Below are 115,343 nucleotides of genomic sequence, written 5' to 3' on the forward strand. Positions count from 1 at the left end.
CCGATGGTACCTGGCCCCCGGGCCCGGGAGAGTAGGTCGCCGCTGGATTCACGCCCCGCCTGACGCAACACGTCGGGCGGGGCTTTTTCTTTTTTATCCCGCCCGCCGCTTCCACGAATCGCGCAGGAGCTCCCGCGAATCCCGTGGTGCGCTGTCATACCGGACTTGTTACGGGACGGCATCGCCACTCTCGATGTTTTTATTTTATTCTAAATAGACCTGCTGAAAATATCTTGGTTTCAGCAATTTCTAGTGACTAATAACTAATAACTACTAACTAAAATTGCTATTCTTTGTCGCATGAATCCTAGAATATCCTTTGTATTGCAGATGTCGCCATCGACCTCGTATGAAAACCTTGAGGCGGTCGCGCGTAACTTGCTCGAAGGGTTGAATGTTCTTCTGAATTCGGAACAGGTAAAGTGCTCCATCTTCTTGGATGGGCCTGTGATTGAGGCGCTTTACAATGTGGCAAAGCCGTTGATGTTCGGCAAAATTCAGAATGCGATTCGCAATGGGGTTCTCGAATTTTTAGGCGGTGGCTATTACGATCCTATGCTTCCGCTTTTTCCGGAAGATTTGCAGACGATGCAGCTGGAGTTGCATCGCGACTACTTGAAGAAGGTGCTTGGCGCAGAACCGCAGGGATATTTCAATTCCTCGCTGGTGTGGGAGCCGGGCATGGCCGATGTTCTGGAGCGTTCCCGTTTTGATTATGCGCTTGTGACAGAATCGGCTGTGCAAGATGCACTTGGGCGCTCGACGCCTGTATCAGGCTGGTTTACGCTTGAAGACCGTGGTGCACTTATTCGCATTGTCCCTGTGTCCGAGGTTCTTTCGAAGGCTATTGCCGAAGACAATCTTTCTTGGCGTTCTGTTGCGGAACAATATTGCCGTGATGGAAAGTCTGCTATTGCGCTTTTGGATATTCCGTCGGAGCCTGAAGAAATAGTCAATTTCTTTGGGCGCTTTGTAGACTTTGTCGAGATGAATGAGGTTCAGACTAGAACCGTTGGTTTTGCTGTAGATCAGCTGGAAACTTGCGGTACGATTAGTTTCCTTGTTTCGGCGGGCCGCAGGCTAGGGCTGCCTTCGACGGCGCGAACTTGTCGTGAACTTTTGATTCGCCGTCCAGAGATCAATATGCACCACAAGTCTTTCCTGAATTTGTACAGGAGAGCTCGCAGTGTGCTTTCGGGCAAGAAGTGGCTTGAATTTTGCCATGCGCTTTTGCCGGCGATGGCTCCGCTTTATTTTAGGGATATGCACAACCGCTCGGGCATGCGTTCCATGATGGTACGCAAGCGCTCGAACCGCATGTTGCTTTCGGCTTCGCAAGTTCTCGATGACCTTACTGGATTCTCTGGGCTTCGCGTGGATGTGTGCGATTTTTTGCTCCGTGGCAAAAAAGTTCTCTTTTGCGAAAATCCGGAATCGTCTTACTTGCTCGATTACCGCATTGGCGGTGCGCTCCGTGTATGGAATTACAAGGGTGCAAAGACGAATCTCGTGAACTCTTGGCGCGATGACGGCGAACCTTCGTTTGCCTTCTTGGATTGCCTTGTGCCGAATGTGGACTTTACGCCGGTCAAGCTGGAGCAGATGCTCTACGACCGTAAGCACTTGCTTGCAGACCCGTATGACTATCGTATTTTGCGTTCCGATGTCGGCACCGAGATTATGTTAGACGAGGAACAGGGCTTTGACAATGAAGAGCGCAAAGCTTTGTTCAAAATAAAGAAAGTCTTTACGTTCCAGGGCGACGCTGCCAAGTTTACCGTTTCGTATGCGATAGACAATCTTGCGTATGTGAACACGAAGGGCTATTTCGGGACGATTCTCGAGCTTGGGCTTTTGTCTCATGGCGATGTCAACAAAGTCTGGATTGACGGCAAAAATGTCAAGTGGAATATGGTGGAGCCGCTTTTGTATCCGGATGGCCAGTCGCTTGAAATTCGCGATGAAAAGGCTGGTTGCGTGTTCCGCATGGCGTTTGATCGTCCGACGTCTATCTTTATCGGCTCCATCTTTGGAGCAACTTCAACTGCAGCTCCGCAGGCGTTCCAAGGCATTCGCGTGTTCCCGTTCTGGAATGCTCCGTTCAACGTGCTTGACCGCAAGGCGTTCAAGATTTCTGTGTCGGTGACGAAGAGGTAACTTGTGCGTGCGGACTTGATCGACATCCAGGTAGAAGATCGCGGCGAAGAAGTCGAAATTTCGTTGTACGGGATTCTTGGCGAATACCAACTTTCGGCTGTCCGTGAAAAGCTTGAAATGCTTGTGCGTGGCCCAGGTGTGTTCTTCTTTGTGAATCTCCAGAATGCAAGGTTCACGACGGAAGCATATCGTGGCTTGTTCCTTGAAATTTTGAATTTGGTCAAGCAGCAGAAGGCTAGCCTTATTTTGTTGTTCGATAGCGAAGAGCTGCAAGCTTATTTTGAACGTTATCGCAACATCTTTGAAATTTATAGAAGCCGCGAGGAATACCGCAAGTCTGGGCTTTCGAAGCAAGTTCATTTGGTTGGTTTGCATTACGAGAAAAAGTCGATTAGCCTTTCTCCTGGCTTTGCCATTTCTGTTGCTTTGTTCTTGATTGGTTGGGCAGTTACCTTGTTTGTTATTGTGGTGGGGCAAGGCCGTGAAATATCGGATAAACAGGCTCAGATAACGGCTCTCGAAAGCCAGAAGGCACGCTACATCCGCGAAATTGACCGCTTGGAATCGGCAATTGGGCCGATGCGTAAATTAGGCGTTGTGCAGGATACGACTTTGCTGAGTTCTTTTGGCGCTATCCAGGATTGGGTCTCGTATCTAGAATACTTGGAGAAAAATCGACGTGAAAAGTAGCGTTCGTCTTTCTTCGATGAGCGTAAGCGTTCTGTTTATCATAGGCTTCGCCGTATTGTTCTTTTTTGCGAGCGAATGGTATTCCAATAGCCGTAAACTTGAAAAGCTTGCTTATCAGGAACGTATTCTCCATAATGATATGGAACATTTGGAGGTGGTGGGCAAGTGGACGCTCGATTACGTGAAAATCGAAAAGGCGCTCACATACATGCTTGGTGATAGAATCTCCGAGGTGAGTTTCCGTATTCTGGCAGAACATTTGTGGCAGATTTCACAATCGTATTCTTTGGACCCATTGATTATTCTTGCTGTTGTTGCGCAGGAAAGCCGAGGAAACCCGCTTGCCCGTGGACGTTTCCAGACGGGAAAATTTTCGGGTGCGCTCGGCTTGATGCAGATAAAACTGGAAACCGCGAAAAAGATTGGCCGCAGGTTTGGGCTTGTTATAGAAGGTGAAGACGACTTGATGCGCCCGGAAGTGAACGTGGTTGTTGGCTCTGCTTACCTGATTCGCCTGATTGGAAAGTATGGCAATTTGAGGGAGGCGCTAGTGGCTTATAACCTTGGCCATACCGCTGTCGACAAGCTCCTTGAAAAGAATGCTCCGCTCCCGACTTCTTACTATGAAGGGGTGGTGAGGAAATATCGGGATTTAATGAATCACTGCTCCATTTAAAGAGTGCGTTTTTTGAAATAAAAATAAATCTTGAGTTGTAGGCCGTATATTCTTTTTTCTAAATTCTAGCCGTGATTAGGAATCTGATTTTTATTCTTGGAATGACGGGGATCGCCTTGGCGGGCGAGGTCCGTTATGATTGCTTGCGTTTTGTAGAGCAGGGACTTACGAGTGACCCGCAGATGGAAGAACTGCGTTATGGTACCGAAGCCAAGAAAAATAAGATTGGCGCACTCAAGTCAGAAGTTATTTTACCGACCTTTTATGTGTCGATGATGGTTGGGCCTGCTCCGGGTCTCAAAGAGTATAACGATTACTATTTCAATCAATCTGGGGATACCTTAGGTGTTGAAAAGGGCGAAAAGTACGATTTTTCCAGGATGGGGCCTTTCTGGGGTGTCGAAGCCAAGTTTATCCAACCGTTGAACTTGGGCCAGTATCGAACAGGCAAGTTGGCTCTTGAAGCGGATCTGCAGCAAAAGACGTTTGAAATTGAAAACTCTACGCTCAAAAAAGAAGTCGAGCTCCAGACCTATTATTACAACTACCTGCTTGCTCTTGAAATGAAGCGTCTTGCCGCCGATGCCAAAAAGCGGGTCGACAAGGCTTATGATCAGCTCGAAGAAGCTTTGGATGAAGACGAACCGACCGTTTCGCAGACGGATCTTCTGAATTTGAAAGCCAAAATGCATTCGGTCAAGGAAGGCGTGATCGAGGCTGACCTCGGCATGAAGCGTGTGCAGCTTGCTATCCGTTTTGCGCTTTCTTTACCGGAGGGCGATTCTTTTGTTGCTGAGGATACCGTGCTTGCCATGAGAACGGAAACGATGCCGACAGAAGAGCAGGTTCGTGAATTGACGGTTAAGCATAATCCGGAGTTGAAACAGCTTGAGGCCGGTTTACGTGCTCGTCGATTCCAAATGGACTTGGCTGAAGCAAAACTTGCTCCTGAGTTCTTTGTCATGGGTGAGTTTGAATACGTGAAGAGCTGGGCGGGTAACCGTAACGTGTTGCAGAAAAACGCATTTGCTCAGGATGCTGTGAACCGTATTTCTGGACTTATTGGCGTTGGCTTAAAATACCGCTTGAACTTCTGGAAAAACTGGGAAGATTTTCGACAGGCGAGAACGGAGTATCGTGGACTTAAGTTGAAAGAAAGCTATGCCTCGGATGGGCTTGTCGCAAAAGCTGTTGAACAGTATTATCAGGTTGTGGCGGCTAAAGAAAAGCTTGATGCTTTGCGCGAAAGTCTGCGTGCGACAGAATCGCTATTGAAAGATGCAGCCATGAAATACGACCTCGATAAATCCCAAACGAGTGCGCTTGTTTCGGCCTATACGCAGAATATTTCCATGCAAAAAGATTATTATTTCGCCGTTTGCCGATATAACGTCGAATTTGCCGGATTAGTGGCAAAGATGGGTTTGTCTATCCAGAAGTATAATTCGTATTTTAAATAAAAAAGAGGAGAACCAAAGATGTTTAAGAAAATTTTGATCGCTATTGCCTGTGCTTCGCTCTTGTCTTTTGCTGCCGAAGATCCGGTATCTGTCGTGAAAAGCAAGGACGTTGAATTGCAGAACATCATCAAGAAGTCCAAGCGTACCGCTAAGGAAACTGAACGCGTCAAGAGCCTTTTGAATGATTCTTTTGATTTTGCTTTGCTCGCTAAGAAGTCTTTGGCCGCAAGTGACTGGAAGGCTCAGGACGAAGCTTCCCAGCAGAAGTTCGTGACGGAATTCCAGCGCATGGTCCGCAACTCCAGTGCAAATCGCCTTGAACTTTATCGCGCCGATTCCACGATTTATGAACCGGCCAAGATGAAGGGTACGGACGATGCTCGCGTTGTCGCTCACTTGTGGAACAAGGGCAAGGAATCGGTGCTCGAATACAAGATGACGCTTGTGAATGGCAAGTGGAAGGCTTGGGACTTGGTCATCGATGACCTTTCTACGGCCCGTAACTACAAGGAACAGTTCAGCAAAATCCTGAAAGACAAGAGCTTTGCCGAATTGATCGATATTATCAGCAAGAAGGCTGACGAAGCCGAAAAGTAATGGGTTTTCTTTCCTGGCTTTTTTGTGCAATTCTCGTTGTAGCGCTTGTGCTACTGCTTTTCCCGTTTGCTTTTCGAATTGATTTCGAGGCCGGGGAGCGCGGTGTGCGGGCGCTTTTCTTTTTTTTCAAGAAGAAAATTTACGAGTACGAAAAAAAGTGGAAGGAAGAAGCTGGCAGTAAGGAGCTTGCGGTAGAAAGAGACGACAAATGCGTAGATCGAGAGTCGCGACCAAGCGAGCTTGGGCATGACCGAGATCAGCATTTGGGACAAGAGCGAAGCGATTGTCCAAAGACAAGAGACGAAAGACGAAATGCACCGCCGGTTGAAGTCGTTGCGAAAAAGCCTGCAGAAACTCCCAAGACGGAACCGATGGATGTTCCGGCAGGGACTGAATTAGGAATTAAAAATCCTCAGGATTCGTCATTGCGAGCCGAAGACACCCCCGAAAAGCGAGAATCTTCTGATGTCATCCTGAGCGAAGCGAAGGATCCAGTAAAGTCTAGTGTCAGCAACGAAAGTGTGACGCAAGATGCGCCGTCGACTGAAGTAAAATCTTCGTCGGTTGTTGAAGTTTCGTCTGAAGCAAAAGCCGCGGAATCCGAGAATCGCGATTCCGAAAAAAACGAGATGCTCGCCGAAGATAAAAAGCCGAAGAAGGAAAAACGCAAACTCTCGGACCGTGAATTTTGGACCATTATTTTGACTCCGGATTTTGATGCTAGGGCGTTCAAGTACATTCTGAAAATTTTGAAGGCGGTGCTTACACTCTTCCATGTGCGCTTTAGCGATTGCTTTGTCGAAGGCATCCGCTCGGATTACCAGACCATGGGCTATATCGCGGCGGCGAACGGATTCTTGAAAGCGTACCCGTACGTTGGCGATTGGGACTTGAGAATGGACTGGTGTAACGAAAAGGAACTCCGCGCGGCAGGCTCGGTTCGCTTGAGCATTACGTTGCTCCGCATTTTCTGCTTTACTTTGGAAACTCTTGTGCTGGCAGGAATTTTGGCGCTTAGCTTTTGGCGTCGTCGTGCGCATGTGATTAAAACAAATGAACTTCCGCAACTCGGCTTTATCCGCAGACGGATTCTTGAATTTATTTTGGAGGACTGATGGCTGTTTTGACTTTGGAACGTTTGCTTGCTTCGATGGGCTTTGGCAGTCGCAAGGATGCGCGTGGGTTAGTGCGCATGGGCCTTGTGGAACTGGACGGCAAGGTTCTCGATGACCCGTTCATGGAATTCAAGACGCGTCCGGAATACATCACGGTGAATGGAGAAGAAGCGCCGACGGTCGAGAAGTTGTACGTGATGCTTTTCAAGCCAACGGATGTGGAATGCAGCCACAACGCTCGTGACCACAAGCCTGTGTACGATTTGCTGCCGGAACGCTTTACGGCAATGGGCATCCAGTCCGTCGGACGCTTGGATGCGGATTCTTCGGGACTCTTGTTGCTCTCGAATCAAGGTGACTTTATCCACAAGGTCGAAAGCCCGAAGAAGGGACTCTGGAAAAAGTATCGCGTGACGCTTGCACGCCCGTTTACAGATGCGCAGAAGGCGGAACTCTTGGCGGGCGTGATGCTCAAGGATGAAAGACGTCCGGTGCTGGCTCGCGAGATTGAAGTGAACGGAGATGCGGTGGACATCTCGATTGGCGAGGGACTGTACCATCAGGTTCGTCGTATGTTCGCTGCAGTCGGCAATCACGTCGAAACGCTTGAACGCATTGCGATTGGACCGGTTGTTCTGGATCGTACGCTGGGTGAGGGCGGTTGGCGATTCCTCACCGAAGAAGAAGTCGCTGCACTGTCGTAATAAAGGAGATGCCCGCTCAGTGGCGGGCATGACAATTTTGCGGCGGGCATGACAAAGAAAAGCCGGCGTTCAAGCCGGCTCTTTCGTATCAGGCGTTTGCGTAGCCTGAGTTAATAGGTTCAACGTTTGTTTAGATGGAATCGTAGTCGCTATTGACGTGTACGATTTCGTTTTCGGTTTCAAGTTCCGGCTGTACGGATGCTTCGCCGAGGATACCTTCGAGCGAATTGATCTTGTCCTTAATGTCGTTGCTGAACTTGAATGTCGGGACCAAGCGTTCGTCGATGAGAACGGTTTCGCCAGTGCGGGGGTTGCGTGCCGGGCGAGCCTTGCGGGGCTTGCAGGCGAACGTGCCGAAACCGCGAATTTCAATAGTATTGCCTTCGATAAGCTTCTCGCCGAGGAGGTCGAGGAACTGTTCGACAACAATTTTAATATCATTGCGCACAAATCCGGTGGATTTGGCGATTTCCTGAATAAGAGATTGTTTAGTTATATTAGCCACGCACTAAATATAAGTTTAACATAGACTTAGAGTGATGGTTAAAGCGAAATTAAATATCTTTTTCGGGTTCACATTGCGGAATATTTGTGAATAGTTGTGACTTAAATGTTGAAGATTGATAATTTGCCTAAAAAGGTCCGTTTTAATCTCCGAAACAAGGAGATTTTCCCCAATACTATCTTGAGTCCGATGGATGGAGTGACTGATGCTCCGTTCAGGAGGCTTTGCCGGGTGCTTTCTGGCGACCGCATGGGTCTTTTGGTTTCGGAGTTTGTTCCGACGGATGGCGATGCCGTTTTCAACCCGGATGGTCACAAGCAACTGAAGTTTTTTCCGGAAGAGCGCCCGTTTGGCATCCAGATTTTTGGGCGTTTCCCGGACCGAATGGCTGCGGCAGCAGGCAAGATTGCCGAACGCTACCACCCGGAATTCATCGAAGTGAATGCGGGGTGTCCGGCGCCGAAGGTGGCGGGCAAGGGGAGCGGTTCTGGACTATTGCGGGACTTGCCCCGCTTGCAAGAGATTCTGCACGACGTGAAGGCGGTTTTGGACGCAAAGACGCCGGAGATTCCGCTCACGCTTAAGTGCCGTATAGGCTGGGACGACGATAGCATCAACGTGATGGAAACGCTCAAAATTGCCGAGGGCGAGGGCGTTGAAATGCTCACGGTTCATGGTCGCACGCGTTTGCAGGGCTATAACGGCCTCGCGAACTGGGACTGGATTGGCAAAGTTGCCGCTGCGGCAAAGATTCCCTTGATTGGCAATGGCGATGTGAATAGCGTCGAATGCGCACGCGAACGCATTAATACTTACGGCGTTTCGGGCGTGAGCATTGGGCGCGGGGCGATGCATAACCCGTGGATTTTCGGACAAATTGCGGATGCGTGGGAAGGTCGCGAAAAGCATGTGATTACCGCGCAAGAAGCACTTGATGTGTTCCCGCTCTATTACAAGTTTAAGATTGAGGATGGGGCAACGGAAATGAATGCAATGGGCCGTATGAAACAGCTCGCCGCAAGACTGTGTAAAGGCTTTTGTTTAGATGGAAATAGGCGATCCCGGAACGGAGTCCGGGATGACAATGCTGGCGGAGCGATCCCTGGTGAAAATGATGTCGCGATGTCGGTGCGGCAGGCGCTTTTGACATGCCAATCGGCAGCGGAAATGCTTGACCAGGTTGAAAAGCTCAAGGACGGGATTGCCCGTGAAATGGTCTTTGAGCCGGAACGCCTCGTGAACCTCAACGGCGCCAAAGAAACCGAACTCAAGTTCGGTGACCAGTTTAAAGGCCGTTAATATTATTAATAAATGCGTGAAAAAATAACTGTATAAGAAATTATTGTTAATCGTCGAGAGAATAAAGCGTCGGCCAAGGATGGGGAGGGTGCAGGGAGGGGCCCGTGCGGCCTTCGCAACTCCGAGCTGGGGCCCCGCCCGCATGACGTACTTTTATTATTAAAAAAATGATGAGGTGCTGATTCTTTCAGCATAAAAATGGTACTCAAAAAAAATCTCAAAAATTTGCGTTAGCCTATTGACTTTGAGTCAAAAATTGAGTACATTTGGAGTATGGACAAGTTTATCGACATATTCCAGTTTACTCATTTCCGCAAGTACTTGGATGAATACCAAGCGGCTCGTGTGCAGACCGACCCTGAATTTACTAGGGCTGGTGCATGCGCTTTGCTTGGCCTCCCCAAGACTCGCAGTTACTATAACGATATCGTCAAAGGAAAAAAGCTGACCGGTCGCATGATTCCCAAGTTCGTGGAAGTACTTGGACTCAATAAGAAAGAGGCCAAGTACTTCGAAACGATGGTGAACTTTGACCAGGCGAAAACGACGACGGAACGCAATGCGTTTTTTGATGAACTCATCAAGCAGCATCCGGATCCGCACCACATCTTGAATGAAGATGCCTACGAGTATTACAACCACTGGTATAATAGCGTGTTGTTTACGGCGTTGGATGTGATGGATGTTTCGGATGATCTTGAACCGATCCAGAAGCGCATTTTCCCGAAGGTCTCCGTGGGGACGTTGAAGCGTTCGCTCGAACTACTGGAGCGCATTGGCTTTGTGCGCAAGAATGAGGATGGCTTTTGGAAAAGCTCTCGCGATTCGGTGAGCAGCGGAGCCTTCAATAATAGTGACTTGGTGCGTCAATACCAGTTGCAGTGCTTTGAACTTTCGAAGCAGGCGCTGCTTGCCGATGACGAAAATGCGTCGGACATGGGAACGTTCACGTTCAGTGTTTCGGATGATGCGTATAAAGAAATTGCCTTGGAAATTCAGAATTTGAAAGCCAAGGTGCGCAAGATTATTACGCAAGACAAGAAAGAGGCGACTGGGGTACACCAGTTGAATATTCACTTGTTTACAAATTTGAAGAAGTAAATCGAGGAGGATTTGTTATGACTTCTAATAAATTTGCAAAGTTGGTTGTTGCTATGGCTGTGTTTGGTCTTGGCTTGTTTACGTCCTGTAGTGAGAGTGATGGCGGTGTGGCATCATCGTACAGTGAAACGCAGACGGGCAAGCCTGTGATTCGACCGGGAATGCCTATTGCCGAATTGGATACGAGCTATATCCACAAGGTTGTTCATAAAGATGAAAATCCCTGCTATGTGGTTCTTCCTAAGAGTGCTGTTGATGAAGAATCAGATGGTGTAAGTGAAGATGATAGTCTTGAGGTTGTTGAAATTGTTGAGGTGATGGATTCTATTCCATATTATCGTGTTGCCTGTGGTGCTCATGATGATATTTATATGTATATAAAGATAAAAGCTCAGATTGTTGATTCTGAAGGCTTGCCTGTAGAGGGGGCGATTGTTTATGAAAATTATTGTTCTTTTGATGATGAACGTTGTCAGCATGTTACCGATAAAGATGGTTATTTCTACATAGATAACGTACATTACCTTACGTATTTGCAAATGGATGGTCCTGAAAATAGATATCTTCCTGATTATGAACTGGTCCAGTTGCGCGCACTTTCTGCAGATTTTAGTCTAGGTGCAAATGTCTTTAAGGAATTTTCGAAAGCTACGGTTGATGTTGTTGATGATGAACCTGTGGCTGATTTAGGAACAATAGTTGTGGAACCCGTGTATACGGCAAAATTTTATTTGGATTCTCTTTTGGCGAATGAAGTGGATAGTACTTCGGAATATGATGAAATCGATAATGAAAAATGGAATGAGAATATGACGAAAAATCTCGGGGAAGATGGTAATGGTATTTGCGTTGCCTTGAATGAAGTTGTTCTTCCCCCAGGTGTTCGGTTTGTTCCGTCTTTATTCTATCCTTGCTATAAGGTGACGGATGAAGACCGTAAGAATGGGTATATCGTCTTTTTTGGTCTGCCTGAAGGCGATTATAGAATTGATATCGATGGATTTGGAAATAAGCATGTCCCTGATTTTATTGTTTCTAGGGAGGAAAACGTTAAATAAATCACTCTTTTTTTTGCAAATGTCAAAAAAATATTCTATATACAGAATGTGAAAACTTTTGTTTCTGCTCATAAGCTCGTTCAGATTACAATCTTGATTGTTATCGGTATAGTTATCAACCGATTGCTTGCCGATTTGGCCATCTATTTCCAATTGCCGCTGTACTTGGATAGCGTGGGCACGATTGTCGTGGCTGTAATTGGCGGGTTTAGCCCAGGGGCGATTGTCGGGTTCTTGACGAACTTCATTGGCGGTTTTGTCGATTCTTCGACTTTCTACTATGGCACGATTAACGTGATGATTGCCGTGTGTGCTGGGATTGCTGCTAGGCGAGGGGCGTTCCATCATGTTTCTCGTTTGCCGATGCTGCTTGGAATGTTGATGATTTTGAGCATTCCATGTTCGGTGCTTTCGTATTTCCTTTTTGATTTTAAGATTGCTGAGAATGTGGTGACGCCGATTGCAACGGCGCTTCATGAAAGCGGGCTTCCGGTTCTCTTGTCGCAGATTTTGGCGGACTTCTGCACAGAAATTCCAGATAAGTCCATTTCGATTATTGTGGCTTATGTGCTGATTCGCTTGACGCCTCGCTGGTTTGCCAATGCGTTTGATTCCGTTTCTGGTCGTTCGCATGAGGATCGCTACCGTTCTAAGAACGAAATCCATACGCTCAAGGCTCAGGTGACGGCTCTCTTGTTTGTGTCGAGCTTTGCGCTTGCGGTGGTGGCTACAGCGGTCGCTTACAAGACGTATTCCGAAGCGGAAATCCATGAAACAACGCTTTTGGCGGAATCGGTGAACAGGCTTGTGTCGGATGCTATCCAGAATGCGGACTCGACGACGCTTCACGAGTACATTCATGATCTCAAGGGCAAGCATCCGCGCATTTTGACGATTACGCCGGGCATGCACGAGACGGGCAAGTGGGATGTCTCGATTGTCTGTACCGAGGCTCCGAATCCGGTCTGTACCAAGTTCAGCCTTGCCGCGATTCGTATTAGCGTGGTGCTGTTCTGCACGAAGATTTTCTCAACGCTGTTTGGACTTTTGCTAGCGATTGTGTTTACGGCTATCTTGATTGCTAACCGCAAGGTGGTTTACCCGATTCACGAAATGACGCTTGAAATGGACAACTTTGCCTACGACAGTAGCAGGGGACGCCGTGAGTCCATCAACCAGATCAAGGGTCTTGAAGTGGTGACGGGCAACGAAATTGAGAATCTGCATTCGGCGATTATCAAGGCGGTTGAAGAAATTGATTTGTACATCAACAAGTCCGAGTATCAGGCGGCCTCGATTGCGGCTCTCCAGACGAACATCATTACGGTGCTTGGCGATATGGTGGAAAACCGTGACGAGACGACGGGTGGACATGTGCGCCGTACGGCCGCTTATGCAGAACTCATTGCCCAGCAGTTGCAGCGCGATGGCAAGGAACCCGAAATTGACAATGCGTTTGTTTCGACGATTGCGGTGGCGGCTCCGCTCCATGATATCGGCAAGATTAACATTTCTGACGTGATTTTGAATAAGCCGGGCAAGCTGACGGACGATGAATTTGCAGAAATGAAGAAGCATACGGTTTATGGCCGCGATATGCTCGTGCGTGCATCTAAGAACCTGGGCGAAACGGCTTACCTCAAGATGGCGAAGGAAATTGCCTACAGCCACCACGAATGGTGGGATGGCTCGCGTGGCTATCCGGAGCGCTTGAAGGGCAAGGATATTCCGCTTTCGGCCCGCATTATGGCGGTCGCGGATGTGTATGACGCGCTTGTTTCGGAACGCCCGTACAAGAAGGCTTTCTCGGTGGATGAGGCATTCCGCATTATTACTGAGGATAGCGGTACTCACTTTGACCCGGAAGTGGTCGATGCGTTCGTGAAAAACCGCGAAACCGTCGAACAAATCATGAAAACGAAGTTCGAAGATTAAAATCCTAGATCCCTAGACTTCGCTCGGGATGATAATTTTGGTCGTTGTTACAGTAATTGTAAAGGGAATGGTTGACTGGATCCTTCACTGTCGTTCAGGATGACGAAGAATCTTTCATTAACCGCTTTTTTGATGTCCTTTTAATCTTGCGGGGGGCTTGCAATTTTTCTAAATTGCCCCGCGGAAATTTCAAAACAGGACATTGAGAATGAACTACAATCCTCTCGCTCAAGCTTTGAATGCAGAACTCTCCGCTAATGGTTGCTGCGTTCTTGATATGCTCTCTGAACAGGGCAAGGCCATTTTCTTCCCGCGCAAGGGTATTCTTGGCCAGGGTGCCGAAGCCAAGGGCTCCGACATCAATGCGACTATCGGTACAGCTCTCGAAGATGACGGCTCTCCGCTCGTTTTGGATTGCGTTCTCAAGTCTCTGAACCTCCCGAAACAGTCCTTCCTCTATGCACCGAGCTTCGGTAATCCGGACCTCCGCAAGGAATGGAAGGCCCAGGTCATCAAGAAGAATCCGACGCTTGCTTCCAAGAACTTCAGCAACCCGGTTGTGACGGCCGCTTTGACGCACGCCATTAGCTGCGCTGGTTACATGTTCCTCGACAAGGACGACGAAGTCATTATCCCGGACCTCTACTGGGACAACTACGAACTCGTGTTCGAAAACGCCCGTGGCGCAAAGATCAAGACTTTCAACACCTTCAAGAACGGTGGCTTTGACACGGAAGCTTTGAAGGCTGCCCTTGCTGCAAGCAAGTCCGACAAGAAGGTCGTTCTCCTCAACTTCCCGAACAACCCGACGGGTTACACCGCAACCGAAAAGGAAGCGGTCGAAATCGCAAAGATCCTCACGGAATGCGCTGCTGCCGGTAACAAGGTTGTCGCACTCCTCGATGACGCTTACTTTGGACTCGTCTATGAAGAAGGCGTGACGAAGGAATCCCTCTTCGTGAAGCTCGTGGACGCTCACGAAAACCTCCTCGCTGTGAAGCTCGACGGCCCGACCAAGGAAGACTACGTTTGGGGCTTCCGCGTTGGCTTTATGTCCTTCGGTTTCAAGGGTGCTACCGAAGCTCAGCTCAAGGCTCTCGAAGACAAGGCTGCCGGTACGGTCCGTGGCAACATTTCTAATGCTCCGTCCATCAGCCAGAAGATTTTGCTCGCTGCTTACCAGAGCGCCGAATACGCTCAGCAGAAGGCTGAAAAGTATGCAACGCTCAAGAAGCGTTACGACATCATCAAGGAAGTTCTCGCTTCTCATCCGGAATACAAGGACGCCTTTGAACCGATGCCGTGCAACAGCGGTTACTTTATGTGCATCAAGCCGAAGGGCGTTGACGCCGAAGAACTCCGCCAGAAGCTCATCAAGGATTACAGCACTGGCACGATTATGCTCTCGGGCCTTATCCGCGTTGCATTCAGCGCCGTTCCGACTGAAAAGCTCGGCAAGCTCTTTGAAAATATCTATAATTGCGTTGTAGCGATGAAAGCCTAACTGCGGCGATGCCGCGCAAAACGGAGGATTTATGTCCGATACAGCAATACTGAATTACGACGGAAAGAAGTACGAACTTCCCGTTGTAACTGGTACTGAAAACGAACATGGTCTTGATGTAAGCAAACTCCGCAAGGATACTGGATTGGTCACGCTGGACTACGGTTACCTCAATACCGGTAGTACCAAGAGTGCCATCACATACGTCAATGGCGAAAAGGGAATTTTGCGCTATCGCGGTTATTCCATCGAGGATCTCGCTGAAAAGGCGACGTTCCCGGAAACCGCATGGCTCCTGATTTACGGTGAACTCCCGAATCAGGAACAGTTGAGCCATTTCCGCACGCTCTTGACCGAAAATGCCTTGTTGCACGAGAATTTGCTGCACTTCTTCCGCGAAATGCCGCCGGGAGCCCACCCGATGGGTATTCTCTCGTCCGTGGTGAACGCTGTTGGTCTTTTCACGCCGCGTTTTTACGACGACGAAAACATCGCAAGTGCATTTGAACTCACGACCGCAGGTCTCATTTCCAAGATTCGCACGATTGCCGCATTTGCTTACAAGGCAAGTATCGGTGAACCGTTCGTGTACCCGGAAGCGGAACGTAGCTACTGCAGCAACTTCCTCAACATGATGTTTAGCAGTAAGGCTCGCCCGTACCACCCGGATCCGATCATGGAAAAGGCGCTCAACACGCTCCTTATTGTCCATGCGGACCACGAACAGAACTGCTCCACTTCGACCGTTCGCATGGTGGGCAGCTCTCAGGCTAACCTTTACGCAAGCATCTGCGCCGGCATTTGTGCCTTGTGGGGGCCGCTCCACGGTGGTGCAAACCAGGCTGTGCTCGAAACGCTCCTCCGCATTCAGCAGAGCGGCATGACGATTGAACAGGTGATGGCAAAGGCTAAGGACAAGAACGATCCGTTCCGTCTTTCTGGTTTTGGTCACCGCGTTTACAAGAGCTATGACCCGCGTGCCAAGGTGCTTAAGAAGCTCATGTACCAGGTCTTTGAACGCGAACATGTGCACGATCCGCTTTTGGATGTGGCTATCAAGCTCGAAGAAGCCGCCCTCAAGGACGATTACTTTGTCGAACGTAAGCTGTACCCGAATGTGGACTTCTACTCCGGCATTCTCTACCGCGCTATGGGCATCCCGACGAACATGCTTACGGTGATGTTCGCGATTGGCCGCTTGCCGGGCTGGATTGCCCACTGGAAGGAAATGCACGACGATCCGCAGAGCAAGATTAACCGTCCGCGTCAGATTTACACTGGCAAGACGGAACGCGCTTGGATTGATCGCGACAAACGATAAGCGATAATTTGATAAATTAAAAATCTCTCGGAAATGCTCCGGGAGATTTTTTTGCTAATAAGCTAGGTTTTTGTTGTATTCGTTGATGGCGTCTTCTAGGTATATACTTCGCCATATTAATCCATAAACAAAACTGTTAAGAGGAAATGTTATCATTCCTCCCCATAACGGATATTTTCCACCTTTAACATCGTTCATTAAAAGAATTGCTCCGATAAAAAATGATGATATTGACGATATAAGAATAGAACCTTCAATGTAATTATGGGTTCTTGCTGTTTTATAGAACCTGTTAGGCTTATTTCGTTCTTTGATATCTTTTTCTAAAATGTTGAGGATTTCTCCGCTTCCCATGGGGTATTGATTTTTATCATAATCTTCATGACCCATACAATATTCGTACACAAATGGAGGAACTTTTATTCGGCTGTATATAATTTTTGAAGAATCGACATACGTTTTTTTATTGTATTTCGTTTTTGATATGCTGTCGCTTGGGGGATTGCTTGCTTCAATTTTATCTAATTCTTTATCTGTTGATGCTTCGTTGAATTTATTATTGATTGCGGAAGAGACGGAAGTAAAATTGTGTTCGTTGCTGAAATATTTGGGCATCAGTTGTGCGAAAAGCAAGCAAGGGCAAAGAATGAGTAGTGTGAGAAACTTCATAAGTCGAATATAGAAAATAATACAAACGGCTCTCGGGATTGACCGGGAGCCGTTTTGGTATAGAGTTTGTTTGTCTTTAAACGACTTTGGGGCGGCCGGTACGCATTGACAATAGGGAATCGACCATTTCATTCCAGTGTTCCAGAACGACTTTGCCAATGGCGGGGTCGTACATCACGCCTAGATTCTTCTCGATTTCATTGCGGCAGTAATCTAGCGACATGGCGTCACGATAAACGCGCTTGCTTGTCATGGCGTCTATTGAGTCTGCGATGGCAATGACGCGGGCGCCTATGGGGATGTCTTCGCCTTTAAGACCTTCCGGGTAGCCGCGGCCGTCATAACGCTCGTGGTGGTGCAGCACAATTTGCACAAGTTCATGTGTATAGTTGGACTGCATCAGGATCTTTGCGCCAATGACCGGGTGCTGCTTGATGATTTCGAATTCTTCGTCGGTAAGTTTTCCCGGCTTGGTGAGCACATTGTCGCGAATGCCAATTTTGCCAATATCATGCAAGTGTGCTGCATGTGTAATCAACGATATTGAACTTTCCGAAAGCCCTAAGAAACGGGCAATCAATTCCGAATATGCTTTTACGCGTTCAGAATGGTGAGCCGTATAGGAATCTTTAGCTTCTTCGACTGAAATCAGGCAAGAAATCAAATCCTTGAGGTTCTGGTTTTCGTCGTTTTCGACCGGCTTGTGGTAACGCACCTTGTCGCGATACATGTTCAAGTCGGCTTCCATTTTCCAGTCGCTGATGGACTTGCGAATTCCGGAATCGCTGCGCAGGCGGCTTGCGCCTACAGCTATCGACAGATGGTAAAGCGCCTTTTTATTGTATTCGTTGATGTTCTTTTGCAGTATGGAATACATCGGATAGTGCGAATCCAGCGGAGCTCGTGTGATGACGGCAAATTCGTCGCCACCGATTCTAAAGCAGTTGCCGTTGGTGCCGTAGGTGTTTTTGATGGCTTTGGCGGCGGCCTTGATCAATTCGTCACCGGCCTGGTGGCCGAAGGTGTCGTTTGCGTATTTGAGGCCGTTCACGTCCATCAAGAACATGGTCCAAGAATTTTCTTGGGAGTCTTCCTGGTTGATTGTTTCTAGAAGTGCATCGAATGCGAGCCTGTTTTCAAGACCTGTCAAGCTGTCTGTCGTGGCGACATCTTGCAGGTGCTCGTTCATGACACGTAACCTGCTGTTGATCTGTTCCAGTTCAAACGACGTTTCGCGAATGAATGTGGCCATGCGGGCGGCGAGTGGCAAACGGGTGGATTTTTCATCCGGAATTATGACGCCTTTGGCGTGTCCCTGTTTTGTAATGGCGCCTTCGCGCATTGATGCAATGACGAGCGTGATGTTATGTTGGTTTAAAAATCCCTTTTCGCGCAAGAATTCACCGTGCGAGAAAAATCCCGTGCTGGAGGCGAGCCCCTTGAACGCTGTAATTTCGTATGTCGGTTTGTGCTTGGACCAAAATGCCTTTCGAGCCGCACAGGAGAATATGTGCATGACTTCGGGGGCGAACAGTTCGGCGTTTTCGCTTTCGGTTTTGATTTTTTCGAGAATCAGTTGCGGCTCGCCATACGAGAGGCGGACGATTGAACCCTCGTCGATATCCGAAGACATGGTGAGAGAGCCGTCGGGATTGCTTGCTCCTGCTGCACGCACGATGGAAATTCCGTTGTGCTCGTAGAGCATTGGGAATTCAAGGGCGTTGTAGAAAAAGTTGTTGTCGTTTTTGATGTTCAGGTACTTGTTGTAAACTTCGTAGGCGGGGAGGCTGCTCAATTCGTAAAGGACGTTGCCTTTGGAACGAGTGACGTGGAAGTTACGGCCGATGGGCTTCCATCCGCTAATCTTGCGGGATTCCACATGAAATTCCGGACCGCCGTAGAATACAACTAAAATGCCTGATGTGGTGTGACCGCCCACGGATGAAAATACGCAGGAATTCGGGCTCGTGATGTCGGGGGAGCAGACGATGCCGCCAAAAATCTGGATGCTTGGATCCAGGGCGTCGAGCCCTTCGCAAAGATTCGTCGTCGAAAACGGCGAAATGCAGTGGTAGATTTCGACTGCTTTTACCCAGGGGTTCTGCTTGGCTTCTTCCACGATTTCGCGGGCGATGTCGCGGATGGACTTGTTGAAAAAGTCGTACTGGTGAATTTGAATTTTTGTTGTCGGCTTTTCGAATATGATGGCGGATATGGAAATTTCGCTTGCTTTTTCGCAATCCACAATGTTACCGCTAGTGGAGTTGCCAAACCACGGCACCTTGGGGAAAACGCGTTCCAATGTTTCCCAAACGGGTCTCAGTTTTCCGGGGTCCAACTCTTCGGAATGGATTTGGAAACATACGGTGGGCGAACCGTTTTCTTTGCACCAATTGCTAAAATCGACAAGTTCTTTTTCAAATGTTGCCGTATCGTTAAATGCAAAAATCCTGTTTTTCATTTCGGGTTCCCCTTCCTGTTACATCAAAGCGTAATTTGACTTAGATAATATATCATTTCTAGGTCGGATATGGCAGAGAAAATGTCGAAATGAGGAATTTTTGGGGCGAAAATGTGATTTTGCGCGATATGATTTGCAAAGCGAGGACTCTTGTTTATTATGTGGCAGGAGACTATTTTTATAATTGATATTATTTGTTGAGGTTGTATGCAAAATGCTTTGTTGCTTTTAACGCTTTTGGCTCAGAGTGAAGCGGATATTGCAAAGGGAAAAGTGATTCGTCAGCAAGATTTGTTTGATGCTTTGGAGCGGGAGCTTGAAGCCGGGCGTTGCGGGCTGGCGCATGAAGCCCGCTCGAAGGGGTAGCGTAAGACTTGGCGGAGCCAAGGCTGAAGTGAGGGGGAGGCTTCCCCCCTTTGTAATAGCGGTCATTTTTTCACTTTTTTTTGAACAAGGGATGCCAAAAGGGCGTTTATAATTGTATTTTTCAAGCGGTACCGAATGATACCTTTAAATATGCACATTTGCAAAAAAGGTTAATACTATGCAAGTTGATTTGAATACTGTCGATTGGAAGACGCTCCCCTTCGGTTATTACGATACCGATTACAATGTCCGCTGCTACTACCGCAATGGTGAATGGGGCAAAATTGAAGTATCTTCTTCCAAGGACATCAGCATCCATATGGCCGCTACTTGCTTGCATTACGGCCAGGAAGGTTTTGAAGGCCTCAAGGCTTACACGGGCAAGGACGGCAAGGTCCGTATTTTCCGCGTCGATGAAAACGCTAAGCGTATGCAGAATACGGCCAACCGTATTTTGATGGCTGTTCCGCCGGTTGAACTTTTCCGCGAAATGGTCCACACTGTGGTGAAATTGAACAAGCGCTTTGTTCCGCCTTATGGTTATGGCGCAACGCTCTACATCCGTCCGCTCCTGATTGGTATGAGCCCGGAAGTGGGTGTGAAGCCTGCTGATGAATATTTGCTCATGATGTTTGTGACTCCGGTGGGTCCGTACTTCAAGGATGGGTTCAAGCCGGTGGACATGATGATCAGCCGCAACTACGACCGCGCTGCTCCGCAGGGTACGGGTACGGTGAAGGTCGGCGGTAACTACGCTGCAAGCCTTCAGTCCCTTGCTGAAGCCAAGAAGCTCGGTTACTCCAGCACGATTTATCTCGATGCTAAGGAAAAGAAGTATATCGACGAATGCGGTCCGGCAAACTTCTTCGGCATCAAGGGCAAGACCTACGTGACCCCGAAGTCCGAATCCATTTTGCCGTCTATTACGAACAAGAGCTTGCAACAGTTGGCTGAATACCTCGGCTACACTGTGGAACGTCGCCAGGTTCCGTTCGAAGAACTTGCTGAATTCAGCGAAACGGCTGAATGCGGTACGGCTGCCGTGATTACCCCAATCAAGAAGATTGTGGATCCGGTCGCTGGCAAGGAATTCACTTACGGTGACGGCAAGAATCCGGGCCCGGTTTGCACGGAACTTTTCAACAAGTACACTGCAATCCAGTTCGGTGAAGCTGAAGATCCGTTCGGCTGGACTGAAGTTGTCGATCTTTAATTGATCGAGTCTTTTCGAGAATCCCGTGGCGTGTGCTGCGGGATTTTTTTTAGGGGCGCTTTTGCAAAAATGTGCTACTAAAACTCGAAAATCCTTAATTTAGTAGCATAATTTTTAGATAAATTAAGTGTTTGGGGTGAAAATTCGGGGTTGTTTGGGTTTGGCGTGCTACAAAAAGTTGAAAAAACGAATTTAGTAGCATGAAACTGCAGAACGCAGATTAAAATTTTACAGATAAAGTAGAAAATATGCTGCTAAAATTTTGAAAACTGCAATTTAGTAGCATAAAATCGCAAAAAAGCCGGGTTAAACCGGCTTTTGGCTAGAAAAGGAGATGCCCTCCCCATACGCGGATCATGACTACTAAGCAGCATAGCTGCAAGTAGTCAAAGACGTCAGTGCGGGGCATGACAAGTGCGCTGATGCGTTACAAGTGCGCGGTCGCGCGGAATGTATGAGTGCGCGTAGCAAGTGCGCGAATTGCGCGGAATGTGCGGAAACGCGCGGACTACTTGAACGTGAGGAACTTGTAGAGCATTTTCGCGGAGGAAACTGGCGTTTGCAAGAAGGCGCGCTTTTTGCAGCCGTGCTTTGCGAAGTTCTGGAGAACCTTGTAGAGTTCTGTCTGTTCGTCCTTGTTCACGTTCAAGAGGAAACGGCGGAACTTGTATTCAAAGTCGTGCATGCGACCAAAGTAATCGTAGCAACGCTTTTCGTATGTCTTGAGGAATTCCTTGCTTAAGTTACCGCATTCGAAGCCCTCGTGGACGGTCTGGGCACAGAACCGTCCGGCGCGCATGGCGGCCGCGATGCCGCCACCTGTAAGCGGGTTCGTATGATGGGCGGCGTCGCCAACGAGGGCAAAGCGGTCCAGCGTGTAATCTTTCAGAACGCTTGAAACAGGAATGACACCTCCGACAACATGATTGATTTGCGCTCCCGGGAAGAGCTTGTAGAGCCATTCCATCGTGATGTCCAAGACGTTTGAACCGTGATTGTTCGAAATCAGGAATCCTGCGCCGAAGTTTGTGACGTTGGATTTGACTTTCGGGAAACTCCAGATGTAGCCGTCGTTGATAAAGTCATGACCTTGCCAGAACGTGAGGTAGTCTGGCTTGGTGAGAATGCCTTGCACCTGAATGTCGACACCAGTGCAGGTGAATGCGGGTTTCTGGAGGCAGTCGAGTCCGACTTGGCGCCCGATGCGGCTTTCGACACCGTCTGCGGCAATGACCATCTTGGCGCGGACTTCTTCGGTTGTTTCGCCGGCGCCTTCGCCGAGCTTCACGCGCACGAGGCGGGTTCCGCTTTCGACATCTCCGACAAATTCTGCACGGGCGCGTGTGACGACTTCTACGCCGTCGTTTGCGGCGAGGTGGGCGAGCCACGGGTCGAACTTTTCGCGGTTGAGCATGATGCCCGTGCCTTTCTGCGCGAGGTCGATGTTCACGCCGTTCGGACCGTAAATATAAAGTCCGTTGATAATCGTTTCGATGCAGTCTTCGTCAATCGGGCCGTAAGTCTGCAAGTCCGAAAGCTTGGTGCTTGCTTCACCGCAGCGCACAGGGTAACCTATCTTCTCTCGCTTTTCGAGAAGGAGAACCTTGTGGCCTGCACGGGAAAGATTTCTGGCGGCAACGCTTCCGCCGGGACCTGCGCCAATGACAACGACATCATATTCGTTATTACAGAACATCGTTCAACTCCTGGATTTTGAGGGCGCCTGCGGGGCATGCTCTTGTGCAGAGACCGCACTTGATGCACTTTTCCTGATCAATTTGCAAATCTAGACCATACATGTCTAGCGCCATCTTGGGACACACGCCGACGCAGCCGGCGCATTCCAGGCAAACACCTCTGTTGTGAACGAGAACTTTCATAAGTGGGAATATAGAAAAATGTGTTTCTTTAGAAAAGGAGATGCCCCGTCGGAGCGGGGCATGGCATTGTGGATTGTGACTGGATCCTTCACTTCGTTCAGGATGACGGATCAATGTTTAGGATGACGCGCCTGTTGTTCAGGATGACGAAGTGTTGATTACTTCTGCAACAAGTAGTATGCGGAGAGCCAGGCTTGCAGGCGTTCCCAGCCTTCGTCGTCAGCTTGGACAATCGCGGATTGCTTGAGCGAGAACACGGTCAAGTTTGTGAGCTTGTGGTTACCGATGGCGAAGCCCGGGAATATGATGAAGGCGTTTTTCATCTTGGTGTCTTCGACGGTCTTTCCATCGATGGCGATAACGATATGGTTTGCCTTGATATACATGGCGTAGTGATGGCGTTCCCCGTCCAAGACATTGTGGCAGTAAGAGTTACCGAGTTCAGGGAACGAATCCGTATACGTCGAGTCCTTTGAAACTCTCCTGTAGAAGTTGGCACAGAGCTGTTCTGGCTTTTCACCTACCCTCAGACGGTATGTGACATCGTTTTCTTTTGAATCAATAATCAAAGAGTCGCCTTCTGCAATTTTGCTGCCGTCTTCTTCAATCCAGAAGCTGATGCCGAGGCTATTGCTTGTCGTATCCGTGATGAATGTATTCATGAAATCACCTTCGGTGACGGACAAACCTGATTTGGATTCGGCAAACACTCTGGAAATTTCCGAAGTCTTGTAAACGGATTCGCTTGATGTGACTGTGAATTTGTATGTACCTGCGTCAATGCTTGGAATTGCCGTGAAGTAAAGCGACGAGTCCGCATCGTTTTCAGCTTTAAAGACTGCGAGCGAGTCTCCGTTGTTGTCAATGAGAACTGGGTTCTTGACCTTCGTGGGGATTGTTACCGGAACAATCATGGATTCAAGAGTCTTCTTGCCGTTCAGCTTCTTTGCTGCGCTCAAGGCTTCTTCCGGAACGGTGATCGTTACGAATTCTGAAGAGACTTCGAGCTTTTCGCCAGGGGTGAAGTCCCACTTGACGTTGCGCGTCGAGGTGTCGCGACCGGCGCCTCGGATGAGGATGATGTTCGTGAATTCTGCAGGCGGAATTTCATCGAGCTTGACGGTTCCCGACTTGAGGTCGCTTTCGCTGACTGCGGTGCAGTTGAGCGTACCTGTGATGCAGAGCGTGTCGCCCTTGTCAAGATCGTACGTGCCGAGGTCTAGTTCGAGGCTTGCATTCTCTTCGAGCTTTGCTTCGGGGACGTTGAGCGTCTGCAGGTCGGTCTTGGAGTCTTCGACGGTGATCGTCTGGTAGGCGGACTGCGTGTGTTCCGTATTGCTGATCTGCAAGGCATAGTCACCGGCAGCGACGCTGTCGATGGTGTACTTGCCGTCTTCGTCCGTGGTGGCGGTCTTGATGGGGGCCATGCGGGCGGCGACGTGGTTTGCCGAGAGGAGGCTTACTTTTGCGCTTACGACCGGGGATCCGTTTCCGTCCATGACGACGCTTGCGATGGTCGTGCCGGATTCAGTTTCCGTGAGTACGCCGGCGTGGTTCTCGTCGGAGCAGGCGGAGAAAATTGATGCGAGGGCAAAAATCCCTGCTGTATTTAAAATCTTGAAATTCATCATGCGTTAACCTCCGGATCGAGGTTAGAGAACAGGTGCAGGTTCATTTGGTAAACGCCGTTTGCCTTTTCATTGTCCTCGCTGATGATGCGTCTTGCCTTTGCCTTGAATTCTTGGAGTTCGGATTCAAGTTTTTTGTAGGCGTTGTTCGATATGCTGAACGTGAGCGTGCTCATGACGGTCGGCATCTTGGGGCGCGTGATGAGCGCCTGCTTCGAAAGTTCAAAACATTGCAGTTGGTACTGCTTGATGAGTTCCGCATTGTTGTACGGACCGCTGGAGATGGATTCCTTGGTCGGCTTCCAGAAACCAGATTCGTTCTTGCGGGCGAGGCCCAACTTTTCCAAAAGGGATAACGAGTCCTTAATCTTTCCGAGTGGAATTTTCGGGAAGATTCTCTTTTGTACCGGTGTCAAGTCATCTGTAACGTCCATAGCATCAAGAATAGCAAACATAGCGCTATGGTACCAGTGATTATAGTATTCGTAAGTGTTCGAATCGAGGATATGCTGCGGATTGGGGTGCAGGTGCAACAGTTCTTCCATGGCGGCGCTGCGGGCCGTTTCGGTTTTTGCCTGGTCGAGCTTCACCATGGTTTCGAAGTACTTGGCGGCCTTCTTGTTGAGGCCGAGGACTTCGATAAACTTGGCTGTCATGCGGGGGCTGACCTTTTTCCCTCTGAGAACATCGGCAAAGTAGCTGCGTGTCTTGGGGAGGCCGAGCATATTGCAGATCCCGGTACGGGTGAATTCCGGGTCGGATTGGACTCTGGCCGCCTGGTATTCTTCCAAGTACTTGCGGAAGTGCGTAAATTGGTAAATGTCGATATAGTTTTCCACGTGCTTAATATAATATTTGTGAGAACTAAGATGAGAACATTTTTTGAGAAAATACTAGAAATGTGATATTTGACGGAAAAGCCTGATGATTACATTTTTCTTACACTGGTTTGAGCGTGGTTCAATGATTTTACTGGATCCTTCGCGTTGCTCAGGATGACGGTGTCCTTCTTACTTCCTACCGTCTATATTCCTCGTTCAATCGCTTACTTCTTACTTCCCGAAGCTTACTTCCTACTATTAAATTTCTATCTTTAGGCGCGAATTTTATGAGGTAACTCCTATGGGTAATGAGGCAGAAAAGCCGAATATCATTACGTCCTCGCTTGACTTTTTGGTCAACTGGGGGCGCTCCAATTCCTTGTGGCCGTTCCCTTACGGTACGGCTTGTTGTGCAATCGAATTCATGAGTACGGAAGTGGGTCGTTACGACCTTTCACGTATCGGTTCTGAATACGTGCGTTTTACGCCGCGTCAGTCCGATGTGCTGCTTGTTGCAGGTACGATTACTTATAAGCAGGCTCCGATCTTAAAGCGCATCTACGAACAGATGGCTGAACCTCGCTGGGTCATTGCCATGGGTGCATGCGCAAGCTCTGGCGGTTTCTATGACTGCTACTGCACGGTGCCCGGTATCGACCACATTATCCCGGTGGATGTGTATATCGGTGGTTGCCCTCCGCGTCCGGAAGCCTTCTTCGATGCCATGTTTGACTTGCAGAAGAAGATCAAAGACGAATCCTTCATGAAGCAGCGTGCCGAAAGCATCAAGGAACAGCTCGAAATGATCAAGGCAAAGACTGCCGAAGCAAAGCGTGAAGCAGCCGCCTGCGCCCGCGAAAAGGTCGTGGACATCAAGGACTTCATGAAAGAAAAACAAGAAAATCTTGTAAAGAAAGCCCAGTTCTGGAAGGAGTAGAAGAATGACTGTTGAAGAAATCTTCGCCGCCCTTGAAGGAAAGTTTGACGTCAAGCGCGAACCGCTCGATAAGTGGGGCATCACGGCTGTCGTTGCTGCTCCCTATCTGCATAACGCAGTCCAGTTCCTCAAGGAAGAATCCGGCATCAAGTTCGATATGCTCGTGGACATTGCCGGTATCGACTACTTGACTTACCCGAATCACGAAGGCCCCCGCTTTGCGGTCTCTTATGCTTTCAAGAGCATGAAAAATCCGGGTGCCCGCATCCGTCTTAAGGTGCTGGTGTCCGAAGAAAGCCTCAAGGTCCCGACGATTAGCGACCTCTACGCCAATGCGAACTGGTACGAACGCGAAGTCTATGACCAGTTCGGTGTGATTTTTGAAGGTCATCCGGACCTCCGCCGCTTGTTGAACCACGTTGAATTTGTTGGCCATCCGCTCCGCAAGGATTACCCTGCCCAGAAGCGCCAGTGGCTCTCGACAAACGACTACCTGCTTCCGGAACTCGAAAAGCGCCTCGAAGAACTTGGCTACAAGGTCATCCAGCGCTCTAAGGAAGTGGAAACGAACGACAATGAATTTTTGGAAGGGAGTATCAAGGCATGATCGTATTAGATCCGAATGGCGAAAAGCTGAATTTGATGCCCTTGAACGTTGGGCCTAGCCACCCGGCAACTCACGGTTGCTTGCGATTCTTGACCGCTATGGATGGTGAAACCATCGTGGCATCTGTCGAAGAAATCGGCTACCTGCACCGCGGGTTCGAAAAGATGGTCGAACGCGGCACTTGGCAGCAAGTTGTCCCGTACACGGACCGCTTGAACTACTGCTCTGCTATCATGAACAACATTGCGTTCTGCCGTGCAGTCGAAAACATGTTCGGTGTTGAAATCCCGGAACGTTCCAAGGTCCTCCGCGTGATTGTGAACGAACTTAGCCGTATCAACGACCACTTTGTGTGCGTTGCTGCTGCGTTCCAGGACTTGGGCGGTACGACTCCGTTCATGTACGCCTTCAACCCGCGTGAAGAAATCATGTGCATCTGGGAAAAGCTCACGGGTGCACGCCTTACGAACAGCTTTGCACGCATTGGCGGCCTCTACCGCGATAGCTACGAAGGCTTTGAACAGGACGTTCTCGCAGCCCTCAACTCTACCGAAAAGGCTTTGAAGGACTTGCACGCCTGCTTAGACCGTAACCGCATCTTCCTTGACCGTACGGTGGGTATCGGTAAGATTTCTGCCGAAAAGGCAATCAGCTACGGCTGGACCGGCCCGTGCCTCCGTGCATCTGGCGTTGCCGCTGACCTCCGCAAGGACGAACCGTACTACGATTATGAAACCTACGACTGGGAAGTCGTGGTCGGCACTCAGGGCGACTGCAATGACCGTTTGCAGGTTCGTTTGGCCGAAATCGAAGAATCCGTGAAGATTGTGCGCCAGGCTTTGAAGCGCCTTGCTCCGGGCCCGGTCGATATCGTCGATCCGCGCATCCGCGTGCCGTCTCACAAGCTCGCTTACCAGGATATGGAAGGCCTTATCGGTCGCTTCAAGAGCGTTTACGAAGGCATCCGCGTTCCGGAAGGCGAATACTACTGCGGTTCCGAATGCGCTAACGGTGAACTTGGCTTCACGATTATTTCTGACGGCTCTGGCCATCCGTACCGTATCAAGGTGCGTCCGCCTTGCCTCACGCAGTTTGCTGCATTCCATGAACTCGTCGAAGGCGGTCTCTTGGCTGACTCCATGGCCGTGCTTTCGGGTCTCAACATTATTGCTGGAGAACTTGACCGATGAGAGAACATATTACTGGCGCTGTCCAATTTGTTTCGAACAATCATTTGAAGTTCGACCGTCCGGCACAGCCGATTGATGCATTGCCGGATCCGGGCCAGAAGTTTGGCTATGTGAACAAGCCTGTGCCGCAGCCGCCTACGGCTGAAGTGCTCGCTAAGCTCAATACGCCTGAAATCAAGGAACGCTGCGCTGATTTGCTCAGCCGCTATCCGGTCGGTCAGGCCGCACTTCTCGAAGTGCTTTGGCTTGTGCAGGGCGTGTTTGGCTGGGTGCCGCGCGAAGGTATCCGCTGGGCTGCAAACGTCTGCGGTTGCGCTCCGGCTCATGCTCTTGGCGTTGCTACGTTCTACACGATGTACAACCACGCTCCGAAGGGCAAGTTCCTCTTGCAGTTCTGCCGTAACATCAGCTGCACCATCAAGGGCGCTCCGAGTTTAATCGCTTATGTGGAACATGCTTTGAACATCAAGACGGGCGAAACGACTCCGGATGGTCTCTTTACGATCCTCCAGGTGGAATGCCTCGGTTCTTGCGGTAACGGCCCGATGATGCTCGTGAATGACGACTTCGCTACAGACGCTGATGGCGACGTGCTCACGATGAAGCCGGGTACAAAGCTTACGACCGACAGCATCGACCGCATCCTCAAGTGGTGCTATGCTCATGAAGACAACATTCCGAAGCACGATGTGCTCGGCGGTACGGTGAAGGGCCACTGCGGTCATCCGGGCGCTCCGGGTGCTGTTGCAAAGCCGCAGGTTGCTGACTACGCTCCTCCTTCTCCGGTTTTGAATGTCAAGTCCGAAGCTGACGAAACGGGCGCTACCCTCACTTGGAAGGGCGCTCCGGAATTCACGAAGATTGTCGTCGAAAAGAAGAACGGCAATGACTGGGTCGCTGTGGGCGAGCCGGGCGTGAAGGACAAGGCTTTTGTGGACCCGAACGGAAAGGTCGGTGACGAATACCGTATGATTGCGACCTCCGGTGAACGTGTTGCTAAACCCTCGGCTGTTGCTGTGACTAAGCAGAAGCCCGCACCGGAACAAAAGGCGGTTTAATTATGGCTGAATGTGTAAAAGTTTGTACGCAGAACTTTGGCAAGGGCGCCCAGGACATCGAAGTCTATAAGAAGCTGGGTGGCTACTCCAACATTTCTGAACGCTTGTTCAACATGAGCCAGTTTGAGCTCATCGATTACGTGCAACGTTCTAACCTCCGCGGACGCGGTGGTGCAGGCTTCCCGACGGGCATGAAGTGGAGCTTTGTGCCGCGTGGTACGGGCAAGCCGGTTTACATTGTCGTAAACGCTGATGAAGGCGAAGGCGGTACCTTTAAGGACCACTTCCTCATGCTCGAAGATCCGCACCGCTTGATCGAAGGCCTTATCATTGCCGCTTGGGCTCTTGGCTCTCGCGCAGCCTACATCTACTGCCGTGGCGAATTCCTCCCGTGCATCGAAGCCTTGAACAAGGCTTTGAACCAGGCTTACGCTGCTGGCTACCTCGGCGAAAACATTTGCGGCACGAAGTTCAGCTTTGATATCTTTGTGCATCGCGGTGCTGGCGCCTACATTTGCGGTGAAGAAACTGCTCTTATTAACTCTCTTGAAGGCCAGAAGGGCCAGCCGCGCTTGAAACCGCCGTTCCCGGCTGTTTGCGGTGCCTGGAAGTCCCCGACTTGCGTGAACAACGTCGAAACCATCATGTCGCTTCCGTGGATTTTGAGCCACGACCCGAGCGACTACGCCAAGATGGGTACGCCGCGCGCCGGTGGTACGAAGGTGTTCTGCATTTCCGGTGACGTGAAGAATCCGGGCGTGTACGAAGCTCCTCTCGGCACTCCGATGATGACTATGATTAACGATTACGCCGGTGGCGTTGTGGGTGGCAAGCTCAAGGCTGTGCTCCCGGGCGGTTCTTCTTGCGCTCCGCTTACGGCAGAAGAAGCTGCTGTCGCCACGATGGACTACGAATGCCTCGCCTCGATGAAGACGATGTTTGGTTCTGGCGCTATGATCGTGATTAACGATACGCACAACATGGCAGACCTTTTGAATTGCCTCGGCAACTTCTATAGCCATGAATCTTGCGGCCAGTGCACGCCGTGCCGTGAAGGTACAGGCCTCTTGCACCGCATCTTGAACCAGATGGTGGCCGGCAACGGTCACGATGGCGATGTGGAACTCATGCAGAGCCTTTCTAGCGGATTTGGTGGCGTGACGATTTGCCCGCTCTCCATTTCTTTGGGTGGCCCGGTTTCGAGCTACACAGCAAAGTTCCGTGCGGACTTTGACGAATATATCGCTAAGAACCCCGAACACGCAAAACCGCGTATTCAAGAAACAAGTCGTCCTGGAATTTTCTGGTAATAATATGAGTAACTACTACAATATGCCGAAACTCCCGACCGAAGCAAGCCCGAAGGTAGAAATCTTCGTGGATGACAAGGCCGTGATGGTTCCTGGCGATACCAACCTCCTCGAAGCCCTGAAGGCTGTCGGGATTGAAACTCCTCACGTATGTTATCATCCGTATTTGCCGGTATCGGGTAACTGCCGTCAGTGCCTGGTAGAGCAGGAAGGCCCGCGCGGTCGCATGCTCGTGATTTCGTGCTATACTCCTGTGACTCCGGGGATGAAGATTTATACCCCGGCCTCCAGCGCCCGCGTGAAAAACGCCCGCAAGGCTACACAGGAATTCATGCTGGTGAACCACCCGCTAGATTGCCCGATTTGCGACAAGGCTGGTGAATGCACCTTGCAGGAAAACTACATGGAAGCTGGCCAGAACGAAGGCCGCCTCCGTCCGGAATACGGCAAGAATTACCACGGCAATCCGGAACATCAGTTCATTGATGCGAAGGGTCAGCTCCGTGGCGGTAAGCATGTGGACATCGGTCCGCGCATTTTGCTCGACGAAGAACGTTGCGTGCAGTGCGACCGTTGCGTACGCTTTATGCGTAGCATCGCTAAGGACGAACAGCTCCAGCTTGCTGGCCGTGCCGACCATACTTACATTACTACCTTCCCGGGCGAAAAGCTCGACCATGAATACGATCTCTGTGTCACGGACGTATGCCCGACGGGCGCCATGACGGCAAAGTACTTCCGCTTCCAGAAGCGCGTTTGGCTCCTTGCCCACACGCCGACGATTTCGATGGACGACTCCCTCGGTGCAAACATTTGGCTTGACCACGCCGATGGCCGCATCTATCGCGTGATGCCGCGTTGCAACCCGGAAGTGAACCGCAGCTGGCTCTCCAATACGAGCCGTCTCGCTTTCCAGCAGTTTGACAAGAACCGCTTGCCGGCAATTGACGCTTCCGCTATCCAGATTAGCGGTGGCAAGGTCGCTCTCGTTGCTGGTGGCGCTTGCACGAACGAAGACCTCGCTGCTCTCAAGATGCTCAAGGAAGCTCTCGGTGACCGCGCTGAACTCTTCGGTGGTTCCCTTCTCAAGGTGAACGCTCCGGACGGTATCGCCAAGAGCGGTGACCCGGTGGCAAACCGCGCAGGCATGCAGCTCATGGGTTTTGCAGATGTTGCAGAACTCCTCAAGCGCGCAGGCGAATTCAGCAACCTCATCACGGTGAACGCTGACCTCTACGGTGAAGACGCTGCTGCAGCAAAGGCTCTCGACAAGATTTCGAACCGCATCGCCCTTTCTGCTTTCGATGACGCTACCGCCAAGAAGGCTAAGGTCGCATTCGGTATCCGTCACTGGAGCGAAGTCCAGGGTACGATGGTCAACAGCCTCAACATCTTGCAGAAGCTCTCTGCTGCTCCGACTTGCCCGGATGAAAAGCTTGCCCCGGCTTACGAAGTGATTTCCGCTTTGGCTGGCAACAAGTTCAATTCGGCTTGCGAAGCTTTCAAGAAGGCTCGTGAATACGTGCCGGCTTTCGCCGACATTACCTATGATGCCATCAAGAGCACAGGAAAGCTCCTGGGAGGTAACGCATAATGGATATTATTGAATCCAAAACCTGGATTGAATGGGCAATTACGATTGCGAAGTTCGCTTTCTGCTTCGTACCTGTCCTTTACATCCTCCTTTTAATCCCGATGGAACGTCGTGGCGCGGGCTTCATGCAAGACCGTCAGGGCCCGAACCGCTCCTACATCAAGATCCCGTACTTCGGCAAGATCCGCTTACTCGGTTACGTGCAGAACATGTGCGACGGTACGAAGCTCTTCTTCAAGGAAATGTTTGCACCTGCTGGCGTGAACAAGCTCCTTTACTATGTAGCTCCGGCAATCCCGTTCGCTATCGTGTTCCTTTCTCCGTGCGTAATCCCGTGGTTTGGACCGATGATCTTTGACTGGGGTGGCGAAACGGTTCGCATTGCAGGTTCCATCATCGATTCCGATGTGGGCGTGCTCTTGCTCTTCGGTTTCTCCTCGATCTCGGCTTACGGTGCCATGCTCGCTGGTTGGGCTTCCAAGTCCAAGTACAGCTTCTTGGGCGCTCTCCGTACGAGCTCGATGACCATCAGCTACGAAGTCTGCCTCGGACTTTCGCTCATGGGCATTTTGCTCCTCGCCGGTTCTTTCAACCTCACGGACATTGTGCAGTGGCAGGAAAATCACGTGTGGGGCATCGTTGCCCAGCCGGTCGCATTCTTCTGCTTCCTCATTGCAAGCATTGCTGAAACGGGCCGTGCTCCGTTCGACGTCGCTGAAGGTGAACCTGAACTCGTCGCCGGTTACCATACGGAATATGGCGCTATGCAGTTCGGTCTCTTCTACATGGGCGAATACTCGCACATCTGCATCAACAGCTTCCTCATTGCAACACTGTTCCTTGGCGGTTATGCAGTTCCGTTTGTGACGACCGAAACGATGCAGGAACACATGGGCGGCTCCCTTGCCATTCTCTGTGGTGTGCTCGCTTTCATCGCTCTCGCTTTCCTCCACATGATTTACCGCTATTCCAGAAAGCTCAAGGCAACGAATCTTACAAACCGCTTTGAAATTCTCAAGGAATACAAGCTTTACAAGATTGTGGCCTGGGTCGCTGCCGCTGCATTTATTGCTCTCGGTGTTTGCGCCTGGTTCTTCTACAATCCTGAAAACTTCGTGGTGAACGGTCTCGCTGTCGGTAGCTTTGCAACCGCAGTCGGTACGGCCCTCATCCACTTGCTCGTACTCGTGGCAAAGAGCCTCATCTTCTGCTGGGTCTGGATTTGGGTCCGCTGGACGCTCCCGCGCTTCCGCTATGACCACGTGATGCACCTCGGCTGGAAGATTATCTTGAATATCGCCCTCATCAACCTCGTGGTGACTGCGGTCATTGCAAAACTTTTAGGGGGTAACTAATGCGCGTTATTAAGCAAAAACCGATGACCGTCATCGAACGCCTTTACATTTTCGAGGCGATTCGCGGTCTGTGGACAACCCTTAAGCATGCGGCTCGTGGCTTGTTCCGCTATGAAGAACTTCCGACGATTTCTTATCCGGAAGGTCAGCCCGAAATCCGCAATACCTACCGTGCCAAGCACCGCTTGATGCTTCGCCCGGATGGTACGCCTCGCTGCGTGGCCTGCGGCATGTGCGCTGCGGCTTGCCCTGCTCACTGCATCTTCATTGAAGCAACGCAGAGCGATGACCCGCGTATCGAAAAGCGCGTAATGCGCTTTGACATCGATCACCTGACTTGCGTGTTCTGCGGTCTTTGCGCAGAAGCTTGCCCGGTCGATGCCCTTCGCATGGATACGAAGCAAATCATTTTCGAACACCGTTCCCGCGAAGACTTTGTGGCACACCTTTACGATCTCACCAACTGGGATCCGAAGGATTACCCGAATGACGAACAGAGCCAGATGGCTCCGGGCGGTACAAAGAATGCCGAGGCCCGCAAGGTCTGGGGCATGGAGGTCAAATAATGCTTGCATTGATTTATTTCATTGTCCTCGCAGTGATCGCAGTCGGCAGTGCCGTTTGCGTGCTCCTCTCTAGACACCCGCTTTATGGCGCCCTTTCGCTGGTCGCTTCGATGGTGTCCCTTGCCGGTATCTACGGCCTTCTCGGAAGTCCGTTCCTCGGTGTCGTGCAGATCATGGTCTACGCAGGAGCCATCATGATGCTCCTCACGTTCGTGATTATGGTCTTGAATGGCGCCCGTGACTCCCACACGCCGATGTTTGACAAGGTTTCGCTCTTTGTGATTCCTGCCGTCATCGTGCTTGCCGGTCTCGTGGGCTTTGCCCTCGTCCGCGCCCCGATCGCCTTTGATGCTGCAACGGTTCGCGGTTCTGTGGCAATCACTTCCAAGACTCTCTTTGATGTAGCTCAGAACGGCCCGGGTTACTTCGTGCTTTTCGAAGTCCTCGGTGTGCTTCTGCTTTCTGCCATGGGTGCCGCAGTGCTTCTCGCCAAGAAGCGCCTTGGTTCTGTGGAATCCGAAAAAACGGAGGATAAACACTAATGGAACTCCAAGCTATATATGTTCAGATCTTGGCCCTGGTCATTTTCGCCATCGGCCTCATGGTCGCGGTCTCTCGCCGCAATGTGTTCTTTGTGCTGATGGGCGTTGAACTTGCCCTGAACGCCGTGAACCTCTCCTTCGTGGGCTTTGCAAAGACTCTGCCTGCGGAGGCAAGCATTGTGGGCCAGGTGGTTCCGCTGTTCTCCATCGCAGTCGCTGCAGCTGAAGCTTGCGTCGGCCTTGCCATGGTCATCCTCATTTTCCGCAACCGTGAAAGCGTTGACGCCGACACGTATTCTAACATGAAGGGGTAATAAGCAATGATTTCTCTTGGTTTGATACCTCTCTTCCCGCTGTTGGGATGCATTATCCTCGGTGCTATCGCCGTCATTTCTTCGGGTAGCAAGAAGGGCCCTGCTGAAGGTTTCGTTGGAACGCTCGCAGTCCTCTTCCCGGCACTCTCCTTTGCTGGTGTTGCTCTCCTTTCGCTCAACATGCCGGAAGGCGGCGTCCGTGAAACGCTCTGCAACTGGATTGACATTCCGATGTTCCGCGTGGATATCGGATTCCTGTTCGATGGTCTTTCCCGCATCATGCTCCTGTTCGTGACTGGCATTGGCTCTCTCATCGCTCTCTACTCGATCGGTTACATGCACGGCGACCGCGGCTTTGCCCGTTACTTCGCCTACATCAACCTCTTCTTGTTCAGCATGATCGTGCTCGTGCTCTCGGACAACTTGCTCCTCACGTTCCTCGGTTGGGAAGGCGTGGGTCTCTGCTCCTACCTCCTCATCGGTTTCTGGAACAAGGATATCAAGAATTGCCATGCCGCTAACAAGGCTTTCATCGTGAACCGCGTGGGCGATATCGGCTTCTTGCTCGGTATGCTCTGCCTCGTGACGATCGGTGGCTCTGCTATCCTCAACTACGATGTGCTTACGAACTTCATCAGCATGGTCATCAATGGTAACCACGTTGACTTGATCGTTCCGGTTCTTTCTATCGCTGGTATCCTCTTCTTCATCGGTTGCACGGGTAAGTCCGCTCAGATTCCGCTCCTTACCTGGCTTCCGGATGCTATGGCGGGTCCGACTCCGGTTTCTGCCTTGATCCATGCCGCAACGATGGTGACTTCTGGCGTCTATTTGCTCGCCCGTCTTGGCAGCATGTTTGCTCTCCTCCCGGTGGTGCTCGACATTATCGTGGTGGTCGGTATGCTCACTGCTTTCTGGGCTGCTGTTGCAGGTCTCTTCCAGAACGACATAAAGAAGGTTCTTGCTTATTCTACCATTAGCCAGCTCGGTTACATGTTCATGGCTTCTGGTGTTTGCGCCTTTGACGCTTCTATCTTCCACGTGTTTACGCACGCCTTCTTCAAGGCGGCGCTCTTCCTTGGCGCTGGTGCCGTGATTCACGCTCTCTCGGGCGAACAGGACATGCGCAAGATGGGTGGCCTTTTGAAGAAGACTCCGGTGACTGCCTGCGTGATGATCTTTGCGTTCCTCGCGATTGTCGGCTTCCCGGGCTTCTCCGGTTTCTGGTCCAAGGACTTGATTCTCGAAAAGATTTTCATGAGTGGCACGATGGGCCAGGCTGTTTACGTCGTGGGCCTCATTACGGCTGTGATTACCGCTGTCTACATGGGTCGCCTCATTATCCTTACGTTCTTCGGTAGCTACCGCGGTTCCAAGGAAAGTGAAGAACACATCCACGAAGCTCCGGCTGTCATGCTCATCCCGATGGTGATTCTCGCCTTCGGTGCTGTGTTTGCCGGTTACCTTTGGGCTGATTCCATCGGCATCAAGTTCTTTGCTGAAACGCTCGCTCCGGTCGTTGGCGCCGCCCAGGCTTACAACACTCCGGCTGTGGTTGCTCACGTGAACCCGGTGGTCTTTGCTGCTCTCGGTACGGTGGCAGCCCTCCTCGGTATGTTCATCGCTTACAAGATTTACGCTAACGCCCGTATCCCGGCTGCTAAGGGTAGCTCCGCTCCTGAAGGTGGCAAGGCTACGTGGACGTTCCTGTTCGATTCCATCCACAAGTACGTGGGTATCATCCCGGTTAACGTGCTTGCATGGATCTGCGATGTCGTTGTCGACAAGATTCTCGCGGCTGCCCAGTGGACGATTGGTGCAATCGCAACGATTCTCGGTGACGGCGCCGCCTCGTTCCAGGTGCGCAAGGTTCGCCTCCAGATTGCCCTTAGCATTCTTGGGCTGGTGGCGTTGTTGGCTATTGTTATTTTGACTGGAGGTACTCTCTAATGCTGTTACATCTCCTTGTCCTCGCCCCGTTCGTCGCCGCCATCCTCATGGTGATGACGTCCAAGGAAGACTCCAAGTCTTCTTCCCGCCTTGCCATTCTGATGGGCATTGGCTTTACCGCCATGTCTGTCGCCTTGATTGCTGGCGGTAGCGTTTCGACGGAAGCTATTGAATGGTTCCAGATTCCTGGTTGCAAGGGACCTGTTTACTACTACCTCACGAGTCACGGACTTGCCTCCTGGATGGTGTTCCTCTCCAGCGGCCTTTCTCTCGTGGCTTTGATTTCTGCACGTGCAATTACTTGCAGAAGCTATCGCAACTTCGCTATCGGCATCTTCTCCTTGATGGGCGCCATGAACGGCACCTTCCTTGCAGCTGATGCTGTGCTCTTCTTCTTCTTCTTCGAAGCCATGGTGATTCCGGCTGCGGTTCTCATCGCTGGTTTTGGCGGCAAGGACAGAATGAAGGCCGCGATGACGTTTGCGATTTACACGTTGGTCGGCTCTGCTCCGATGATGGTCGCTCTCTGGTATTTGCTCTCTATTGCAGATAACTCGACGCTCCTCTCGCTTGCTGTTGCTCTCCAGGGTCTCCCGGAAGGCACTCAGAACGTCCTTCTCGTGTGCTTCCTCTTGGCATTCCTCGTGAAGACTCCGATTTTCCCGTTCCACGGCTGGCAGGCAATCACTTACGCTGAAGCTCCGGCTCCGCTCTCTGCAATCCTCACGGGTGCAATGAGTAAGGCGGGTGTGTTTGGCTTTATCGTCTGGATCCTCCCGATTTTCCCGCTTTCGATGAACGCCGTTTCTTGCATGATGTGGCTTGGCCTCTTCACTGCTGTCTATGGCGCTCTCATGGCTCTCCGCGCAACGGATGGTAAGAAACTCCTTGCCTTCAGTTCCATGGGTCACTTGGGCCTCGCTGTGGCTGGCGTCTTTAGCGTCTCTGAAGCGATGCTCCCGGCTGTGCTCATGTTGCTCGTTGCTCATGGCATTTCGGCTGGCGCCCAGTTCTACCTCATGGGTATTGCAGAACGCATGGCGGGTACGCGTGAACTTGATAAGCTTGGCGGTCTTTCTTCCAAGAATCCGGTCTTCTCGACGCTCTTTGGCTTTGCCGGCGTGATGGCACTTGCAGTTCCTGGTACGGCAGGCTTCGTCGGTGAATTCTCCGTGCTCCTCTCCTTGTGGGATATGGGCCCGCTCCCGGCTCTCGTGGCTGGATTTACCTTGATCCTCTCCGCTGCATACATGCTCCGCTTCATCCAGAAGGTCATCTTCGGGAAGGCTGCTCGTGAATACGAAGAAGGTCGTCGCACAATGCCGCTTGAAGGCGTCAGCATCGGTGTGATGCTTTTGCTCCTCCTCGTGTTCGGTTTCCACCCGGCATATGTGACGAATTCCCTCAATGAAGCTGAATCTACTGAAGACCCGGCTGCAGTTCAGGTGCTGAACAGTGCCGCTCTCAACAATGGCGAAGCTCCGATGACAGCTGAAGAAATCCACCAGTTGGATTCGACTCTCGCTGCCGCCGGTTTCAAGGAGGATGAACGTGCATCTATCATCGCCCAGATGAAGAGCGTTGAAAATCCTGAAGCTGCTGCAAAATCTGAAAATTCTGTGAAGGAGGCTTCCGATGCTAAGTAATCTTGTTTTTCTCTTGCCGGTGATCTTCGTGGTCTTGGGCGGCATGGTGGCTCTCGCTGCTGAACCGTTCTTGCGCGACGAAAACAAGCACAAGGTTCTTCCTTGGGTGGCTGCTTTCTTCATTGCTCTTAGCGTAGCCGCTTTGTACTACGCTAAGACCGAAGCTCTCTTGAACCTTTACGCGATGGACCCGGTTCGCCGCGTGCTTTGCGCTGCAATCCTCCTTTGCGGTTTCCTCGGCATTTCGGGCCTTCAGTGGACTCTTGGCCGTGAACAGTTCAAGGGCGGTGAAGCTTATGGCCTCATGATGCTTGCCACTAGCGGTGCAATGCTCATGACCCAGGCTATCGACTTTGTTGCCTTGTTCATTGCGATGGAACTCACGAGCTTCCCGATTTACGCTCTCGTGGGCATTCGCCGTAAGGACGTGAACGCTAACGAAGGCGTGTTCAAATATTTCGTCTCTGGAGCTGTTTTCAGTGCCATCTTCCTCTACGGTGTTGCATTGATTTACGGTGCAACGGGCTCGACGCATTTCTGCGGTCATGTGCTCGAAGGCCGTATGGCAATCTACAGCATCGGTATGCTCTTTGTGATTGCAGGCCTCCTCTTCAAGGCCGGTGCTGCTCCGCTCCACTTCTGGGTGGCTGACGTCTATACGGGCGCCTCTGTCGCTGTGACGGGCTTTATGGCCGCTGTCGTGAAGGTCGGTGCTCTTGCTGCTCTTGGTACGGTCTGGGTAAGCGTTCTCGTGACGCGCTCCGGTGCCGAAGCTGTGTGGAACCTCGCTGAAAAGGTGACGGTTGCTAATCCGTCCAAGCCGCTCTTCTACGTGGTCTTGGTCGTTGCACTCCTTTCCATGGTGATTGGTGCATTTAGCGGCCTTGCTCAGAAGTCTGTGCGTCGCATCTTGGCATTCTCTGCCGTGATGAACGCTGGCTTTATCGTGATTGGCCTCTTGGTCCCGAATTACCTCGGCAAGGGCGAAATCCAGATGGGCCCGATGTTCTATTTCCTCATCACTTATGCGATTGCCTCTGCGGGCGCCTTGACGGGTATTGCCTACATGTCGGGCAAGGATGATTGCAAGGAAAATCTCGAAGACCTCCAGGGTGCTGGTCGCCGCCGTCCGTTTGTGGCTCTTGGCGTTGCCGTGTGCCTTGCTTCTCTCGCTGGCCTTCCGCCGGTTGCTGGTTTCCTCGCCAAGTTCACGCTGTTCACCGAAGCCTTCAATGCTGATCTCGGCTGGCTTGCCGCTATCGGCTTTGGCCTCTCCTTGGTGGCTGCGGTTTACTACCTCCGCATTGCTTATGTGCTCTTTGCCCCGGCAAAGGACGACAAGTGCTGCGGTGGCGACCATATCTGCTGCAAGGCTAACTACGTATACGTTTACTTGCTCCGCTTTGCTGTTGCCGTGTCTGCTATCGCACTCCTCGTGATTAGCGCTCGCCCGGCACTTGCACTGATCGGATAGTGAAATTTGTCGTTCCCGCCACCGAGCGGAAATCACCTTTTGAAAAACGTCCCGGCTGAAAAAGTCGGGATGTTTTTTTATTGTTTCCTCGGACTTTATCTATATTTTTTGCTGTTGAAAGGAGAGTTAGTATGAATTTGATGAAAAAAATGGCTTTAGTGGCTGCTTGTATGCTTGTGTCTGCCACTTTCGTTGCTTGCAATGATGATACTGCGGTGGCTGCTGATGTTGTTGAACAGTCTTCGTCGAGCGAAGAGTCTGTCGATGATGAACCGTCTTCTTCTAGCGAAATTTCTTCTAGTGAAACGGTGGATGATGGTGATTCCTCCTCTTCAAGCGAAACTGTGGAAAAAGCAGAATCGTCCAGTTCGTCGAAAAAATTGGATTGCGGTCCAATTCCCGATGACGAGGAATTTGTAATGACATATAAGGTGACTTACGATTCCATTGTCGATGCCCGCGACGGTCGTGTTTATAAGACGGTGACTTTTTGGTCTTTATCTCCAGAAATTGGACCATTTAAGTGCGAAGAATTTTCGCAGACATGGATGGCCGAAAATCTGAATTACGCAGATAGCTCTGCCACTCCGAGTTTGTTGGGGAATAACTGGTGCTACGATAATGACGAAGCGAACTGTGATGCTGAAGGTCGCCTTTATACTTGGGCTGCTGCTGTTGATTCTGTGGCTTTAGCGGCAAATGAGGAGAAACCCTTGGATTGTGGCTTTGGCTCAACATGTAATGTCGGAAGTGGTGAAAAAATAGTGCGTGGAATTTGCCCCGAAGGCTGGCATATACCGAATCAGAGTGAATGGGGTTATATTCGTACTAATACTGATGATGTTGTTGGCCCTTTCGGCAAGTCGCTTAAGTCAAAAACGGGATGGGATTGTGATGCCTGTAATGGTACAGATGATTTTGAATTTACGGTACTCCCTATTGGAATGTGGGACTGGAATACATCGAAGTTCAAGGACAGGGGAAAAACGGCGTATTTTTGGTCGGCTCAGGAATATTTCAATTATAGTGCCTATGCAGAGATTTTTAAGTACAATGCGATAGTACCTCATTGGGAATTCATTCAAAAAAGTGCGGGCCTTTCTATCCGTTGTGTGAAAGACGGTGAGGTTTATCGATATGTGGAGAAACCCTCGGATGCGTTCTCTGATTAGTTTTTGCTAATTTTGCGAACGTAGAAAAGAGGAATATTTATGGACAAGATTTATCGTTCTGGTATTGGTTTTGACGTTCACAAGTTGGTGGAAGGCCGCAAGTGCATTATCGGCGGCGTGGACATCCCGTACGAAAAGGGCTTGCTCGGCCACAGCGATGCTGACGTGCTTTTGCATGCGATTAGCGATGCGTTGCTGGGTGCCGCTGGTCTCGGCGACATTGGCACGTACTTCCCGGATACGGACCCTGCTTTCAAGGGCGCCGATAGCTTGGAACTCTTGCGCAAGGTCGGCGAAGAAGTCAAGAAGGCTGGCTACGAAATCATCAATATCGATAGCATTGTGATGTGCGAACGCCCGAAGGTGAACCCGCACAAGGAACAAATGAAGGCAAACATTGCCCGCGTGCTCGGCCTCGACGTAAAGCAGATTGGCATCAAGGGCACGACGACCGAAAAGCTCGGTTTCACGGGTCGCGGCGAAGGTATCGCAAGCCAGGCCGTTGCGATGGTGCGCTCTGTTTAATTGCTTCAAACGTCATTCTGAACGAGCGGAGCGAAGTGAAGAATCCTGTTAAATAAGACTGGATGGGGCGAAGCCCCTACTCTTTGGCTCGGTTATCTATGTTGTTCCCGGTTCAACGCGACCGGGGCTCTCTTGTTTTTAGGGGCTGATTTTACCTAGCTTTTTTCTATATTTTACACCGACTTTAAATACTTTACATTGGTTTTACGGAAAACAATTCACCGCCATGAGCCCGAACTAGCTGAAAGGCAGCGACGATGATCCGGTAGTGGCGCAACATAGGAAAAATACTATATGGCCTGGATGGCTCTTAAAATGTTGGGTTGCTTGGCGCTCCTCATGTTCGGCATGAAGTCGATGAGTGAAGCCTTGCAGAAAATGGCTGGTCCGCAGCTGAGACATGTTCTCGGCACGATGACCACGAACCGTTTTACGGGTATGCTCACCGGTATGTTTGTTACAGCCTCTGTACAGAGTTCGACCGCCACCACGTTGATGACTGTCTCTTTTGTTAATGCGGGGCTTTTGACTCTCATGCAGGCAATTTCGATTATCCTCGGCGCTCACATTGGTACGACGGTTACCGCATGGATCATGAGCCTTGGGTTCTCGTTCAACATCGCAAACTTTGTGTATCCGGCGTTCTTCATCGGCATTATCCTTGTGTACATGAACAAGAAACGCGTTGTGGGCGATTTCCTGTTCGGTGTTGGATTCCTCTTTTTGGGCCTTACGACACTTAAGGAAACTGGCTTTGCTGTGGTGCAGGACCCGGCGGCAAGCGCTTCGATCAGTGCTTTCTTTGCCCGCTTTAGCGATCCGAACTTCTTCAATTCGCTGTTCTTCCTTGTGATGGGTACGGTGCTTACGCTTTGCGTGCAGTCTTCCGCTGCTATCATGGCCATTACGATGATTCTTTGCTCAACCGGCGTTTTGCATATTGACCAGGGCATTATGCTTGTGCTTGGCGAAAACATCGGTACGACGATTACGGCAAACATTGTGGCACTCTCGGCCAATACGCAGGCCCGCCGTGCCGCTCTCGCTCACTTCACGATTAACGTTATCGGTGTGATTTGGGTGGTGATTGTGCTCAAGTGGTTCCTCGGCGCCGTTTGCCATGTGGTCGGCTTTGATCTTGGCATCCGTCCGGGCGACGAAGGCTATGCCGCTAACCTCGCGAAGATTTCCGTGGTGCTCGCCACGTTCCACTCCGCATTCAACGTCTCTAACACGTTCCTCCAGATTTGGTTCATCAAGTACATCGAAAAGTTCGTGTGCCGCGTGATCAAGCCGAAGAATTCCGATGAAGAAGAAGACTCCCGCTTGCACTTCATTAGCTCTGGCTTGATGGGTACGCCTGAACTTTCGCTCCTCGAAGCCCGCAAGGAAATCAGCTTGTTTGCCGTGCGTACGCAGAAGATGTTCCACTTTGTGCCGGACCTTTTGGCCATGAAGAACGAGAACGATTTTGTGAAGCTCTTCGCCCGCATCGAAAAGTACGAAGGCATCAGCGACAACATGGAAATCGAAATTGGCGATTACCTGAACAAGGTGGGCGAGGGCCGCTTGAGCCCGGAAAGTAAGACCGCTTTGCAGTGCATGCTTAAGGAAATTTCTGAAATCGAGAGCATGGGCGACGCTTGCTACAACATGGCTCGTGCTATCAATCGCAAGTTCAGGTGCAAGGGCGAATTTACGCAAGACCAGCTCGAACACATCAAGCATTTGATGCAACTCTGCGACAACGCTATGACGCACATGATCGGCGTTTTGAACGATGTCCCGCAAATCGATGTGAACCGCACGCTGAATTTCGAGAACGAAATCAACGATTACCGCAAGCTCCTCAAGGAAAAGAACGTGGCGGATATTGAATCGCAGAAGTACAGCTACCAGATTGGAGTTCATTACATGGATATCGTGAACGACTGCGAAAAGCTGGGCGACTACATTGTGAACGTGGTCGAAGCCCACGCCAACAGAAGACTCTCTGTGTAATTGCGCTAGGTCCTCACCTTTGTGAGGATGACGAAGATGATTATCATGCCGGCCTTAGTGCCGGCTTTTTCGTTGTCATGTCCGGCCTCGACTGGGCGTCTTCCGTTTGTAAAATCTGTGTAAAGTGCAAATAAAACCTTTGCGAAGTCTTTGCTTTTGCCATTGCATTCCTTCGATGGACTTTTTATCTTGATATTTGCTAAAATCGTATATTTTAGGTATGATATACATTGTAGAAGACGATCTTGAAATCCGCGAAATGGAAGCCTATGCACTTAGGAGCAGTGGCTTTGAAGTTAGTGCATTCGATTGTGCTAAAAAGCTGGATGAAGAGGTCAAAGTCTGCGTTCCGGATTTGTTCATTTTGGACATTATGCTCCCCGGCGAAGACGGTCTTAGCATTTTAAAGCGTCTCCGTGCTCAGGAAAGCACTAGGAACGTCCCGGTCATCATGCTGACGGCCAAGGGCTCCGAGTTGGACAAGGTCAAGGGCCTTGATTTGGGGGCCGATGACTATATTGCAAAACCCTTTGGCATTTTGGAGTTTGTTTCGCGTGTCAAGGCGTTGCTCCGTCGATCGAGTATAAATCTTGAAGCCGAAGAATCGAAAGTTATTTCGCTGGATGGCGTTACGCTCGATGAGGCAAAACACACCGTGGTGGCTGGCGGCGACAATGTGGAATTGACGTACAAGGAATACGAACTTCTGAAATTGCTCTTGTCGCACCCGGGGGTTGTCTATTCAAGGCAACAGATTTTGGAAAAAATCTGGGGTATCGATTTCAAGATGGACACGCGGACCGTCGATATGCACATTAAGACGCTCCGACAAAAACTGGGCGAGCAAGGGTCAATCATTCAAACTATACGTAACGTCGGGTATAAAGCGCAATGAAAGACCGTATACGATACAGCTTGATTTATATGGGTGTCATTGCCGCCCTCTTGGCTGTATTTTTTACGGTGCGAGTCTTCGAAGACGAAATGGCGGACCAGCTCAAGGTCCACTTGCGTGAAAACCTGCGGTTGATCGAAACTGCCTACATTGACGAATCGCTCGAAAGCAAACCGCAAAATTTGGCACGGTTTGCTAGTGCCGACTTGCGAATCACGCTGATTGATTCGACCGGTAAAATCATTTACGATAGCGATGCGAAGGCTGCCGAAATGGAAAACCATTACAATCGCGAAGAAGTTTCCGATGCGATGGAGAAAGGTTTTGGCGAAGATTTGCGGTATTCCTCTACATTGCAGGCCAAGGCGTTTTATTTTGCCAAGCGTTTGAATGATGGCAATGTATTGCGACTCGGGATGCGCCAAGCGAATTTGCAACAGGCGTATTCAAAGACGATGCCGTATCTGATTGCGTTGTTTGCGGCCATTGTCGCCGCTGCAATCTTGATTGCGATTGGGCTTAGCCGTGCGTTTATCAGCCCGCTGAAAAAGCTTGTGGACCAGCTCGGCACGCCTGAATGGATGAATATCGAGAACGTCTATAAGGAAATTGAACCGCTTGTCAATACGATTCGCAAGCAGGATCTTGAACTGCGCTTGACGATTGAACAGCTCTCGAATGAAAAACAAAAAATCTCGCATCTGAAAGATGAATTTACCGCGAACGCATCGCATGAACTGAAAACTCCGCTGACATCGATTTCGGGTTATGCGGAACTGATTGAAAGCGGCATGGCGAAACCCGAAGACGTCAAGATTTTTGCAGGCAAGATTCACAAGGAAGCGAAACGCCTCCAGTCGATTGCCAACGATATCATTACACTTTCCAAGCTCAATGACCGTGAAAGCGAACCTTTGGACCTCAACGAAGAAATCAACCTTTGGAATCTGGCTCAGAGCTGTATCGAAGGCTTGATGCTGAATGCGAACAAGAAAAATATCCAGCTTTCGCTTGACGGCAACCGCAATTCCGAAATTACAGGAAATTCGAAATTGCTTTTCGAAATGATTTTCAACTTGGTGGACAACTCCATCCGCTACACGGAACAAGGCGGAAAGGTCGTTGTCGTCGTTGAAGAAAACGCCATTGTCGTGAAAGATACGGGCATTGGAATTCCTGAAGAATGCCAGTCCCGCATATTCGAACGGTTCTACCGCGTGGACAAGAGCCGTTCCAAGGAAACTGGCGGCACGGGCCTTGGACTCTCCATTGTCAAGCACATTGCCGAAGTCCATCATGCTGCAATACATCTGAAATCGACTGTCGGATTCGGCACCGAAGTCAGAATTGATTTTAAATCTTCTAAAACAACTAAGGTCGTATGATACTCGCTATTTTAAAAATGATAGGTTGCCTTGCTCTCCTCATGTTCGGCATGAAGACGATGAGTGAAGGCTTGCAGAAACTTACCGGTGGACACCTCCGTACTGTTCTTGGGACTATGACAAAGCATCGCGTGGGCGGACTTTTGACCGGTACGTTCGTGACCGCCGCCGTGCAGTCTTCGACGGCAACGACTGTGATGACCGTGAGCTTTGTGAACGCGGGACTCTTGACGCTGAAACAGGCTATCCCCGTGATTATGGGCGCAAACATCGGTACGACAGCGACCGCGTGGATCATGTCGATTTTCGGATTCCAGTTCAACATGAGCAGCGTTGTTTGGCCGTTCTTTGGGCTTGGAATCGTGCTCACGTATGTCCGCAAAAATAGCGTGAAGAGCTTTGGTGAATTTGTTTTCGGTTTTGCCTTTATGTTCCTCGGCCTTACGACGCTCCGCGAAAACGCCGTGGCGATGGATTTGTCGCATAACCAGACGATTATCGACTTCTTTGCCTCGACGGGTGGCTGGGGCATTTTCAGTACGCTTTTGTTCCTCTTGCTCGGCGGCATCCTCACGATGTGCGTGCAGTCTTCGGCAGCCATCATGGCCATTACGCTTATCCTTTGCAGTAGCGGCGTGCTCCCGATTTACCAGGGCATTGCACTTGTGATGGGTGAAAACATCGGTACGACGGTGACTTCGAACTTGGCGGCTCTTTCGGCAAGTACGCAGGCTAGGCGCGCGGCTTTGGCTCACATGCTCTTTAACGTGTTCGGCGTGGTGTGGATTCTCATTGTATTTAACCCGTTTGTGAATATGGTTTGCCATGTGGTTGGCTTCGATCCGACATTTGTGCCGCAAACTCAAGAAGAAATCGCCCAGGCGAGCGTTCGTGTGACGTATGCGCTTTCCGGATTCCATACGGCATTCAACCTTTGCAACGTGCTCCTTTTGATTTGGTTCATCAAGCCGATGGAAAAGCTCATCTGCAAGATTATCAAGGACAAGGACGATGGCGAAGATTTCCGCATCAAGTTTATCAGTGGCGGCCTTATGAGTACGGCCGAACTTTCGCTCTTTGAAGCCCGCAAGGAAATTAACGTTTTTGCAGAACGCACCCTTGAAATGTTCCGCTTCTTGCCGGACCTCCTCAAGATGAAAAATGAAGAGGACTTTGTAAAGCTGTTCGCCCGCATCGAAAAGTACGAAGGCATCAGCGACAGGTTCGAAATTGAAATTGGTGAATACTTGAACAAGGTCAGCGGCGGTCGCTTGAGTATCGAAAGTAAGACGATGTTGCAGTGCATGCAAAAGGAAATTTCTGAAATCGAAAGTATCGGCGATGCTTGCTACAACATGGCTCGCGCCATCAACCGCAAGTTCCATCTTGAGGAAGATTTTACCGAGGAACAGTACAGCCGCATAGAAAACATGATGAAACTTTGCGACCAGGCGCTAGTGCAGATGGTGGATGTTATCGAGGACAAGCCGCATACGAAGGCTTCGAATACGATGACGCTTGAATTTGAAATCAACGATTACCGCAAGATACTCAAGGACTTGAATATCGAAGATATCAATGCGCAGCGCTACAGCTACCAGATAGGTGTGCATTACATGGATGTGGTGAACGACTGCGAAAAGCTGGGGGACTATGTGGTGAACGTCGTCGAAGCGCACGTGAACCACAGACTGCTCGGAAAGTAATCGGAATGGAGCCGCAGGGAATGCGGCTCTTTCAATATTTTTATATTTGCAATTTAGTAGGTGACCTTGGCCCTTTTTAGGGGCGAAAAATGGAGGGCTGTATGAAAAAATTCATGGCGTTGGCTTTTGCCTTGTTCTTTGCGGTAGCAAATGCCGCTGAAACGTATGAGGCTTCGGAAAAAATCACGCAACAGGTTCTGTCAGGGGAACTTTCCCAGACCGTGTATGCTGGCGATGAAATTAAGCCGGTTAAAATTCTATATGAAAATACTGGCCTTGGCGAAGATGCTGTACCAGAATATTCATCGACGAACTTTTTGGAAAATTTGGGCTTGTCGAAAAGGTGGACTAAGGGGCCCGCTTGTGAAATTGCGGGAGAGATGAGAGATGATATTCCCGCTGGTACGTACACTGCATTTATCGTCGTCAAAGACGCTGATGGCAAGTTCGCCAAGACAGAGTTCGAGTTCACTGTGCTGGAAAAAGAAGAAACGTTGTCTTTAAAATGGAATGAAAGTAGCGGTGACGTGAATCAGGAAGTCACTGCGGGTAAGTCTATTACATCTATCGTTTTCGATTACGAGGGAATAACAAGTTATAGCGTAAGTGGACTCCCGTCTGGACTTGTAAAGAATATTGATGAAAAAAAACATAAAATCATGATTGTCGGCTCTGTAAATAGCGATGTAATGTCTGGTGATTATGAATACAAAGTCACTGTTAAGAACGACCAAGGCGATGAAAAGAGCCTGTCGGGAACGATTGTTGTGGAAAGTGGCAAGGCTCGCACATCAATAAAGCTTGTTAGTGAAAAAGCAAGACAGGAAGTCCTGGCGGGCAATGAGATTGAGCCCGTCGTGTTCGAGTTTGCGAATGTTCGTGTCGATGAAAGTTTATCTTCATTTAAGTTCGAAGGATCGTTAAAAGGATCGTTTGCGTATAGTGTAGAAGAAAATAAGCTCACGTGCAGTGGAACTGTCGATGAGAATTTGAAGGGTGGATTATACTCGATAAGAATTATTGCAATTGGTGAAAATAACAATGATACCGCTTTTGCAAACGTTGATGTGATTCGTAAGTCTGTAGAGACGAAGGTATATGTCATTGAAAATGAAACGCAGTCGCTGACTGCCGGCGATTCTATCGAGCCGATTGTTTTCAAGGTAGAACATGGCTCTAATCTTGAGCTTACGAATTTCCCGGGTGGTTACGTGCTTAAAAAAGATGGTAATACGGTGACTATTACTGGGCTGGTTGAAGAAAGTGCTAAGGGTCCGCATGAAGTTGTGCTTACAGTCGACAACAATGCGAGTGCCAAGGCGACGATTAATGTAGCAGCTGGGGTTATGTCGTTCGATGTTATTGAAGGTAGCGATAATCAAACGGTTGTTGCTGGCCAAGAGATTGTTCCGATAGTTTATCAGTACAACCATGTGAAACTTATTAATGGTAAAAAAATCCTTGCTGATTTGGAAGTGAAACAAGATAAAGAAAAAAAACAAGTTAAGATTTATGGAACTGTGGATCCTGAAATGGCGGCCCATGAATACGTTTATTCGTTCGAACTGACGGATTATTATGGAGAAACAAAGACTGTAACGGGCAAGATTAATGTCGTTGCATCTTCGAGCTCGGAGGCGACATCTTCAAGTTCCGCGAAGTCTTCGTCTAGCTCTGCCGTGCAGTCCAGCAGCTCGAACGTCATCCTGAGCTCTAGCGAAGGATCCAGTAGCAGTTCTGTAGTGCAGTCCAGTAGTAGCTCCGCAAAGCAGTCCAGCAGCTCGAATGTCATCCTGAGCTCTAGCGAAGGATCCAGTAGCAGTTCTGTAAAGCAGTCCAGCTCTAGCGAAAAGACCATTAAGATCGTGACGGTGGCAATGAACGGCGTGAAGTTTGGCTATGCAAACAATGCGCTGACGGTTGCTGTGCCCACATCTTCGATGGTGCGTGTGCAAGTGTTCGACTTGACCGGTCATCTGGTCGAAACGTTTGCCGAATCTGTCAATGGTTCCAAGAGCATTAACCTCGCTCATTTGAACCGTGGCAATTATCTGGTGCGTGTCGAAAGCAATAGCATGGTTCGTACTGCAAGAATTGCCGTGAAGTAAGGAAACGCCCTGTCACGTCGTGCTGACGTTCAAAGGGAGAAAATTCCAGTGACTTTAAAAATAGCCCGTGAGCAGGAGCGGCAGAATAACCCTAAAAATAGCCCATTTGGGCTATTTATTTTTTTTACCTCTTTTTTAAATTTGACGCGAGTTAACATAAAATGGGATGCTTTACCCTATGAAAAACATCAAAATATTCGCATTTTTAGCAATTTTCCTCCTTTCTGCGGCTGTTTCGACCGCATGGGCAGTGGATGTCACCTTGACTTACAAAATCGAAGTCCAAGGCACTTTACCTGTGGCGCATATCTATAATGCCGCAACAGGCGAAGAAGTCGCTTCCTGGGATCATGGCATTAAAACTCTTTGGCCTGCGAACGAAGGGCACACCATGAACGATGATTACAAAATCACTTTCAAGCCCAATCAAGGTTTGGACAAGACCGACAAAAACGAAAACAACAAATCGACATCCACGACGGCCTTCAGGACCGAAAAAGAAACGGATTTCCAGGTGAAGGTGGGCAAAGAGGGCTTTTACTTAAAAAGCGTGACGTTCAAGGAAAATAATACTGTGAAAGCGTCTTCCTCCAACATCGCCCCAAACTCAACCTCCATCGGAGTGAGTGTTCCGAAAAACAAGTTCTTCAACTACATCACCGTGGTGCTGACGGTCGATGCCTATACCGTGAGTGTACCTGAAAATCTTACCATCAGCGACGCTTTTGCGACTATCAGCGGTGTCAATTACTACAAGGCTGGCGAAACGGTCACCTTCGGTTTCTCTGGTTCCGGCAGTGTAGTGTATTTTGTCAATGGTGAACGTATTGAGGGCAACAGCGTTACCGTGGGGAAAAAAGATTTGAAGGTGGAAATTGGCATCCCCTACATCGACGAAAACGGTAAGACGCAAATCCGTGAGCCAGGCGAATACACCGTGCTCACAGAGGATAATAAACCCAATGAAGATGGAGTCATCAACCTTAATGGCGGCTGGTACGTGGTGCAGGGCAAGGTGAAATACGCGAGCCAAGTCAAGTTTAGCGGTGAAGCTCATCTCATCCTCGCGGACGGTGCGGAGATGGTGATTGAAAGTGAAAGTATGTATGGAATCTACGCTTTGAATAACTTGACCATCTATGGGCAGAGCGGACAAGGTGGAATTTTGAACGCCACCGCAAATGGCAAAATCGGTTCCGGCATCTACGGCAAGGGAACAGTCACGATAATCGGCGGCACGGTCGAGGCCTCTGGCACAAACGGCTACGGCATCTACGGTGATAAAGGAGTCACGATAAGCGGCGGCACGGTTACGGCCACAAGTACAAACGGTTCCGGCATCTACGGTTATAACGGAGTCACGATAAGCGGCGGCAGCGTCGAGGCCGTCGGAAAAGACGGCATCGACGGTTCTAAAGGAGTCACGATAAGCGGCGGCAAGGTCACGGCCACTGGCATTGGCTTCTACGGCATCCATAGCAGCATTGGGAACATCACCCTTGGCTGGACGAACAGCACCGACTTCATCAAGGCGAGCAGCTACTACTACAGCAATAAGGGCTCCGTCCAAATCGCCGAGGGCAAGTCGTTCAAGGACGAGAAAGGCATCGTATATAGCGGCACGCTCACTGGCGAGCAACTTTCCGCTATTAAGGGCAATAGACTTGAGCCTTGCTACGCAGTGACGTTCGATGCTCAGAACGGCGACGACCCCATAATGCTTTTGACTACTTTCGACGAAAACGGTGTTGCTCACGTCAAAAAGCCCAACGACCCGATTCGCAGCGGTTTCACGTTTGAGGGTTGGTTTACCGCCACAGACGGCAACACAGAATTCGACTTCTCCGCTGCAATCACCGGCAATACGACAGCCTACGCCAAGTGGAAGGAGAATGCACTTGTCGAATACATCGACGAAAATGGCGCGCCGAAGAGTGTTACGGATTACACCGTGCTCACAGAGGATAATAAACCCAATAAAGATGGAGTCATCGAACTCCCCGGCGGCTGGTACGTGGTGCAGGGCAAGGTGAAATACTCGAACCAAGTCAAGTTTAGCGGTGAAGCTCATCTCATCCTCGCGGACGGTGCGGAGATGGTGATTGAAAGTAAAAGTAGGTTTGTAATCTACGCTTTGAATAACTTGACCATCTACGGGCAGAGCGGACAAGGTGGAATTTTGAACGTCACCGCAAAAGCTTCGTTCTGTTTCGGCATCTACAGCAGTAATGGAAGAATCACGATAAGCGGCGGCAGCGTCACGGCCACTGGCACAAACTATCCCGGCATCTACGGTGATAAAGGAGTCTCGATAAGCGGCGGCAAGGTCACTGCCACTGGCTCTAACTCTAACGACGGCATCTCCAGCTATTCTGGCGATATCACGATAATCGGCGGCAAGGTCACTGCCACTGGCTCTAACTACGGCATCTCCAGCTATTCTGGCAATATCACCCTTGGCTGGACGAACAGCACCGACTACATCTATGCAAACGGCTACTTTCTTAGAGACTATAAAAAAAATGTCTCCATCGCCGAGGGCAAGTCGTTCAAGGACGAAAAAGGCTACGTGTATAGAGGCACGCTCACCAAAGGTCAAGTTTCCGACTTCAAAGGTCAAAAACTCGAACCATTTGAAGGTGTAAGCGTATCTTTTGTCGATAACTTCAGCGGAGCTTCGGATGTTTTTGCTGAAATCGCCGTTGACGGAGAAGGCCATGTCTCAGCCCCGTCAAAGCACCCGTTCCATAGTGGCTACGCATTCGTCGGCTGGTTCACCTCACCCGAAGGCGGCTCGGAATTCGACTTCACGGTCAAAGTCACTGAGAACACGACTGCCTACGCACATTGGAATGAGAATACGCCTGTCGAATACATCGACGAAAACGGCGGAACAAATGAAACCAAGAATTACATTTTGCTCACTAATGACATATATGTAGAAGATGACCTCCTCGGCGGCTGGTACGTGGTGCAGGGCAAGGTGAAATACTCGAGCCAAGTCAAGTTTAGCGGTGAAGCTCATCTCATCCTCGCGGACGGTGCGAAGATGGAGATTGAAACTGAAGGTGAATATGGAATCTATGCATCGAAAAATCTGACCATCTACGGGCAGAACGGGCAAAGCGGAATTTTGAACGCCATCGCAAATGGCTCAAGCGGTAACGGCATCTACAGCCGTTTTGGCGATATCACGATAATCGGCGGCAAGGTCACGGCCACTGGCTCTAGCTTCGGCATCTACGGTTCTAACGGAGTCACGATAAGCGGCGGCAGCGTCACGGCCACTGGCTCAAACTACGGCATCTACGGTTATGACGGAGTCTCGATAAGTGGCGGCAGCGTCACGGCCACTGGCGAAAACGGTGTCGGCATCTACAGCGTTTTTGGCAATATCATGATAAGCGGCGGCAGCGTCATGGCCACAGGCAAAAACGGTTACGGCATCTCCAGCTGGGATGGAAATATTACCCTTGGCTGGACGAACAGCACCGACTTCATCTATGCAAGCAGCTACTACTGCGAAAAAGGCTCAGTCTCCATCGCCGAGGGCAAGTCGTTCAAGGACGAGAAAGACATCGTATATAGCGGCACGCTCACTGATGAAAATCTCGAATATATCAAAAACAAAACGCTTACGCCGCCCAAGCCTTTCCCCGACAATATTGTTATCGCCAATATTTCCGGCGCAACCTACACCGGGGATTCGATTCGCCCGGAACCTGTTGTAACCATCGGCGAAAATGTGCTTGAACTGGGCAAGGACTACACGCTTGCTTATAAAGACAACTTGAACGCTTCCGATACGGCTAAAGTAATCGTCAAGGGGGCTGGAAAATATTACGGCGAAGTCCAAAAGTTATTTACAATCGCCAAGGTTCCGCTCACCGTCACCGCGAAGGACAAGTCCATCGTTTACGGCAATGAACCCGCAAATGACGGTGTTGAATACAGTGGCTTTATCGGCGAAGAAAATGAGTCGGTTTTGGGTGGCGAGCTCTCGTATAGTTACAGCTACAAAAAGCTCGACAAGGTCGGTAAGTATACGATTACACCTAGCGGCCTGACAGCCGGCAACTACGAGATTACCTTTGCCGCAGGCACGCTGACAGTCGAGATCGCTGCTGTTTCTGTGGAAGCTCCGGTCGCCGAGGAAAAGCTCGTTTACAGCGGCAAAGCCCAGGAACTTGTAACGGCAGGCAAGACCAACTTCGGAATGTTGCTTTACAGCCTCGATGGTGAAAATTACGGTGCTGAAATCCCTGCTGCCACGGATGCAAAGACCTATACCGTCTATTACAAGGTCGAAGGAAGTGACAACTGGAACGCGCTTGAAACGAAAACAATCGAAGTGTCTATCGCGAAGGCTGATATCTCTGTGGAAGCACTGGCAGCCAAGGAAAAGCTCGTTTACAGCGGCAAAGCACAGGAACTTGTAACAGCAGGCAACGCCAACTTCGGAGCGTTGCTTTACAGCCTCGATGGTGAAAAATACAGCGCCGAAATCCCAGCTGCCACGGACGCAAAGACTTATACCGTCTATTACAAGGTCGCAGAAAGTGACAACTGGAACGCATTCGAAGCGAAAACAATCGAAGTGGTAATCGCGAAGGCTCCGCTTACAATCACCGCCAAGGACAAGACAATCGCCTACGGCGATGAACCTGCAAATGACGGCGTGGAATACAGTGGCTTTATCGGCGAAGAAAATGAGTCGGTTTTGGGTGGTAAGCTCACGTATAGCTACGATTACAAGAAGCTCGACAAGGTCGGCAAATATACGATTACGCCTAGCGGCCTGACCGCCAGCAACTACGAGATTTCGTTTGTCGCGGGAGCCTTGAACGTGGAACCGAAGGCAACGCATTACGCTGCCGTGCAGGTCCTCGAAGACGAAAACGGCAAGCGTGCCGAAATCGACGGCGAATACGGCGAAGGTGATGGAATCGTTATTACGGAACCGCTGGAAGTTGCAAGTGTTGAATTTAGCCGCGACTTCTCGACGCAGGGCTATTCGACAATCGTTCTCCCGTTCGACGTGAATACGAGCAAGTTAAGCGGCGTGGATTCCGTGCTTTCGTTTGCCCGCATTGTCAAGGAACAGGGCGAAATGGCTGTAGGCATGAAGGTCGTGTGGGAAGCTTCTGCCTCCCATGTGGATCTGAAGGCCAACACGCCGTACATGGTGAAGATGACCGGTGCAAAGCTCGGCATTGACGGCGGCGTGACATTGCTGCCGACCGAAGCTGCCGTGACCAAGTCTGACGCCCAGAACGATGGCTGGGAATTCCGCGGAACGTATGCTTACAAGTCCTGGCAGGAAGGTGACGAAGACTTGTGCAGGGTCTACGGCTTTGCCGGTGGCTCCAACGACGAAGTTTCTGAAGGTGATTTCGTGAAGTTCACGGCCGGTGCAAGCCTCCGTCCGTTGCGCGCCTACCTCATCAACACGAACAGAACCTGCGGCGCTCCTAAGATGGCACGTGCCTACGGCGATTACGTTCTTGGTGCAAAGTCTTCCATTGACGATCTCCCGGAAAGCATGAAGGTGGTCATTGTCGGAGAAGACGGATACACGACGGTCATTGGCCACTTCAATACACGCACAGGCGAGTTCACGACAGGCACAAGCGTGCGCAAGTTTGACCTGAAGGGCCGCGCAGTCCGTGGCACGCCGAGCGCCCGTGGCGCCTACTACGGCAAGAGAGTTAAAAAGTAAAAAGGAATGAGTTTTATGCAAAACGCAAAAGAACAGAAAAAAGAATACCAGAAACCTGAAATGAAGGAAATCCTCCTCAAGACCGAGGGAAGCCTCCTTCAGAGCAGCGACCCGTTTGGCAGCGATCCGTCCGGATGGAACGGCCCGGGCGCATAGCTTTGGGAATGCTCGTTAAGTGAAAAGACTCCGCCACGGCGGAGCCTTTTTTGTTTTGAAAGCGTGCGGGGATGTTTCAGCACTCTCGTCATGCTGAGGCAACGCCGAAGCATCCAGTCAAATTGTGCCATTCGTCATTCTGAGCGTAGCGAAGAATCCAGTTAATTCGTGGCATCCAGTCAAATCTTGATGCGTACATTAGTATGTAAAAATTTACGTCGAAAACGTAGGACAAATCCGGCAAAAAAGCGTGTTAATGTAATGGGGGCCATATTACAAACATCCCCCTAAAGGAAAACAAATGACCGAAAACACGACTTCAGAAAAGAACGCCTACTATATCGTCACAAATGCGCAGGGCGAACAGTTCCTGCTTCCGTATTACAGCGAAACGTTCCGTGTGCTGATGGATGACAAGGATACCATCCGCGACATGCTGAATTGTTTGCTTGGGTTCGACAGCGACCATGAAATCGTCGATCTTGATTATGAGTTCGAAAAGCCCATTGACGTTTTCATGCCGGAAGACGACTCCGCGCGCCTTGATGTGTGGGTAACCACCAAGGACAATCGCTATTTCAACATAGAGATGCAGAATAGAAATCATCCGTTCTTTCTTGACCGCCTGCAACTCTACAATTCCTACCAGACATTGCGAGGCAAGTACGAATACAACCGCTCGGCGTATTTTAAGGCGATGGACGAAAAACAGCGCAAGGTTCATTTCTATGAACTACCTGAAATGATTTCCATTTGGCTTTGTAATTTCTCGATTCTCAAGTCAGATGATATTTTCAAGGACACCTGGGCGGTCTATAGCGAGGATGAAGTTCGCCATAGCGATGCGACGCATAAGGCTCTTCCCGTTTTCAGTAAAAATAGGTATATTGTAGTTGACTTGCCGAGCTTTAAGAGGATACGCAAGAACATCAGTTCACGCGAGGACTACTGGCTGAAACTCTTGTCGCAAGGTCCGCTTGAAGTTCCCGAATCGAAGGACCCGATCTTTAGGGACGCCCTCAACCGTTTGCGCGTAAGTCGCATAAAACCTGAACTGCTAAAAGCCCTGGAGGAACACATGTTCGATAAACACGCTGATGAAGCTATCGAAGCCGAGATTTGGCTCAAAGCAGAAGCCAAGGGCGAGGCTAGAGGTCGCGAACGGGAACGGTTAGAAAATAAAAACGACACTGTGACTGTTTTGCGTGATATGGGTCTTTCCGAAGAAAAAATTGCCGAGGCGAAGGCTCGGTTGGAGGCTCTTCAGCAGAGCCGCCTTTCCAGGTAATCTTTAATCCTATACTTTTCCCATAATCCAGTCCAAAGGGCTGGATTTTTTTTTGGCGTGTTTATTCGTAAAAAAAATAGCCCTGCTTTGGCAGGGCTGTTTTCCGTAATGTAATCCTTATTAGCTGCGTGCGGCGAGTTCTTCAGGAGTTCTCATAAGAATGTCCCAGTCACCGCGCTTGATGATCTTGTAGGCGTAGCCCTGTTCCGTGAGGAACAGCTGGCGGTTCATGGCGAATTCCTGTTCCTTGGAATCCTGCGTCACGATGCTGTAGAAGTGGGCGGCGCCGCCGTCGCTCTTCGGGCGCAATACGCGGCCGAGGCGCTGTGCTTCTTCCTGGCGGCTTCCGAAGGTACCGGAAATCTGGATAAGCACGTTGGCGTCCGGCAAGTCGATAGCGAAGTTACCGACCTTCGAAACCATGAGGTTCTTCTGCGCGCCCGAACGGAATGCTCCGTAGAGCTTTTCGCGTTCCTTGTTCGGAGTCTTGCCTGTAATCAGCGGGATCTGCAAGTCTTCGGAGAGCGCTTCGAGCTGGTCGATGTACTGGCCGATGATAAGCACACGGTCATCCGGCTTGCTGAAGTACTTGAGCAAGCGTTCGACGATGTCCGTCTTTTCGGGGTTCGTGCTCGCGAGCGTAATCTTGTCGCGCACGGGGGCAAGCGCATACTTCATCTTGAGTTCCGGATCCATCGGGATGCGGATTTCGTTACAGTCAGCGGTGGCAATCCAGCCCTGTGCTTCCAAGATGCGCCACGGAATGTCGAACTTTTTCGGGCCAATCAAGCTGAACACTTCGGTTTCCTTGTGGTCTTCACGGACGAGCGTTGCCGTAAGGCCCAGGCGGCGAGTGGCCTGCATTTCGGTACTCAAGCGGAACACCGGAGCCGGGAGCAAGTGCACTTCGTCGTAAATCATGAGGCCCCACTTTTCCTGGCTGAAAAGCGGGAAGTTGGCGAGTTCCTTCTTGACCTCTTCTTCGGTCATTTCTGGTTCCTTGCCTTCCTTGTTTTCGTCACCCTTCTTGGCGCGCTTGCGTTGCGTCAAGATCTGGTAGGTGGCAACCGTCACCGGGCCGATTTCTTTCACTTCGCCGGAGTATTCCTTGACCTGGTCAAGCGTAAGGTTCGTCTTGTCGCAGATTTCGCGGATCCACTGGCGCGAAGACGAAATGTTCGGAGTCAAAATCAAAGTTTTAGTTTGTACCAAAGCCATTGTGGCAAGGCCAATCACAGTCTTACCGGAACCGCAGGGGAGAACGATCACACCGGAACCGCCCTTTTCGCTACCACTGGCGTAGAACACCTGTGCGGCATCCTTCTGGTAATCGCGGAGCTTGAACGGCTTGCCTGAAACGGTTGTTTCGCGGAGCTGGATGGGGAGCGGGTCGCCAACGGTGTAACCGGCCAAGTCTTCGACCGGGAAACCTGCGTTGGTAAGGACCATCTTCAAGTGACCACGGCGTTCCGGGTCAACAACGACGTGCGTGTCGTCAATGTGCTCGATAATAAAAGGTTCAACGTCCTTGAGCTTGCAAATTTCAAGGAACATTAATTTATCATCAGATTCCATCGTCAAGCGTCCGTCTTCTTTTTTGAGACGAAGCAAGCCGTAACGAGCCATGTAGTCTTCGATTTCCGTGACGACCGTCGGCGGAATGGGGTAGCGGCTCTGGCTTTCGAGTCTTTCGAGAACTTCAGGAGCGCGGAGGCCTGTTGCGGCAGCGTTCCACAAGCTCAAATGAGAAATCTTGTAAGTGTGCAGGTGCTCTGGGCTTTTGACAAGCTCTGTAAAAGGAGCGATTGCATCACGTGCGGTAGTGTAATTAGGATTATCGACCTCGACCATAATTTCGAGGTTACTTTGTACAATGATTGCGCCATTCGGATTCATAGAGTGCCAAATTTAGTTATTTAGGGCGCGTTTCGCAAGTCGTACGTTTTTGCTGAAAATCTTACAAAAAGGCTTTGGTATATAAAAGGAGATTCCCGCTCGGAGGCGGGAATGACATGAAAAAAAAACTCCCCGGACTTGTGTCCGAGGAGTCTTTCGAGCCGCCCAGCAGATTTGAACTGCCGACCTGCTGATTACGAATCAGCTGCTCTACCAGCTGAGCTAGAGCGGCGAACGGGGACAAATATAGTAAAACAATGATTTCTTGTCAAGATTTACTGACAACCTTTATTTTTTTTTCTATGATTGGTCTACGAGAAAATTTTAAACATGGAAGCTTAACATATGGCTAACGAATCTAATAACAATAATTCCGAACTTAAAGCCTTCTTTGTCCAGCACGGTACGAAGATCGCTGTGGCATTCGTCGTTATCTTTGCTCTCATTGCTGGCATTGTCCAGTATAAGGAAGCTCGCAAGGTTGCCGCTGCCGAACAGAGCGAACTCATCGGTGTGGGCCTTACTTATCTCTATGCAAATGAAAAGGATAGCGCTCTTGTTGAATTCGAAAACAAGATTGCTTCTGGCAAGCTCGAAGGCCTTGCTCTTGCCAAGGCTTCTCTCCTCGCTGCTAATATCAAGTACGAAAAAAAGGACTTCGATGGTGCTGCCCTCCTTTTCCAGAACGCTCTTGATAACGCTGGTTCTGTAGCTCTCGTCCGTTCGGCTGCCATGCATGGTCTTGCCGCTGTGAAGATGGAAAAGGGCGACTTCTCCGCTGCTGCAAACTTCCTCGAAAAGTACATTGCAGAATTCGGCAAGCGCACTGGCGACAAGGAAGACCGCTACCAGAAGGACGAACCGGCTGACGAGGTCCCGATGGTTGCAGACGCCATGTGGAAGCTCACTCTTGTATATCAGCAGCTCGGTGCAAGCGACAAGGCTAAGGCTACTGCCGAACGTCTCCTTGTGGTCTACGGCGACAATCGCGCATTCGCTGATAAGGCTCGCAAGTTCCTCGCAGCTCTCTAATCGCTGATTTTTGAAAAATTTAAGTCCGTCTCCTTATCGGGGACGGGCTTTTTTATTTATGTGCTTACCATAAAAATCTATTTACAATCAACGACTTATAAAAAAAGTATATTGATTTTATACACAACCTAAAAGGGAGGGTGGGCCATGAAAATATTTTTATGGGCTTTAATTGTGGCCGTCGTGTCATTATCTTTCACTGCGTGTGGAGATTCCCCAGAAAAGTTTGTGAACGATGTGGTCGATAGCGGAATCAAGTGCGAGACGCATGAGTACGATAAGGCGAAGTGCGATCAACTTGCAGTTGAGTTTAGATCGCGTAACCACAATTTTAGTGAAGACGAGCAAAAACGTATTCAGAAACAGGTCGTTGAAAAGTTCTTTATTGAATTGAAAAAGCTAAACGATAAAAATTCAAAAGCAGGATCGACGCTGTAGGCCTGTTGTTAAATGGCGAGTGTCCAGCCTATGGCGAACAGTGCGTAGTAGGCGAGGACTCCAAAGATGTCGGTTGCGACAGTTGGCGCTCCCCAGCGGAGCGTCTTTTTTGTCGGGATAAATCCGCAAAGCAGGCCTGCGATAAATCCGTACAGGTGGCCGAGGATGTCGGCGTTTTCGCCGAGACCGAGGAATACGGCGAGCGAGGCGGCGCCGCAGAGCGGCGCAAATCGGCGGAGCAGGCCGTGCGTTTCGCGCGGCATGAGACGGAATTCGATGACGGCGAGGCAACCGATGGTTGCAAAAACGAAGCCGGAAAAGCCGAGCGAACGGAAGCTTGTCTGCACTGTGAGTGCGACGAAGAAGTTGGCAACGGCGCTTGCGACTGCCAGGAACGGCACGAGCTTAGCAAGTGGAATTCTGTAGTGCAAAAGGCTTAGCGCCAAGAATCCCGAGACGAGATTACTGGCGAGGTGGCGGCTGTCAGCATGGAGTGTCATGGCGGTAATCGTGCGCCACCATTCTCCGCGCAAGATTTTTGATGCATCGGCAATGCCTGCATTGTGCATCTGGACGGCAATATCGGAAAAGTCCAACAGCGTGCAGGCAATGGGAACGGCAAGCACCCACAGCGGGTGTAGCGTGAACTTGAGCGGAAGTGGCGGGTTCTCGTCGCGCGGTGGATTTTCACGGTGGTAGAGGCGGATCTGAAATTGCGCTGCACGGCGTTTTTCGGGCTCCACGAAGATCTGGAACGGGCCTTCTTCGGAGCGCTCGATGCGGTGCGTAATGCCTTGAGACAAAAGCACGAGACTCTCGTCGCGGATTTGCCTGAAACCGCCTTCGCTGATGCGGACGTCGGGCGGAATTTGGGGCTGTTCTTCGAGTTGCTCGGAGCCCTGTTCTGTTGAAGGCTGCGCGGTCTGCGAAAAATCGATGCTTTGTTCTGTCGAGGATGGCGCGGATTCTTGAAATGCTGACGGAACTGCGAGCGACTCGCTTGTATCGACTGTGCGTGACTCTGTTTCGAATTTGTCTGTATCCGGTCTGCGGCGAATCATGGGCGACATAAAGCGGGGCATGGCTACCTTCCTGATTTTTTTTGAAACGCTGTTAGAGCAACTGTGCCGCAGACGTGAGCGCAAACTTGCCGGTTGCCGTTTCGCATTCGGCACGGACGTAGGCGAAACCGAGCGTTGCAACGGGGATGTCGGCGTGGTCGGGTGTAGCGACTTGGCTTCCAATCATGACTTCTTCTTCGGGGGCGAGCTTGCCGTTTGGCTGTATGCGGCGCCCGTAAATGCGGACGTAGCGGAAACCTCCGCCGGTTTCTTTGTTGCTGCGGGCATGGAACGTGATTCCGTTATCGTCGCGTTCCCACCAGAGGGCTGGACCGTCTGTGATGTAGCAGTTGTCGGCGGCGAAGGCTGCGTTAATGGCGGCGAGAGTCAGCGAGACTTTACTGGATCCTTCGACTTCGACCTGACGGTCTTCGCTCAGGATGACACATTGGGGATGACACATGGTTGTCGAACCGCTCTCGTCTCTCGTCTCTCGTCTTTGGACTTTCGCTTCGCTCAAGTCCCAACTGTTCGGCTCGGTCATGCCCAACTGCGTTGGTCGCGGCTCTCGCCTTATACAGTTGTCGTCTAACTTTATAACAGTGCGGACATTCCCGAAGGTATGTGCGCGGGTGTGCTTTAGCGATATGAGCGGCAAGTCTACAGCCGTCATGCTGTTCAAGTCACCATGGGCATCGTTCCCGCCGATGGGGAGCAAATAATTGCCTTTGCCTAACTCATTTATCCAAAATTCTCGGCCGAGCTTGAAGCCTTCATCGCGGATGCCGTTCCAGAATTGCAGCCCGCGAATCGAATGCTTGTTTTTCAGTTGCAAATCTTCGGGCTTCCAGTAACCGCGACGGAATACGAACTTTTCCAAGAGTCCCATTTGCTGGAACGGGTGCGCTGCGAAGCAGTGCGCTTCGGTCATGTTCAGGATTTGCTTGATGCTGCGCGTCGGTCTGTTTTCAAGCCAATAGCGGCCGCAGTCGCCGAGCCCCGGGAGGTAACCTTCGGGGGCGAGGACAGTCATGTGAACATTCTCGCCTTTGCTGTTCCCTGCAGATACTTCTTCGCCGGCGAGCATGAGCGGCATGTCGTTGCCGTTTTCATCTTTCTTTGGGAGCGCTGCAATCTCTTCGCACAATTTTTGGAATCTCGGAACGGGTGAGTCTGCTTCCTTGGTGTAGTCCTCTTGTGTGAATGCAAAGTCGTAGGCGTGGTCCGTGCAGTTCACAAAGTCGAGCCCGACCGCTTTGGCAGCGAGCTGCAAAACTTCTGGCGTGGCGCCGTATTCCACATGGTCTGCGGAGTAGTGCGTGTGGCAGTGCATTTCGCCCGCGGCGTAGCCGGGGGCGATGGGGGGCGTCTCGTTCAAGACTTTAAAGCGGAGCGGGACGGGCTTAAGTCTCGGCAAGTTCCAACGTTCAAACGTTTGCGATTTGCCTTCGCGTTCTACTGTTAGTTTGCAATGCGCTTCGTATGTGCCTGTCGGAATTTTCCCAAGCGTAAGCGGAATGAATCTCATCTGCTCGCGGACTTCGATATTCAAATCTTTGCAAATGATGATGTCCGGCTGTGGCACGTCTTGTGTTTGCTGCGCATCTTGTAATAGCAACGCATCTTGCTGCGCATTTTGCGTCCGCGCTTTTAGAACGATTTCCGCGCTTTTAATTGTTGTCGGGAAATGGTCTGCGTCCCGCATGACAATCCAGAGGTAAGGCTCGATGCCTGGCACAAACTGGAATGGCGCATCGAAAATAATTTCGGGCCACGGCTTGTAAAGGAGCGACCAGGGCAGCTTGAACTTAAAATGCGTTTCTGCATAACGCAATTTTTCCCCCGGCCAAAAACTCATCAGTCACCTTTTGATTTTACGTTTGCAGGATCCACGTTCTTTTTAGGCGTGTCTTGAGGTACGGGCGTATTTTTCGGCGCATTTCCCGGCGCAGTTCCAATAGAATCCTGCACAACGCTTGTGTCGATTTTCGCGGAATCTAGTGCAGCAGATGAAGAATCTTGTGCGGCAGATGAATCTTGCACAGCGGATGAATCTTGAACTGCGGACGTGTCACGGACTACGCTCGTATCAATCTTTGCGCTATCCTGAACGGCGGTTTTTGCTGAATTTTTTGTATCGTCGATAATTGTGACTTTGGGTTTCTTGTCTCCGTCGTCATCATCATCGTCGTCGTCATCCTTGGGTTCAGGCTTGTTCCAAAATCCAAAAGAGCCTCTGATTTGCAACTGTATTCCACCCAGGTTCCACTTTGCTTTTTCCTTGGGACCGTTCGGGACAATGTCCGAGAAGTTTTTTTCGGATTCCACTGAAATGGAATTGAACCCAATATCGCCATAAAGCTTAAAGTTCTTCCAGGTAGCAAAAAGGTAACCAACGCTCAGGCCAAACCCAGAACCGTATATTGGGGTCTTTGCGCCCAGATAGCCCCAGGTTGTGTAGATCTCTGTTCCTGGCAAGGCCCAGTACCAACGGACGGCAATGCTGAATAGTCCGCCTGTGCTAAGCGTTATGAAGTTCTTGGGCAATGCAAAACGGTATTCGAGGAAAAGCGGAACGCCTTGCAGTGTGTATTCGTAACTATGCGTGCCACTCCTGCGGTCGGTCAAAACGACAGATTCGTTGTCGTAGATGAAACCGATACCGGTACTCAAAAAGTGGTCTTCCAAAAATTGCCACTGGATTCCCGCCGTAACAGGGAAGCAGAAGTTCACCTTCTGAAAGTCCTGCTTGGCGACATTCAAGGATTCGGCTCTGTTGACGGCGTTCGCCTTAAAACCATAATAGATGGTGTCGATGGCATCTTGGAAGTACTTACGCTCTTCAAAGCTTAAAAAAGAAATGGAGGGCTGTACGAATACAGATAGGATGGAATTGTCGTGGTCCAGTTTTTCTTCACTTGCGGCAAAGGTCGTTGCTGAAACTAGCAATGACGTAAGGAGGGTGAAAACTATTTTGGACTTGAATTTCATCCGTTTGCCTATTCAGCCAATTTCTTTTCTTCTTTCTGGAGGCGCTTCTTTTCGGATTCCTTCTTGAGGCGCTTTTCGTAGGATTCTTCGGCGCTTGCAATTTTGTCATTGGCCTTGTTGATGCGCTTCAGAATTTTCTCGTCCTTGTCTGCTTCGTTCTGGGCGATGGCGAGGTATTGCCTTGCCGGGTCAAACTGGTCGAGGTCCGTATAGGCGTCCGAAATGAGGAACAAAGCTTCCTGGCGGTGCTTTGCCTTGGGGTAGGTCTCCAAGTATTCCTTGAAGTAAATGACGGCTGCTTGCGGCTTTTCCATGCGCAAGTAAAGACGGCCTGTCTGGAATTCCTTCTCGGCTACGCGGTCTACGAGGAGGTTGTAATAGTAGTTGACGGAATCGCGGAGCGGCGTATTCGGGTGGTTTGCGAGGTAGCGCTCAAAGTCCTTCATGGCGGTCGTCGTGTTGGATTCGTCGCGATCGATTCTGTATTCCATGTTGAACGAAGAGACTGCCTTGCGGAATTCTGCGGTTTCTGCAAATGGGGAACCCGGGAAGTTCACGATGAAGCTTCCGTATTCGCCACGGGCTTCAATCCAGTGCTCCAGGTTGAATTGGCTTTCGGCGAGCAAGAACTGGGCCTGTTCCATGTAGCCTGACCCTGCACAGGTAGAGAGGATTTCTTCTAGTTTTTCGACTGTTCTGCCGTACTTCTTAGCCTTGTAGAGTTCTTCTGCTGCTTCGTAGCGAGTCTTGCACCATTCTGTGTGTGTCATTTTTGTAGAAGAGGCTGTAGAACAACCCATCATAGTTGCCATATAAAGGAAAAGAGGAACGAACAGGGTACTCTTGAAAACTTTTTTCATTTTTTTTCTTTGGTTAATTCTAACTTTCATGCTGTAAAGTAGAAAAAAACGACTCTAGAGAAAAATGATTTTAGTCCGCTATGTCTTGAAAGAGCTTATTGGTCCTTTTTTGGCTTCGCTCTTTGGCATTACTTTTTTGTTCGTAGTTGACTTTTTAGTCAAAATCTTGGACAATGTGCTGTCCAAGGGCTTGCCTGCATCTACGGTGCTTGAAATATTTGCTTTAAACCTTGCGTGGATGCTATCTCTGTCCATCCCGATGGCGGTGCTGGTCGCAAGCCTCATGACGTTTGGTCGTATGTCCGGAGACCAGGAAATTACGGCCGTGAAGGCGGCGGGTATTTCGCCGTTGTCGCTGATGCGTCCTGTGTTACTAGTGGCGCTCTTGCTTTCTGTGTTGATGGTCGTGTTCAATAACTGGGTGCTCCCGGAAGCTAACCACAGGTCCGTGGAACTCATGAACGCCGTTTCTCGCAAGAAACCGCATGTGTTTATCGATGCCGGGCGCCTTATTACGCAGTTCCCGGGCGTTCAGCTGTGGGTGAACCGTATTGACCCTGTGTCGGGGACGCTGTACGGGATCCAGATTTTCGAAATGGAAAAGAAGGGCGCTCCGCGAATTGTCTATGCCGATAGCGCTACGATGGATTATGTCGATAACGGGGCGACACTCATGCTCCGCCTGCGCAGTGGTGAAACGCATCTCGTCGATCCGGATGACGTAGACAATTATTTCCGTATCCGTTTCTTCTCGCAGGATTTGGCCATGCAAAACGTGGATGACCGCTTGGAACGCCGTAGCAGAAGCTACCGTAGCGACCGCGAAATGCCGGTGGAGATGATGTGGGAAGTGGTGACGGATGCCCGTAATAATTACGATACGGCTGCCGTGCAGGCAAAAACTCGCCGCTTGCCGACGCTTTTGCGCATTCGCGATTTTGTCAATGGCGATAGCATTCTTCCGGCAGATGCCAAGGGAATTCCGATGGGCGATTCATTGCAGTTTGCGCAGAGCTTGCGTAAAGTGCGTGTCCAGGAAACAGCCGCACTTCGTTCGACGGAACGTGCTTGGGGCCGCATGGAAGGTGAACTCAAGCGTGCTGCCCAGTACATGGTTGAAATCCATAAGAAGTTCAGCACCGCATTTGCATGCTTTGTATTCGTGCTGATTGGCGCTCCGCTCGGAATCATGGCGCGCAAGGGTGGCATCGGTACTGGCATTCTCTATAGCCTTGCGTTCTTCGTCATCTACTGGATTTGCCTTATCGGTGGCGAAAACCTTGCAGACCGCCTGGTTGTTTCTCCGGAACTTGCCATGTGGATTTCGAATGTCATTATCGGCGTGTTTGGCATATTCCTTACGCGAGTGATGGTGAAAGACCGTTTCTCAGGAGATTCCAAGTTCTTCCGATTCTTTAGGAAGATTGGGCGCATCTTTGGAAAAATCACGAAGAGGTTCGGATGAAATTCTCAAGATACCTTATCTGGAACTTCCTGAAGATGTTCCTCATCGTGGTTTGCGGTGCGGTCCTCATATTTGTGGTGATTGACTTTGTCGGTAACATCAAAACGTGGTCTGCTCGCGAAATGAAGTCTGTGGGCGACTACTACTTGAGCTACCTCCCGTATATTTTGTACTTGATTACCCCGGTAGCATTGTTTATCGCGGTGCTCGCCTCCGTGGGTAATATGGCGCGCCACCTTGAAATGAGCGCTATGCAGAGTTCCGGGCAGAGTCCGTTCAAGACGCTTCTCCCGATATTCTTCCTCGGTGTCCTCATGTCGATTGGCTCGTATGAAATGAGTGAACACTGGCTTCCGGATGCAAACCACAAGCGATTTGAAATCATGGAGACGAATGCGCAGAAACGCAAGAATCCGCGCATCAAGGAAAAACAGGACTTCACGTTTATCGATAGCGAAAAAAACAGCTGGTTTTTCAAGTATTACTCGGGTAAGAGTAAAACTGGGCGAGACGTGGTCTTGCTTGTACGCGATCGAGGACGCTTGGTCGAACGTTACGATGTACGTACAATCCGCTGGGTTCAAACGGATTCAGTGACGGGGGCTGGCTTTTGGCGGTTCGAAAATGGTTTCCATCGTATCTTTAAAAAGGATGGTTCCGTCGATGTGATGCCGGTGCGTCAGAAAAGCATGAAGGGCAGAATCGATACGCACCCGAATGACTTGATTAACGAACGACAGCTTGCCGACGAAATGGATTCCAAGATGGTCAAGGCACGTATTGATGTGCTGCGGCGTTCGGGCGAAGAAACCCGCGCCATGGAGACCGCTCTCCAGTTTAAGTATTCGGCGCACTGGATGAACTTGATTGTCCTTTTGATCGGGGCTGCCCTTTGCCACCGGTATAGCCGTTCAGGGGGCCTGTCCCAGAAATTCGGTGTTGGCTTGTTGCTTGTTTTTAGCTATTATATTCTAGAGAGGATTGGTCTTAAAATGGGTGAAAACGGAGCGCTCTCGCCATTCTGGGCCGCGTGGAACAGCCACTTCATTTATGCCAGTCTCGCGTTTGTCATGTTATACCGATCATTTCGCTTGTAGAGGGTTTAAATGTCCGTATCTGAGATTTTATTTGTGGTCGCCGGTGCATTGCTGGGATTGGCATTTCAGGGGGGAATGTTCCTTTTCCTGATTCCTTTTGCGGTTGTTGCGTTTTCTCTTGCTGTCATGAACCGCCCGAGTCTCCCGCCGAATACGTCTGTGCTCCCGGTCATCAAGAGCAGCAAGCGTTCTACGGCTCTTACGCCGGTAGTCTCTCCGGACATTCGCAATGAATTTACGAATGATGTAAAATTGGAGACCAACGAACCTAATTCGTCTCTCCGTGTAAACCAGATTTGGTCCCGTGCAAATTCGGATGTCGACAAGGCTTTTGGCGATATGCTGCGTTGCCTTAAGGTGCTCATGCCGCAGGCAAATACGCTTACGATTTTTACGAATGGCGGCAGTGCAAATGAATATCGCCTGAGAACGTTCCAAAGCGATATCCCGAACTGTATCGATACGGGTGCAAAAATTACCGAGAATATGGGCATCTTGAGCCAGCTCTTGCGCCCTGAAGTATCCCGCATTTTGGAAGGCGACTTGCTCGTTGGAAAGCGCCTTACGTATTACATCGAAAATCGAATGATTCGCTCGTTGGTCGGTGTGCCTCTCTTGGATCGTGAAGAACGTCGCCTGGGTGTCATTCTTGTGGACTCCTTGCATCCGAATGCGTTTACGGCTGCCGAAGCCCAGGCTCTTACGTTTATTTCGCATGCAATGTACATGGTGAGCTTCAAGAGCTTTGTCTCGGCTCAGAATTACATTGAACAGCAGCAGTTCAGCGTGCTTTACCGCTACCAGCGCAAGTTCTTCCAGACCATGACGGTCAAGGACATCTACAAGCAAATGTTCGAATACGTCAAGGAAAACATGCCGTTTGACCGTTTGACGATTCTTGCGCTCGACAATCAGAAAGAAGGTTCTGGCCGCGTTGTTTACTGCGTCGGTATGGATTCGGAACAGTTTGTCGATAAGAAGTTTACGTTGTCTGACAAGGGCATCTTTGTGCTTGCTCTTATGAGGAACCGCCCGGTATTCCGTTCGTTTACCTCGGGCTATGCCGATTATGTGCCGCGCTTGAACGATTCCGAAAAGCGCAATATGGAACTTCGTCAGTTGTTTGTAATGCCGGTCGCTTCTGAACCGGATGCAAGGACTGCAGAACTTGCCATTTGCCTTGAAAGCCGTTACACCAACCGCTATCAGGATCACGAAAAGAAACTCCTCAAGGCGTTTGCCGGGGTCGCTGGATTTGCTTATGCCCGTGCACTCCAGGTTGAAAAGGACAAGGATCTTGCTACGCGCGACGGCCTTACAGGACTCATGAACCACCGCTCTCTGCAAGAAGCTCTCCGCACCGAAAAGGTTCGTGCCGATCGCAAGAAGTACAATATCGGTGTCTTGATGATGGATATTGACCACTTCAAGAGAGTGAATGATACTTATGGACATCCGGTGGGTGATGAAGTCATCAGAGGTATTGCAACGGCGATTAGCGGTGAAATCCGCAAGGAAATTGACGTTGTTGCTCGCTATGGCGGCGAAGAATTTGTGGTGGCTCTTATCGATACGACTCCGGAAGGCATGATTGAAACGGCTGAACGCATCCGCAAGGCGGTGGGCAAGCTCGAATTCAACGTGCACTTGACGGACCCGCTTCGCGTGACGGTAAGCATTGGCGCCTTCCTTGTGGAACCGGAATTCTCGGATATGAAGAAGGCCGTGAACAATGCGGATCAGGCTCTCTACAAGGCAAAGGACGGCGGCCGCAACCAGGTCGTGCGTTTTGAAACCGTTGAAACCGAAGCGGTGGGAGATTAGAACTTAGATGAAATGTCATCTTAAGCTGTCATCCTGAGCGAAGTCGAAGGATCCAGTAAAATTGTTCGCTAGAAATAACTGGATTCTTCGTCCCAAAGGACTCAGAATGACGTTATTGTTAAAACCTACAACTTAATATCTAAAAATGTTCACAGCACTTGATTGGCTTGTCTTATTCGCTTACTTGCTCTTGTCCTTAGCGATTGGGCTCTGGGTTTCTCGCGGCAACAAGAACCTCAAGGAATACATGTTCGGTGGCGGCTCGATGCCGTGGGTGGCCGTGGGCATTAGCCTCATTGCGACTTCCGTGAGTGCGACGACTTTCCTTGGCGCGCCTGCTGATGTTTTCGGCGACGACATGACTTTTTTGATGTTCCAGATCGGTGCGCTCCTTAGCATTGTGGTCGTGGGCTTTGTGTTTATCCCGCGGTTCCGCACGTCTGGCATTTCGAGCGCTTATGAACTTTTCGAAGTGCGTTTTGGGAGCCGCTCGGTGCGCCGTTTGGCTGCGGTTTTTTACTGCTTGCATTTGCTCCTCCGCACGGGCATCTTGCTTTACGCGCCTTCGCTTGTGCTTGCACAGATTTTGCACATTGACTTGAAACTTGCAATTATCGTCTCGGCGGCGATTGCCATTTTCTACACGTGGTTTGGCGGCATCAAGGCGGTCATTTGGACGGACGTGATGCAGTTCTGCGTGTTCTTTGGCGGTGGCGTGCTTGTGCTTTTGATTATCGCAAATCAAGTGGGTGGCTTTGGTGAAATGGCGACGCTCGCCAGCGAAGCGGGCAAGACGCGTTGGTGGAATCCTTCGATGGATATTTCTGATGCTCGAACGCTTATTTCGGCGGGTTTTGCATACGTGATTCTTGAAATTGCCATTCGCGGTTGCGACCAGCAGTTTGTGCAGCGCTACCTCAGCTGCAAGGATGTGAAGGCGGCGAACCGTTCAAGTGTGCTTTCAATGGTGCTTGGTTGCGCTGTTTCGATTCTTTTCTATTGGGTGGGGGCTGCACTTTTTGTTTATTACAAAGTCTCGCAGGTGGCACCTCTTCCTGGGAGTGTCGGGCAGAATGACGTGTTCCCGTACTTTATTGTAAATGCGCTTCCGTCTGGTGTGACGGGCTTGATTGTCGCTGCCATTTGTGCAGCGGCGATGAGCAGTCTTTCGGGCGCCATCAATTCTCTCAGCAATACGTCCGAGCGCGACTTCCTCGGCTGGGATGAATCGATGGGAATGGGCGGGCTCAAGCGTGCTAAAATCTGGACGGTCGTCTGGGGCGTGCTCGGCGTGTTCTTTGCGCTTTTTGCCGCAACGCAGCAGGGGAGCCTCCTCAAAAATGCGATCTTCTTTACAGGTCTTTTCACGGGTCCGCTTCTCGGCATGTTCCTCCTCGCGTTCTTTGCAGACAAGATTTTTGGAACCGCAGAAAAAGCGTTACGCGCCTGGGTCGTGATTGTCGCCGTTATTTGCGGCATGATAAGCCTCGTACTTATCCAGGGAATCCCCGCCTTTGGCGTGCCCGCCGTTTTTGAAAAAATATTCAGCTGGCCGTGGATGCCCTTCATTAGCATGACAACCACCATTGTAGTGGCGCTTGTCGTGAATTTCGTGGCAAATCTTGTTTTGGTGAAACGAACGTAAAATTGTTTTTTATTGGGGATGATTTTTGTGCATCCTGTCATCCTGAGCCCCGGAACAAGTCCGGGGTAAACTCCGACGAAGGATCCAGTAATTTTGTTGGTTTTCCGTCTGGAAAATGACTATTTTAAATTCAAAACATTAAAAAGAGGGCTTAACGATGATCTCAAAATTGCTTAACATCATCTATCTCGTACTGCTGATCGTCTGCGTGTGCGTTCTCATCCGCGTCGTGAAGGCGGAACCGGCTGCTGTTCCTGTGGCTACGTCCAATGGCTCGGTTGCGCTCGAGGTCCCGCGCATCGAAGTCTCGGCAACGGAAACCAAGAAATTTGCCGCCGACAAGTTCGAAATGGGCTTTAGCCTTGAAATTCGCGGCAAGGACAAGGAATCGGTTTCCAAGCGCTTGGCTGAACGCCGTTCCGTGATTTTCGAGAATGTGAAATCGCTTGAAATTCCGCAATCCAACGTGGAACAGAACAGCGTTGAAATTCACAAGGAGTGGTCTTATCGCAATAGCAAGCGTGAACTCGTCGGTTACGTGGCTACGCAGAGCTTTGTGATTACGGTGAACCGTAAGATTGATGCAGCCGCTCTCGTGCAGGCGCTTTCTTCGGAACCGGATGTCGAAATCCAGCGCACGTCCGCCCAGCTCAAGGATGTCGATGCGGTGCAGTCTACAGTTATCAAGGCGGCGGGTAAAAAGGCGACAGCCAAGGCTAACGATTACGCCGAAGGCGTTGGCGCCAAGCTCGGTCGCGTTCTCCAGATTAATAGCGAAGGTGGTGGAATCATCTACAACCAGTACAACCGCGTCTACCGCGCCAAGGGCGTCATGCTTGCGGCAAATGCCATGATGGACGGCGCCGCCGCTCCCGACGAAACGGCGATTGCCGACTCCGTCGAGGTGAGTGCATCTGTCCGCGTCGTTTATGAATTAAAGTAGTTCTAACAAACTTTCTTCATATTCCTTGGCCGCCTTATCAAGGGCGGCTTTTGTCATATCCGGGCTGCAACCGTAAAAGCCGAGCGGCTTAAACCACTTCATGCCGGCGGCATTTGCGGTCATTTCGAACGGGATGAGCATTTCTTCGGCGGTGTAGCGGTTCAGCCCTTCGTGGGTGTAGTGTTCTGCGGCGGCGCCTGCAGTAAATACAACGCGCACGGGCATTCCCTTCAAGAAGTTGTCGGCGCTGTACACAATCGGGCTCATAATTTGGTCTTGCCAGTCGCGCAAGCTCGAGGGGGAGTTGTACCAATATATAGGGAACTGCCAAACGATCGCCTTGGACTCCCTCAACAATTTTTTTTCGGCCTCCAGGTCGAAGTAGCCATTAACCCGGTTTTTGTCAAGGTGGTGAAACACAAAATTGGGATTTTTTCTGTTGATATCCACTAAGTGTTTGTTGAACATGGAGTTAGAAATGTTCGGATGCGATAGAAGAATTGTGATTTGATTGTTCATTATTTTTTCTTGTTGATAAGTTGAGGATATATTACAAAAAAATTACATCTTACGTGCAAAAAGTCTTCCAAATTGGACTAAGATTTATTATACTTGTAGTGATGTCGACCTACATCTTGTGGGTGTGGTTCGACCTCGGACACAAGATATAGTAAAATCGGAGAAATTTGACTATATTTGAGGAAACGGGAATTGAAGGTTTTTTTTAGATGATTTTTACTGTCAAAAAGCGCGACGGCCGCGAGATGCCGTTCAACATTGAGAAGATTGCAGACGCCGTAATTAAGGCTTTTAGAGCCTCTGGCGAATTGGATGAACAGATCAAGGCTGCCCAAGCTCAGATGAATTTGCTTGGAAACGATGACCTTTTGACAAACGTCGCTCTCAAGGTTGCTGCCGAAGCTGTTGGCCATCTTGAAGCCGAAAATAAGACCAAGCCGGACATCGAAGAAATTCAGGATGCTGTTGAAAAGGCTTTGACCGAAGGTGGTTACGCCGATACCGCCAAGAGCTATATCTTGTACCGCGCCGAACGTACCCGCGTACGTGAAGTCAACACTCGTCTCATGCAGACGCTTCATGACATTACGTTCAGCTCTGCCAAGGAATCCGACCTCAAACGCGAAAACGCCAATATCGACGGCGATACCGCTATGGGCACCATGCTCAAGTACGGGAGCGAATCCGCTAAGCACTTCTACACGATGATGATGCTCAAGCCGGAACACAGCCGTGCCCACATGGATGGTGACATCCACATCCATGACCTCGATTTCTATTCTTTGACGATGACCTGCTGCCAGATTGACCTCATTAAGTTGTTCAAGAACGGCTTCAACACGGGTCACGGTCATTTGCGCGAACCGAAGGATATCCGCAGCTACGCCGCCTTGGCCGCTATTGCTATTCAGAGTAACCAGAACGACCAGCACGGTGGACAGTCCGTGCCGAACTTCGATTACGCCATGGCAAACGGTGTGCGCATCACGTACCGCAAGGCTTACCTTTCGAACATGGTCAAGGCTCTCATGCTTTTGACGGGCAAAACCGAAGAAGAAGTCCTGCCGGTGGTGAAAAAGCTCCACGGCGAAATGGCTGAAATGGGCATGGTCGCAACGCTCGTGCCGAATGAAAAGTTCCAGACAACTGAAGTCCACGAACTTTCCAAAACTTATGACGCCGAAACGGTGAAGAATGCCCAGAAGTTTGCCGAAAAGATGGCTTACGAAGAAACCGACAAGGCGACGTTCCAGGCCATGGAAGCTTTTGTCCACAACTTGAACTCCATGCACAGCCGCGCTGGTGCCCAGACTCCGTTCTCTAGCATCAACTATGGTATGTGCACGGAACCGGAAGCCCGCATGGTCATGAAGAACTTGCTCCTCACGACCGAAGAAGGCCTCGGCGGTGGCGAAACGGCTATCTTCCCGATCCAGATTTTCCGCGTCAAGGACGGCATCAACCTCAATCCGGGTGAACCGAACTACGACTTGTTCAAGCTCGCCTGCCGCGTGAGTGCAAAGCGCCTGTTCCCGAACTTCAGCTTCCAGGACGCTCCGTACAACCTGCAGTACTACAAGCCGGGCCATCCGGAAACCGAAATTTCGTATATGGGCTGCCGTACCCGCGTGATTGGCAACCATTACGACCCGAGCCGCGAAATCTCTTACGGTCGTGGCAACTTGAGCTTTACCTCGATCAACCTCCCGCGTATCGCTATCAAGATGAAGTCCGTGGACTTGTTCTTCAAGGAACTCGACCGCATGATGCAACTCGTGAGCGATCAGCTCATGGAACGTTTTGCCGTGCAGAGCCGCCGCAAGGTCAAGAACTTCCCGTTCCTCATGGGACAGGGTGTGTGGATTGATTCCGACAAGCTCGGCTGGGAAGATACCGTGGGCGAAGTCATCAAGCACGGTACGCTTTCGATTGGCTTTATCGGCCTTGCCGAAACGTTGGTGATGCTTACGGGCAAGCACCACGGTGAATCCGAAGCTTCTCAGGAACTCGGCCTCAAGATTATCGGCCACATGCGCGAATTCTGCGACAAGGAATCCGAACGCCTTGGCCTCAACTTCAGCTTGCTTGCAACGCCGGCTGAAGGCCTCTCGGGCCGTTTTGTGCGCATGGACAAGAAGAAGTTTGGCATTATCCCGGGCGTTACCGACCGCGATTACTACACCAACTCTTTCCACGTGCCGGTCTACTACAAGATTTCTGCTTTCAAGAAGCTCTCGCTCGAAGCTCCATACCATGCGCTCACCAACGCTGGCCACATCAGCTACATCGAACTCGATGGCGACCCGACGCAGAACCTGGACGCTTTCGAAAAGATCGTGAAGTACATGGCAAAGGTCGGTATCGGTTACGGCAGCATCAACCATCCGGTGGACCGCGACCCGGTTTGCGGATTTGTGGGTGTGATTGGCGATGTTTGCCCGCGCTGCGGACGTAGCGAAGGCCATGCCATCTCTTGCGAAAAGATCGAAGAACTTAGAAAGAAATTCCCTGGAATGCCCGCATTCAGAGGGATCAGATGATTTTACAAGGAGTGCAAAAAATGTCTGAAAAAGAAATGTCTCAATATGGCGAAGGGATCGGATTCGAACGTATCCGCCGCATCACGGGTTACCTCGTTGGTACAATTGACCGCTTCAACAACGCCAAGCGCGCTGAAGTCAACGATCGCGTGAAGCACGGCGTATAAGATGGATGAATATCCTCCACTGCGGATTGCTGGGATTGAGCCCGAATCATTCGTGGACGGTCCCGGAATCCGCTTGACTGTGTTTACCCAGGGCTGTCACCACAACTGCCCGGGTTGCCAGAATCCGCAGACTCATGATTTTGAGGGCGGACACTTTATCGAGCGCGAAGCGATTATCACGATGATCAAGGATAATCCGCTGCTCGATGGCGTGACGTTTAGCGGAGGCGATCCGATGGACCAGGCGGCGGCACTTATTCCGCTTGCCCGCGAAATCAAGGAACGCGGTCTCAATCTCGTGATTTTCACGGGATACACGTACGAACAGCTGATGAAGCTCACGCCCGAAAAGCCGGAGCTCTTTGAACTGCTCACGTTTGCGGACATCCTCATCGACGGTCCGTTTGTCATGGCGAAGAAGTCCCTGGACATTAAGTTCAGAGGTTCCTGGAACCAGCGCATTATCGATGTGCAAAAGAGCCTTGTCGAAGGTCACGTGGTCATCCACCAAATTCAACTGGACGAGATGGCGGAACACCCCGACAGGGAATACAATACATAAGTGCGAGGTGCGTAAAAGGCGCTTTGCTTTGAGAATGTCATGCCCGCCACTGAGCGGGCTTTGCTTTTTTTAGGCTTAATTCTTCAACGCTGTAATCGGCACTACGAATACTCCGTCAGGACGCTTGTAGGCGGCGTTGCTCATTCCGCAAATGACGCAGAGATTGGATGGGGGAATTCCTGCTGGATCATTGGAAATATCGTTCTGTATATCCAATAAGTTGCGTGCTGCTTCATCAATCTGATTTGCTCCGAGCTTTATTTCAAAAGCGTTCCAGCTACCATCGGGCATCTCAATAACGGAGTCTATTTCCTTGTTTGCGTAGTCTTGGTAATGGTATAGTTTTCCTCCGAAGGATTTTGCGTAGATATCCAAGTCGCGTTCGCAAAGTGATTCGAAAAGAAAGCCTAGAGTGTTCAGATCATTTAAAAGTTTGCTAGGTGTCGCTCCCAATAGTGCTACTGCAAGTGAAGGGTCGGCGAGGTGTCGTTTTTCGGCTTGCTTGACTCTAAGCTTGGAGCGTATTTTTGTGCAGAATGGAGGCTGGTTCTCGACAAGAAAGAGTCTTTTTAAAACATCAAGGTAGCTTGCTATTGTATCCGAGTCGATGTCGTCATCATCGATTTCTTTGATGTCGTTCTTCAAAATTTTGTTTGTTGCTGTGGTTGATTCGTTTCTGGCAAGAGATCTGAGTAACAACGTCATCTTGCTTTTGTTTCGTTTGATTCCGTCAAGACGATCCATATCGTCGTCGATAATGGCTTCAAGATAGGCTTTAGGAATGGCCATGGATTGTTCCGTAGAAAGTCCAAGATTGCCTGGCCATCCACCGCGAACCACGAGTTCTATCAAGTCGTTTAATTGGACGTCTCCCGTCATGACTGGTTCGATTTTGCCGTTGCAAATGTCCAGTAACGAAACCTTTCCGCTAGAGGCTCCTGATTCGTATAGCGACATTGGCCGCATGCGAATTTTGGCGATTCGTCCGGCTCCGCTGTGCAGAACTCCTTTACGCGACGGTGTAGATGAACCTGTCAGGATAAATTGACCCTTGAGCGCACGATGATCAACTTCGTAACGAACGGCGTCCCATACTGACGGAACTTCCTGCCATTCATCGATGAGTCGAGGTGTATCTCCGCTTAAAATCAGTTTTGGGTCGAGCTCCGCAAGTTGTCGGTTCTGGAAATTGCCACTTGGGTCGCCTAGTTCGATTTTGCTGTTGGCGTGATAATCGGAAGTCCAGGTTTTGCCGCACCATTTGGGACCTTCGATGCATACGGCTCCGAAGGTTGAAAGGGCGTTTTCTATTTGGTTATCGACGATTCTAGGCTTGTAATTTGACGATTTCATACCCCTTAAAATATATAATCGGTATGATTTTGTCAATATATTCGGTGTGATTTGCTGTTTTCATTCGGTTTGATTTGATATTTTCAATCGGTATGATTTTAGATTTTTATTCGGTCTGATTTTGTAGAAATACGAAATTTGATCGGAATAGGGGTTAATTGTTAAGGAAAAAACTCCAACGGAGCATTGGAGTTTTTCGGTATGGTGCGAATGTAAAATTGCTCGGCAAAAATGTACAACCCTCTTGACGATAGTTTTCCGATAGTCTATATTTAGTGTACGGATGAGCAGATATATTGCTCTATAAACAACAAAAGCCCCGCTGTTTTCAGCATGTCTGCGGGGAGGAGTTAAAAATGAAGAATGATGTGAAGAATGGTGGCGTCGGCATTTGGCTTGATGAAATTGTTCCTTGTCTCAAGGATACCGAAACTGGCGAAATCAAGGAAACGGTTGTATTTAAAATCGAAAGTCGTTCATTCCTGAAAAAATTCAACGAAAAGAACGGTTGGGGAATCAATTGGATTGAAATTCCCGATAATGTTGAGGTCTTTGCTTTAGCGCTAAAGGAAAATAACGAAATTCAGGGTCTTATCGGAGTAAAAAATGACAAGAATTCCGTGGCTGCATTTATCCATTGGGCTTGTACTGCTCCTCGTAATAATAAGCGATTGTGTGGATCGCAAAAATACATTGGGGTAGGAGGACATCTATTTGCTATTGCTGCTGATAAATCAATTCAGTGGGGATATCAAGGCGCAATTCACGGCTTTGCCCTTAACAGAGAGCTACTTAATCACTATATTGAAGTATTAGGAGCCATATTTTTAGGGGCTTTGCACGAATACCAATTTTTCGTGAACGAAAACGCGGCTAAACATCTTTTGGAGACTTACACCTATGAATGGAACTAAAGGGCCTGTCATTCTGGCGGAATCCATGGAGGCGTATAGGGCCACTCCTGATCCGTACAAAGATGCTCCTTCAATGCATGTGAACTTGTTGGAGTTGTCTCGTTATGCAGAAAGAGTTGGAAAGCCGATGTGCGAATTGACAAAGGAAGAAATAGACCAATTCCGGCTGTGATTTGTCTCGTCATCCCTCTTTCTTGATTATATTTATCACATGGTTATGAATATGTTTGGGAAGATAGTTTTGGCTGCGGCCATGGTGTCGTCAGCTATGGTGGCATCGGCGTTTGCGGCGGGCAAGGTCGCTTGCGTTGGCAATAGCATCACGTATGGTTACGGGATTGAGTCCTGGCCGGACCAAACGAGCTACCCGCATCATTTGCAGGGGATGCTACGTGGCGATGCACCTGGCGATACTGTCGAAAATTTTGGTGTGAGCGGGCTTACGGTTCGCAAGGATGATCAGGCTTCGTACTGGAAAGGTTACCGCTTTGCGCCGGCGATAGAATTCGCTGCAGATACGGTTATCATCGAGCTGGGAACGAACGATTCGAAATCGTATACGACTTGGAATACTCCGGAGCAGGATGCGGCTGTGGACTCTGCAATCACGGCTGATTTTGAAGCACTGATTGACACGTTCCAGGTGAAGTCGAAGCCGCATGTCTTTATTTGCTTGGCGCCTTATGTGAACAACGTTGAATGGAATATTCTCGATACGGCTGTCGTAAAGCGCGTGAATCCGGCGATTTTGCAGGCGGGGATCGAAAAGGGCGTGAATGTGATTGATTTGCATTCTCGTTTTAGCGCGCTTGAAAATCCGAGCTGGTATTTGGAAGATATGGTGCATCCGTCTGTCGAGGGCGCAAAGCACTTGGCCGAAATTGTGTATGCCCATTTGCAAATGGATACGTTGCATGTAACGCAGGATGGCTCGATGCTCAAGGCTCCGAAGGGTTTTGGTTACCAGTGGTACAAAGACGGAAAACTCCTCGAAGGCGAAACTCGTGAAACGCTTGAGGCTTCGGAAGTGGGCGAGTACAAGGTTTCTGTGAAGGTGGATGAGAACACGCTTTCGCGAATTGTGACGGCTCCGTTGAAAGTCGAAAAGACGACAGCCTTGAAACCGGGGGCTCGTGTCGCTCACGATAATTCAGCGGGAACCGCGAACTTGGCTAAATCGGTGCAACGCTTTGACGCTCAAGGCCGAACATTGAATGCTCGCGGACCATCGCAACAGAAGGTCTATCGGAAACGGTAGTTTCTGATAAGGAAAGGTGATCCCGCCCCGGAATAAAAGCAACCAAGGCGAACGCTGCGAAAATGCTTGCATTTTCATAGCTGAGCCGAAGGGCTTTGTACTTGTACAAATCCGGGATGACAAAAAGGCCGGCATGACATGCTGAAAAGGGAACGACCGGAGTCGTTCCCTGCGTGTTTGAGAGATGGACCTGTTCTCGTAGCATCGCTAGAGCTTGTTTTGGTGTGGGGCTTTTATAGCTCAATCCGATGCCAGAGCAAAATTCCTTTTTTTTATAAAGATAGATGTGTGTGCCCTAAATGTCGAGGGAAAACAGGTGTCGCGGGAACAAAGCGTCCTCGGTAGACAACGATTTTGTGGCTGTTTTTGGGGCGTTTTTACCGAATAACGGCTTTACAATATATTTTTAGAGTATGAAATCCAGTGCAGAAAAATCGCAGCCTGAAGAACGCCTCGGTTCTATCCCTCCGAAGCGCATGTCGGTTTTTGAATTTGATGATTACCGCGCTTATTTGCGGCACTATTTTGAGTGTGCGCAAGCCTTGAACCGCCGTTATTCGCTGCGGAGTTTCTCGGACAAGCTGGGATTTTCGTCCAAGGATTTTATTTCGCGCGTGATGAAGGGCGAAAAGAGTCTCACTCCGGCAAGCATTGCAAAAATTGTCGGTGGCTTACAATTCGATGAAAGCGAGGCTGCGTATTTCGAGGCGATGGTGCTGTTCTGCCAGGCGTCCAACGAGGATGAGCGTGAAAACTACAAGAAGCGCATGGAAGAAATCACGGCGACTTCCCGTTTCACGCAGCAGATGCTTTTGACCCGCGCGTACCAGTATGAAGTTTATTCGCATTGGTACTATTCCGCGATCCGCTCGATTATCGGGATGATTGGTTTTGATGGAGATTACGATGCTCTCGGGGCGCGCTTGATGCCGCCGATTTCTGGAGAGCAGGCGCGGCAGGCGGTGGATTTGCTGGAACGCGTTGGGCTGATCAAGAAGGACGCCAAGGGCAACTGGATTTTGAACAATCCGGCGATTAGCACAGGCGACAAGGTCATCCAGCAGGCGTTTATCAATTACCACAAGGAATTTATTGATTTGGCGAAGGAGTCCATTACCAATGTTCCTTCGACCGAAAGGAACGTGAGTAGTGTGACTCTTGGCATTTCGGAGGGTTCTTACAAGAAAATTGTCAAGTGCATCAATGAATTCCGCAAAAAAATTTCTATGATTGCTAATGAGGACGAGGACGGTGGCCGCGTTTTCCAGATGAATATCCAGATTTTCCCGTTGTCCAAGTGAGGATGCAATGAAACGAAATACTCGATTGGCTAAATCGGCGGTTTCTGCATTGTTCGCGTTGCAGGCGTTACTTGCAATGGTATTCCTCGTATCTTGCTCTGACAACAAGGTGGCTGGCGGGAACAGCTCCGAAGTCGGTTCCCCGGAATTGATGGGAACGCTTGCGTTTGTGGACGGAGCGCAGAGACCGGACTTTTTTAGGCGCGCCTCTTATGCTCGTGTTTACTGCGTGCCGGCGGATTATGACCCTGCAAAAGAAGATAGCACATCGTACTACACGACGACTGCGGATTCGATGGGATATTACGCTTTTGAAAACTTGCCGAGTGGCGTTTACAATTTGGAAGCGTTTTATGAAGATTCGGATGGCGAAACATTTGCAGTTCGCGAATCTGGCCTGAAAATTGCGAAGGATTCTGCGCAATCTGTCAATTTGGGATTGAATCAAAGTAACGACATCAAGATTTATTTGCAAGATACCAAGGACTCGGTTGCTAGCCTTTCTATCGTGGGTTCAACGTACAAGTCAACCGCCAAGATTATAACAGATGGAATTGTTCGTTATGCGATTTTTACCGGTGTACTGGCATCGTACTATGATTCGGTGCAAGTGAGTACTTCGGAGGGCACTAATAGCATCAAGGCCGTTCTTGTTGAAAATACGGATGCAAAGCAGGCCTTTTACTATGATAGTTCTGCCCGCACTTTGGAAATCCCGCTCAATACATCGGCGACTGGCATAGACCTGCGCGATACTATTGAAGGGTTCCCGCTGTACGTCCGCTTGAGTGACTTGAATGCAGATGACCGTGAATCGCTTGTCAAGAATATATCTGCACTTAAAGTTTATTTGGAGCCAGCTTCGTTCTGGACGACTTTCAAGGTCGTTTGTGGCAAGGACTCTATTCCGACGGGGCTGTGGGTTCGCTTGTCTACGCTTTACCCGCAACGGGAAACGCAAAAGCTCGTTTTCGCCTGGAATGAAACGGATTTTATTGAGGAACCTAGTGTGACGGAGGCTTGTGTTGTGAGAGACGATGCTTTCGGAAATGCGCAGGCCTTGATGCGTGCTGCAGATCCGTTCTCTTTCACAGATGGCTTTGTGGCGGCGTGGAACTTTGATGAATCTGAATTCCCGGATTCTATAGTCAAGACTTCTGGCGATAATCCGTTCAAGGGACGCGTCACTGATGTCACGGCTGGCGATGGAATTATTGGCGGTGCGTTTGTATTTAACGGAAAATCTTCCATTATTGAAATTCAGGAATCCGCAGATTATAGGGGCTTTGCGTTGAAGGATACGTCTAGCTTTACTGCGTCTTTCTGGGTGAATGTTGAAGATACTTCGACGTCGCGATTCATTTGGGGCAAGTCCGAAGCGGAATACCACTTCAAGTATCAGGCAGGTGATAGCGACCGTTCTAGCTGGATGTACAAGGAACTCGACGAATCGGATTTGGATCATTGGTACCAGGCGAGCATCGCGATTGCGCCGGAAACCGATTACAAGCAGTGGGTGCATTTTACGGTCGTCAAGTCGGGCGATTCGACGGCGATTTTCAGGAATGGCAAGCTTGAAGAAACCTTGATTAGCCGCAACCATACGGATGATAAGCGAACATCGGATGGTCCGTTTGTCATTGGCGCTCGCAAGCAATCCAGTGGAAAGGTAGACCGTGTTTTCAAGGGTTCGCTTGATGAACTTTACTTTATGGATGAAGCGAAAAGTTCTGAATGGGCTAGGCTCATGTACCTGAACCAAAAGCCGACCGGCTACTGGCCGAAATAAGCTTAATGGACGCGCGGGAATGCCCACGCATTTTGCGGCTCGTCATCCTTTGTGCTAACCCAGTTTTTCAGTAAGTCTTGTATATCGTCTTGTGCTGCGGTTGTTGCGCACGGCTTGATAGAACGCTCCCGGTGCAGACAAAATCCACACGTGACCTTTGGCACGCGTGATGGCGGTGTAGATGAGGTTCCGCTGCAGCATGATGCTGTGGCTAGAATCTAGCACGACGATGACGGCGGGGTATTCGCTGCCCTGGCTTTTGTGGATGGTGCAGGCGTACGCAAGGATAAGTTCATCGGCTTCATCGGGCTCGTAATCCACGGTCTTGTCATCGTAAAAGACCGTGATTTTTTTCGTGTCTTTCCCGATTTTGTAGATGATGCCGACGTCTCCGTTGAACACGTTCTTGTCGTAGTTGTTGCGGATTTGCATCACTCGGTCGCCGGTACTCCAGTTGCCGCTCGCGATTTTGATGCGTTCCTTGCCGGGGTTCAGGAGGTCTTGCAAGAAGTTGTTTAGTTCGTAAATGCCAAGCGGTCCTTTGCGCATCGGCGTGAGGAGTTGCATCTCTTGCGTGTCAATGTCGATTTTTTCCTTGATGCCGCGCGTGACGAGGCGGGCGATGATGTCTTTAGCTTCATCGGCCGACTCGTAAGGTAAAAAGTGGAAGTTCGTGCCTTCGATGGGCGAGGGGCTAATGCCCTGATTGATTTTAGATGCTTTGTCGGCGATGTCGTTTCCGCCGGCCTGGCGGAAAATGTGCTGAAGGCGGGTACTCGGAATCTTGGGGCAACGCAACAAGTCGTTCAGCACATTGCCAGCTCCCACGCTGGGGAGCTGGTCGGCATCGCCTACGAGAACGATTCTCGCGTTGAGTGGCGTCGCTTCGAGGAGCGAGGCGGCAAGCCACGTATCGACCATACTGAATTCATCGACAATGAGCAAATTGCATTGGAGCTTGTTGTCGCCATCGCGATGGAACTTGCCCGAAATCGGGTCCACCTCGAGCAGACGGTGGATTGTGCGGGCTTTCTCGCCACAGCATTCGCCCATGCGCTTGGCGGCGCGCCCTGTCGGGGCCGTGAGGCTTACGCATTCTTCCATTTGGCGGGCGAGGTACAAAATCCCCTTGAGGATTGTTGTCTTACCGGTGCCGGGGCCACCTGTGATGATGGAAATCTTTCGCGAGAGCGCCATTTGGATAGCGCGTTTTTGGATCGGGTCAAAGCTGAACTTATGTTCGCGTTCCCACTGCGCCAGGGCGTCTTCGAAGCCTTCCGTTGAAAGCTCGTTGTATCGCAAACGGAGCTTGATGTTGTCTGCGATGCGCTGCTCGGCTTTGTAGAGCGGCGGAAAATAGCAATCGTCGCCTTCGCGCGTGATGCGCCCAGATTCGCTTGCTTTTTCGAATTCATCGAGGAGCGTGTTGATGGCGCCTTCGTCGTCCTGCATTAAACGCAAGTTGCGGAATGTGCGTTCCAGGAGCACGTTCTTCGGCAAAAACACATGTCCATCGCTAACCGACGCTTCTTGCAATGTGTAAAGTAACGCTGCCTGAAAACGCTCGGGACTGTCTTTCGGGAATCCGACTTTCTGCGCGATTTCGTCAGCTTTTAAAAATCCGATGCCCCAGACTTCTTCGCAGAGCATGTATGGGTTTTGCGTGATACGTTCAATCGTCGCTTGCCCGAACTTGTTCCAAAGGCGCTTTGCCACACTGCCGACAATTTCGTGCTTGTACAAGAATAGCATTGTTTCGCGGCTGTGACGTGCTTCTTGCCAACGTGCCAAAAAAGCTTCCACCTTGCGGGTGGGGAAGCCTTTGATTTTTACTTCGCGGAACTTGTTTGGATTGTTGTCGAGAATGTCGGCGGTTGCATCGCCAAAAGCTTCCACAATGCGTTCGGCAATCTTTTGTCCCACGCCCGGGAATTGTCCGCTCGCCAAGTATTCAAGGATATCGTTATCGTCTGTGGCGATGTATTCAAAAGAAGTTGCCTGGAATTGCTTTCCGTATTTCGGATGCGAACCCCAGTCGCCTTCTACAGAGATTGTTTCGCCAGGTTGCAAAGCGGGAAAAGTTCCCGTGACGACAACGACTTTCTTACTTTCGATATCGTTCAGGCGCATCACGGTAAAGCCATTTTGCTGGCTATGGAACGTGATGGATTTTATGCTGCCTTTTATGACCACAACAACTGTCATGCCCGATTTAATCGGGCATCTCCTTTATGTGTTGTGGATGGTTCTAGCATTGATTGAATTTGCTGGCAGCGCTTGCTTACTGAGCTTTCGGAATCTTGTTTTCGTCAAGATCGGAGTTCCAGCGGTCGGCATTATAGCCTTCCATCTGGGAGAGCGACTTGCCACGAACACAGAGGAAGAATCCGAGAATAGCGGCGTCGTGGAGTGCAATCACGAGAGCTGTCTTGTAGTCGAGACCAAAGCCAAGCGGAGCGCCCTTGAGGTTTTCCGGGCTCACCCAGAGAATGTAATCAGCTGTAATGAACGTCATGAACATGCACGGGATAAGCGCAATCCAGAAGTTCTTCTTTTTGCTGCGGAGATAAACGGTTGCCACGCAGAGGCTGCAAACGGCCATGAGCTGGTTGCTCCAGCTGAAGTAGTTCCACAAAATGTTGAAACCTTCAGGGTTCATATTGCTCCAGAAAATAATCACGGCGCAAAGGGCAAACATTGGAACTGTAAGGAGGAGGCGGTTCTTGACAGAAGTCTGTTCAAGTCCGGTCAGTTCTGCAACGGTAAGGCGGAGGCTGCGGAGGCTGGTATCGCCGCTCGTGATAGCAAGGATAATCACGCCCACGACCACGAGGATCGAAATCGGAGCCCAAGGAATCACGGTCGAAACGAGAACGCTCAAGACCTTCACGCCCGAAGCGCCTGTCAAAAGTTCCGGCATCTGGTGGTAAATGAACATGCCACCTGCAGCCCAGATCATACCAATCAAACCTTCAATAATCATCATGCCGTAGAACGTCTGGCGACCGGTCTTTTCGGTCACTTCCGTACGGGCAACGAGCGGGCTTTGCGTGCTGTGGAAACCGCTGATGATGCCGCAAGCAATCGTCACGAAGAGCATCGGGATGATCGGCTGGCCTGCCGGATGCTTGTGGAAGTTGCTCATGATATCGTTGAAGCAGAATTCATCGAGGACGTTCAAGTTCGGGATGATGCCCACGAAAATAGCGAGGGAGGCGAGAATCAGGAGGGCGCCGAAAATCGGGTAGATGCGGCCGATAATCTTGTCAATCGGGAAGAAGGTGCTAATGAAGTAGTAGGCAAAAATGCAGACAACGGCAATCCAGAAAAGTGTCGGCGAGACGTGGCTGCCGACGAGAATCGGGGTGTTCACGAGAGCGGCCGGAGTTGTGGTAAACACGGCGCCAACGAGAATGAGCGCCACGGAAATGAGCGTCATTACAAGTTTTGCCGGTCCCTTGCCCAAGAACTTGCGGGAGAGCGCCGGGACGTTGTAACCGTTGTTGCGCATGCTGATCATGCCGCTGAAGTAGTCGTGCACTGCACCGCCGAGAACGTTTCCGAGCGGGAGCAAAATGAACACGATGGCGCCAAACTTGATGCCGAGAATCACGCCAATCACAGGACCAATGCCTGCAATGTTCAAAAGCTGAATGAGAACGTTTTTCCAGTGCGGCATCGGGACGCGGTCAACGCCATCCGGGTTTGCGAGTGCCGGAGTCTTGCGGTCATCCGGTCCGAACACGCGTTCAACGAACTTGCCGTAGGTGAAATATCCAAGGATGAGGATTGCAACACCAATTAGGAATGTTATCATTTTTTGTGCCTTCTTTAGTTTTTAATTAAAACTGAACCATGGCTCCGATGGAAACTGCTATGTAGGTCTGCCAATAGTAACTGTCGCCTACTTCGTGGAAATCAATTGTTCCGCTGTTTTTCGTATAGACTGATTTATACCAGTTCTCGTAAACGCGTAGAGAAGAGATGAGCCCAAAATTATCTGTGATTAAATAACGTATGTGAGAAACAAGGGCTATTGCAGATCCGTTCAGTTCGGAATTGAAATACCCCTTGTAGTTGGAAACATTATTTTCTGTTGTTAGTTTGGAGAATGAATAACCGAGGCCGACACCCACCTGGAAAAATTCAGGATAGAAAAAGTTGTATGTCGCTTCAATTCCGAATCGCCAATATTTCATGTTCTGCTCGTTTATGGGCTCGGGCAGAGACGGAATGGATCCTAGCATAGACCAGTACTGGAATGATGCTGAGAAAGTAAATTCGCGAATGTTTACGCCAATGCTGTAGTCAGGAGAAACGAGAACCTTGGTGTTTGGCAAATGAACGGTTTCTTCGATCCAATCGTATTTCAAAACCATAGAGCGGTCAAAAAGATCGCCTCGGTTTGCGATAACGCTGAAGCTTATGCTTGCAAAATAGGAACGTGGCCAGTAAGAAAAATCGCTGTCTTCAGGTTGCGCAAATACGGCGGAACACAACAAGGTCAAAGCCAATAAAATTTTCTTCATCTTTTATCCTCCAAGAGATTTTGACATCCCACAATCCGAGTGACGCAAAGATATAAATTTTAAGGTCGCTTGTTGTGAACCGTAGCGCGCTCTGCGAACTATTCGGCGTATTTGAACATGGCGTCGATGCACTTCTTGGCCTTGACGCGTACACCTTCGTCGAGTGAGATGTGTTCTGCCTTTTCGGGGTGGCGGAGTGCTTCCAGGATGTTTTCGAGCGAGTTCGACTTCATGTATTTGCACATGCAGCAGCTACCGATAAAGTTCATATCGGGGTGTTCGTAGTGCATACGGGCATTGAGGCCGCATTCCGTGAGGAGCAAAATGCAGCTGTCTTTGGGCTGCTGGTTGATGTAGCTCACCATCTGGCCTGTGCTTCCGACGTAGTCACTGAGCATGGCGACAGACGGGTTGCATTCCGGATGGCTAATCACCTTGAGATTCGGGTTTTGGCTACGGAAGAACTGGATCAAATCCGGGTCGTAGTTTTCATGAACGTAGCAGCAGCCGTTATAGAGCTTGATATCCTTCTTGACACCGCGACGCTTCATCTCATCGATGATGTTTTGGCCCATGAGGGCGTCCGGAACAAAGAAAATCTTGTCGGACGGAATCGTTTCGACGATGTGCATCACGTTACCGCTAGTCACGCAGACGTCGCAGGCGGCCTTTACATCGGCAGTCGTGTTGATGTAGCAGACAAACGTGTAGTCCGGATTCTGCTTGCGGAGTTCTTCGACGTCCTTGCCGGTAATGGAATCGGCGAGGCTGCAACCCGTGAGCGGGCCCGGGATAATCACATCCTTCTGCGGGTTCAAAATCTTGGCGGTTTCGCCCATGAAACGCACGGCAGAGAAGAGAATGGTCTTTTGCTGGACGGTAGTAGCGTCCTTGCTGAGCTTAAAGCTATCGCCCGTGAAGTCGGCAACGCCCAAAAGAATTTCAGGAGCGCAATAGCTGTGGGCGAGGATAACGGTGTCCTGTTCTTTCTTGAGCTCGTTGATTTCGTTGATGAGCGGGAGCATCTTTTCCACCTTTTCCATGGTGTAGGTGCAAAGGGCTGCGCCCGGCTTGACGGACTTGAGACGATTGTAAAGTTCTTCTGCTGTCATTGTGTTACCTAGATTATTGCCTAGTTAAAAGATAGTAAATTAATACCCGGCCCATTCAGCGCTGATGGAGGGGCTTGCCTTGCGGATGTTCGATTCTTCGGGAGTCTCTTCCTTGCAGGCGATGTCGCCACTTGCAATCCGTTCCTTAATTTCGTCGAACGTCTTGGGTGGCACGGAATCGGGGGAGTTGTCGCCGAGCACTTTGCAGGGGGCAGCTTCGGATTCTTTTGCCTTGTCCTTGACGGGCGTGTATTCGCGGAGGGCGGGAACGCTATAGAACTTGTCTTCTTCGGGGCACCAAGCGGTGAGTGCCTTGCCGTAGACGCATCCGGAATCGAGACCGATAAATCCGGGAATGTTCACGAAGCCCATCTTGGCCCAATGTCCAAAGATGACGAGCTTGTTCCACTTGATCTGTTCAAACCAGGGCTTGTCATTCCAGTAGCGGATGGAAAGGAGCACTTCGGGGCTCATGTCTTCGAGACGCGTCTTGCCTGGTTCAAGGCCTGCGTGCACGAGGAGGGCGTGCGGTGTGTCGCGCCAGAGCGGCCAGTTCTTCACGGTATCGCGGATGTAAACCCATTCGTCGAGCGAGAGCGCCTTGAAGCGCTTCTTCTGCTTTTCGGTCCAGTTGCTCTTGGGCGTTTCCATCATGCGGATGAGATGTTCTTCGTGATTCCCGCGGACGGTCAGAATGCCAAGTTCCTCGACAATGCGCATGGCGCGCATCATGTCGGGACCTTTGTTGATGATATCGCCGGTCTGGTAAATGGTATCGCTACCACGTACAAAGCCGAATTGGTCGATAACCGCAGAGAGTTCGTCTGCGCAACCATGAACATCACCGATATATAAAGTTCGTTTCATCAATCGCCTACAAGTGTACAGCTTGTCTTAACTTGTTGAGCTCGTTGGGCGTGAGTTCGCGGAATTCGCCTGCGGGCAAGTCGCCGAGCTGAATTTGGCAGTAGCTTACGCGCTTGAGGTCGCGGATTTCGTAACCGATGGCTCGCATCATGCGGCGGATTTCACGGTTCTTGCCTTCGATAAGCACAAGTTCTGCAAATCCGTTTTCGAGGTAGACGTCTGTGGCGAAAGCGATTTCTTCCCGTGCGTCCGGATCTTCCGGGTCGCGGATGTCTACGCCATCGACCAAGCGCTGGGCGGCAGATTCGCTGAGCGGGCGAGTGGTCCACACGTAGTAGCTGCGCGGCACTTCAAAACTCGGGTGCGTGAGGCGGTAAAGCAATTCGCCGTCGTCGGTGAAAAGCAAAAGACCACGGCTCTGCAAGTCGAGTCGTCCGACGTACTTGAAATTATGGTATCCCGGCGGCAAGTAATCGTAAACCGTGCGGCGGCCCTGCGGGTCGTCCTTGGTGCAAACGCAACCAGCCGGCTTGTGGAGCATGATGACTTTTGTTTTCTTGTTTGTCGGGAGCTTCAGCAACTTTCCGTCAACCGTCACCTGGTCCTTGGTTTCGTCCACTTGATGGCCGAGGTCAGAGATCGTTTCTCCGTTCACCTGTACGCGACCGTCAGCGACGAGTTCGTCTGCGGCACGGCGGCTAGCAAAACCACTGAGAGAAATGTACTTGTTTATACGCATAATCTTTTTGCTCTGTCATCCTGGAGCCTCGTAGAGGCGATAGGATCCATCAAGCATCTCCTTTATTTGTCATCCCCGACCTGTTCGGGAATCTCCTTCTCTGTGGAATTTTCATTTTTCTTTAGGAATGCCGGGCGCTTCTTCGGCTTTTGTTCTGGTTCTTTTTCAGGCGGGTAGAGGAGTCCGAAGCGGAGCCCTGCCGTACTGATTTTGAACGTTTCTACACGGAGCTTTTCGAGGAGCGAACGCAACCAGAACAAACCGCAAATGATAACTTCATGGCGTCCGTTTCCAAGTCCCGGGAGCATTGCGCGGAGTTCTTTCGAAAGGTTCGTGATGCGCGTGGTGACCGCTTCAAGGTCGGCGAGGGTCATTTCGAGACCTTCAATCGCCTTGTAGTCAAACGTTTGGCTGTTCAAGAAGACCATCGCAAGTGCGGTGCCTGTACCACCGATAAGGTAGACTGGCTTTTTCGTCATGCCCTTGAAGGACAAATCCTTGAATGTTTCCTTGATAAACTTCTTGTATTCCGGACCAGGAATCGGGCCCATTGCCTTGAACATCTTGAGCGCACCAACGGGAATCGAGAAAGTCGTTTCGCCGTTGCTGAGTTCTGTGGATCCGCCACCGATGTCAATCGTGACGTTTCCTTCGCCGTGCCATTCCTTGACGGAGCGGTAGGTGAGCTTGCCTTCTTCTTCGCCGGTAATGACGCGCGGCTTGACCCATACTGCTTTTTCGACAGCTTCGATCACTTCGTCTGGGTTTGTGGCCTTGCGCATGGCTTCGGTCATGGCGACTGCCTTGAGGTCTGCGCCGAGGGCGTGCAAGTCCATGCGGAACTTGGTCATGATGTTGACGAGTTCCTGGATGCGTTCGGGCGTGATTTTCCCGTGTTCGTAAATGTCTTCGCCGAGGCGGCAGACTTCGACCTTCTGGAGTTTCGGCACGAGAATCTTGCGCGGTGCTACTGGCGCTTCACTTGATTCGGCTGGCGTCTCGGAATTTGCGGGCGCCTCTGCGGGCGTCTCGACTTTTTCGAGATTCGCAGATTCAGCGGGAGCTGCGGCAGGTGCGTCTTCGAACGCTGCGATTAGCAAAATGCAGCTGTGACTCCCGATGTCGATGGTTGCCTGGAGTTTATTTTCCACTTTCGGCCTCGTCCGTTTTTTCTTCTTGCTTATTCATCTTTTTCAGCATGATGTTCTTCATCTTTTCGGCGAGGGCGCCTGGATTTGTGAGGAACTGCTTGGCGTGAGCGATTACTTCTTCGACGACGGATTCCGGGTACTTGGAACTCCATGCGGCGACGATGTCGCCAGTCGTGCTGCCGAGCGGTTTCTTTTCGCGGATTTCCTGGCCCATCTTGAGAGCGAGCAAAAGTCCGAGTTCGAATGCTTTCGGTTCTGCTTCGGCTTCAATCATCTTTTCGATGCGGGCGATGCGTTCTTCAAAGGGAATGTTCTGCGAATTGGTCAAATCATTTTCTGAAATCATGCTAACAAAAATAGTAAACGTGGGGCGTGGCGCCAATATAAAAAAAGACCCGCAGAGGTCTGCGGGTCAAAATCGTTGGGTCAAAAAGAAGATTACTTCTTGGCGGCCGGCTTCTTAGCGGCAGTCGGCTTCTTAGCAGCGGCGGGCTTCTTGGCAGCGGCCGGCTTCTTAGCAGCAGCGGGCTTCTTAGCGGCAGCGGGCTTCTTAGCGGCAGCGGGCTTCTTAGCAGCGGCCGGCTTCTTAGCAGCGGCCGGCTTCTTGGCGGCAGCGGGCTTCTTAGCAGCGGCCGGCTTCTTAGCGGCAGCGGGCTTCTTAGCGGCAGCCGGCTTCTTAGCAGCAGCAGGCTTCTTAGCGGCGGCCGGCTTCTTAGCGGCAGCGGGCTTCTTAGCGGCGGCCGGCTTCTTAGCAGCAGCGGGCTTCTTTGCAGCGGCGGGTTTCTTTGCAACAGTTTTTGTAGCCATTTTTTTTCTTCCTTTTTTGTTATTTATTTGTTGATACCTGAAAAATAACTTCTTTTTCACAAATAATCAACAGATATTTAAAATTTTTTTGAAATTTTTTTGAAAAATTTTGTTATAGCGTTCGCTTGATAGAAAAATGTTATCGTCAACAATTTTGAGTAAAATAAAATCGACCTCTTGCGAGATCGATTTGCTAAATGAAAACTATGTTAGCTTATCTTAAATTTAGAACTAAATATTTTTAGTTAAGCTCTTGCCTTGACGCTTTCAATGTATTTCTTAACTCCTTGAACACCAACGGAATACATGTCTACGAACTTTGTGGCGAACGGCGGAATCTTGTTCGGATGCATGCCGAGAGCATCGTGCATCACGAGAACATGACCGTCTGTGAACTTGCCTCCGCCAATGCCGATTGTCGGTGCGGAGACTTCTTTTGTGATTTTTGCACCAAGTTCTTCGGGAATATGCTCGAGAACCATTTCGAAGCATCCGAGACCGTCGACGAACTTTGCCGCCTCTTCAATGGCGCGTGCTTCTTCTTCGGTTTTGCCTTTCTGCTTGAAGTTTTCGGCGGTCTGCGGTAAAAGTCCGAGGTGGGCGCAAACGGGAATGTCCTTGCTGCGCAAAAATTCAATGACGCCTTCGGGAGTGCCTTCGAGCTTGATGCTAGAGCAACCTACATCCAAAAAGCGACGGGCGTTATCGTAAGCGGTTTGCGGATCCTTGTCGCTCATGTAGGGCATGTCGCCAATGACATGCGTGTTCGGGGCGCCACGGCAAACGGCTGCAGCAAAGATGAGCATTTCGGTCATGCCGACTTCACGTGTGCTCTTGTAACCGAGCATGGTGTTTGCGAGGCTGTCGCCCACGAGAATCTGGTCAATTCCGGCGGCTTCTGCCATTTTTGCGAAGGCGAAGTCGTAAGCGGTGATCATGGAAATCATTTCGTTCTTGGATTTTTTCGCCTTGATATCTTCTGGAGTTAACATGATGACCTCTTCACTTAAACTTTTCAACTAGGGGCAAATATACAAATAGTGTAAAGTTATGGCTATTTAGTAGCTAGTTGTTGGTTGTTAGTCATTGGTTTTGGTTAATCGCTAATGACTATTGGCTACTGATCAAAAAGCTTTCTGGTTTCGTTCAGGAATTTGATAGAATGGATCTCTTTCAAGAATCCGATGTGGTGGCGCAGGTAGGTGAGGAGTGCGTTCTCGGTGAATTCGGGATGCTCGATTTTGTCGCCAGTTTGTAACGCCCAAAGCCCATTGAGTGTTTCTGGTCGTGCGCGCGGGTGCTCGATGCCGAGGCATGCTTGGCATACGAATCCGCCTGTTTCGGGGAAAAAGTCTGCGGCAGGTTTGTCGAGCGTTTTACCGCAGCGACTGCAAGTGGTGAGGTCTAGATTGTAGCCCCACATATCGCAAGTGTCCAGGAGCCACTGTGCAAAAATACGCGACTTGTCAGGAACACTCGATGTTGACGAGTGCGCGGCGTTTTCTGAATTCGGCGAATCTTGCGGTGAATCGGAATCGAATTCGCGGATGGCTTGCTCTAGGCGTTCAAATTCTTCTTGCAGGGGGACGCCTTGCGGGGCGTAGCGCAAAATCATTTCGGTCATGACCTGCGCTTTCGCTGTGCTGAGTAAATCGTTGCGCAAGTTCTTACGCCAGTCCAAAAGCGTTGCTTCCTTGATGAACTGCAAATCGGTATTCGGATTTTGGCGAAAAACGACTTCGCTTAACGCGAGCGGATCAAGGGCCCCACGGAACGGAGATTCCTTTTTCTTTCCGCCCTTCACGATAAACGAGACAATCCCGCTTTCTTCCGTAAGCGCCTTGACGATAAAGCTAGAATCGCTGTACGGAAAGCGGTGCAGAACTATAGCGCGAGTTTTAATCACTACTTCGCCGGGAACGGAGGCCAGCCCATTTCCTGTCCGCCAACGACGTGCAGGTGGATGTGAAACACCGTCTGACCGGCATCAGCCTTGCAGTTGAACACAAAGCGTGCGCCGCCTTCTTCGAGGCCGAGGTCTTTCGCGATGAGCTGTGCGCGGTAAAGCATTTTGCCCACGAGTTCGCAATCTTCCGGCTTCATGTCCATGATGGTTGCGATGTGGCGCTTCGGCACGACCAAAAAGTGTACCGGTGCCTGCGGGGCGATGTCGTAGAAGGCGAACACATCGTCGTCTTCGTAGATTTTCTTGGAAGGGATTTCACCCTTGATGATTTTACAGAAAAGGCAATTTTCACTCATAGTATGTATAATAGTAGTAAAAGAAGATTAGGAATTTTCGCGTTGTTTTAAGATTTCTTCCACTTTGCGGTCTAGTAAGTCGTCGAATCGCTTTTGTTGTAACGAACGCCCGTTTGCTATGATGACCTGCATAACTTTTATGTATGAGGCGAAAATCACGGTGATCAATACAACTAGGGCGAGTCTTCCGGGGAAGAATAAGGACGAGAGGCACGCTGGGATTGAGAGAAACGTAGTGACTATGATGAATGCGAAAATCCATTCTGGAAGAACGGCCGGTTTAATCCCGTATTTCTCGAGCGTCGCGTTTTGCTTATGGAACAAGTCCTTGAAAATATATGCGTCAATGAAAGGACCTAATACGATACCGAGTAAGACCGCTTTTAGTGGGGTGAGCTCAGTGGTGGTGTATTGGTTCTGTTCCTTTACGGCGTAGTAAATCCATATACTGAATTTGTAGGCGTATAAAAGAAAGACTATGAGAAAGAATGCTATAGCGAGACTGGAAAAACAAAAAGCAAAGGATTCTATAGTAGTAAAGGATCCTTTTGTGTAATTTTTGAGCAATTGGATTAAGACTTCGATGGAATCCCAAGCAATTATTGTAAAAACAAGGAATATGAAAGACCATATAATGGCGCTTCTGCCGCGTCGGACGTTCTCTGGCTCGTCTAGAAAGAATGCGCTTTGCGTATTATTGCAAATCATAATAACCTCTAGTAGGTAATTTAGAAATAAAGCCTATTCAAAGTACAAATTGTTTCGTTATTGTTTGTTCGATTTTCGTATCTTTAATCCGTAATGGCTTTCTTTGGTAAAATAGCGGCGGCGGTTTTTGCGTGGGGTGCTTATGCGGTGCTTCGGCTTGCTGGCTGGAAGCGTAAAACTGTTTTGGCGAATGCAAAACACGTGGCGGGCGCAGTTCCGTCGCGCGGAATTTCGTCGGAAGCCTTAAATTACGCAGCCCTCTTGAAGAATTTGACGCGTCATGCGAGTGAACTTTTGTTCTGCTTTGGCACTTTCAAAAAGTTGCCGCGTGATTTTTCTGCTTACCCGTGTTGCGTTGATGGCTGGACTTTTGACATTGCAGAAGGTTCTATGCCAATGCTCGAAAAAATGCGGAGCGGTGGAATCTTTTTGACGGCGCATTACGGCAATTATGAAGCGATGGGGCCGTGGCTTTGCCGGCTTGGAATTCCGCTTGTCGCAAGTTATATACCCGTGAAGCCCAAGTGGCTTAATAACATTCTTGAACGCAAAATCCGTGCGGTCGATGGCCGGAGTTATTCAGTAGATGCCCGGACGCCTCGCGACTTTATACGCATCTTGAACGAAGGCAATCTTTTCTGTTTGCTCTCCGACCAGGATTCCCGTATCCCGAGCGCACTTTCGGGAACGCTCCTGGGGCAACCGGTGAACATGAATCCGCTGCCGGACTTTTTGCTCAAGCATCGTCCGCAAACACCCGTGTTTATCTGCTGGATGGAAGAGCTCGGCGCATCTCCGAAAGGAACTTCTACGAAAGGCGCTTCTTCGAAAAAAGTTCGCGTGCTCCACGCCATCGAGGTGGAAGGCCCGCAGGTCGCATCCCCCGCGCCGTCTCCTTCGCAATCGAGCGTCGTCAACACGCAATTCAACAAGTGGCTCGAAGAGCGCATCCGCGAAAATCCGAATCTCTGGTATAGCTTCACGCACCGTCGATTCTACAGCCAGTCGCCAGAAATTTACGGCGAATAGCGACCTGCGGCGCATCTTGTTATAATCGCGGCACATCTTGCGACAAATCTTACTAACGTTACATTTATGACCTTTGTTCCGCATAAAAAGAAACCGTTACTTGCCCGAATTCTGGATTGGTTGAACGAGCCAGATGAATGGCCTGCTTGGGTGCAGTTCTTTTTGCTGCCCAAACCGCTTGGACGCAATAATTTTTTCGCGGCCCGCGTCGTTCTGTTGTTTGCGATGGCGTTCTTTACTTTGCAGGCGTTTGCTGGTGGCTATGAATCTTGGATTGCCCAATTCTTGCACAACTTGAACTTGCCCGTCCACGAAACTGGTCACATTGTTTTTCGAATTTTTGGGAGCGAAGTGATTACATCGCTTGGTGGTTCGCTGTTTCAGACAATTATGCCGCTCGTGTTCTGCTTTGCGCTGTGGGTTAAGCCCCGCGATTTGTTCGGAGCCTCCATTGCGCTTTGGTGGGCTTTCGAAAATTTGATTGATGTCGCACCTTACATCGAAGATGCTCTCCCGATGAAGCTTATGCTTATCAGTGGCGGTACCGGTGCCGAAGCCCCTTACGGGTTCCACGACTGGAATTTTATCCTCTCCGAAACGGGCTTGCTTTTGAAATGCGATGAAATTGCCTCCGCTGTTTATGCGGTGGGTTATATTGGTATGGCGCTTTGCGTCGTGTGGGGCGCCTGGAGTTTGCTCTATTATTTCGTCTATCAGCGGCAAAATGGCGGACTTTTGGACTAGCTTAAAAAATCGTAAAAATGGCGTTTTGGGGCCAAAAAGTGTGTTCTAAATCAGCATTTATAATAAAAATTGGGACCCAAATTACAATTTTTCCCTAAATAAGATATATTATAAAACTACAAGATTAGCATGTTGAGGGGCGCAGTATTATGAACACATCCCGCCATACAAAAATCCGGAGCGTAACGGTCCTCGTCGTTGCTGCATTGTTGCTCGAATTGACGACCGCTGTGCAGTACATTTCTACACGCCGAGCCATTACCGCCCAAATTAAGGAAATGGCTAAGCAAGACCTTACTTCTGCGAACCGGACCTTTGAAGTCAAGGAAATTGCCGAGGCTGCTATTGCGGCTGTTCTGCCCGAAGTTGAACGTTTTATCGATACACAACAGCAAGATTCATTGCATATGGCGTTGCAACGAGTGGTTGCGAACCATCCTGAAATTGTCGGCGTCGATTTTGCCTATCGTGTGGGGAGTGATGGCCTTCGCGATGGGTATTTTACGTTTAGGGACGATGCAACCAACGAAATTAAGGACACCGTTATTGGGTTTGACTATACGGAACGCACTTGGTACCGCGAGGGCTTGCATGGCAACGGTTCCTGGAGCGAACCGTACATGAGCCGCTATTACGTGGCGCTGATGTCTACATTCTCGCGGCCTGTTCACGATGCTCAAGGACGTGTCGTTGCCGTTATTGGCGCCGATGTTCCGATGCGTGAACTCTCTTCGATGGCTGTGCAGCTGTACGATAACCAGCAGCGCTCGCTCATCCCTGTCATCATTCTTCAGCTTGTCGGCCTCTTTGTGCTTGGCTTTATCATGTACCGCAGCATCATCAGCGTCCGTAAGTTAAGCAAAGTCAGTGCCGAAAAAGACCTGATTAACAGGGAACTTGGCATTGCAAATGCGATCCAGACGGCGATGCTTCCGCCACCGCTGCCCGAAAGCGAATTCCTGAATATCGTTGGTAGTCAGGTCCCGGCAAAACAGGTGGGCGGCGATTTTTATGATTATTTTGTGCGTGATGGAAAGCTATTCTTCAATATCGGTGATGTTTGCGGAAAGGGAATCCCCGCGGCACTTGTCATGTCGATGACACAGGCCGTGTTCCGCACGATTGCAACTAAAGTCGATAATCCATCTCACATTGTGATGGGAATGAACACGATGGCCAGTCGTGGAAATACGACGGGAATGTTTGCAACGCTTTTTGTTGGTGTGCTAGACCTTGCAACGGGGCGCCTGAGCTACTGCAATGCCGGCCATGAAAAGCCCATTATCATTACTGGACGTAATATGCGATATCTCGATGTTACCGCAAATATCCCTATCGGGGTCATGGAAGAAAAAAAATACAATATCCAGGAATCGGTCATCGCTGCGGGCGATATGATTTTGCTTTATACGGATGGTCTTACCGAAGCGATGAATGCAAATGGAAAGCTGTTTGGATTGAAGCGCGTTGAAGAAACGATTTGTGGCGGTGGAAAAACTGGAGGCAATAGTGAACTCTCCGCATTTGCGGGACCGCAGCAATTGCTGGATACCATGTCGCAAGCCTTTTCCAAATTTGTGAATGGCGCAGAGCAGAGCGACGACCTTACCATGCTTGTGATAAAGTACAAAGGGTAGGGATGGGGAAAATATTTGAAAATTGCCTAAAATAGGTTACCTATTTTAGGCAATTTTTTTGAGAATGATTTTTTGCGTTAATCCACGTATTTCTTGATGAGTCTGATCATCAGTTCGGCGAGGCTTTCCACTTGGTAATTGCCAACGGTTGCCTTGATGTGTGAATTGCCGATGCCGCTATCGTCGGTGAGGAATACGTATGTGCCGCCTGTCGCCAAGTCGAAGAATCTCAACATAAATTCAGTTTCTTTGTCTACACCGCTTGCCGCTACAGGGATAAGCTTGATGCCTTTTTTGGCGAAGAGGCGGATAGAGTTCTGGAGGCTTTTGATGATGTCTTCTTCGTAGTGGGCGGGGGCGTCAAGGATGAGAAATGCGATGCGCGCGCGGGCTGCTTCGTCCCAAGAGAGTTTTTCCAGCGAGGCTTCAAGCGCTGTGTGAACGGCTTCGGGGTAGTCGCCGCCGCCGTTTGCGCTTTGGCGTGAGACGAATTCCTGGGTCCTTGCAACGTTATCAGTGAAGTCGTCGTGGCGCGTGAGGTAGGAATCGCCTATGTCGCGATAGAACAGGGCTGCTGTGCGTAAACCAATATTGCTTTCAAATTTTGCGCGGTCGATAATGTAATTGAGATCGGATTTGAGGAATCTGATTTCGTCGCTCATAGAACCTGTGGCGTCAACGATGAATGCGATGTCTGCCGTCGTTTTGGGGTGTTTGGCATCTTTGTCTACAACGGTATTGATATTGAGCTTGCGGTTTTCCCTAGACGAAACCTTGAGCTGCCCGTTGATTACAACGCCGTCAACAATTAACCAAAGGTCATTTTGATTTTGGTTTTTGTCATGGAATAAATTAATCCAGCAGTAAGCGTATCCATCATTGTCTGTTTTGGTTGTAAATTCAACTTGCCTACCGTTGAGGAGTGTCACGGGAACATTTGCGATGCCGAATTCGTTTTTATCCACCACTTTTACGGCAACGAGTTGCTGGGGGTAGAATTTCCAGTAGCTCATCTTTCCACTGTAATCATTGTCGTTGATGATGTTGGTCCAGAATTTCCAATGTTCCAAATCGTTCCATTCACCAGCCGTGAGCAATCCTGAAGATTCTTCGTCCGAACGCCTTGCTTTTCTTTTTCTCCTTGAGGCTGGTTCATCATCGTCCCAAGAACTGCTTTCGTCGCTATCGGAAGCGAGGTATACCGTTTTTGATGATGAACGCTCTGAATGTGTCCTTGATGGCGCTTTAGCTAGAGCTGATGATCTCTTGGCGTACGTTTTTGAAGCGCCCGTGGCGAGCATGGATGCGGAACCTCCGAGCAGTCCTGCCAAACCATCGCTAACTCCTGCTGAACCTGCGGCACTTTCGGAAAAGCCCGCAGATTTCCCGCGTCTTCCCCCAAGAACCGTTTTACCGGTTGTGTGTAAGCCATCTACGGTTTTTAAGACTTTGCTAATATCCTTTGTGAATTTGACATCCGCCGTTGAAAAAGAAGGTGACGGCTTTGACGATGCTGCCAAATATTTTACCGCTCCTCTATTGTCTGGTGCTTTGGGCGATCCTTTGCTTTTGTATTTGTGTTCGGGTGTTGTTGATGGAAAAACGGTCATAACCGTTTCGACTCTAGTTTCATCATCTTCTGAGATTTCTGTGGTTTCTTTGTTTGTATTATCGCTGCAGTTGATGAACATAAAAGCGGATGCGATTACCGCTGTTAAAAAGATTTTGTTTTTCATGATATACTCCTTTTTTTTATTAAACTAGCACAATCCATGTGGCCAAAACCAACGTTCAAAAGCCTAATATGGATAAATGTTTTTTACGAATAAAAGGAAACGATGTTATATTTTAAGTATGTCTAGATTGTGTCATATTTTGCACTATGCTTCTGTCACATTTTTGTGCTGTATTTCTTTGTTTACAAATAACGGTGCTTATGCGACGGGGCTTAATGGTGTATTTGATGCGGGTTGGACGACGGCGTACCAGTCACAGGATTCCTTGACTCTCATGCACCAGCGTTTGCAATCACTCGGAATGGAATATGTCGTATTGCAATATGCTGCAGTTGAAGCGACTCATTTGTATTACCCATCACAACTCGATTTTTTGCAGAATACGCAGTACAAAAATAATCAGCTTTTCCCGAAGAGTATAGAGGCTGCAAAAATTGCAGGAACCAAAATTTGGCTTGGACTTTATTACAATGGTGAAGATTGGTTTTTACCTCCGACGGTTACACAACTTGATACTTTGTGTGCGAGAAACGTTCGCGTTTTAAATGAACTTTATGAATTGTATGGACGTGAGAATGTAATTGATGGAGTGTATATCCCGCAAGAAATTGCGCTCTATTATTGGGATGGACTCCGCGAAGATGCGACTGCAGAATCGCTAGTGACTCATTTTTTGAAACCAATTGTGGATGCTGCGAAGGCGATTGGTTGGAAGGTTATGACGGCTCCATTCTACAATCAGAATTTGGAATCTCCCGAAAAATTGCAATTGTTTTTCGAGAAACTTTTTGCTGCGGGTTTCAAGCCTGATGTGATTGCTGTTCAAGATGGTATTGGGGCAAGTGATGCAGGGAAGGCTCATGCAGATATTGCGACAGTCGGAAAATACGAACGTGTGGTGGCCCAAGCTTGTGCAAAATATGGAATTGAATTTTGGGTCGATGCGGAATTGTTCCGCACTGATGATTCTAAAGCACTTGCGGATAGTGCGCGAATTTCGGCGCAACTGGATACAGCGCGTGCTTCGGGTGCTGTGAATGTCATCGGTTATGATTTGGCTGTTCTTGGGAGCGCTGGGCTAGATTCGCTAGAAAAGTGGAAATCGCAGACTGTCGGGCTTAAAAAGTCGCGCAATCCCAACAAGAATCCGCAAAAACTATTGAAGTTTTACAAGCTGAACGGCGCAAGGGTCTATCTTGACCGTCGTTAAAATTTTATAATTCAAGAAAAAAAAGGAGCGTCTATGCGCAAAAATCTCGGAGTAAAAACTTATCTGTACCCGCAGCCGACTTTGGTCATCGCCACCTATAACGAGGATGGCTCGGCAAATGCCATGGTGGCCGCTTGGGGTTCTATCAGCGACAACAACCAGGTTGCAATTTACGTGGCCAAGACTCATAAGACCATCCCGAATATTCTTGCTCGCAAATCTTTTACCGTGAGCATGGCAACGGCTGACCACATCAAGGCGATTGACTATTTGGGTATTACCAGTGGTAATCGCGTGGCTGATAAATTTGCAAAGGCTGGCTTTACGTCTGTTAAGAGTGAAAATGTCGATGCACCGCTTGTTGCTGAATTGCCGCTAGCGCTCGAATGCAAGCTCGTGAGCTACGATGAAGAATCGGAACTCCTGCTCGGCGAAATCGTGAACGTCACTGCCGACGAATCCGTGCTTGATCAAGACGGAAAGCTCTCCGTCGAGAAGCTTGCCCCGGTTTGCTACGATTCCGCAGGCCACGGCTACTACGTGATGGAACGCCGCGTCGGCAACGCCTTCAGCGATGGGAAGAGCATCTAGGAGTTGCTTCAGAATTAATGCAAAAAAGGTGGCTCGCTGGCCACCTTTTCTCTTGATAATAATTGCGCTTTTTAGTACAAGTACCATTCCCATTTGAGGGTGCATTGCTTGTTTTCTTCATCAGTTTGATCCCAAACTTCGTAATCTTTAATATATCCGATGCTATGTACTCCGTAGCCGTAGCCTGATGAATAATCATCGTTTATTAAAAGATCGGCGTCTGTAATCCTAGGAAAGACGTAGATTGAGTCTGTGTATATAGGAACTGTCGTTGTGAAATCGATGCGTCCTTCCCATTCTCCGGTGTCTTGTTTTTCTAGCAGATTCTCTGTCATTACAGAATCTCTAGTACCGTCATTTTTTCGAAATTGAATCTTGAAAGAAATGCGAGGGTCAGCATCTGCATAGTTTTTCATGCTTAGCGTGTTGTCCCAATCTGGCGTTTCTTGCTTGAAATAAGTCAGCGTGAGTTTCAGATTTTTGCTTTGGGTAAGGTATGATTTTTTTGTATTAGAGGATGTCTTTGATGAGCTAGAGTAATAGTAGTTTATGGTGCTGGATGAAGAATATTTTCTTGAAGAACTTGAATATGTGTGGCTAGACGAGCTCTTTGCAGATGACGAACTCTTTGCGGAAGAAGAACTTTTTGTTGTGTTGCACTGATAGCCGTAATTGGAGCAGCACCAGGATGCGGAATTGTTGCTTGTCCCATAATAGCAAGCTTCTTTTTGTCGTTGTATTTCTTGTTCGCGTTCTTTCTGTTCTTGCTCGTGTTGCTTTTCTTTTTCACTAATCTCATTGTTTGCGGCCGACATGGGGCTTTCGTCACCGCAGGCTACAAAAAGAAATGATGCGATGAAAAGTAGAAGAAATTTATGTGTCATTTTATAATCCTTTTAGAATGCGAAATCTATCTTGATTCGCCAACTGTCGCTGCCATTTAGATAGCTTTGTTCGGCATCTGTTCCGAATGGCCCTTCGTAAATACGGAAGTTTCCAGCGAACCATTGAAATTCAAGTGAAAAATGGCGCGTTATTTCGATACCAAAGCCCAAAAGGTTGATAAATTCCCAATCGGAAAAAGATGCGAAATCACTATCACTATAGTCATCCCAATAATTGCTTCCAATATCAAAATCATACCATTGATAAATAGGCTTGCGGATATGGAAATTGGCACTGAGGAAAAGTGATACTTGGGAAGTACCCAAAGGAATAATACCAAAGCGGAAACCTAGTGGAATTTCTGCCAATATTGTACTGAAATTAACGAAGCCGCAGTACCATCCGTGATGGAATTCTGCGTTTAATCCGTAATTAAATGAAACAATCCGGTTAAAATAAATTCTGTGGAAAAAACCAAGGTTTGCCCCAAATTCGAAATAGCCGTCGAGATCTTGTAGCGGTTTCCCATAGAAAGCGCTGGTTGTAAGGCTTGCAAATGCAAGTGATATTCCAAAGAACGAATTTTTGGCTTTGTCTGTTTTGATTTCCTTATTAGTGGAACTTGGATTGTCTTCTTGGAAAGCTATGCTTTTTTGTGAATATGATGCCCATACATCTTCTTTTTCGTTTTCTGTTGTGGATTTAGATGTTTTTTGGAATTGGGTGGGTTGCTCTTCTGCAATATTTTCTTTTACTGTGGTTGCTGGCTCTGACCTTTTTTCTTTGACAATTTCTTTTGCTTTTTGAATGTCTAGCGCCATCATTTCGCTGTTGGCAAAAACGACGGTGAGTGTACATGCGGAATCGTTGATACTGTGTTCCTGAATTTGCTTGGCTAGTGCAGTTGCGTTTTCGATGCGCTGCAGTTTACGTTCGAATTCTGCGACACTGTCGGCCTTGGCTTGTTCTGCAAGTTGCTTCTTGTTGATGGCGTAATCGATGCACTTACAGGATTGTTCGATTTTCTTGCAGAATTTGTCTTTAAATTTCGGCTGCTTTGCTTTCAGCATTTTGTCTGTGACAGGGCAATCTCCGCAAAAGCCGGAGCATTCTTCTGTCATTGGCGGCAAAGGCTCAATGCGAGACATTTCAGGTTGAGTTTTGTTGAACTTGGTCTCGTAAAGGGATTGTTTTGTTTCATTAGAAACGGGCGATGGACCTTGCTTGATTTCTTTGAATAGTCCGTTTTCAAAAGAAATATTGCGGGCGCAGACTGTTTCATCGCATGTTTGCAGCAATTCGTCAGAAAGCTTGTTTATGCTTTCTGCAAATGCGGCGTCTTTGCTTGCTTGGGCTGCGCTGATGCTGTCGAGGAGTGCCGCGCAGTGGCAACGCTTATCGACTTTTTTGCAGGTCTGGTCTTTTTTGTTTTGGCAGGGGGTGCAAAGTTCGATGCACATGTTTTGTGCAAAAAGCGAAACCGTTAATAAAAGAACTAACGCGAAAATCGCTTGAAAGATTTTTCTCATTTTAACTCCTTGATGGCGAGGCTGCTATACAGAATTCAAGGTGCTCAAAGCTCAAGAATTTGGTTGCAAAAACTCGCTATGTAGCGTAAAAATAAGAAAATGTTTACATTTGTTCAAGGTACTTGCGAAAAAAGCGCTTCCACCCAGTCTACGTCCGCCGTTACGGTAAGCGTCTGTAATCCGCAGGCGGCTGCGGCGGCCGTGTTGACGGGGCTATCGTCAAGGAAGATTGTTTCGGCGGGGGAGGCTCCGAGCTCGCGAATGGCTGTCTTGAAAATCTCGGGATCGGGCTTTTGCAAATGGAGCTCCTGACTCAAGAAAATCTTGTCGAAAAAGTCTTCGAGCTTGTTGCCGTTCGCATTGAACCAGTTTTGGCAACAGCGTTCCCAATGTAATTCGTTTGTATTGCTCAAAAGCGAAACGCTTGCAACACCTTCCATTTTGCGCAGTTTGCGGAGTGCTTGTAATTTACGATCAGCAACGCTCAAGCAAATGGAATTCCAGGCGTCTTCGATATCGTGTGGCGTTGTCGGGCTCGCGGCGCATCTTGCGAAAGCATTTGCGGCGCACTTGCTTGCGATTTGCTGGCAGAACTCTGCGCTCGTGATGAACCCGAGCTGGTAATCTTCCATTAGCTTGTAAGCAGAACCGCCCGGCTCAAGTTCAGCGGGCGGCAAACCGAGTGCGACAAATCGTTCGTAAGCGTTTTTCATGCGGATGTCCAAAAGAACTCCGCCTAAATCAAAAATGTAATTCTTGAGCATGTCGCAAAAATAGAAAACAAAACTTGCTTTCTATTATGCGTTCGTTACAACTTCCGGAGAGTCTTCGTACTTGGCTTTCAATTGCAGATAGAATTCGCAGAAAGCGGTTGTAATGTATGGGCAAGCCCACAGGAACCCGATGCCACAAGTTACAATTCCCAAGAGAATCCAGGGGATGAATCGCAAGCAGAGTACGAACAGTTCCATGCGGTGGCCGTACATCATGTCGCTACTTTTGCGCAAAATCTCGAGGTGCGAATACTCAGGATGATCTAAAATGATAAAGTAAACCAAAGAGTAAGAAAAAGCCTTCATGATGCCGGGAATGATGAAGAGTAATGCCCATAAACAGATGAACAATAATGCCAAAATCTGGGTACATATGAGATTGAAATAAAAGCCCCAACCGCTAGTGAAGCCAACGACCAATCGCTTGAGTGGAATTTCCTTGTTGCGTGCGAGATTCAGGAAATAAGCGTAAAGGCCGATGTCTAGGCCAAGGGCAAACGGTGTTTCTATAATATTCCAGACGCTTCTGCCGGTGGAGTCTTTTTCGAAGAATGCTGAAGGAATGTCGATTACTATAGAAATGAGTAAAAATACGAGGATGGCGACTGCTGCTTGGCTCCATTTTCCACCGAGTTTTTCCCATGCAGTTTCTTTGATTTTTGCAGTATCTAAAGCGTCCATATTTTCTCCTTATTTTTCTTTAATATAGTTTATTTCTCTTTGAACTCTAATTGCGATAGCGTGGCGGCAACAGTCGAAACGCCTCCGATAAATGCGGCAATGAACGAACCGCAGATGAGATAAAGCGGTAGCGAGTACACTGTACCGTTTGCGAATGCGACGTACTTTAATTTATGGGTTTCCTTGCGGCTGTCTTTAGGTGACATGCGCCAACGCTCGTAAGTGTAGTCCATGAATCCAACACCAAAATAATACGCATTGATGATGAAAATTAGGACAAGCGAAGCGACACTCCCTGCAACTGGGATAAAGTTCAGCAAAAGGCAAAGTGCGGTCAAGACAAGTTGTTTCGCTGTGTTGCGAACGGCAATCACGACGGCGCGCAAAATGTCCTTGAGCGTTTGCTTCATGTCAAACGGGAACTCCTTCCCGGTGAGGATGGTTTCGGTCTTTTCGGAGAGGAACGTGTAAATGGGCGACATTAAAATGTTGACAATCGTTCCGCCAATGAAAACGAACAGCGCAAAGAAAATGATGGGGAGGATAATCTTGATGGCGACCATGCCGGCGTGAATCCAGCCGTTCATGTTTTCGGTGCTGCGCTCGATGATGCCGTTAATCCAGTCGCTAATGCCGACGCCCGAGAAAATGAACGCGACCACGACGATGATGTTCAAAATGGCGGGGATGAGCAAATATCTTGTGAGCTTGTTTGCGCGTATAAGGCGAAAAGCCTTGATGTATGCGGCAAACCCGGTCTTGATTTGCTTTGCGAGAGATATGTTTTCTTGTTCCATTGTTTTAAATATAAGAAAGCCTGCGATTGGGGAAATCGCAAGCTTGATGATTAGAGTGTGGTTTGTTATGAAAAAGAACTTATTTTACGGAGACGCTCTTCATTGCAGAACCGAGCTTTACCATATAAATACCTGTGCTATGGAACTTGTTCTTGATGGCGCTCTGGATATCGCTTGTGGCATTTACGTTTCCGAGGAATTTGCCCTGCATATCGAAAACCTGCGCGCTAGTGATTGTGTTTGTTTTCGGTGCAAATTGGGGAAGGGCCGTGGAGCTTGCTTCGCCGGTGTAGACCTTTGCGTAAGCGAAATCGAGTGTGCCGGAGGCGTTCCCGTTTTCGGGGTATTGGCCCGCTTCGCCGAGCACCTTCGCTTCGTACATGGAGTTGCCGAGTTCAAGTCCTAAGCTCTTCCAACCGTCAAAGTGGGCTGTAATATCGATGGTGCCGCAGGCGCGTTTGGTCTTGCGCACGCTAAAGTACTGCGTGAACGGCGTGTTGTCGCCTTCGATGGAACCGCGTTGGACTTTGTCGACGTAGACTTCGTATGTGGCGCCGTCAACGGTGATTATGCCACGCAAGCCGCATTCGTCACAGTTTGCAGTAGATTTACCAATCCAGTTCGGGCGATACGGGCTCCAGGTGTCAACGATGTACCATTCGATGAGTGGGTCCTGCGACCAGCCGTAAACACCGATGTACGAGTAAGTCACGTTGGAATAGCTTTTGAAAGACGGGTCGGTCAGCTTGAAGTCGGCGTAAAGGTGTCCGAGGTCAGTGTACTTGAGCCCGCTGTTCATGCCGTAGCGGATGCCTTCGCGGCAGAGGTAATCGTTCACGTTGTTGAATTCGCAGGAGAATGAGCCGTCGGTGTAGAACGTGGCGGAGTTGTCGCCGATGTCAGCCCAAAGTTCGTAACTATAGTTACCGATATCGTTAATGTCGTTGGAAGTGACGACTGTGCTTTCGCCGCTGTGGGTTGCTGTGTTGCAAAAATCCTGGGAATATGCTTCTGTGGCAAATGCAACGGCAAGACTGAAAACGAAAATTCTCGAATTGAATTTTTTCATAGAAACATCCCTTTTTTATACTCCAAAGGTAACTTTTAATGGGGTGGTTGGGATGCCATTGGTGAACTAAAATTTTAAAAGTGTTGCAGGTGTTTTGATGCGTCACGGCCGCTTTTCTGCTGTTTCCTGACGGCTTTTTTGAGCCTTGCCCCCATGTGTCGAAAATTTGACACTTTCTTTTGCTATATTCACTAGACCCCCGAACGGGGTGTCTGGCAGCGGTGGTTGCCAGGCTTGTGTCACCGAGGGCCGTGCGGGCTGTGCTATCCAATGAGGGGTGTATGGCTCGGTGGACCCCAAATCCGGAAACGGAATCTACAAGTAGGAATCTCAAATGGATTTTTCTGCGATTATTGCCGAAGAGCTGAATCTTGAAGTGTGGCGCGTTAGTAAGGCGCTCGAACTTATGGACCAGGGGGGCACGATCCCCTTTATCGCCCGTTACCGCAAGGACCAAACGGGAACTTTGAACGAAATTGAACTCCGCGACATCAGCCACCGTCGCGACTACCTCCAGGAACTTGTGGACCGCAAGGAAACGATCCTCAAGAGCATCGAGGAACAGGGCAAGCTCACGCCGGAACTCAAGGCTCAGATTGAAGCTTGCAAGGACAAGACTCTTCTCGAAGATATTTACGCTCCGTTCAAGCCGAAGAAGCGTACTCGCGCAACGATTGCAAAGGAACTTGGTTTGGAACCGCTCGCCCGCCTGATGTGGGCTCAGGAAAATACCGGAAACACGGCAGAAGAAATTGCACGCATTTATTTGTCCGAAGAAAAGGGCCTTGCCGACCCGCGTGCCGCCCTCAAGGGTGCTGCAGACATCTTGGCCGAAGAAGTTGCAGACAACGCCGAATACCGCCAGTACCTCCGCAACAAGGTCGAAAAGACTGGCGTCATGGTTTCTAAGGTCAAGAAGGATTTCGAAAAGCAAGAAACCAAGTTCAAGGACTACTACGACTTTAGCGAACCGGTCTCCAAGATCCCGAGCCACCGTATGCTCGCTCTCCGCCGTGGCGAAAAGGAAAAGGTGCTTCGCCTCTCCATCGAAGTCCCGAACGAAGAAATGATCGGTTACCTCCAGAATCAGGTCATCAAGCACGACTCTGTCTGGAAGCCGTATCTCGAAGATATGTGCAAGGACGCTTGGGAACGCTTGCTCCAGCCGAGCATGGAAAGCGAAGTGCGCCTCCTCCTCAAGGACGCCGCCGAAGAAGAAGCTTTCAAGGTGTTCTCCAAGAACCTCCAGGACGTTTTGCTTGCCGCTCCGGCAGGCCACAAGGCAGTGCTTGCCCTCGACCCGGGTTTCCGTACGGGTTGCAAGGTCGCTGTGCTCGATAAGAACGGCAAGTTCATGGATCACGGCATCATCAAGCCGCATGAACCGTGGAACGACAAGGCCGGTGCCGCAGTTTATTTGATGAGCCTCATCGACAAGTATCAGATTGATCTCATCGCTATCGGTAACGGTACGGCAAGCCGCGAAACGGACGCTTTCTGTGGCGAAATGGCTCTCAAGTTCAAGGGCAAGGTTCCGCCGCGCGTTATCGTCTCCGAAGCTGGTGCATCTGTCTATAGCGCAAGCATGATTGCTATCGCCGAATTCCCGAAGGAAGACGTGACGACCCGTGGTGCTATTTCCATTGGCCGCCGCTTGCAGGACCCGCTCGCTGAACTTGTCAAGGTCGATCCGCAGTCCATTGGCGTGGGCCAGTACCAGCACGACGTGAACCAGCGCGAACTCAAGAAGCGTTTGGACGAAGTCGTGGAAAGCTGCGTGAACATGGTCGGTGTCGACGTGAACAGCGCTTCTGCTCCGCTCCTCTCTCACGTGGCAGGCCTCAGCAACACGCTTTCTGAAGCCATTGTGAAGTACCGCGAAGAAAACGGCGCTTATGCAAGCCGTGAAGATTTGAAGAAGGTCAAGGGCTTTGGTCCGAAGGCTTTTGAACAGGCCGCAGGATTTATGCGTATCCCGGGTGCAGAAAACCCGCTCGACGATTCCGCCGTGCATCCTGAAAACTACGCCCTCGTCGAAAAGATGGCTGAAAAGGTCGGCGTTCCGGTCAAGGAAATGGTCGGCAATGCAGACGCTGTGAAGGGCATCAAGCTCGACGAATTCCTCTCCGACGAAGTCGGTCGTGCTACTTTGGAAGATATCCTCAAGGAACTCCAGAAGCCGAGCCGCGACCCGCGTAAGGAATTCCGTTATGCTAAGTTCGATGACCGCATCAAGACCATCAACGACCTCGTGACGGGTAGCTGGATGGAAGGTGTCGTGACCAACGTTGCTAACTTCGGTGCTTTCGTGGACATCGGCGTGCATCAGGACGGTCTCGTTCACATTTCTGAAATCAGCGACAAGTATGTGACGGACGCTAAGGACGTGCTTACGGTCGGTGACGTGGTGAAGGTCCGCGTGGTTGCAGTCGATGCAAACCAGAAGCGCATCAGCCTTTCCATGAAGCAGGAACAGACGGACGGTGTTGCCGGTGCTGGCGCTAATGGTCCTCGCGGTCAGCGCGTGGGTGGCCCGCGTGGTAACTTTGGTCATCGCGATGGTGGTGCTCGCCCGCAGGGTGGCATCCAGGGTCATGCAACGATTGCCGACCTCAAGAACAAGATTGCCGGTAAGGAACGCCCGGGCTTTGCTCAGAAGAAGCCGCAGGCCGCCCAGCCTGCCAAGCTGAACGCTCTTCTTAAGTCTATGAAGAAGGGATTTTAATGGTGTCATGCCCGCCGCCGAGCGGGCATCCCCCTTTCAAAACAAACAAAAACAGCACTCGATAGAATCGAGTGCTATTTTTGTGTTCAATCTTACAAGATAAGCAAAGCTTCGTACCATCGCGGGGTTCCGCGATAACTTTGCCTAAATGCTCGAATTACGAGAACTTGATCACGCCGGCCGGGCAGCTGTCTGCAGCGTCCTTGATTTCGTTTTCGTATGCGCTGAAGTCAACGCCTTCCTTAACGACCATCTTTTCCGGAACGGAGAAGACTGCATCGCAAGTTGCTTCGCAAGCGCCGCAGGAGACGCATTCGTCGCTAGATTCATCGAGCCAAACTTTCGTAATTGCCATAAAATACCTCTTATATTGGTTAGGTTTTCCCAAAAGATATAAAAAAATTACGCTTGAAGAGTGAAAAAGTGAAAGAAAAGAGGGATTGTTTGTATTTTTTACCCAAATGCGTAAGCTTGTTTGCCTTATAATCCTTATATGCTCGTTTTCGTTTGCGGAAACGGTTCCTGTTATGGGAGCAAATGTGGAGGGCGCGCCTGTTGATTTGGAGGGCGTGCATGCTGAAACGACAAGTGAAGATTCGACGCGCTCGGTTGGAATTTTTGAACTTTACAGCCACGAAATAAAGACGTCAAAGTACATGTTTTCTTTTGGCATGGATGTGACGGCTTGGACGAATCATGCCGATTATCTAGTTGGGGTGTGGTTTGGTCAACGCATTGCAGATGGCTTGTATCTAAATTCGATGCTTTGGGGGTTGCATTTTCTTTCTGACGAGACTGATTCTTGCTCGAGAACCGGAGCTACTGCCGCTTTTCATTCCTTGTTTTTCTTGACATCTTCTGTTTCTGCAATTATAACCTATTCCGATAAGATGCTTCGTGTTTGGAGTGTTGTGGCTGCATTGCTGAACCCTACGTTGGAATTTTTCATTTGGCGCAAATACGTTCCTATTTCGATTGGAGTTGGCTACAATACAGACTGGTTTGCCTTTAGTCCGGAGCAAAGGTTTTATTTGCGAGCCCATGCCGATTTGAACGTAAATATCACTTGGGCGAGGTTTTCTGCCTCGTATTCCTATTCGTTCCTCGATACCTATGATTTGAAAAAAGGTTCCAAAAGGATTTACCTCAAAATCATCTTCGGCCCCGAGGGTCTTGGTTCTTAATTTTTTCTACATTTGCGGTAAATTTTTCGGGCTAATCCGGGCAATGGTGCTCGTTTTTCGCCTGAGAATTATGAGGACATCGTAAGCGATGAAAAAAGTGGTTGTAAAAATTGGTGGCAGCTTGGCGATCGACGAAGCCAAGTTGGCCGATTTTGTGGCGGCAGTCAGCAAGCTTCCGGCTATGGGCTGCCAAGTGGCCGTGGTGCACGGCGGTGGCAAGGACATCAACGAGAACATCTCCTTGCTCCGAGAACAACCCACATTTATCGACGGTCTCCGAGTCACGACGCCTTCTATCATGAAGATGGTCGAAATGACGCTCTCGGGTCACGTCAACAAGAAGCTCGTGCGAATGCTCCTCGAAAACAATTGCAACGCTGTCGGCCTCAGTGGCGTTGATGGCAAGTTGTTTGAAGTGGTCAAGAAGCAGGGCAAGGTGGATCTTGGCCTCGTGGGCGAAGTCAAGAAGGTCAATCCGCAGATTGTGGAAACACTTTGGTCTGCTGGCTTTGTTCCGGTCGTAAGCCCGATCTCTATCGGTCCGGACGAAAACGGCAAGGCTGTGAGCTGGAACGTGAATGCCGATACTGCCGCAAGCGAACTGGCTGTGGCACTCCACGCTGACCAGTTCGTGCTGGTGAGCGATGTCCCGGGCGTGATGGACGATACCAAGACCGTCATTCCGGAACTCACGGAAGATGCAAGCGAAGCCCTCATTGCTTCTGGCGTCATCAACGGCGGCATGATCCCGAAGGTCCGCGAAAGCTTCAAGAGCATTGAACGCGGCCTCAAGAGCATTCACATTGTCGGCTGGAAGGATGTCGACCACTTTGTAAAACAAATTAATGGAGAACTGAACTATGGCACAATCCTTGGCTAATTCCGTTTTTGAAGAAGACAAGCAGTTTATCGCCCCGCTTTATGGCAAGGCCAATATTGAATTTGTCCGTGGCGAAGGTTCTTACTTGTTCGACAAGAACGGCAAGAAGTATCTTGACTTTGTCGCTGGCATCGCCGTGAACGCTCTCGGTCACCAGAATGCTGCTATCAAGAAGGCTGTCGAAGAACAGATGGACAGCTTCTTCCACATTTCGAACCTTTATCCGAACTTCCCGCAGGTGAACCTCGCTAAGGCTCTCCTCGCTGCAACGGGTTTCGACAAGGCATTCTTCTGCAACTCCGGTACCGAAGCTAACGAAGGCTGCATCAAGTTTGCTCGTAAGTATTTCGATCGCAAGGGTGAAAAGAACCGCCAGAAGATCGTAACGTTCATCAACAGCTTCCACGGTCGTACGTTTGCAGCCCTTTCTGCAACGGGTCAGCCGGCCATCCGCGAAGGCTTTGGCTCCATGCCGGGTGACTTTGTTCACGTTCCTTGGAACGATGTGGCAGCCCTCAAGGCCGAAGTTAACAACGACACTTGCGCCATCATGCTCGAATCTCTCGCTGCCGAAGGTGGCGTGATGACCGTTTCCGATGAAATGGTCGCTGCCATCAACAGCTTGAAGAAAGAATTCGGCTGCCTCGTGATTGTCGACGAAGTCCAGGCAGGTATGGGCCGTCTCGGCACATTCCTTGGCCTCCAGAAGCATGGCATTGATGCTGACCTCGTGTCGCTTGCCAAGGCTCTTGGCGGTGGCCTCCCGCTCGGTGCAGTGCTCCTCCGCCAGAAGGTTGCTGATCAGCTCAAGGCTGGCGATCATGGCACGACGTTTGGTGGTAACCCGGTTGCTTGCGCAGTGGGTCTCGCTGTCGTGAACCAGATTGCAAAGCCGGAATTCCTCGCCAATGTCGAAGCTCGCTCCGCTCAGCTCAAGGCTGGCCTCGAAGCTATCGCCGCAAAGTTCCCGGCAGTGAAGAGCGTGCGTGGTGAAGGCCTTATTCTCGGCCTCGCTCTCGACGAATCGCTCCCGGTCGGTAACGTGATTGCTGCCGCTCGCGACGAAGGCATGATGGTCCTCAGCGCTAAGGGTAACGTTCTCCGTTTGCTCCCGCCGCTGAACGTCTCCGCGGCCGAATGCGACGAAGCGCTCGCTAAGCTTGAAAAGGCTTTTGCAACAGCTACAAAGTAAACCGCGGCGCACTTGTCATGCCCGCGAAGGCGGGCATCACCTTTTAAAAACAGCCTATGGATAAACTCCATAGGCTAATTTTTTTGCATTCTGTATGTTTATTTATGTAGTTTATACAACGATGAAATCCTCGAAGTTAATAAGCGTTTTTGTTGCAATCCTTTTGACCTTGTTTTGCGTTTCTTGTTCTAAATCGAACGAGGAACCAGTTTCTAGTTTAAAGGAGTCGGGATCTGTTTATACAAAAGACTATTTTGTTCTGCGGCCATTTCATATAGCGTTGCCCAAGGGATATTCTGTGGAAAATATTCCTCATTTTGAGTTGGGTATTTACGAGATTAAAGATTCTGTAGGGCGTAAGCTTATGACTTTCATTCAAATGACGTACTATCATGGTGCATATCCGATTTCGTTTTTGCCTCCAAAAAATCCTAATGAGTTTAGCGAGGCGGGAAGGCTTGATACGGTTGTAACTATCGATGGAGTAAAAACTAAAAAGCGACAAGTTTATATTTGGTCTGATCGAACTCCTTCAAAGCGAAAAGATTGGCAACCTCCTGAAATTGTTAAGTTTATTTATTATCCTGATCAGGTTGATTCTTCTATTTGCGAAAGTATAATCCGTTCTATGAAAATCCATAGTTATAATAAAGATTATATGTGTAGCATTTATGTGCCTGATGGAGGATCTTTAGAAGGTTCAAAAATGTCTAGAATGCGCAATACGCAGATAAAAGATGTTCAATCTCTGACAAAAGATATCGAACTGTTGCCTGCTGTATCTGCAAATCAGGACTTCTTTGAAAAGAGCGGAAAATATCTGTTTCTTGCCGATTGCTTTATGAATGATGAATACAAGGGCTCTTTCCACATCGATGAATCCTGTGAAATCGGATGGAACGGTAAATACGCTGAAAAGGAAGATATCCTTGATTTGCTAGATGCTATGGAAGATAAACAGTTTAAAGAAAAGCTCGTGAAAAAGTGCGACTTTTCGCGATGAATTTTTCTTATTGTAAAATTTCATTTCATTTCAAAAAATAGCGAAACATTTTTCCCAAAAAAGCGTGTTAATATAATGGATAGGGAGCAATTTTCTGTCTATGGCCCCGACATTATCGGGTGTTTTAACACCGGAAAAATATGGAAAACAATAGTAATGTGGCTGAAACAAAAAATAGCCATGGTGAAATGATTGGCGAAATTAAAACTTTCGAAGAATACAAAGGCGCGGGCGTTTTCGCGGATCTTCTTCTCGACAGAACTTTCAAAAAGGCTTTTAATCCCGATTCGCAAAATAAGGTTTGCCTGATTGCGCTTTTAAATGCCGTACTTGAAGGTGAAATTGCATCGCCGATTGTGGATGTGCAGTCTCGTAACAAGGAATACAGCGACGGTTCGAATGAAAATCGTACTTCAGTTTTCGACTTGCACTGCATCGATTCTGCTCAGCGAAAATTCATCATCGAAGTGCAGATTCTTTTTCAGAAAAACATTGTCAATCGTTCGATTTATTACGCCTCACAAACGATTATTGCTCAGGGAAAACGAGGTAAAAAGTACAATTACGAATTGAACCCTGTTGTTACAGTTGTGTTCATGGAATTTAATGTGTTTGCCGATGACCGCTACATTCGCCGAGCAAAGCTTCGCGAAATCAATGGGTCTTGCATTAGTGATGCGCTCAATTTTGCGTTTGTAGAACTTCCAAAGTTCAATAAGCCTCTGGACGAACTCGAAACGACGCTCGACAAGGGTCTTTACGCTCTCAAGAACATGAAAAACATGACGCAGATGCCCAAACAGTATGTGAACACGGTGTTCGAGCTCTTGTTTTCGACAGCGAAATTGGCTAAATTATCGAAAGAGGAACAGAAAATGATTGACGAAGCACAGAAAGCCAAATGGGACGAATACGCAATCCATAAAGCGGCTATTGATAGCGGTTTGCAACAAGGTCGCAATCAAAGAAATCTCGAAATTGCGAAGAAAATGCTGTTGAAAAAGAAGCCCGTTGAAGAAATTATTGAATTCACTGATCTTTCTGAAGCTGATGTTCTTGCGATTCAGGCCGATTTAGATAAAGCTTGAATTGCTCGCGCAACATTTGTCATGCCCGATCAAATCGGGCATCTCCATCTCGAAAAAATTGCAAAAAGACCTGGACTTGGTTCCAGGTCTTTTTGTATGCTT

General features: G+C 49.6%; 98 protein-coding genes, 1 tRNA gene and 1 pseudogene. 64 read left to right on the plus strand and 36 right to left on the minus strand.

The genetic code is table 11. The features are described 5' to 3' along the window. Nucleotides 1–300 precede the first annotated feature (300 nt). From CRN95_RS05420 to CRN95_RS05450, 7 genes are all read left to right on the plus strand, one after another. Nucleotides 301–2,157 carry a glycoside hydrolase gene (locus CRN95_RS05420; protein ID WP_088630792.1) on the plus strand — a complete coding sequence of 619 codons (1,857 nt, stop codon included), beginning with the start codon at nt 301–303 and terminating at the stop codon, nt 2,155–2,157. Nucleotides 2,158–2,160: 3 nt separating this feature from the next. Beyond that, nucleotides 2,161–2,847, plus strand: a complete 687-nt coding sequence (locus CRN95_RS05425) for a hypothetical protein (protein ID WP_088630791.1) — start codon at nt 2,161–2,163, stop codon at nt 2,845–2,847. Further along, nucleotides 2,837–3,523, plus strand: a complete 687-nt coding sequence (locus CRN95_RS05430; RefSeq protein WP_097020305.1) for a lytic transglycosylase domain-containing protein — start codon at nt 2,837–2,839, stop codon at nt 3,521–3,523. Before CRN95_RS05425 ends, CRN95_RS05430 begins: the two co-directional genes overlap by 11 nt. Before the next feature lie 71 nt (nt 3,524–3,594). Next, a complete protein-coding gene (locus tag CRN95_RS05435; RefSeq protein WP_235002890.1) occupies nt 3,595–4,983 on the plus strand; it encodes a TolC family protein in 1,389 nt (462 codons plus the stop codon). 18 nt (nt 4,984–5,001) lie between these two features. Next, the gene (locus CRN95_RS05440) at nt 5,002–5,580 is read left to right on the plus strand and encodes a phospholipid-binding protein MlaC (protein ID WP_088630788.1); all 579 of its coding nucleotides are present in this window, start codon (nt 5,002–5,004) and stop codon (nt 5,578–5,580) included. Continuing rightward, the gene (locus CRN95_RS05445; protein WP_235002891.1) at nt 5,580–6,695 is read left to right on the plus strand and encodes a hypothetical protein; all 1,116 of its coding nucleotides are present in this window, start codon (nt 5,580–5,582) and stop codon (nt 6,693–6,695) included. The genes CRN95_RS05440 and CRN95_RS05445 overlap by 1 nt, the downstream gene beginning before the upstream one ends. Further along, nucleotides 6,695–7,399 (plus strand): pseudouridine synthase, encoded by a 705-nt coding sequence (locus CRN95_RS05450; RefSeq protein WP_097020306.1) that lies wholly within the window; start codon nt 6,695–6,697, stop codon nt 7,397–7,399. Before CRN95_RS05445 ends, CRN95_RS05450 begins: the two co-directional genes overlap by 1 nt. Nucleotides 7,400–7,529: 130 nt before the next feature. Here CRN95_RS05450 and CRN95_RS05455 read toward each other — a convergent pair whose 3' ends face one another. Beyond that, nucleotides 7,530–7,904 (minus strand): HU family DNA-binding protein, encoded by a 375-nt coding sequence (locus CRN95_RS05455; RefSeq protein WP_088630786.1) that lies wholly within the window; start codon nt 7,902–7,904, stop codon nt 7,530–7,532. A 189-nt stretch (nt 7,905–8,093) separates the two neighbouring features. Here CRN95_RS05455 and CRN95_RS05460 point away from each other — a divergent pair, with 189 nt between their 5' ends. From CRN95_RS05460 to CRN95_RS05485, 6 genes are all read left to right on the plus strand, one after another. Continuing rightward, a complete protein-coding gene (locus CRN95_RS05460; protein ID WP_235002892.1) occupies nt 8,094–9,203 on the plus strand; it encodes a tRNA-dihydrouridine synthase in 1,110 nt (369 codons plus the stop codon). Nucleotides 9,204–9,476: 273 nt separating this feature from the next. Then, nucleotides 9,477–10,304, plus strand: a complete 828-nt coding sequence (locus CRN95_RS05465) for a TIGR02147 family protein (protein WP_097020308.1) — start codon at nt 9,477–9,479, stop codon at nt 10,302–10,304. A 17-nt stretch (nt 10,305–10,321) separates the two neighbouring features. Then, complete coding sequence (locus CRN95_RS05470; RefSeq protein WP_200816183.1) at nt 10,322–11,362, plus strand: hypothetical protein; 1,041 nt, start codon at nt 10,322–10,324, stop codon at nt 11,360–11,362. 48 nt (nt 11,363–11,410) lie between these two features. Next, entirely contained in the window at nt 11,411–13,297 is a 1,887-nt protein-coding gene (locus CRN95_RS05475; protein WP_097020309.1) for an HD domain-containing phosphohydrolase, read from the plus strand. Nucleotides 13,298–13,505: 208 nt separating this feature from the next. Next, the gene (locus CRN95_RS05480) at nt 13,506–14,801 is read left to right on the plus strand and encodes an aminotransferase class I/II-fold pyridoxal phosphate-dependent enzyme (protein WP_097020310.1); all 1,296 of its coding nucleotides are present in this window, start codon (nt 13,506–13,508) and stop codon (nt 14,799–14,801) included. A 31-nt stretch (nt 14,802–14,832) separates the two neighbouring features. Then, a complete protein-coding gene (locus CRN95_RS05485; RefSeq protein WP_085492011.1) occupies nt 14,833–16,122 on the plus strand; it encodes a citrate synthase in 1,290 nt (429 codons plus the stop codon). A gap of 54 nt (nt 16,123–16,176) precedes the next feature. Here CRN95_RS05485 and CRN95_RS05490 read toward each other — a convergent pair whose 3' ends face one another. After that, the gene (locus CRN95_RS05490) at nt 16,177–16,791 is read right to left on the minus strand and encodes a hypothetical protein (protein WP_145993962.1); all 615 of its coding nucleotides are present in this window, start codon (nt 16,789–16,791) and stop codon (nt 16,177–16,179) included. Nucleotides 16,792–16,867: 76 nt separating this feature from the next. After that, nucleotides 16,868–19,252 (minus strand): HD domain-containing phosphohydrolase, encoded by a 2,385-nt coding sequence (locus CRN95_RS05495; protein ID WP_097020312.1) that lies wholly within the window; start codon nt 19,250–19,252, stop codon nt 16,868–16,870. Nucleotides 19,253–19,459: 207 nt separating this feature from the next. Between CRN95_RS05495 and CRN95_RS14905 the strand changes: the two genes are divergently transcribed. Beyond that, nucleotides 19,460–19,618 carry a hypothetical protein gene (locus CRN95_RS14905; protein WP_200816184.1) on the plus strand — a complete coding sequence of 53 codons (159 nt, stop codon included), beginning with the start codon at nt 19,460–19,462 and terminating at the stop codon, nt 19,616–19,618. Nucleotides 19,619–19,766: 148 nt separating this feature from the next. Next, complete coding sequence (locus CRN95_RS05500) at nt 19,767–20,831, plus strand: branched-chain amino acid aminotransferase (protein ID WP_255405851.1); 1,065 nt, start codon at nt 19,767–19,769, stop codon at nt 20,829–20,831. A 508-nt stretch (nt 20,832–21,339) separates the two neighbouring features. On the opposite strand, the gene CRN95_RS05505 is transcribed toward CRN95_RS05500, so the two are convergent. From CRN95_RS05505 to CRN95_RS05520, 4 genes are all read right to left on the minus strand, one after another. Continuing rightward, entirely contained in the window at nt 21,340–22,527 is a 1,188-nt protein-coding gene (locus CRN95_RS05505; RefSeq protein WP_097020314.1) for an NAD(P)/FAD-dependent oxidoreductase, read from the minus strand. Further along, a complete protein-coding gene (locus CRN95_RS05510) occupies nt 22,517–22,711 on the minus strand; it encodes a 4Fe-4S binding protein (protein ID WP_014546771.1) in 195 nt (64 codons plus the stop codon). The genes CRN95_RS05505 and CRN95_RS05510 overlap by 11 nt, the downstream gene beginning before the upstream one ends. Nucleotides 22,712–22,869: 158 nt before the next feature. After that, nucleotides 22,870–24,342 carry a carboxypeptidase-like regulatory domain-containing protein gene (locus CRN95_RS05515; protein WP_097020315.1) on the minus strand — a complete coding sequence of 491 codons (1,473 nt, stop codon included), beginning with the start codon at nt 24,340–24,342 and terminating at the stop codon, nt 22,870–22,872. Further along, entirely contained in the window at nt 24,339–25,178 is an 840-nt protein-coding gene (locus tag CRN95_RS05520) for a TIGR02147 family protein (RefSeq protein WP_097020316.1), read from the minus strand. Before CRN95_RS05520 ends, CRN95_RS05515 begins: the two co-directional genes overlap by 4 nt. 283 nt (nt 25,179–25,461) lie before the next feature. Between CRN95_RS05520 and CRN95_RS05525 the strand changes: the two are divergent. The 23 genes and pseudogenes from CRN95_RS05525 to CRN95_RS05630 all read left to right on the plus strand — a co-directional run. Then, nucleotides 25,462–25,962, plus strand: a pseudogene (locus CRN95_RS05525) (NADH-quinone oxidoreductase subunit B); the annotation flags it as partial. Nucleotides 25,963–26,101: 139 nt separating this feature from the next. Then, on the plus strand, nt 26,102–26,704 hold the full coding sequence (locus tag CRN95_RS05530; RefSeq protein ID WP_073423388.1) for an NADH-quinone oxidoreductase subunit C: 603 nt from the start codon (nt 26,102–26,104) through the stop codon (nt 26,702–26,704). Further along, a complete protein-coding gene (locus CRN95_RS05535; RefSeq protein WP_097020318.1) occupies nt 26,701–27,894 on the plus strand; it encodes an NADH-quinone oxidoreductase subunit D in 1,194 nt (397 codons plus the stop codon). Before CRN95_RS05530 ends, CRN95_RS05535 begins: the two co-directional genes overlap by 4 nt. Next, the gene (locus tag CRN95_RS05540) at nt 27,891–28,952 is read left to right on the plus strand and encodes an NAD(P)H-dependent oxidoreductase subunit E (RefSeq protein WP_097020319.1); all 1,062 of its coding nucleotides are present in this window, start codon (nt 27,891–27,893) and stop codon (nt 28,950–28,952) included. The genes CRN95_RS05535 and CRN95_RS05540 overlap by 4 nt, the downstream gene beginning before the upstream one ends. Nucleotides 28,953–28,954: 2 nt before the next feature. Further along, complete coding sequence (gene nuoF, locus CRN95_RS05545; RefSeq protein WP_073423386.1) at nt 28,955–30,262, plus strand: NADH-quinone oxidoreductase subunit NuoF; 1,308 nt, start codon at nt 28,955–28,957, stop codon at nt 30,260–30,262. Nucleotides 30,263–30,266: 4 nt separating this feature from the next. Continuing rightward, nucleotides 30,267–31,856, plus strand: coding sequence for a 2Fe-2S iron-sulfur cluster-binding protein (locus tag CRN95_RS05550; protein WP_097020320.1), 1,590 nt, complete (start codon nt 30,267–30,269; stop codon nt 31,854–31,856). After that, a complete protein-coding gene (locus CRN95_RS05555) occupies nt 31,856–33,211 on the plus strand; it encodes a complex I subunit 1 family protein (RefSeq protein WP_085490965.1) in 1,356 nt (451 codons plus the stop codon). The genes CRN95_RS05550 and CRN95_RS05555 overlap by 1 nt, the downstream gene beginning before the upstream one ends. Continuing rightward, nucleotides 33,211–33,777, plus strand: a complete 567-nt coding sequence (locus CRN95_RS05560; RefSeq protein ID WP_015732213.1) for an NADH-quinone oxidoreductase subunit I — start codon at nt 33,211–33,213, stop codon at nt 33,775–33,777. Before CRN95_RS05555 ends, CRN95_RS05560 begins: the two co-directional genes overlap by 1 nt. Continuing rightward, nucleotides 33,777–34,319, plus strand: a complete 543-nt coding sequence (locus tag CRN95_RS05565; RefSeq protein WP_097020321.1) for an NADH-quinone oxidoreductase subunit J — start codon at nt 33,777–33,779, stop codon at nt 34,317–34,319. Before CRN95_RS05560 ends, CRN95_RS05565 begins: the two co-directional genes overlap by 1 nt. Beyond that, on the plus strand, nt 34,319–34,633 hold the full coding sequence (gene nuoK / locus CRN95_RS05570) for an NADH-quinone oxidoreductase subunit NuoK (protein ID WP_085490964.1): 315 nt from the start codon (nt 34,319–34,321) through the stop codon (nt 34,631–34,633). Before CRN95_RS05565 ends, nuoK begins: the two co-directional genes overlap by 1 nt. A 6-nt stretch (nt 34,634–34,639) precedes the next feature. Then, a complete protein-coding gene (gene nuoL / locus CRN95_RS05575) occupies nt 34,640–36,583 on the plus strand; it encodes an NADH-quinone oxidoreductase subunit L (RefSeq protein WP_097020322.1) in 1,944 nt (647 codons plus the stop codon). Next, a complete protein-coding gene (locus CRN95_RS05580; protein WP_088630767.1) occupies nt 36,583–38,229 on the plus strand; it encodes a NuoM family protein in 1,647 nt (548 codons plus the stop codon). The genes nuoL and CRN95_RS05580 overlap by 1 nt, the downstream gene beginning before the upstream one ends. Further along, entirely contained in the window at nt 38,219–39,703 is a 1,485-nt protein-coding gene (locus tag CRN95_RS05585; protein WP_097020323.1) for an NADH-quinone oxidoreductase subunit N, read from the plus strand. The genes CRN95_RS05580 and CRN95_RS05585 overlap by 11 nt, the downstream gene beginning before the upstream one ends. 131 nt (nt 39,704–39,834) lie before the next feature. Further along, complete coding sequence (locus tag CRN95_RS05590) at nt 39,835–40,875, plus strand: FISUMP domain-containing protein (protein ID WP_097020324.1); 1,041 nt, start codon at nt 39,835–39,837, stop codon at nt 40,873–40,875. A gap of 39 nt (nt 40,876–40,914) precedes the next feature. Further along, complete coding sequence (ispF, locus tag CRN95_RS05595; protein ID WP_072827534.1) at nt 40,915–41,400, plus strand: 2-C-methyl-D-erythritol 2,4-cyclodiphosphate synthase; 486 nt, start codon at nt 40,915–40,917, stop codon at nt 41,398–41,400. Nucleotides 41,401–41,694: 294 nt separating this feature from the next. Continuing rightward, entirely contained in the window at nt 41,695–43,401 is a 1,707-nt protein-coding gene (locus CRN95_RS05600; protein ID WP_073423376.1) for a Na/Pi cotransporter family protein, read from the plus strand. Nucleotides 43,402–43,621: 220 nt separating this feature from the next. Continuing rightward, the gene (locus CRN95_RS05605) at nt 43,622–44,296 is read left to right on the plus strand and encodes a winged helix-turn-helix domain-containing protein (RefSeq protein WP_072827532.1); all 675 of its coding nucleotides are present in this window, start codon (nt 43,622–43,624) and stop codon (nt 44,294–44,296) included. Nucleotides 44,297–44,325: 29 nt separating this feature from the next. Continuing rightward, nucleotides 44,326–45,681, plus strand: a complete 1,356-nt coding sequence (locus CRN95_RS05610; RefSeq protein ID WP_235002893.1) for an ATP-binding protein — start codon at nt 44,326–44,328, stop codon at nt 45,679–45,681. After that, on the plus strand, nt 45,678–47,387 hold the full coding sequence (locus CRN95_RS05615; RefSeq protein WP_097020326.1) for a Na/Pi cotransporter family protein: 1,710 nt from the start codon (nt 45,678–45,680) through the stop codon (nt 47,385–47,387). The genes CRN95_RS05610 and CRN95_RS05615 overlap by 4 nt, the downstream gene beginning before the upstream one ends. 101 nt (nt 47,388–47,488) lie before the next feature. Beyond that, a complete protein-coding gene (locus CRN95_RS05620) occupies nt 47,489–49,495 on the plus strand; it encodes a T9SS type A sorting domain-containing protein (RefSeq protein WP_235002895.1) in 2,007 nt (668 codons plus the stop codon). A gap of 178 nt (nt 49,496–49,673) precedes the next feature. After that, nucleotides 49,674–55,214 (plus strand): MBG domain-containing protein, encoded by a 5,541-nt coding sequence (locus CRN95_RS14990; RefSeq protein WP_235002896.1) that lies wholly within the window; start codon nt 49,674–49,676, stop codon nt 55,212–55,214. 15 nt (nt 55,215–55,229) lie between these two features. Then, nucleotides 55,230–55,370 carry a hypothetical protein gene (locus CRN95_RS14800; RefSeq protein ID WP_159462279.1) on the plus strand — a complete coding sequence of 47 codons (141 nt, stop codon included), beginning with the start codon at nt 55,230–55,232 and terminating at the stop codon, nt 55,368–55,370. A gap of 301 nt (nt 55,371–55,671) precedes the next feature. Next, nucleotides 55,672–56,658, plus strand: coding sequence for a PD-(D/E)XK nuclease family transposase (locus CRN95_RS05630; protein ID WP_097020329.1), 987 nt, complete (start codon nt 55,672–55,674; stop codon nt 56,656–56,658). A gap of 120 nt (nt 56,659–56,778) precedes the next feature. Here CRN95_RS05630 and CRN95_RS05635 read toward each other — a convergent pair whose 3' ends face one another. Together CRN95_RS05635 and CRN95_RS05640 are read right to left on the minus strand one after the other, a co-directional pair. After that, the gene (locus CRN95_RS05635; protein WP_097020330.1) at nt 56,779–58,554 is read right to left on the minus strand and encodes a DNA repair helicase XPB; all 1,776 of its coding nucleotides are present in this window, start codon (nt 58,552–58,554) and stop codon (nt 56,779–56,781) included. A gap of 159 nt (nt 58,555–58,713) precedes the next feature. Beyond that, a tRNA-Thr gene (locus CRN95_RS05640) sits at nt 58,714–58,786 on the minus strand. Nucleotides 58,787–58,899: 113 nt separating this feature from the next. Between CRN95_RS05640 and CRN95_RS05645 the strand changes: the two genes are divergently transcribed. Together CRN95_RS05645 and CRN95_RS05650 are read left to right on the plus strand one after the other, a co-directional pair. Further along, entirely contained in the window at nt 58,900–59,586 is a 687-nt protein-coding gene (locus tag CRN95_RS05645) for a tetratricopeptide repeat protein (RefSeq protein ID WP_088630759.1), read from the plus strand. Nucleotides 59,587–59,733: 147 nt separating this feature from the next. Beyond that, complete coding sequence (locus CRN95_RS05650) at nt 59,734–60,024, plus strand: hypothetical protein (protein WP_088630758.1); 291 nt, start codon at nt 59,734–59,736, stop codon at nt 60,022–60,024. Between the two features lie 8 nt (nt 60,025–60,032). Here the strand turns inward: CRN95_RS05650 and CRN95_RS05655 are convergent, their stop codons facing one another. From CRN95_RS05655 to bamD, 4 genes are read right to left on the minus strand one after another with little or no spacing between them, the layout of a single operon-like run. Beyond that, nucleotides 60,033–61,106 carry a rhomboid family intramembrane serine protease gene (locus tag CRN95_RS05655; RefSeq protein WP_097020331.1) on the minus strand — a complete coding sequence of 358 codons (1,074 nt, stop codon included), beginning with the start codon at nt 61,104–61,106 and terminating at the stop codon, nt 60,033–60,035. 31 nt (nt 61,107–61,137) lie between these two features. After that, nucleotides 61,138–62,943 carry a PHP domain-containing protein gene (locus CRN95_RS05665; protein WP_235002897.1) on the minus strand — a complete coding sequence of 602 codons (1,806 nt, stop codon included), beginning with the start codon at nt 62,941–62,943 and terminating at the stop codon, nt 61,138–61,140. After that, complete coding sequence (locus CRN95_RS05670) at nt 62,943–64,076, minus strand: hypothetical protein (RefSeq protein WP_097020332.1); 1,134 nt, start codon at nt 64,074–64,076, stop codon at nt 62,943–62,945. The genes CRN95_RS05665 and CRN95_RS05670 overlap by 1 nt, the downstream gene beginning before the upstream one ends. 8 nt (nt 64,077–64,084) lie before the next feature. Then, entirely contained in the window at nt 64,085–64,966 is an 882-nt protein-coding gene (gene bamD, locus CRN95_RS05675; protein ID WP_088630755.1) for an outer membrane protein assembly factor BamD, read from the minus strand. 34 nt (nt 64,967–65,000) lie between these two features. Here bamD and CRN95_RS05680 point away from each other — a divergent pair, with 34 nt between their 5' ends. The 5 genes from CRN95_RS05680 to CRN95_RS05700 all read left to right on the plus strand — a co-directional run bounded on the left by CRN95_RS05680 (nt 65,001) and on the right by CRN95_RS05700 (nt 71,910). Beyond that, nucleotides 65,001–66,401 (plus strand): LptF/LptG family permease, encoded by a 1,401-nt coding sequence (locus CRN95_RS05680; protein ID WP_088630754.1) that lies wholly within the window; start codon nt 65,001–65,003, stop codon nt 66,399–66,401. Further along, nucleotides 66,398–67,498 (plus strand): LptF/LptG family permease, encoded by a 1,101-nt coding sequence (locus CRN95_RS05685; RefSeq protein ID WP_097020333.1) that lies wholly within the window; start codon nt 66,398–66,400, stop codon nt 67,496–67,498. Before CRN95_RS05680 ends, CRN95_RS05685 begins: the two co-directional genes overlap by 4 nt. Before the next feature lie 9 nt (nt 67,499–67,507). After that, nucleotides 67,508–69,322, plus strand: a complete 1,815-nt coding sequence (locus tag CRN95_RS05690) for a sensor domain-containing diguanylate cyclase (protein ID WP_088630752.1) — start codon at nt 67,508–67,510, stop codon at nt 69,320–69,322. Nucleotides 69,323–69,467: 145 nt separating this feature from the next. Continuing rightward, nucleotides 69,468–70,967, plus strand: a complete 1,500-nt coding sequence (locus CRN95_RS05695) for a sodium:solute symporter (protein ID WP_097020334.1) — start codon at nt 69,468–69,470, stop codon at nt 70,965–70,967. A 157-nt stretch (nt 70,968–71,124) separates the two neighbouring features. Next, the gene (locus CRN95_RS05700) at nt 71,125–71,910 is read left to right on the plus strand and encodes an SIMPL domain-containing protein (protein WP_088630750.1); all 786 of its coding nucleotides are present in this window, start codon (nt 71,125–71,127) and stop codon (nt 71,908–71,910) included. Here CRN95_RS05700 and CRN95_RS05705 read toward each other — a convergent pair. Beyond that, on the minus strand, nt 71,902–72,429 hold the full coding sequence (locus CRN95_RS05705) for an NAD(P)H-dependent oxidoreductase (protein ID WP_088630749.1): 528 nt from the start codon (nt 72,427–72,429) through the stop codon (nt 71,902–71,904). The two genes, CRN95_RS05700 and CRN95_RS05705, sit on opposite strands and share 9 nt — an antisense overlap. A gap of 209 nt (nt 72,430–72,638) precedes the next feature. On the opposite strand from CRN95_RS05705, the gene CRN95_RS05710 reads away from it, so the two are divergent. Genes CRN95_RS05710 through nrdG form a run of 3 tightly spaced genes read left to right on the plus strand, consistent with a single transcriptional unit; the run spans nt 72,639 to nt 75,698 of the window. Next, nucleotides 72,639–74,969, plus strand: a complete 2,331-nt coding sequence (locus CRN95_RS05710) for an anaerobic ribonucleoside triphosphate reductase (RefSeq protein WP_073423360.1) — start codon at nt 72,639–72,641, stop codon at nt 74,967–74,969. Further along, complete coding sequence (nrdD, locus tag CRN95_RS15075; RefSeq protein ID WP_176421796.1) at nt 74,966–75,136, plus strand: anaerobic ribonucleoside-triphosphate reductase; 171 nt, start codon at nt 74,966–74,968, stop codon at nt 75,134–75,136. The genes CRN95_RS05710 and nrdD overlap by 4 nt, the downstream gene beginning before the upstream one ends. 1 nt (nt 75,137) lies before the next feature. Further along, nucleotides 75,138–75,698, plus strand: a complete 561-nt coding sequence (gene nrdG / locus CRN95_RS05715) for an anaerobic ribonucleoside-triphosphate reductase activating protein (RefSeq protein WP_085490944.1) — start codon at nt 75,138–75,140, stop codon at nt 75,696–75,698. 75 nt (nt 75,699–75,773) lie between these two features. On the opposite strand, the gene CRN95_RS05720 is transcribed toward nrdG, so the two are convergent. Beyond that, on the minus strand, nt 75,774–77,051 hold the full coding sequence (locus CRN95_RS05720) for an ATP-binding protein (RefSeq protein ID WP_088630748.1): 1,278 nt from the start codon (nt 77,049–77,051) through the stop codon (nt 75,774–75,776). Between the two features lie 356 nt (nt 77,052–77,407). On the opposite strand from CRN95_RS05720, the gene CRN95_RS05725 reads away from it, so the two are divergent. From CRN95_RS05725 to CRN95_RS05745, 4 genes are all read left to right on the plus strand, one after another. After that, on the plus strand, nt 77,408–77,965 hold the full coding sequence (locus CRN95_RS05725; RefSeq protein ID WP_088630747.1) for a hypothetical protein: 558 nt from the start codon (nt 77,408–77,410) through the stop codon (nt 77,963–77,965). Between the two features lie 211 nt (nt 77,966–78,176). Next, entirely contained in the window at nt 78,177–79,223 is a 1,047-nt protein-coding gene (locus tag CRN95_RS05735) for a GDSL-type esterase/lipase family protein (protein WP_088630746.1), read from the plus strand. Nucleotides 79,224–79,636: 413 nt separating this feature from the next. Further along, nucleotides 79,637–80,524 (plus strand): TIGR02147 family protein, encoded by an 888-nt coding sequence (locus CRN95_RS05740; RefSeq protein ID WP_088630745.1) that lies wholly within the window; start codon nt 79,637–79,639, stop codon nt 80,522–80,524. Between the two features lie 7 nt (nt 80,525–80,531). After that, the gene (locus CRN95_RS05745; RefSeq protein ID WP_088630744.1) at nt 80,532–82,313 is read left to right on the plus strand and encodes a LamG-like jellyroll fold domain-containing protein; all 1,782 of its coding nucleotides are present in this window, start codon (nt 80,532–80,534) and stop codon (nt 82,311–82,313) included. A 54-nt stretch (nt 82,314–82,367) separates the two neighbouring features. Here the strand turns inward: CRN95_RS05745 and CRN95_RS05750 are convergent, their stop codons facing one another. The 13 genes from CRN95_RS05750 to CRN95_RS14805 form a co-directional block, all read right to left on the minus strand. Then, nucleotides 82,368–84,518 (minus strand): ATP-dependent RecD-like DNA helicase, encoded by a 2,151-nt coding sequence (locus tag CRN95_RS05750; protein WP_235002899.1) that lies wholly within the window; start codon nt 84,516–84,518, stop codon nt 82,368–82,370. Nucleotides 84,519–84,594: 76 nt separating this feature from the next. Further along, a complete protein-coding gene (locus CRN95_RS05755; protein WP_088630743.1) occupies nt 84,595–86,130 on the minus strand; it encodes a carbon starvation protein A in 1,536 nt (511 codons plus the stop codon). A gap of 25 nt (nt 86,131–86,155) precedes the next feature. Beyond that, on the minus strand, nt 86,156–86,842 hold the full coding sequence (locus CRN95_RS05760; RefSeq protein WP_088630742.1) for a hypothetical protein: 687 nt from the start codon (nt 86,840–86,842) through the stop codon (nt 86,156–86,158). Nucleotides 86,843–86,940: 98 nt separating this feature from the next. Then, nucleotides 86,941–87,954, minus strand: a complete 1,014-nt coding sequence (nadA, locus tag CRN95_RS05765) for a quinolinate synthase NadA (RefSeq protein WP_088630741.1) — start codon at nt 87,952–87,954, stop codon at nt 86,941–86,943. 39 nt (nt 87,955–87,993) lie between these two features. Further along, on the minus strand, nt 87,994–88,821 hold the full coding sequence (locus tag CRN95_RS05770; RefSeq protein ID WP_097020335.1) for a metallophosphoesterase: 828 nt from the start codon (nt 88,819–88,821) through the stop codon (nt 87,994–87,996). A gap of 7 nt (nt 88,822–88,828) precedes the next feature. Beyond that, nucleotides 88,829–89,560: a pseudouridine synthase gene (locus tag CRN95_RS05775; RefSeq protein ID WP_073423349.1), complete on the minus strand. Its 732-nt coding sequence runs from the start codon at nt 89,558–89,560 to the stop codon at nt 88,829–88,831. 62 nt (nt 89,561–89,622) lie between these two features. After that, nucleotides 89,623–90,711: a phosphatase gene (locus CRN95_RS05780; RefSeq protein ID WP_097020336.1), complete on the minus strand. Its 1,089-nt coding sequence runs from the start codon at nt 90,709–90,711 to the stop codon at nt 89,623–89,625. Beyond that, a complete protein-coding gene (locus tag CRN95_RS05785) occupies nt 90,701–91,057 on the minus strand; it encodes a hypothetical protein (protein WP_088630738.1) in 357 nt (118 codons plus the stop codon). The genes CRN95_RS05780 and CRN95_RS05785 overlap by 11 nt, the downstream gene beginning before the upstream one ends. Nucleotides 91,058–91,149: 92 nt before the next feature. Then, nucleotides 91,150–91,518, minus strand: a complete 369-nt coding sequence (locus tag CRN95_RS05790) for a histone H1 (protein ID WP_088630737.1) — start codon at nt 91,516–91,518, stop codon at nt 91,150–91,152. Nucleotides 91,519–91,763: 245 nt separating this feature from the next. After that, nucleotides 91,764–92,510 (minus strand): 3-methyl-2-oxobutanoate hydroxymethyltransferase, encoded by a 747-nt coding sequence (gene panB / locus CRN95_RS05795; protein ID WP_097020337.1) that lies wholly within the window; start codon nt 92,508–92,510, stop codon nt 91,764–91,766. A 125-nt stretch (nt 92,511–92,635) separates the two neighbouring features. Next, nucleotides 92,636–93,424 carry a DNA repair protein RecO gene (gene recO, locus CRN95_RS05800; RefSeq protein WP_097020338.1) on the minus strand — a complete coding sequence of 263 codons (789 nt, stop codon included), beginning with the start codon at nt 93,422–93,424 and terminating at the stop codon, nt 92,636–92,638. Continuing rightward, complete coding sequence (locus CRN95_RS05805) at nt 93,424–93,780, minus strand: histidine triad nucleotide-binding protein (protein WP_072827496.1); 357 nt, start codon at nt 93,778–93,780, stop codon at nt 93,424–93,426. Before CRN95_RS05805 ends, recO begins: the two co-directional genes overlap by 1 nt. A gap of 27 nt (nt 93,781–93,807) precedes the next feature. Next, on the minus strand, nt 93,808–94,488 hold the full coding sequence (locus CRN95_RS14805) for a hypothetical protein (protein ID WP_097020339.1): 681 nt from the start codon (nt 94,486–94,488) through the stop codon (nt 93,808–93,810). Between the two features lie 93 nt (nt 94,489–94,581). Here CRN95_RS14805 and CRN95_RS05815 point away from each other — a divergent pair, with 93 nt between their 5' ends. The 3 genes from CRN95_RS05815 to CRN95_RS05825 all read left to right on the plus strand — a co-directional run bounded on the left by CRN95_RS05815 (nt 94,582) and on the right by CRN95_RS05825 (nt 97,898). Continuing rightward, a complete protein-coding gene (locus CRN95_RS05815; RefSeq protein WP_097020340.1) occupies nt 94,582–95,517 on the plus strand; it encodes a lysophospholipid acyltransferase family protein in 936 nt (311 codons plus the stop codon). Nucleotides 95,518–95,583: 66 nt separating this feature from the next. Beyond that, entirely contained in the window at nt 95,584–96,261 is a 678-nt protein-coding gene (locus CRN95_RS05820) for a hypothetical protein (protein WP_097020341.1), read from the plus strand. A gap of 149 nt (nt 96,262–96,410) precedes the next feature. Continuing rightward, nucleotides 96,411–97,898, plus strand: coding sequence for a PP2C family protein-serine/threonine phosphatase (locus CRN95_RS05825; protein WP_097020342.1), 1,488 nt, complete (start codon nt 96,411–96,413; stop codon nt 97,896–97,898). 77 nt (nt 97,899–97,975) lie between these two features. Here the strand turns inward: CRN95_RS05825 and CRN95_RS14995 are convergent, their stop codons facing one another. After that, a complete protein-coding gene (locus CRN95_RS14995) occupies nt 97,976–98,995 on the minus strand; it encodes a hypothetical protein (protein WP_235002900.1) in 1,020 nt (339 codons plus the stop codon). On the opposite strand from CRN95_RS14995, the gene CRN95_RS15000 reads away from it, so the two are divergent. The 3 genes from CRN95_RS15000 (at nt 98,988) to CRN95_RS05840 (ending at nt 101,435) form a co-directional block, all read left to right on the plus strand. After that, nucleotides 98,988–99,662 (plus strand): hypothetical protein, encoded by a 675-nt coding sequence (locus tag CRN95_RS15000; protein ID WP_235002901.1) that lies wholly within the window; start codon nt 98,988–98,990, stop codon nt 99,660–99,662. The two genes, CRN95_RS14995 and CRN95_RS15000, sit on opposite strands and share 8 nt — an antisense overlap. A gap of 90 nt (nt 99,663–99,752) precedes the next feature. After that, nucleotides 99,753–100,844 carry a DUF4434 domain-containing protein gene (locus tag CRN95_RS05835; protein WP_159462281.1) on the plus strand — a complete coding sequence of 364 codons (1,092 nt, stop codon included), beginning with the start codon at nt 99,753–99,755 and terminating at the stop codon, nt 100,842–100,844. A gap of 33 nt (nt 100,845–100,877) precedes the next feature. Beyond that, a complete protein-coding gene (locus CRN95_RS05840; protein WP_088639125.1) occupies nt 100,878–101,435 on the plus strand; it encodes a flavin reductase family protein in 558 nt (185 codons plus the stop codon). A gap of 71 nt (nt 101,436–101,506) precedes the next feature. Here the strand turns inward: CRN95_RS05840 and CRN95_RS14645 are convergent, their stop codons facing one another. The 6 genes from CRN95_RS14645 to CRN95_RS05870 all read right to left on the minus strand — a co-directional run bounded on the left by CRN95_RS14645 (nt 101,507) and on the right by CRN95_RS05870 (nt 107,169). Further along, a complete protein-coding gene (locus CRN95_RS14645) occupies nt 101,507–102,319 on the minus strand; it encodes a hypothetical protein (protein WP_145993963.1) in 813 nt (270 codons plus the stop codon). A gap of 12 nt (nt 102,320–102,331) precedes the next feature. After that, nucleotides 102,332–103,849: a PorT family protein gene (locus CRN95_RS05850; RefSeq protein WP_097020346.1), complete on the minus strand. Its 1,518-nt coding sequence runs from the start codon at nt 103,847–103,849 to the stop codon at nt 102,332–102,334. A gap of 113 nt (nt 103,850–103,962) precedes the next feature. Beyond that, nucleotides 103,963–104,613, minus strand: coding sequence for an HAD family phosphatase (locus CRN95_RS05855; RefSeq protein WP_097020347.1), 651 nt, complete (start codon nt 104,611–104,613; stop codon nt 103,963–103,965). Nucleotides 104,614–104,646: 33 nt separating this feature from the next. Continuing rightward, complete coding sequence (locus CRN95_RS05860) at nt 104,647–105,303, minus strand: DUF975 family protein (protein WP_097020348.1); 657 nt, start codon at nt 105,301–105,303, stop codon at nt 104,647–104,649. Nucleotides 105,304–105,332: 29 nt separating this feature from the next. Continuing rightward, a complete protein-coding gene (locus tag CRN95_RS05865; RefSeq protein ID WP_097020349.1) occupies nt 105,333–106,100 on the minus strand; it encodes an EI24 domain-containing protein in 768 nt (255 codons plus the stop codon). A 79-nt stretch (nt 106,101–106,179) separates the two neighbouring features. After that, nucleotides 106,180–107,169, minus strand: coding sequence for a glycoside hydrolase family 11 protein (locus tag CRN95_RS05870; RefSeq protein WP_097020350.1), 990 nt, complete (start codon nt 107,167–107,169; stop codon nt 106,180–106,182). A 334-nt stretch (nt 107,170–107,503) separates the two neighbouring features. Between CRN95_RS05870 and CRN95_RS05875 the strand changes: the two genes are divergently transcribed. Then, a complete protein-coding gene (locus CRN95_RS05875) occupies nt 107,504–109,894 on the plus strand; it encodes a Tex family protein (protein ID WP_088660572.1) in 2,391 nt (796 codons plus the stop codon). Between the two features lie 157 nt (nt 109,895–110,051). Here CRN95_RS05875 and CRN95_RS05880 read toward each other — a convergent pair whose 3' ends face one another. After that, nucleotides 110,052–110,249, minus strand: coding sequence for a ferredoxin (locus CRN95_RS05880; RefSeq protein ID WP_014546849.1), 198 nt, complete (start codon nt 110,247–110,249; stop codon nt 110,052–110,054). Nucleotides 110,250–110,421: 172 nt separating this feature from the next. Between CRN95_RS05880 and CRN95_RS05885 the strand changes: the two genes are divergently transcribed. From CRN95_RS05885 to CRN95_RS05905, 5 genes are all read left to right on the plus strand, one after another. Then, the gene (locus tag CRN95_RS05885; protein WP_145993964.1) at nt 110,422–111,078 is read left to right on the plus strand and encodes a hypothetical protein; all 657 of its coding nucleotides are present in this window, start codon (nt 110,422–110,424) and stop codon (nt 111,076–111,078) included. A gap of 88 nt (nt 111,079–111,166) precedes the next feature. After that, complete coding sequence (gene argB, locus CRN95_RS05890) at nt 111,167–111,958, plus strand: acetylglutamate kinase (protein WP_097020352.1); 792 nt, start codon at nt 111,167–111,169, stop codon at nt 111,956–111,958. Next, nucleotides 111,939–113,150 carry an aspartate aminotransferase family protein gene (locus CRN95_RS05895; RefSeq protein ID WP_097020353.1) on the plus strand — a complete coding sequence of 404 codons (1,212 nt, stop codon included), beginning with the start codon at nt 111,939–111,941 and terminating at the stop codon, nt 113,148–113,150. The genes argB and CRN95_RS05895 overlap by 20 nt, the downstream gene beginning before the upstream one ends. Before the next feature lie 298 nt (nt 113,151–113,448). Then, nucleotides 113,449–114,153: a hypothetical protein gene (locus CRN95_RS14650; RefSeq protein ID WP_145993965.1), complete on the plus strand. Its 705-nt coding sequence runs from the start codon at nt 113,449–113,451 to the stop codon at nt 114,151–114,153. Between the two features lie 158 nt (nt 114,154–114,311). Beyond that, nucleotides 114,312–115,241 carry an Rpn family recombination-promoting nuclease/putative transposase gene (locus CRN95_RS05905; protein WP_159462282.1) on the plus strand — a complete coding sequence of 310 codons (930 nt, stop codon included), beginning with the start codon at nt 114,312–114,314 and terminating at the stop codon, nt 115,239–115,241. Nucleotides 115,242–115,343 lie beyond the last annotated feature (102 nt).

It is taken from the genome of Fibrobacter sp. UWB16 (assembly GCF_900215325.1).
Classification (GTDB): Bacteria; Fibrobacterota; Fibrobacteria; order Fibrobacterales; family Fibrobacteraceae; genus Fibrobacter.

Excerpts from the sequence above, each read along its gene's own strand:
- CRN95_RS05420 (WP_088630792.1), top strand. The coding sequence starts at position 301 with ATGAATCCTAGAATATCCTTTGTATTGCAGATGTCGCCATCGACCTCG.
- CRN95_RS05440 (WP_088630788.1), top strand. The coding sequence starts at position 5,002 with ATGTTTAAGAAAATTTTGATCGCTATTGCCTGTGCTTCGCTCTTGTCT.
- CRN95_RS05445 (WP_235002891.1), top strand. The coding sequence starts at position 5,580 with ATGGGTTTTCTTTCCTGGCTTTTTTGTGCAATTCTCGTTGTAGCGCTT.
- CRN95_RS05450 (WP_097020306.1), top strand. The coding sequence starts at position 6,695 with ATGGCTGTTTTGACTTTGGAACGTTTGCTTGCTTCGATGGGCTTTGGC.
- CRN95_RS05460 (WP_235002892.1), top strand. The coding sequence starts at position 8,094 with ATGGATGGAGTGACTGATGCTCCGTTCAGGAGGCTTTGCCGGGTGCTT.
- CRN95_RS05465 (WP_097020308.1), top strand. The coding sequence starts at position 9,477 with ATGGACAAGTTTATCGACATATTCCAGTTTACTCATTTCCGCAAGTAC.
- CRN95_RS05470 (WP_200816183.1), top strand. The coding sequence starts at position 10,322 with ATGACTTCTAATAAATTTGCAAAGTTGGTTGTTGCTATGGCTGTGTTT.
- CRN95_RS05480 (WP_097020310.1), top strand. The coding sequence starts at position 13,506 with ATGAACTACAATCCTCTCGCTCAAGCTTTGAATGCAGAACTCTCCGCT.
- CRN95_RS05485 (WP_085492011.1), top strand. The coding sequence starts at position 14,833 with ATGTCCGATACAGCAATACTGAATTACGACGGAAAGAAGTACGAACTT.
- CRN95_RS05490 (WP_145993962.1), bottom strand. The coding sequence starts at position 16,791 with ATGAAGTTTCTCACACTACTCATTCTTTGCCCTTGCTTGCTTTTCGCA.
- CRN95_RS05495 (WP_097020312.1), bottom strand. The coding sequence starts at position 19,252 with ATGAAAAACAGGATTTTTGCATTTAACGATACGGCAACATTTGAAAAA.
- CRN95_RS14905 (WP_200816184.1), top strand. The coding sequence starts at position 19,460 with ATGCAAAATGCTTTGTTGCTTTTAACGCTTTTGGCTCAGAGTGAAGCG.
- CRN95_RS05505 (WP_097020314.1), bottom strand. The coding sequence starts at position 22,527 with ATGTTCTGTAATAACGAATATGATGTCGTTGTCATTGGCGCAGGTCCC.
- CRN95_RS05510 (WP_014546771.1), bottom strand. The coding sequence starts at position 22,711 with ATGAAAGTTCTCGTTCACAACAGAGGTGTTTGCCTGGAATGCGCCGGC.
- CRN95_RS05515 (WP_097020315.1), bottom strand. The coding sequence starts at position 24,342 with ATGATGAATTTCAAGATTTTAAATACAGCAGGGATTTTTGCCCTCGCA.
- CRN95_RS05530 (WP_073423388.1), top strand. The coding sequence starts at position 26,102 with ATGACTGTTGAAGAAATCTTCGCCGCCCTTGAAGGAAAGTTTGACGTC.
- CRN95_RS05535 (WP_097020318.1), top strand. The coding sequence starts at position 26,701 with ATGATCGTATTAGATCCGAATGGCGAAAAGCTGAATTTGATGCCCTTG.
- CRN95_RS05540 (WP_097020319.1), top strand. The coding sequence starts at position 27,891 with ATGAGAGAACATATTACTGGCGCTGTCCAATTTGTTTCGAACAATCAT.
- nuoF (WP_073423386.1), top strand. The coding sequence starts at position 28,955 with ATGGCTGAATGTGTAAAAGTTTGTACGCAGAACTTTGGCAAGGGCGCC.
- CRN95_RS05550 (WP_097020320.1), top strand. The coding sequence starts at position 30,267 with ATGAGTAACTACTACAATATGCCGAAACTCCCGACCGAAGCAAGCCCG.
- CRN95_RS05555 (WP_085490965.1), top strand. The coding sequence starts at position 31,856 with ATGGATATTATTGAATCCAAAACCTGGATTGAATGGGCAATTACGATT.
- CRN95_RS05560 (WP_015732213.1), top strand. The coding sequence starts at position 33,211 with ATGCGCGTTATTAAGCAAAAACCGATGACCGTCATCGAACGCCTTTAC.
- CRN95_RS05565 (WP_097020321.1), top strand. The coding sequence starts at position 33,777 with ATGCTTGCATTGATTTATTTCATTGTCCTCGCAGTGATCGCAGTCGGC.
- nuoK (WP_085490964.1), top strand. The coding sequence starts at position 34,319 with ATGGAACTCCAAGCTATATATGTTCAGATCTTGGCCCTGGTCATTTTC.
- nuoL (WP_097020322.1), top strand. The coding sequence starts at position 34,640 with ATGATTTCTCTTGGTTTGATACCTCTCTTCCCGCTGTTGGGATGCATT.
- CRN95_RS05580 (WP_088630767.1), top strand. The coding sequence starts at position 36,583 with ATGCTGTTACATCTCCTTGTCCTCGCCCCGTTCGTCGCCGCCATCCTC.
- CRN95_RS05585 (WP_097020323.1), top strand. The coding sequence starts at position 38,219 with ATGCTAAGTAATCTTGTTTTTCTCTTGCCGGTGATCTTCGTGGTCTTG.
- CRN95_RS05590 (WP_097020324.1), top strand. The coding sequence starts at position 39,835 with ATGAATTTGATGAAAAAAATGGCTTTAGTGGCTGCTTGTATGCTTGTG.
- ispF (WP_072827534.1), top strand. The coding sequence starts at position 40,915 with ATGGACAAGATTTATCGTTCTGGTATTGGTTTTGACGTTCACAAGTTG.
- CRN95_RS05600 (WP_073423376.1), top strand. The coding sequence starts at position 41,695 with ATGGCCTGGATGGCTCTTAAAATGTTGGGTTGCTTGGCGCTCCTCATG.
- CRN95_RS05605 (WP_072827532.1), top strand. The coding sequence starts at position 43,622 with ATGATATACATTGTAGAAGACGATCTTGAAATCCGCGAAATGGAAGCC.
- CRN95_RS05610 (WP_235002893.1), top strand. The coding sequence starts at position 44,326 with ATGGGTGTCATTGCCGCCCTCTTGGCTGTATTTTTTACGGTGCGAGTC.
- CRN95_RS05615 (WP_097020326.1), top strand. The coding sequence starts at position 45,678 with ATGATACTCGCTATTTTAAAAATGATAGGTTGCCTTGCTCTCCTCATG.
- CRN95_RS05620 (WP_235002895.1), top strand. The coding sequence starts at position 47,489 with ATGAAAAAATTCATGGCGTTGGCTTTTGCCTTGTTCTTTGCGGTAGCA.
- CRN95_RS14990 (WP_235002896.1), top strand. The coding sequence starts at position 49,674 with ATGAAAAACATCAAAATATTCGCATTTTTAGCAATTTTCCTCCTTTCT.
- CRN95_RS14800 (WP_159462279.1), top strand. The coding sequence starts at position 55,230 with ATGCAAAACGCAAAAGAACAGAAAAAAGAATACCAGAAACCTGAAATG.
- CRN95_RS05630 (WP_097020329.1), top strand. The coding sequence starts at position 55,672 with ATGACCGAAAACACGACTTCAGAAAAGAACGCCTACTATATCGTCACA.
- CRN95_RS05635 (WP_097020330.1), bottom strand. The coding sequence starts at position 58,554 with ATGAATCCGAATGGCGCAATCATTGTACAAAGTAACCTCGAAATTATG.
- CRN95_RS05645 (WP_088630759.1), top strand. The coding sequence starts at position 58,900 with ATGGCTAACGAATCTAATAACAATAATTCCGAACTTAAAGCCTTCTTT.
- CRN95_RS05650 (WP_088630758.1), top strand. The coding sequence starts at position 59,734 with ATGAAAATATTTTTATGGGCTTTAATTGTGGCCGTCGTGTCATTATCT.
- CRN95_RS05655 (WP_097020331.1), bottom strand. The coding sequence starts at position 61,106 with ATGCCCCGCTTTATGTCGCCCATGATTCGCCGCAGACCGGATACAGAC.
- CRN95_RS05665 (WP_235002897.1), bottom strand. The coding sequence starts at position 62,943 with ATGAGTTTTTGGCCGGGGGAAAAATTGCGTTATGCAGAAACGCATTTT.
- CRN95_RS05670 (WP_097020332.1), bottom strand. The coding sequence starts at position 64,076 with ATGAAATTCAAGTCCAAAATAGTTTTCACCCTCCTTACGTCATTGCTA.
- bamD (WP_088630755.1), bottom strand. The coding sequence starts at position 64,966 with ATGAAAGTTAGAATTAACCAAAGAAAAAAAATGAAAAAAGTTTTCAAG.
- CRN95_RS05680 (WP_088630754.1), top strand. The coding sequence starts at position 65,001 with ATGATTTTAGTCCGCTATGTCTTGAAAGAGCTTATTGGTCCTTTTTTG.
- CRN95_RS05685 (WP_097020333.1), top strand. The coding sequence starts at position 66,398 with ATGAAATTCTCAAGATACCTTATCTGGAACTTCCTGAAGATGTTCCTC.
- CRN95_RS05690 (WP_088630752.1), top strand. The coding sequence starts at position 67,508 with ATGTCCGTATCTGAGATTTTATTTGTGGTCGCCGGTGCATTGCTGGGA.
- CRN95_RS05695 (WP_097020334.1), top strand. The coding sequence starts at position 69,468 with ATGTTCACAGCACTTGATTGGCTTGTCTTATTCGCTTACTTGCTCTTG.
- CRN95_RS05700 (WP_088630750.1), top strand. The coding sequence starts at position 71,125 with ATGATCTCAAAATTGCTTAACATCATCTATCTCGTACTGCTGATCGTC.
- CRN95_RS05705 (WP_088630749.1), bottom strand. The coding sequence starts at position 72,429 with ATGAACAATCAAATCACAATTCTTCTATCGCATCCGAACATTTCTAAC.
- CRN95_RS05710 (WP_073423360.1), top strand. The coding sequence starts at position 72,639 with ATGATTTTTACTGTCAAAAAGCGCGACGGCCGCGAGATGCCGTTCAAC.
- nrdD (WP_176421796.1), top strand. The coding sequence starts at position 74,966 with ATGATTTTACAAGGAGTGCAAAAAATGTCTGAAAAAGAAATGTCTCAA.
- nrdG (WP_085490944.1), top strand. The coding sequence starts at position 75,138 with ATGGATGAATATCCTCCACTGCGGATTGCTGGGATTGAGCCCGAATCA.
- CRN95_RS05720 (WP_088630748.1), bottom strand. The coding sequence starts at position 77,051 with ATGAAATCGTCAAATTACAAGCCTAGAATCGTCGATAACCAAATAGAA.
- CRN95_RS05725 (WP_088630747.1), top strand. The coding sequence starts at position 77,408 with ATGAAGAATGATGTGAAGAATGGTGGCGTCGGCATTTGGCTTGATGAA.
- CRN95_RS05735 (WP_088630746.1), top strand. The coding sequence starts at position 78,177 with ATGGTTATGAATATGTTTGGGAAGATAGTTTTGGCTGCGGCCATGGTG.
- CRN95_RS05740 (WP_088630745.1), top strand. The coding sequence starts at position 79,637 with ATGAAATCCAGTGCAGAAAAATCGCAGCCTGAAGAACGCCTCGGTTCT.
- CRN95_RS05745 (WP_088630744.1), top strand. The coding sequence starts at position 80,532 with ATGAAACGAAATACTCGATTGGCTAAATCGGCGGTTTCTGCATTGTTC.
- CRN95_RS05750 (WP_235002899.1), bottom strand. The coding sequence starts at position 84,518 with ATGACAGTTGTTGTGGTCATAAAAGGCAGCATAAAATCCATCACGTTC.
- CRN95_RS05755 (WP_088630743.1), bottom strand. The coding sequence starts at position 86,130 with ATGATAACATTCCTAATTGGTGTTGCAATCCTCATCCTTGGATATTTC.
- CRN95_RS05760 (WP_088630742.1), bottom strand. The coding sequence starts at position 86,842 with ATGAAGAAAATTTTATTGGCTTTGACCTTGTTGTGTTCCGCCGTATTT.
- nadA (WP_088630741.1), bottom strand. The coding sequence starts at position 87,954 with ATGACAGCAGAAGAACTTTACAATCGTCTCAAGTCCGTCAAGCCGGGC.
- CRN95_RS05770 (WP_097020335.1), bottom strand. The coding sequence starts at position 88,821 with ATGAAACGAACTTTATATATCGGTGATGTTCATGGTTGCGCAGACGAA.
- CRN95_RS05775 (WP_073423349.1), bottom strand. The coding sequence starts at position 89,560 with ATGCGTATAAACAAGTACATTTCTCTCAGTGGTTTTGCTAGCCGCCGT.
- CRN95_RS05785 (WP_088630738.1), bottom strand. The coding sequence starts at position 91,057 with ATGATTTCAGAAAATGATTTGACCAATTCGCAGAACATTCCCTTTGAA.
- CRN95_RS05790 (WP_088630737.1), bottom strand. The coding sequence starts at position 91,518 with ATGGCTACAAAAACTGTTGCAAAGAAACCCGCCGCTGCAAAGAAGCCC.
- panB (WP_097020337.1), bottom strand. The coding sequence starts at position 92,510 with ATGTTAACTCCAGAAGATATCAAGGCGAAAAAATCCAAGAACGAAATG.
- CRN95_RS05805 (WP_072827496.1), bottom strand. The coding sequence starts at position 93,780 with ATGAGTGAAAATTGCCTTTTCTGTAAAATCATCAAGGGTGAAATCCCT.
- CRN95_RS14805 (WP_097020339.1), bottom strand. The coding sequence starts at position 94,488 with ATGATTTGCAATAATACGCAAAGCGCATTCTTTCTAGACGAGCCAGAG.
- CRN95_RS05815 (WP_097020340.1), top strand. The coding sequence starts at position 94,582 with ATGGCTTTCTTTGGTAAAATAGCGGCGGCGGTTTTTGCGTGGGGTGCT.
- CRN95_RS05820 (WP_097020341.1), top strand. The coding sequence starts at position 95,584 with ATGACCTTTGTTCCGCATAAAAAGAAACCGTTACTTGCCCGAATTCTG.
- CRN95_RS05825 (WP_097020342.1), top strand. The coding sequence starts at position 96,411 with ATGAACACATCCCGCCATACAAAAATCCGGAGCGTAACGGTCCTCGTC.
- CRN95_RS05835 (WP_159462281.1), top strand. The coding sequence starts at position 99,753 with ATGTCTAGATTGTGTCATATTTTGCACTATGCTTCTGTCACATTTTTG.
- CRN95_RS05840 (WP_088639125.1), top strand. The coding sequence starts at position 100,878 with ATGCGCAAAAATCTCGGAGTAAAAACTTATCTGTACCCGCAGCCGACT.
- CRN95_RS14645 (WP_145993963.1), bottom strand. The coding sequence starts at position 102,319 with ATGACACATAAATTTCTTCTACTTTTCATCGCATCATTTCTTTTTGTA.
- CRN95_RS05850 (WP_097020346.1), bottom strand. The coding sequence starts at position 103,849 with ATGAGAAAAATCTTTCAAGCGATTTTCGCGTTAGTTCTTTTATTAACG.
- CRN95_RS05855 (WP_097020347.1), bottom strand. The coding sequence starts at position 104,613 with ATGCTCAAGAATTACATTTTTGATTTAGGCGGAGTTCTTTTGGACATC.
- CRN95_RS05860 (WP_097020348.1), bottom strand. The coding sequence starts at position 105,303 with ATGGACGCTTTAGATACTGCAAAAATCAAAGAAACTGCATGGGAAAAA.
- CRN95_RS05865 (WP_097020349.1), bottom strand. The coding sequence starts at position 106,100 with ATGGAACAAGAAAACATATCTCTCGCAAAGCAAATCAAGACCGGGTTT.
- CRN95_RS05870 (WP_097020350.1), bottom strand. The coding sequence starts at position 107,169 with ATGAAAAAATTCAATTCGAGAATTTTCGTTTTCAGTCTTGCCGTTGCA.
- CRN95_RS05875 (WP_088660572.1), top strand. The coding sequence starts at position 107,504 with ATGGATTTTTCTGCGATTATTGCCGAAGAGCTGAATCTTGAAGTGTGG.
- CRN95_RS05880 (WP_014546849.1), bottom strand. The coding sequence starts at position 110,249 with ATGGCAATTACGAAAGTTTGGCTCGATGAATCTAGCGACGAATGCGTC.
- CRN95_RS05885 (WP_145993964.1), top strand. The coding sequence starts at position 110,422 with ATGGGAGCAAATGTGGAGGGCGCGCCTGTTGATTTGGAGGGCGTGCAT.
- argB (WP_097020352.1), top strand. The coding sequence starts at position 111,167 with ATGAAAAAAGTGGTTGTAAAAATTGGTGGCAGCTTGGCGATCGACGAA.
- CRN95_RS05895 (WP_097020353.1), top strand. The coding sequence starts at position 111,939 with ATGGCACAATCCTTGGCTAATTCCGTTTTTGAAGAAGACAAGCAGTTT.